Genomic DNA, 115343 nt, shown 5'->3' with positions numbered 1-115343 from the left:
ACTTTATCCGTACCCCCACTGATCGAAACATTGTGTTGCTGTTGAGGAGCCGAACCTGCCATTACGGCTTTATACCAATCGGTAGATGTTTTTTCGCCATTCAGGTAAGGAGCAAACTGATCGTCTTCATAAGTTAAACGAGGGTCAGTTTGGTTACGCATGGATTTTTCGTTGAACAACGTCATACGATCTATAGCGCCAACGGGTTTCAATACTTCGGACGGGGTTTGAATACCATAATACATGCTATACTCAACCTTGGCTTTACCGTTCTTATCCCCTTTCTTGGTGGTGATCAGGATAACACCATTTGCTGCACGTACCCCATAAACTGCTGCCGAGGCATCTTTCAATACAGAGATGGTTTCGATGTCATTAGCGTCGATACGCTCGAAGTTTCCACGAGGTACACCATCCACTACGATCAGCGGACTGCCACCGTAACCACGGATATCGAAGTTACCTTTACCAAACTCGCCAGGCTCAGAGGTATTCTGAGTTACACGCACGCCAGGAATTTTACCGGTAAGCATGTTTTTAGGGTCCTGTGTTTTGGTTAGTGTCAGCTGTTCATTACTAATGGCCGAAACGGCGCCAGTCAGCGTGGCTTTCTTCTGTGTACCGTAACCTACTACGATAACTTCGTCGAGTTTCTGTGAGTCTTCCTGCAAAACAACTTTCAGGTTGGTTTCATTGGTAACGTCAACTGTTTTGGTTCTGTATCCAATGTAAGTAATGACCAATTGCTTGGTGTTGGCTGGTACACTGAGGCTAAAGTTTCCGTCGAAATCGGTTATTGTTCCGTGGTTACTGCCGGCCACCACACTGGCTCCAATAATAGCTTCGCCCAGCTCATCGGTTACCGTACCTTTAATGGTTTTGTTCTGTGCCTGAGCATAATGAACAAAACTAACGAGAAATAACAGCATTGCGAATATTCGCATTGTTCCCCGCAATGGTCTAGGATGTGAAACCATTGGTTTTGATTTATTAATAAGGGTTATTTTCATGAAATTAAGAGTTTATATAATTAAAATAATTACAGTTTTCTATCGTATTATATCATTTGATCCGGGTATGTTATGCATGATCAAAGGAAAGAACGATCTTGCTTAATTAGGGTAAAGGGAAATGTTTCACATAGTTTTAAAGATTTCATTATAAGTTTTACAATTTTTCAAATAAGCTATTACAGCATTCACTCAGGTTACTTTTACGTAATTTTAGAATTGACCGGTCTTCTAAATATCACTTAGTTCAGTCCGAGGACGATTCCATTAATCTCATTTAGCCATACTACTTTATTCTAATTTAAGGGCTAATGAGAATCATATGAAAGAGCTTAGCCAGAGTCCACCTTACAGGATAGGGAGAATAAGTTTTGTAACATTATTTCCCTTTTGATTAATTTCTTCATAATATTAAATTCAAATTAGAGAAAGATTAAAAATCTACTTCAAGATGTGACAAATGTATCTGCAATAAATTACCTTATCGGTTAATTTATTATTAATTTAATAAATAAAGGATGAAAAAATATCGCATGACGTTACTTTTTTTTACTTATTGAAAGAAAAACTGTTTTTACTTGCCAATCAAGCCCCTAAAAAGAGATTCGTGAGGTATTGATTTACCGGATTGCAACTCGAAAAAATGATAAACACACCATATAATATAGGGACTTATTGTACAAAAATACCGAAACAAAAGGTTAACATAGCGGTTAATTAACTCGATATTGCCTCTATTTCAGAGATATGAATACTCCATAAATAAAAGAGATACACTAATGCGCTTCTTAGCATATATTGATTTGTATGTTTTGCTCCTTATATTCAATGCATGCCACTAAGAGTTTTTTGATTATCTTTTATTAAAGCAAACAACTAGATGTACATGAGGTTAGTAACTAGATGTACAGGTAGTCAGTAACCAGATGTACATCTGGTCATTTATATCTCTAAGAGATAATATCAGAAGAAAAGAATCAAATAAAAGAAAGAAAGTATCTGAAAGAGAAAAAGCCACAGACAGGAGCATAAAAACTCCTTATCTGTGGCTCACACCTTATTTACCTTATTATATAACTAATACTTCTGAAAAACTTAATACCTTGCTAAACTAATATCTCACTAATCTATAAAATCTGAAAACGACCTTTTAACCGTATATCTTGGGAAGAAGTGCCTACCTGTATCTCAAAATCTCCCGGTTCAACGGTAAACTTATTATTTATATCCCACAAGCCCAGGGCTTGCTTGGTTAACTCCATTTTTATTTCCTTTGCTTCGCCGGGTTCCAGAGTTACGCGCTCAAAACCACGGAGGACTTTGGTGTATGTGGTCACACTACTGTATTCATCGCGCAGGTAGAGTTGCGCTACCTCATCTCCCTTTCTATCGCCTGTGTTTTTAATGGTAAACGAAATAAGGACTTTATCATCAGCGGTTTGTCCCGTCTGCTCAATTTTCAGATTACCGTATTCAAATTTGGTATAACTGAGTCCGTATCCAAACGGATAAAGTGCGCCATACACCGCATAAGGCGATGAAGCATCGGAACCTGGTTTGAAAGGGAAAGCAAAAGGTATCTGACCAACGGATTTAGGGAAAGTTACAGCGAGTTTTCCGCCGGGATTATAATCTCCAAACAGCACTTCGGATACGGCCTGACCGCAGAACTCGCCGGGAAACCAGGCATGAACAATGGCCGGAATATGCTCTTGTGCATAATTAATGGTAGATGCACGTCCATCGAGCAAGACCAATACAACAGGTTTTCCGGTTGCTTGAACAGCTTTCATCAAATCCATCTGACGGCCGGGAAGATTGAGATCGGTTCTTGATTTATCTTCACGAACAGTAACCTCAGAACCACCTAAAACCAGAATAACAACATCCGATTCTTTTGCGGCTTGTACTGCCTCGTCAAGCATTTGTTGCTCTTCCGTATTTAACGGAGCAGGCAGAATTTCACTTAATGGATAGCGATTATCTACTATTTCGCAGCCTTTGGCGTATTTAATTTCGGTTGCAGGAAGATAGGTTTTCAGGTATTCGCGTACCGTAATAATATCAGCATTCGCCGGTCCGTAACGGCAGATTAGTTCCTGCTTCTCGTCGGCATTGGGTCCGATCAGGGCGATTCGCTTTGTTTCTTTATTTAATGGTAACAGGTTGTTTTCGTTCTTCAGTAAGACAACAGATTGTCTTGCCGCATCCAGCGAAACAGCTTTATGTTCGGCAGAATGAACTACTTTATCGGCCAGTTTCTGATCGCCTTTATATGGATTATCAAATAAGCCTAAGATGAATTTCACTCTTAAAATATCGCGAACCCGGTCATTTACCGTTTCCATAGATACCTTTCCTTCTTCAATGGCTTTCCGTAAGGGGAGGACAAAGTTTTCGGGGGGAGTAAAGTTGGTGCGGATATTCAATCCGGCATTTACTGCCATTGCCGCAGCATCTTCGTCGGTGCTCGCTACGCGATGCTTGGTTTTAATAAACTCAACGGCTTCGCTATCTGAAACGACATAGCCTTTGAAGCCCCACTCGTTGCGAAGGATTTCCGTAAGGAAATAGGGACTTCCGGTTACGGGAACGCCGTCATAATCATTATATGAGCTCATCACGCCCAGTGCGTTTGATTCCTGAAAAGCAACGCGGAAGGGTTCGAGATATAATGTTCTCATTTCGCGCGGAGCTACATGCGGATCGGTACGGGTAGCACCATCGCGCCCGCCAACAGGAATACTATATACCGCAAAATGTTTAGGGGTTGCAACCAGTCCTCTCTTCTGCAAGCCTTCAATCATTTGTTTTCCGAGTTGCGAGACATGGTAGGGATCTTCACCATAACACTCAACAACTCTTCCCCACCGTGGGTCCTGAGCGATATCTAATATAGGAGAGTAGATATTGGTATAGCCCAACGCCAGTGCCTCGGTCGCTTCCACCTCTGCAATGCGTGCTATTAATTCCTTGTTCCACGTAGCCCCCTGACCACATTGAGCCGGAAACATGGTAGCTCTGTCATGACATAATCCGCGAATACCTTCATTGGTAAAATCTACGGGAATACCCAACCGGGTTTCTTCAACAAACCAGCGCTGGATGGCTTGACGGGCATCAACAGACTTACTATACGGGTACGAATACTCGGAGCCGAATGTTCCAAGTCCGTTATGTTGCTCGTCGATATTACCGATACCATCTTTCCACAATGATGTTTTCCATTCCGGTGTAGGAAGTGGGTCTTTCAGCACTCTTCCGCTACCATAGAGTGTTACCATCTGGACGGTTTTCTCATCCAGATTCATAAGTGAAAGCAGGTTTTCTATGCGGTCTTCAATCGTTGCTTTCGGGTCTTCAAAAACATCCTTTACACCGTTTTTATTGAAGTCGATCCAATCTTTCTTATAGATGGAGTTTTTTTTCTGTGCAACGCAAAGGGTGGTTGCAAAAAGCAGGAGGATAGCAATAATGTGTCTCATATGAATTATTCAAATTTAGTATTATAGTATGAGATGTAGTTACAAAGTATTTTCTTTGCCACATCCGATGGTCCTGAGGGCTGATCAAGATTATCTAAAATATCTAGTGAAGAGAAAATGATTTTTCCTTTTCCACAAGGAAGAATACCAACGGCGGTTCCCAGTTCAAAAGGTGTACTTTTGTAAGAACCTACCACCATTTCTTCGCCACTTATACGGAAGCCGAAACGTTGATCGCCATTGCGGGCTACGGCCTGATATGGCCAATTGAGGGCATCATTCACTGGTAAACCTTTAAACAAGGGATGATCTTTTACGAAATGAATGCCGCCTACCCAGTTTCTGCCTACAGAATAATAGCCATTATATTTTACTCCAGTGTTTTGAGCCACCAGATTCATCCACGATTCTGCTGCATTCAATAAGATCAGCGTAGTGCCATCGTTCTTTACACGGTCAATTAATAGTTGTGGTTCTATAGCGGTGGTTGTAGGGCGCGACCATTTCAGTTGCACCTCTCCCGAACCGGCATTCTGTGTATATTCCACCCGGATCGTTGCAGGTTTCCCGGCTTCAAGCATCACGGGGCGATCCAATGATACCGGTTTCCGGTTGCCCCAGTTATCAATCATTCTTTGTCCGTTTACCGATAGTCGTATTCCGCTGTTACTGCTAAGACCAATCAGGTATTGTCCGGATTCGGTAGGTAGCAATTCTCCCTCCCACACTACAGAGAAAGCTTGATTTGCCGGAACCGAAGCGTCGGGTTGTGCTCCACCAGCAAAATGGCGATCAATCTTGGTATCCGGTTTCTTCTGAGCCAGATCACGCATATCATTATCCTTATAGAAGCTGACCTGAAGGGTGGATTGTCCATCTTTATTCAGGAAAAACCCGGGATCAATAAGCATAGGCTCATCGAGTGATGGGCGTGTAACCACCAACCAGTCTAGAGATTTTGTCTCAGGAGTAAATGCTTCTATCGGGTTGCCGGTTTGCTGCATGTAGAATCCGGCAAATTTATCGCCGTCCTTTCCATAATAGGCACCCTTGCCTTTCAAACTATCGGCATTCCAGTCTACAGCCAATACTTCATCATGGCCTTTTGCATACGTATTTCCGTCGGCATCGACTATCTGGGCGGTTATCTTATATTTCCCTCCTTCCTTCCGGATAGGAAGAGTGATATTCTCTAGTAAAAGTTGCCCGAAAACCTCGTCACCTTTTATTATTACAGGTTTGGTGTCTTTATGTACGATATTCCCGGCAGGATCAACTACGTTGATTTGCAATGCATAACTTCCTTTCAGGTCTTTCTCGTTGATGATATAGAAATCAACCGAAACATCTGCCGGCAAGCGAACGATTTGTGAACGGGAAGAAACAGCAATATATAGCGGCTGGGTATAATAATTAAACAAAGAAACGTCTCCCTTGGGATTGCGATAGATATCTACAATACCCGAATGATTATCGTAAGGCATAGCTTCCCACCCGTTTACCATATAGCCATCGCCGATGTTCTGCATTCGCATTCCCTGAATCCGTCGCCCCTGATGTTCAAAAGAGACATTTCCCATGAGTCGAGTCAGTGAGTCAATGTTACCGAAATAAGGTTCAAGTTGCTTTTCGCGGAACATATTGGAGAATGATTGGTATTGTTTTTCCCAGAATTTGCCATCCCATCCTGATTCTCCGGATGAAGTAATCGTTTCATGAATCTTTTGAATACGGGGCGGAGTAGATAGTGCACCTTCTTCACCGCGAAAGTAAATTTCTGTCCGGTTGTCAGTGTACATAAAATTATCTTCCGGACCTTTGTAATATTCTTCCAACCAGGTTTCCGGTCCACCGGCACGATGATTGTCGAACCATCCTTTTCTATATAAAGTTGTATCAAACGGAAGCATATGTGCCTTTGAATCTTCCTCTGCATGTTCACTGCCTGCCCAACCGGAAGTAAAAGTCATAATACGGCTCGGATCAACAGCATGAGCTTCGCGCATATCATTCATTCGCTTGGCCACCAGTTCCTTATCACGACTCAACACTCCTCCGAATTCATTAATCAAATTGTAGATTACCAAACTGGGGTGACTGCGGTCGCGTCGTACCATGCGTTTCAGCTTTTCATTCACAATGCTACGAATAAAAGGATCGTGATTGGCCGAATGGAATGAACCGGGTTCTTCATAATAAAGTAATCCCATTTCATCTGCCTTTTCAAGTACTACCGGACTACCAATGCTACGATGGAAATTGAGTGTATTTAATCCCAAGACTTGAGCTGTTTCTATTTGCTTTTCAGCCATTTCAGGGGTTGCTATGAGTCCCGTAACCGGCCAATATCCCCAACTGATTGCACTACGGAGCATAACTCTACGACCATTCAGGCGAAGAACTGCATCCTTGCCTATTCCATCTACAGTAAACCAACGGAATCCGAAAACCTTTTGGTCATGGTCTAGAATCTTTTTACCCGATTTTATCCGTACCTCACAAGTGTACAACTCAGGAGAATTTAAATCCCACAGATGGGCATCAGGAACAGTCACCGGGATACTCATTGTTTGTAATCCTTCGGTAATGGGCTGTTTCTTCAACGTTTGTTGGAAAACAATCTTCTCCGGATTCTTTTTCTCGCGTACAATTACCTCCAGGTCTTGTTTCGCCTTTGCCGAGGTGTTGTTTTGGATACTAATAATTGCATTAATTGATTTAATATCCGGAGTGTTTTGTATATATAAGTCGGAAATATGTATGGGATGAACAGCCTCCATCTTTACTCTTCCTATAATTCCTCCGAAACCTCTTCCCGGAGGAACATTATAACTCCCCCATTTATATATATCAAAATCCTGCCAATGGAAGTTACCTCCGGGGTTGGTTACTCTGACAGCTAGTTGCTGTTTTTCACCGGGACGAATGAATGGGGTAATATCTGCCTGGAAGGGAGATTCGCCAATGATATCATAGGCAACCAGTTGTTTATCAATATATACCTCTGCCCGCATTCTTACCGATTCAAAATGAAGAATAAACCGGCGTTCTTTGAGTTGTTCGGGCACTTCGAGAGTACGAAACCACCAACTTACTCCTCTTAGATCTTCCGGGCGGGGACTGTCGGATGTCGTGAAGTATTCCTCTACTGTTCCCGGAACTTTAACTGAAATGGCTTGTTGTTGATCCAATTTATTCCATCCTCCGGTAGGTACATTAACCGGCAGAATGGACAAATCGGTTATCTCAGTCGGTAAATACAACTTGTCATCTTTCCATGTAGCATCCGTATCTCTCCAAAGCCACCATTGGCTATCCGAGAGATTCATTGTACTACGTCCTTCTGTAAGGTTCGAGTTTTTAGAAACAGAGTTCCCCGTTTTCTGTGCTGCAAAGCACAAAACGGATGAGAAAAGTAGAAGAGTCAAAAAAACGTGTCTCATAATATTAGGTTAGAATTTACATTATCGACACAAAAATAACGTAGATACATTAATTACAGGGTTAACAAACGATTAATACCCCGAAATTATTAAATAAAAAAACAGTTTCAGGAAATAACCTGCTCAAAAGAAAGCTTAAAGTCAACTCCAAACAAGGATTGGTATTCCTTAGCAAAAGACATATATGTTTTCTGAGCCAACCCATTCTTACCCATCTCTACCAGCAAGGTCGTTTTTATTTTTAAAGCGTCCTCATTCAAAGAGTCATGAGCAAAAACCGCATCTGCAATATTTATCATCATAGAGGGTGACAGGTTTAGCTCGGAAGAGCGGGATATCAGATTTAATAACAGATCAATCAACCTGTTTGAAAAATCAGATTTAAAAGTATCAATCCATTCTGTTTCGAGATTGGGCAATAGTTCTCCGCCCGATACAATAGAAATTAACCGGTTAATATCTTTATGATCGGGTTGTTTCACCAAACGATTCATCAAAATCAGAGCCTCATAGTAATCGCAATAAATATCTTCATCAAATTCGACTGTCCAATAAGAGTTAGCGCTGCTTATAGATATTTTGCCTATCTTATCAAAAATAGTTCTCAATTTGCTTAATGATACTCCCCGGTTATTTTTAGCACTTTCATTGGTTTTATCAAACCACAGGATCTCGCGTAGTTTTACGGAAGAAATACCTTTTCCATCTTTTAGTGTATATAATAATATAAGGAGAAACAGTTGTTTTAATGTTGGGGTAAACTCACCGGTTATATTATTCGAGTCTTTATCAATTACCTGGAATCCACCGAAAAGCAAAATAGATTGTTTATTCCGCTTGTCATGCAGAGGTTTTATTCCTAAGATTGGGTCATAATCGGGTTGTACGCTTTCTTGAAGTTTACTTTCAGCAGGGCTAGAAGTAGTTCCCATTTGTTCTACTTGTTCTATTCCTTTTACTTGTTTTTCAGTTTTGCTCCTCCTCCATATCATTAGTAACACCAAACCTAAAAGGATTGCTGAAATAATAATATATATCCAGGAAGATGAAGCGTCGGATTCATTTTGGTACAAATCCGTACTATTTAGCGGAGGGAAAGATAAAGTATATATATTCACCATTCCTTTTGAGTTCTTCTCATCTGTATATGAGGTAACAGCAATCAGTTTTGATTCATCACTGCTTAGATATAAGTCGGCATAAGAATATATATCACTAAATGGGTATGGGATGCTATCGGCCAGAATTTCATAAGAAGGCTCGTCAATCGAAAAACGATATAACTGTAAGGTGGTATTAAACTTTTGATGCGGAAAGCATAGTGCATAGAAACAATTATTCGATGAATCGACAACCAATGAGTTGACAACTACAAAGTTATGTTTCTCAGGATTTAGTTCCCATTTCTTCTGGGTAAGCGAAGTTTCCAGATCAAAAGTATAGAGTTCATAATAATTGCGGGGAGATAACTCCTGATTTCCTTTTTCGCTTCCGTATCCTCCGAAAAGAAGCAGAGTTTTCTCATCCAAAGCACCCAACCCGGATAAATAACGGGGTGTGATGGTATCTCCTTTATATGCCCCAATTTCCCATGTAGATGAGTCAAAATGATATTTATGGAGATCATTCTTATAAAGATGGAAACCGTATCCGTTGAAAGTATATAACGTATTGGTTGCAGGAGAATAATAGCGATTATGATGCCAGTAATGTGGGTTATCAAAATCGACAATGGTATTGTTCCATGTTTTAGCCACTGTGTCGTATGTCGCTATATCACCAATAAAATCGTAGGTGACATACTTATCATCACGACTATTATATATCATCTGGTTGGACTTATGCCCTTGAGGCACCCCACTCCGGAGCACATGTTTTCTCAACAGTTGTTCTTTCAGGCTGTACAGATAAAAATATTTATTATCTGCTATTGCTACCTGATCTTCTTCTCTATTGAAGATGATTTGAGGGTGTACATCGGTTGCGAATGATACTTCCTTCTGCCAATAGGCATGGCTATCTAATATCCACTTAGGCGACAGACAAGATGCGAAACGTCCTTTCAGTTCATCGAATACCCCATTGCTTGTGTGCTGTGACAGCTTCCAATAATATATAGGTGTATCATCAATGTTCTTGATAAATACATCTCTGAGAAACATGGTAGGGACATCGTTGGTTTCATAAGATAATATCTCATTTTTACCAAAAACGATCCGGATATCTTTCAGATTCTTAAAATAGTCTTCTGTTTGTTCGAACTCTTTGCCATTAATGAATAGTTTCAGGACTCCTTTCTCTGGTTCGAGAAGGAGTTTCACTTTTATCCATTGATCGAAGTCCGTACCCAATTCTTCAAATGTAGGACTCCAGAGCTTCTGTCCCGATTTATAGACGGTAGCCAGTTGTGGTTCAAGAACCCGGCTATTCCGGGTTCTGCTCAACATAAAATCTATATATTCATTATTTTCTCCTATTATTCTGAACACATATCCGAAGGTCTGCAATATCTGTTTAAAGGATACATCGAACTCCAAAATAAAACCCTCCGGAAAAGAAAACATTCCATCCGGGGTCAGGTTCAGACTTGTACGCTCTTCTTTCTCTACTTCATAAGATTTAAAGGCAAGACCATATTGGTAGGAACTTTTCCCTTCTACAAGTTGAATACAGAAGAAAAGGAAACATAATAATAGTATGTATTTAAGATTGGTTCTCACGATTAAGGAACAAATAGATTCTGGCACAAATATCGTATTAATTATTCAAATATAGCAATTTACTACTAATATTAATTGAACAAGCCAAAAGAAGATTTCTTATAAACTCTTATTTTGCCATTTATTTCTTTTGAGATAAATCAGAGATAATAATAGCAAGACGACTACATATAGTTGTTCGGCAGTCCAATAGACAGCCAGCGGAATACCTGGCGATCGAGACAGTAGGAATAGGTAAGATAAATATATTGTTATATTCACCATCTGGAATATAAAAGCGATTTTTGTATTACCCGTACCTATTACTGTATTGCAATATGTATATGCCGGAACGGAAATAATGAATGTTGAAAGCATAACACAAAACGGATAAAATGCCGTATGGATAATTGTTATATCATTGGTAAATAAGCGTAGTAAACTCCCCGAAAAAGCAAAAGCCAATAATATGAGTGGTATCCCTATCGCATAATTCAGAATAATTACACGACGACAGGTTGCCATCACTTTCATTATTTGCTTTGCCCCAATAAGATTGCTGACTAATGAAATGATAGTTGTTGCAAATGAATTGACGATTACAAAAAAGATCATAGAAATACTTCTTACTACATTTGCCGCAGCAAGTTCACACTCACCTAAATGCTCAATCGAAACAAAGAAAAGAAACCACGGAGCAATACAGAAAAACGACCGTACCATGGTCCAGACAGATATATTCAAGAGATGAAGCGATAATCCTAAATCAAAAACGACACGTAAGCCATAGCGTTTCTTGTCCACATACCGCCACATATATATAATAAGGAATAATAGTCCGATAAGTCCCGACAATGATGAGCCAATGGCCGCCCCACTTATTCCGAGTTTAGGGAATCCGGCTTTCCCGAAAATAAGTAAGTAATTGAACAAGGTATTACATACTACCATAATAAGAGAGTTGGCGGTAAGGATTTTAGTATGAGTTGTCCCAATAAAAAAGGCACGAATGGCCAACAAGGGGAAAGCAAACAGGTAATTGTAATCCCGCCACTCGATATATTTCATCGTAGCTTGGTAGACATTGTCTGATGAAATCATAAAGCGAAGTAATGCAGGGGAAAATAGCTTGGATAGTATAAATACAATAACAGCAAAAGCTGATAGAAAAATGATGCCCTGATAAAAGACCCGCCCAACATCTGCGTATTGTCCGGCTCCATTCCGCCTTGCTATAACGACCTGTGCACCGAGGCTAAAGCCAAATCCCAGCATATAAATTGCGGTATAGTACATGGTAGCCAATGCAGATGCACCTAAGTCTATTTGACTAACGTGCCCCAGAAAAATGGAATCCGTAAGATTTATCAGTTGCTCCATGAATAGGCTCACCATGATAGGCAGATTGATGAGCCATATTTGTTTATATGTATAATTCATTTGTTTTTATGAAATGGCATGTTTGTGCAACATCCTAAAATGCCACAAACAATGATTAGTAATTGTATAGATTAAACTCTGTAAAGGATATGGGCACAACCATTTAATGCCGGAAAGATACTCCCCGGCATGCCCAAAGCTGAATAGCTATATACAGAGTTGCCACTTCATATGTTAAACAATTTATTTTATATCAAGGCAATTACAAATATGAGTAAAAAATATCTTTTGGGCAAGAATTTCATTATTCTATTTCCAGAGGTTCTTCGCCAATAATGTATTATTTCAATTCAAATCGCTTCTTGTCTGGACTCGTTTTACTATCTCCACCTATCCAAACATCGAAAAAACCGGGTTCGGCTTTACGAATTAAATCAATACCATAGAAAGCCAGATCATCAGAAAATAAGGTGAATGTGACTATTTTTGTTTCACCGGCATTTAGGCTGACACGCTGAAAGCCTTTCAATTCCTTTACGGGACGTATAATCGAGCCGACAAGATCCCTCACATAAAGCTGTGCAATCTCTACCCCATCTATATTGCTTGTATTTCTCAAAGTTACACTGACAATAAGAGAGTCATTCATACTTATTGTAGGAGAAGAAAGTGACAGCTCCGAATATTCAAACCGACTATATGACAAACCAAATCCAAAAGGAAACAGAGGGCCCTTCCCTGAATCCAGATAATGCGAAACATCACCAACAGAAGTCTGTTTCACATCTTTTGTATCCGCATTTAAGGTTCTTGCATTATCTGGTGCAGGACGTCCGGTATTATTGTGATTATAATAAAGAGGAATCTGTCCTACCTCACGAACAAATGTAACCGGAAGTTTTCCACTTGGATTGGCCCTTCCAAATAATAAATCCAGTATGGCAGGGCCTCCCATAGTACCCGGATGGAAATTATAAAGCACAGCATCTGCATAAGGCAAATCACGTTCTATCGTTAAGGGTCTTCCGGCCATTATAACAAGAACAACAGGTTTTCCGGTTGCTTTGATTTCTTTCAATAAAGCTGATTGAGTACCTCTAAGATTGATATCGGACAAGGAACTTGCTTCTCCCGAGAGTTTAGATTCTTCGCCCAGGAATACAACAGCAACATCGGCATCTTTAAGCGAGGGAGACAAAGCCGTTTCATAAGTAAATTTAATATTTTCATATGCTTTATCGCTCTTTAGTGCACCGATTGGAGTTACGGTATGGTTTGCTTCTCCATCAAAGATCCATGTACCTAACTGATCGTATGGAGCATCGGCCATAGGGCCAAAAACCGCAATCTTCTGCGTTTCTTTTAGCGGTAGTGTATTATTCTCATTCTTCAATAATATAGCCGATTTCAATGCGGCTTCTTTGGCAGCTTGCAAATGAGCATCTGTATAAACAACAGACGTTTTTTTAATCTTCACATAAGGATTGGAGAATAAGCCTAAACGGAATTTCATTTGTAAAATGTAGCGCACAGAATTATCAATATCAGCAACAGATACTTTACCTTCTTGCACCAGTTGTTTCAGGTGGGTAACATATAACTCTGTGTTCATCTCCATATCTAAACCTGCATTTGCGGAAAGCATAGCCGCATCTTTTCCATCGGCAGCAAAGCCATGAGTTATCATTTCTCCAACAGAATTCCAGTCGGAAACGACTACGCCCCTGAATTCCATTTCCTGGCGCAACACATCTTTCAGCAAATACGAATTGCCGGATGTGGGGATGCCATCATTATCATTGAATGAGGTCATTACAGTAGCAACACCTTCATCTATTGCTTTTTGGAAAGGAGGTAAATAGGTATTTCTAAGAGCAAGAGGAGTTATACTTGTGCTGTTATAGTCACGTCCGCCCTCGGCTGCACCATAACCTACAAAGTGTTTGGCACAGGCAGCTATATTATTCGGTAGAGATAAATCTTCACCTTGAAAACCTCTCACCATAGCCGCCCCCATGAGTGCAGAAAGAAAAGGGTCTTCGCCCAGGCTTTCAGCGATTCGTCCCCAGCGTGCGTCGCGTGCAATGTCGATCATCGGAGCAAAGGTCCATCGGATACCATGTTCCGAAGCCTCAGCAGCAGCAACGCATGCCCCAATCCTTGCGACCTCCGGATCAAAGGATGCTGCTTGTCCCAATGGAATCGGGAATATCGTTTTATATCCATGTATGACATCGCGGGCAATGACTAATGGAATCCCATTACCGTTTTCAATAGCAGCTTTTTGGAGTATATTTATGACCTCGGTGTCTGTTACATTCAGCAAAGAACCGACCTCACCTCGCTTTACTTTTTGAAGTAGTTCGTCATTCAGCCCTTCAAAATTCAGTTGATTCATTTGCCCGATCTTCTCATCCAAGGTCATTTCAGACAGAAGTGATTCTACTTCATACCTATAATCAGGTTTCTGTGAGTATGAATAGGACGTTATGCATAATAACAGTACTAAAAGAGCAAAAGGTTTGAATGGTAGAAGATGATTATTTTTCATAATTTAATTATTGTTCTGAACTCAATTTATTGTGTACTCTATAATTCTTTGGAGTATCCTGATATACTTCTTTAAAACATTTGATAAAATAATGAGCCTGGCTAAATCCGGTGAGATAACCTATTTCAGATATGGAAAGATCTGTTTCCTTCAGCATATTTGCCGCTTTTCTTAACCGGACATTCCGAATAAAAACATTGGGCGTTTCACCAAGCATCAACTTAAATTTCCGGTGCAGAACAGTTTTACTTAGGTTCATTTCCGAGGCGAACTCATCTATTTTAAAATTCTCATCCATTAGATGGTCTTCTATGATTTTTATAGCTTTATTCAAAAAATCATCTTTCGGATGAGACTCTACCTGATCGTTCTGCGGAGATAACAAATCGGAGATAATCTGCTTCCGGCGTTGCTGACGGGTAGCATATACATTCACCATATGCTTAATCAGAATATCCGGATCGAATGGCTTTTTCAAGTAAAAATCCGCACCGGCTTTGTATCCCTGCATTTCATCTTCAGAAGAAGATTTAGCCGAAAGCAAAATTACAAAGATATCCGAATACATCGGTGTATTCTTTATTGTGGAACAAAGCGTCAGACCATCCATCTCGGGCATCATCACATCGGAGATAACCAATTCCGGCAGATTATTTTTGATATATTCCAGTGCTTCAACACCGTTTGCAGCTACAGCTACATCAAAGTGAGCAGAGAGCTTCTTCTTCAAATAGCTTCGTAATTGCAAGTTATCCTCTACAAGCAGTATTGTGAATTCATGCTCTATGTTTGTTTCCGAAACAGATGTATCTATACCATCCGTTTTCTTAGCCGGAAGGTTTATGGTAACTGTGGTGCCTTCTTGTGGAACAGACTCTATTGAAATATCCCCATCCATCAGATGGAGGAATTTGCGGGTTGTATACAGTCCCAGCCCTAACCCTTGCGAACTGGTAGTTTTATCCTCCTGATAAAACTTTTCAAACACCCTCCGTTGATTCTGCTGCTCAATACCAATGCCATTATCTTTTACGGTTATATAAAAGACTTCCGATAATGCATCATAAGAAAGCGCTACTTCAATTTTACCCTCTTCCTTGGTGAATTTCAATGCATTGCTGATAATATTATAGAGAATACGTTCCAGTTTTATCGTATCAACAGATACATGAAGATCGGAAACACCGGAATGATAAGTCAGGCTAATATGATTGGACTTAGCCAAATAATCAAAAGCATTAACTATGATCCGGATAAACGACACTAACTCCACACTTTTCTCTTTAATCTCCGTATCAAGCAATTCCGCCCGCTTAAAATCGAGAATTGTGCTGAATATATCCGAAAGGAAGCCTGCATTTTTTGAAATGATCTCCAACTTCTCATGTTGATCTTCGTTAATCTCCTTATCGCGCATCAAATCACTGATGGGTGCCATAATCAGCGAAAAAGGCGTCAACAAGTCGTGTGAAAGTCCGGCAAAGAAACTTTCTTTTTCCTGAAGCAGTTCCTCTTTCTTCTTTTTCTCAATTTCCTTCAGCCGCAACGTCTGGCGTTTTTTATAGTGATTCTTTACAAGAAAGAACAAGGTAACCAAAGCAAGCATGATAACAAATGATAAAGTCGCATAGAACCATCCCGTTTGCCACCAAGGTGGAGTAATCACAATATAAAGGCTCCAAAGCGGATCGTTTTGATCCGACAGCGATGTATTGTTGTTCGAACGGATAAATAATGTATAGTTGCCCGCCGGCAGTTGTGAAAACGTAATCGGCTTGGAAATATCCAGGTATTGCCAGTCTTCACTAAATCCTTTTATTTGATATTGATAGCTGTTATGATAGTTTTCCCAACCTATTTCGGTAAACGACAAGCTTATCCATTTGCAGAGATACGACAAAGTTATGGCATTTACATACTCGGTATCTTCATTCAATACTACCTTACCATATACCTCTTGACCTACATTGACGATCTGATGATCAATCTGCAATTCGGTCAGCAATATCTGAGTTTCATTCGGTTGGTTCAGCACAATCTGCGGATCAATCAACAACAAGCGATTCGTCCCGCCAAATACTACATATTTAGCTCCCTCTACTTCAAAACGGGCAGAAGAAAACAGTATCTGATTGTTTTTACCTCCGAGGTTTATTTCTTTCAACTCTCCACTATCATTTACATAGCAAAAGATACGATTCGACACAGAAAACCAGACATTGTTATAGGCATCGAGAACCACATCGCGAATAGCACCTTCGGGCAGCATTTCCGATAGAAACGGATTCTCTATTTCTCCTCCATTTGTATACTCCAGTTTACGTAAACCTCCGGATGTTCCTAGCCACAGACATTTATTCTGAATATCGTCCGCCAAACTATAAACCATTTCCGGCACCTGCTGTCCATATGTCTTCGCTTTATTCGTAACCGGGTTAAATAAATAGATGCCAGTGTGAGAAGATATCCATATTTGTCCATCATTCGATTCCGAAAAACCAGTGATCTCGTCCATTCCAAATGAATCATAATGAACATAATCGGTAAATATTTTCCTGACCGGATTGTACTTCATGGATACCAACCCAAATTGTTTCGTTCCCATCCAGAAAGTTGAATTATGGCTTTTGAATATAGATGTCACTTTACCGAAGTTCTTATGGGCATGATAAGTTTGAAGCGAGAAGTTAGCATCTCCATTGCCTTTTAGTGGGGCATATTGAATACCAATATCATCATTTCCCACAATCAAAACCTCATCATCCTTGTAAAGAGACAGGATATATTTATGAAATAGATTTCCGGCATTCTTTATTAACCTGTGGTTAAGTTTACGGGCTTTCAAATCGTACAAATAAAGTCCGTCACCCTGTGAGCCTACCAGCAAACTGCCATAACCAAAGTCGTGTAGAGCATAAGCCGCAGAATAACCATTTTGGTTGATTGGAGAAAGAGGAGTTATTCCCTTGTCTTTATCGTCAAGCCGATACAATCCCATGCCATATGTTCCTATCCACAATCGATTGTATTTATCTCTAAAGAAAGACTGAATGACAGGGGCATTCATAGATAAAGACTTAAGAGGTGCATGCGCATGTATATCGGCCACTTTCACCCCATCGCCCCATGTACCCAGATAAAGTTTATGGTCAACAGAAGGGAATATACAATATATATCAATAATATCTTTGGTTATGAACTTTTCTGTAACAGAGTATGTTTTTTCATCCCATTCCAGTTTACATAACCCATCCGTCCATGTAGAAAACCATAAACTATTCTTTTCCCCGGTATCCAGGAATTGGGTTATGGCATACTTGTTTTCATTGAGTTTTATATCCTTTTTTTTCTCAATATCATATAAGAAATAGCCATAATATGTTCCCAACCAAAGTTTACCCATAGGTTTCTCTACTATGCTCGATACAATATTCTGCGGATAATGTCTGGAAACCTGATAAGACATCTCACCTGTACTATCCGGCGACAATTGGTATAGTCCATTTTCCCAACTCCCCAACCAGATGTTCTTTTGTGAATCTTCGTAGATAGATATCACTCGTTGAGGATACTCTTTTACCATCTCGCTAATATGGGTGAATTTATTCTTTCTGGGGTTAAAGATATCCACGCCACCTGTTTTCAAGCCAATCCATAAAAGTCCCTGCGAATCGAACATCAGCGTTTCGATATTATTCTCGGTAAGGCTGTTTGTAGTAGAATTATCGCTTCGGTAGACTTTGAATTCCTTTCCGTCGAAACGGTTCAATCCATCGTTCGTTGCGATCCATAGAAAATTCTCATTCTCACAGATGGCAGTAACATCGGTACCCGATAAGCCATCTATGGTTGTATAGTGCGTATATTCCTGAGAAAAAGAAGATACAGACAAGACCAGAAGAAAAAGTATCGTTATGAAGCGGTTTATTATTGTGAACTCTCCTCCTTCCCGAGGAGGAGTACCCCGAAGGGGGGAGGTGGTGGGAGACATTAATAAATTCATTTCAGTTTATACTCCAATACCGTTATTGAATACCCTTTAAGATCAACATATTCACCATTAACCGTTTTACTTTGCCATACCGGATTTACATCATCGGGCAAATTACCAAAATATTCCCAGCCCCGAGCCAAAAGAGTTGTTTTATTACTTTCGATTTCAAGCCTCAGGCTACAAGGAGTTTCTTTTTTATTTATAACATACACATATAATAATTGTTGCTCTTTATCTATGCTTGAATAGGTTATAATACTTCCATCTGATTCACTCTTTACCATTTGTTTACCCAAATAATTACCCCAGATTTTCAATGATACGCCTGTCGGATTTATATTCCCATTCATATCCAATGCATCGTGATCAGTAAGAGGACGGTTTTCATTTTCAATCCAACGTGTATTCCAGAAACACGAGAACTCAATTTGTGGTTCCATTAACAACTGTCCGGTCATATCAAAAGAAACAATGGCATGTCCCATATCATTTGTCCCTTTCCACAAGCCGAACCAATCAATTGTTCCGTACTCGGCCACAATCATTTTCCAACGGTCCAACTGTTCTTGGGTAGCGTATTTGTTCATGGCATTCAGTGCCGTTTGAGCAGGCCATATCAGGCATTTGGTTGAATCGCTATACGTCTGGTATCCTTCATGAAAATCAAATACACCATAGTTACTAACACACAAACGGTCAATATAATCTCCAGCCTGAGTGATTACAGCCTTAAAGAATTCATCACTTTCACCATTAGGTATAATCAGAATTGAAGAATCTACAGCTTTCATCGCTTTTGAGAAAGCAATTACATCCTGCGCATAAATATCTGCATTGGAATTGATATTGTTCTTGTTCCAGCTTTCATTCCCAATCATCCAATAACGAACGCCATATTTCTTTGTGATATTGGCATAACGAACCCATTCTGCCGCATGCTCAATCAACGCTTCTCTTTTTGCAGAACGCTTACCTTCTACTTCGGGAAGCAAATAACGATCGGCTGCAACTACAATAATAGGTTCAGCATGTAAAGAATGACATAATTCCATGAACTCATCAAAATCCAAAGGGTCATAAACCAGTTCGCCATCGGGTGTAAACATTCCCGGATAGTCTTCAATGGCTATTGTACGAGTTACCGTGGGATTCGATTTTTTATAAGGTGGAGCACTAAACATATAGAGATCTGATTTTTCACCACCCGGATAACGCAAGTACCTTACCCCCATCTCTCGAAGGGCTTCTGTAACAGTTCTTTCAGGATTAGGAAAGCGTCCACCGTCCATAAAGTAGCTCAGATTGATTCCTATCGGATGGTTGGATATGTCGTTCACCACACTGTCCGGATATACGTGAAGCGTTATTACTCCGGGAGTTTTCTTGCTACACGAAACCAACAGGGTGGTGAGTAGTAGCAACATATATATAGGACTCCTAAATATCATAGCTACGATCAGTTATATCCGATTATATCCCATACAGAGAATTCCTCTTCATTTAGCATTACTTTCTTATCTTTTACGAATTCAACCAGTTTATGCCAGTTTTCATCTTCGGCATTATACCACATCGCCTTATCAAACTTTCCTTTATAGGCTTTAAAGCCTGCTCCGGTATATTTTAACGGACCAACATACAGATTATCTTCTATAAAATTATGGGTCGACTCCGTTGCATCGAATGCTAATGTGGGTTCTTCTACAAAGATATAATTGTTTTTGAAATAAGTACTATCTGCGTATCCACGCCAATCGTCGGAGTGAACAAGGCGTTTATCCATCTGAGGCAATTCTTTTTTACAGATATAAAAGATATTCTTCTCAATCGTGCTATTACGTGTCGGGCCTGTGACATGGATAACGGGCGAATAATGTTCGGTTTTCTTTTCAGTTACAATATGCTTCCGGATACCGTCGTTGATGCTTATATTGTATTTCACTACGGTACCTTTGTTCCCAGCGCTCCAATCTTCGGGCCAGCCACCGGAATTACAAAGCAGTAGAAAACCACCTTCACTATTATCACTCAGGTTGAACTGAAATAATGAATTGTTGCTATTGTAATCTGAATCAAAACCATATCCATCAGTTTGAGATTTATGCCCGCTTACTACATTATACTGTACGATGGTATTATCGCTTGAGAAAGGCCAGATACCATCGCATGCTTCGGTTGCAGGGAGCGTAGGTGGGCAGTTCTTCATTACATTGTATTCTACGATTGCACCATCACATGCCGTAGGAACGATTCCGTCGCCGGGTACTCCATCTAATATATTATTGCGAATGACAACATTTACACTGGGTAGCCATTGCTTTCTGATCCAATTGCCCCACATGATAATGCCATTGCGCTGAGAATCTTTAATCAGGCAGTTTTGCACCAATAATCCATCGAAGTAGGAAGGAATAGAGTCTGTACCATCATCTCTGAAGTTTCGTAACATCATGGCTTGTCCGCCCCCTGCATCTTCATGTTCATGTCCTTCGCCTTTGATCAGCGAACCGTATACATCATGGATAAAAAGGTTGTCAAGAGTAATATTCTCTGCTTTTCCGTAATTGTAGATTTCGACAAACAGTCCGCTTAAATGAGGGCGGATCTTTTCGCCTTTATTGGATATTTCAAGATCGCGAACGATGATATGCTCGACGTTATGCAGGTGAACCATTTCCAGATGTGTTGCATCTCCTTTTATATGTGGCATGGCTTCTCCGTCGTATTTGCCGATAACAATAGGGTTGCCCGGTTCGCCTTTACCAGAGAAGAAGAACTTTTCCGTAAATACACAACCTGACTTGAGTAAGATGCTATCGCCTGGATTAACGGTAAGATCATTCAGTTTACTTAAGCTTTTGAACGGTTGGGATGGAGTGGTTCCGGTATTGGAATCGCTACCGCTAACTGCATCGAAATAGTAATTGGTATTGCCGCTGGGAGTACAAGCGGTTAATATAGTTAAGCAAGCTATGCCTATGGTTTTAAATAATGATTTCATAATATGTTGTTATATTAGTTTTCCTGTAGAATCTGATTATAGTGTCTCGCTACTGAAAGAAGAAACAGGCAAGCCGCCGGTTCCGAAGAGTTCGGCTTCTACATAGTCTTTGAAGGCATAACGTACGGCCTTGGGCTCTCCGACTAAGTGGCTGGATACAACGACAGTTCCTTTATCCTGATCTATATATGCTTTAGCTTTGACAAATACACCATTCTCTCCGGCTATTTCAAAAAGGGTGAGTTCTTTGTTATAGCTGGTCAATCCCATAAATTGATTAGAGAAGTGAATGATTGCTTTATTGCCATCTACTTCCATGCGCTCATAAGCCGGACTTTCACATTCAAAACCGGTACATCCGTAGGTTTTGGATAAAGCCAGCAGTGCCAGCCGTTGCCCGACCTCTTTCTTACGTGACGGATGTATCTGGAACTCCTCTCCAACATCCAGAGTTACAGCCATTGCACTATTCGGTATAAGAGTCAACGATTTTGTTTGCGACTCGCGCAAGTAGGCAGATATCTCAGGCCATTCGGGCGTAAAGAAGTTCCATTCTTTATAATCATAAGGGGCTATCTGTACAAAGTAGAACGGGAAGTCGCCCTTTTGCCATATCCTACGCCAATCTTTTATCATTGCCGCAACTGAAGGTGCATATCGTGGAACATTGAATATGTTAGACTCTCCCTGATACCATAACATACCTTTTATTCCATACCCTTGTATGGGATGTATCATACCATTATATAATAGAGTAGGTACATTTCCTATCCACGGAGAGGTTTCATCACTTTGGGGTGGAACCGGTATATCTTTAAATTCCCGGCAAGCCGCTTCCGTCATCCAGGCTTCTACATTAGAGCCACCGTAACTGGCGCTGATAATACCAATAGGAATATCAAGTTGTTCATTCAGCAGATCGGCAAAAAACCAACACACAGCACTACATTCCCCGGTTGTTGAAAGAGAAGCAGTTTCCCATTTTGCATCGGTGAAATCAGCTTGTGGTTTATATGCAGCCAGTTCGGGAATATTTATAAAATGTATCTTCCTATTCTTTGATCCAAGTATAGCCTCTGTAGAACCTGCTACGGGTTGATGTTGATATCCTTTCAGACGCATACTCATATTCGACTGCCCGCTGGCCAGCCAGACCTCACCTATATATACATTACTTAGCTCAATCCGATTGGAGCCATTTACACTCATAGTATAAGGGCCTCCGGCGGTTGGGGTAGTAATCTGGAGCTTCCACTGGCCGTTCTTATCTGCCGTGGCCTCATACGTTTTACTATCCCAGGAGGTGGTTATGTTGACCTTTGAGTCGCGGGGCGCCCACCCCCACACCGGTGTCTGCGTTTGCTGCTGCAACACCATGTTATCGGTAAATATGGCCGCCAGTTTAACATGCTGTGCAAAGACAGATAGTGGCATAAAAACCAACAGCATTGCCCATAATCTTAATACTCTCATATCTTCATGTTTTAATAAACTACATTATAAACTTCAATATTGAAATGCTTACTTTCACCTTCTTTCGACCAGCAGGTAATGGTTAGTGGAGATCCGGCATTCAGCAGTTTGGCATCAACCTCCCCCACTCCCCACGATAAACCGCTCCAGATCATCCGGTCATAATCAATCTTTACGGGTATATTCTTTTTTCCCTGACGTGCTATAATCTTTATAAATTCATTCATTTTAGTTCCATCCGGCGGCGCTCCTCCCCATGAGCGGAAAGGGTTGCCCCAACCATCAAGCTGACTAAACACAACACGTACCGTTCCCGATGGATTATAGAGTTGAGTCTCAACCGTATGATTATCTTTTATTTGCCATTCGGCTTTTAGCGAACTGATTTGTTGAGGGATAATCACATCTTCCTCATATTCCCAGTGATACTCGCCGGAATTATATTTGCCTGAACCTATCACTACGATTTGTTCAGGACCTATCGTTAATTTATTATTCTCTAAGACAGGAGAAAAACCTTTATCTGTAAAGAGGATACGTCCATTTGAATAATCACCAAAGGATAATTCCACTTCACGGATAGACTGTGAGGGGTTGACAAGGGTAAACAGCTTGCCATCCATAGCGTCTGCCTCATATCCGTACACTTCGGCTTTGCCTGGAATACCACCCACAATCGAAGTCCGGCCGAATTGTTGAAGTTGCAGATAGGTTTTCTGCACCTGTCCAAACCAATGGGCATCTTCGTCATTCAGCAAATCTATATTTCCATGATATACATTAAGCCAGCCTCCACGGGCAAGGTTCAGGATCAGCGAACTCTTCCAGGCAGCAATTCCTCTTTGGTAGCATGTTCCGGTTTTCCCGATCATAAACGAGCAGTTATCGATGCGTGCCAAGGGTAATCCGTTGAAAGCAAATTGTTGTACCATATGATCGCTATACATATCTTGCGAACGCCATACGTTCATCATAGGTACATCGGAGAAACGCGGATCACCGGAGTATAAGGTGTCGAAGATCTCTAACCAACGTGGGTCTACTGTTTTTCGGAAGGGCGCTATTGTGTTCTCCATTTCACCACCAAAACCGTTGTAAGCGATGAATAGAACATCCGGATTCTTTGCCCTGAACTTCTTTATGGCTTGTATAAAGGCGCATTTGTTGGCCTCCTCAATATCTGTCGGGAGCATGGTTCTTTTGGCCTCATCTGTAGCAGCATCAAAATAGGCAAAATCGAATTTGAACACGCCAACGCCCTGATCGACATACATTTGCAGTGTTTCCATCAGATGATTAAGATATCCTCCTTCGAAAAGGCTGAGTATGGCGCCATTTGATGTTTGAGAGCCTTCCCATTCGGGGATAAAATTCAGCATGGGCGAGCCACCGCTGTGAATCAGGTTGGTGGAGAACCAGAGTCCGGGGATAATTCTGTTCTCTTTGCACTTCTTTAGCCATTCGCCGGGGCCGTTGGGCCAGTGTTGTTTATGCCAGGTTCTATATCCTCCGTCTACATCGAACCAGAAGGCATCCATCATATAGCAATCCAGTTGCACTCCGTTTTTCTTTAGCCGAATAACTTCGTCTAGCATACGCATGCACAACTCTTCGGTCTGAGGAATATTATCGGATAATTCATCGTATGCGGACCAGTTGTTATAAACAGTCAAAGGTTGCTTTAGCCCAACGGACAGGGGTTGCCTGAACGTGAGTAGGGTTTCGGCATTGATCCGGAAGGTAATTGCCAGACAGAGGAGGGTATAAATGAGAGTTCTATGCATATCGGTTGAAAGTTTAAAAAGCCCATTTATCCTTCCATTCCACAACGGGTTTCCCTTCTTTGAAAGTAAGAGGAAGCCAAACATAACGGGAATCAATCAGGTTTGTTTTGTTCCAACGGTCGAACATGGCGATGTAGAAATTCTGTTTTCCTTCAACCGGAAGTACAAAGGTGCTTTGAGCATGATATGTATTATCGGCATCCGAACCGATACAAGGGTTTCCAATTACCCTCCATTCGCCGAGCATGGAGTCGGCTACGGCACACTCTGCCACATTCGGGTCCCAACCGGTACAGCCGGAACTGATCAGGTAATATTTACCTTCGTGCTTGAATACGGCGGGAGCCTCCCGCGAGAGGTTGATAAAGTTGCGTGTATATACACCCGTATGCTGGGTATATTCATCATTCAACAAGCCGATATATAGTGTTTTATTCCACTCCGAAGAGTAAATGTGATATGCCCGTCCGTCGTCATCTTTAAATAAAGTCTGGTCGCGGCTATCTTCTCCGTTTGGTTTGAAAGAGCCCAGATAAGTAAACTTCCCCGTGGGTGAATCGCTTATAGCAACACCAGCATGCGCTTTTTCATAATCGGGACTTTCAATGTGCATCCACATCACAAACTTCTTTGTTTTATCGTTGTAGATTACTTTAGGACGCTCTATCACCTGCGAGGGGTGCAGGTCTGATGTTTCATCTTCGGGGGTACTCGGCAATACGACTCCTTCGAAAGTCCAGTTTACCAAATCTTTAGACGAGTAGCAGGAAACGCCACCGGCTTCGGCACGCCAGCACTCCCATGTGGTGACCCAGTCTAAACGATAGGTGGAGTCGCCTTTGAACTCGCCATACCAGTAGTAAGTATCGTTATGGAACATGATTCCCCCGCCGTGAGCGTTTATCGGATTTCCCTCCGTATCGTTCCAAACTATTCCGGATATGATTTCCGCACTGTTTTGCTGAGGTTGTTTACAGGCATACGTACAGAATGCCAGGATACCAATTGCTATACTATAATATGTCAGTTTCTTCATTTCCATAATGTGTCTATTAATTGTTTAAATTCATGGTTTAATGGCTAGATCAAATACATAGTCGTTAGTCAGGAGGTTGATATCTTTTTTATATTCTACCGGTTTACCTTTGACTTTTACGTTTTCAATTGCAGTATTCCGCACGGCATACATATCCGATTTCCCGATGATTTGTGAATGAACCTGTTCTATATCACAGTGGATATTAATGTTCTTTATCACCACATTTTCGATCATGCAATCTCCGGCACATGGCCGCCAGGAGGTATCGGTTATTTCAAAATCAATCATCCGCGGTGCTTCTACGCCGTTATATTCAAAAGATTCAATGTTTATATTTTCAAAAACGATATGGTGTACAAGAGCCGAGTCGTATGCGTTGATCACCATAGCCCGCTTACATTTCACGATATCAATATCCTTAAATGTGATGTTTTTAAAGTGTTCCACACAGGTTTCGGTTCCTATTTTGGTTGCCGCTGAATTGCTTAGCGTAACGATCCGTTCAAACCGTATATTTTCGGTATTGAATTGATGTTCGGCATCCAGGCCTTTAACCACCAGGTTATCGTCGCCACAATGCAGTATGCCATTGACTAATGAACAATGAACAGAAGAGTCAAAATCAATGCCATCTGTATTATTCCAGTTCTCTGCGGGCCGGTTGTTGAGTACTTTGATGTTTCTGAGGTTTACGTTTTTAGATCTATACACCCGGGCATTCCAGAAACAAGGATCGAGCAACAACGGCCCATTCATATTTATGTCTATACAGGTTGAGATATAGATCAGATAATAACCCTGCCCACCGTTTTCACGCAAACCGGTGTAACCCGATCCGTCAATCGTGCCATGCCCGAAGATTTGAATATGCCTTGCACTATTCATGTAAAGCAATGCTTTATCCGGAAAATCAATGGTATCGGTACTGGCTTTGATACAGGCATTGGGAGCCAGAAAGATGCGGGCATGATCGGGCAGGTTCAGCTGACCGGTTTTGTATGTACCATCGGGTATGTAAAGGATGCTTCGTTCCCTGGCAGTTTCATCGATAGCGCGTTGCAACAGACTGGTAGATAAAGTATGGCCTGTATTGTCAACATCATAATCGAGAATATTCGTTATTTTTACATAAGCAGACTCCAATGGTTCCTCTATCGGAGTATCTATCATCAGGAAGAGGTATTCCAGTTCATTGATTTTAATGATGAGGTATTCCGGTTTATCTAGTGTAAAAGACAACTCTTTACCGTCGACACATCCAACAATACCCCGACTCAGCGGACTTATGGAATATGTTTGTATCTCTTCTTTCGCTTTTACTTTGATGTTTATTGATTTGCTGTCGCTTAATGTATAATGAACAGCATGCACAGGAATATCGAATTGCCCGAACATGTGAACAAACTGCTCCTGACCATCCATGCGAACTTCGAACGATGTGCTTTTCGTTATGAATGATCCATTTGCTTCCACTTGAAAGAAACAAACCAGTAACAAAACAAACTTTATTTTAAGAATCATGTTTCTCATTTCCACTCTATAATTTTAGAACTGTAAACATATCTCACTACACCATCTTCATCACTCATCTGTTCAGATGCTTATTTTTCCTCTCTCAGCCCCATCCACAATATGCTGTGAGGCCGATTTTGCGTTTGCGGCAAACATCAACCTGCGTTTGCGGCAAACGTCGATCGATCTTTGCGGCAAACGCGAGTTCGTGTTTGCCGCAAACGCAAAACGTTGTTTCGAAGAGGATATATCATGTAAACATTTATCTGGCATTAACAACTAGTATTTGCTCTTCAAAACCTTCAACCTTAACCCGGAGTTTCATATTCCCCTTGTCTGCCAATGGTTGAAGAATAGCCAATGCCCTGCCTTTATATGTTCTCGGCGTAAGAGAACGAAAGCTCTCCATATCTGTGGGACAGGCATTTCCTGCTGCCAGTATCCGGCCATTACCTGATATGCTCAATGCCAGTTTCACATCTGCATCAGGAACAATATTGCCTCGCTCATCAATCAGCTCAATTTGCACATAGGAGAGATCGTTTCTGGTATTCTGTAATTCTGTCCGGTCGGCCACCAAACGGATGCCTACGGGAGAACCGGTTGTTGTCAACACGATTGATTCTTGTTCTACATCCCCGCCTACGCCTACTGCTTTCAACTCGCCCGGTTGATACTCCACGTTGAAACCTGCCGAGTATTTATGAATGCCGTCTTCTTCTGTTTTCTTTTCGGCCAGCAGGTTTCCATTCAGATATAATCTTACGGACGGATAGCGGGTATATACTTTCACATTCATATCCGCTCCTTCATGCCCACTCCAATTCCAATGGGCTTCTTCGTCGGGCCAACCCCAGTAGCTGACTTTCTCTTTATACCCCTCGCGAATGGGCCGGTGAACGAGCATCGTGATAGGGCTTTCCCGCCAAAGTACATCGCGCAGGGCTGCTTGCGGTTTCTTGTTTCCACAAATGTCAATATCGCCACACCAGGCATTAAACCACGGCCAATCAAGAAACTGAGGAGGGTCTTTCTCACCGTTTTTTACATTTAGTGCATGACCGATGCCGGACTCTCCGAGATAATCAATGGCTGTCCAGATAAAATCGCCGATGATAGTGGGGTGTTTCTCTACAAGATCCCAGTTTACGGCACGCTCCATAGCGGTAGTCTCACTACCATAAATAACCCGTTCGGGGTAGCGTTTGACATCATTTTCATATTCCCACCACATGTAGTTATAGCCGCAAACGTCGAGAGAAGCAAAAGCAGCGGGCGAATCACTCCATTTCAAGTGGGGATTGTCCCAATAATCGTTTACGGCAGCCGTCACAGGGCGCGTATTGTCATATTTCCGTACGATTGTTTTTAACCTTTGGGCTATTTCAACGCCAGATGAGTCGGAACGTTCTTGTATCTCATTTCCAATACTCCACATAATAACGGAAGGGTGGTTACGATCACGGAGCACCATAGAAGCCAGGTCTCTCTCATGCCATTCATCGAAAAAGCGATGATAATCTTGCGGCGTTTTTTGTTTCTGCCACTGGTCGAAAGCCTCATCTATAACCAACAATCCCAATCGGTCACAAGCTTCCAGAAACTTCTCCGACGGTGGGTTGTGGGCAGTGCGTACGGCATTGAATCCATTGGCTTTTAACAGCTCAACCTTTCGCTCCTCGGCACGGTCTATGGCAACAGCACCTAACAATCCGTTATCGTGATGTACGCAACCGCCTTTTAGTTTCAAGGGCTGGCCGTTTAAAAGAAAACCCTCTTGGGCAGAGAAAGATATCTCACGGATTCCGAAAGGAACAGAAAGAAAATCCTTTAACGCTCCTTCTACTTCCAATCTGATATCGGCCGTATAAAGAACAGGAGAATCGACAGACCACCTTTGAGGATTCAGAATCTCGAAGGAAGGGCGGATGGTCTTGGTTTCTGCCACACCTATCCCTTCCCCGATCTTCTGCTTAGATACAATTTGGTTGGATTGATCTTTTATGATAACGGTTATCGTACTATTTTGCTCTTCTGCCGATTGGTTCGATACATCAATAGCCAGTTCTACCCTCGCTTTATCACCGGGCAATGCCTGCGTTGTAATAAAGACGCCCCATTCGTCGAGGTGAAGTTTATCGGTCGAAATCAACCACACCGGGCGATAAATCCCCGATCCGGCATACCAACGGCTGTTACGACCTTCGTTCTTTACTTTCACGGCAACCGTGTTTTCTTCTCCCGGAGGATGGCAGTGATCTGTTATGTCACAGAAGAAGGAAGTGTAGCCGTAGGGTTGATAAGAAACCTGTTGCCCATTCATCCAAACTTCCGACTCCATATAGACGCCTTCGAAATAGAGAAGTTGACGTTTATGAGCGTCCCCAGCCGGGATTTTAAATGATTTCTGATACCATGCAACTCCGCCTTGTGTCTGCCCAATGGCTATTCCACCTTCGCTCCTGGCAAAGGGCATTTCCATGCTCCAATCATGAGGCACCGGCGAGGCGCCGGAGCCAGGTTTCGATTCCGCATGGAAACCTGGGTGCAGCGCCTCGCTGCTCCACCCTTCATTAAAGCTCTGTTTACGAACAAATTCTCCCTCACTCGCATCCGTACACGCCATAAGAATAACCATAGCGAAAGCAAGAGTTGCAACGTATCTTAATCTACACCCCATTTGTTCTATTATCTATTTTACACCTATTGAAATATGCGCATCCGGCAAACCAGTAGCTTTTACAGTCAGATGGATGTTTCCGGCTTTCTTTTCCGATTTTAGAATAGCCAGGCATTGCCCCCGCCAAGCCTTACGGTAATCCTTCTGAAAACTTTCGGTACTCATCGGATTTGAATTGGCTACGGCAATCAGGGAACCTTCTCCGGAAACCTCAAATGTAACCAGATGATCGGCCAGTGGGTTTACATTTCCTTCGGCATCAATCAGTTCCACAGTAATATAGCTCAAATCCTGTCCGTTGGCCGAAAGCATGGTTCTATCGGCAGTGACTCTTATGTTTGCAACCTCGCCGGCGGTCTTTAATTGGGAGGTCGTAACCTCTTGCCCTTTGATATAACCTTTAGCTTCCAGAACACCTTCCTGATAAGGCACTTTCCAGCCTAATTTGTTTTTAGCATCCGTTGTATTCGTTCTCCGTCCTAAAGATTCGCCGTTAAAGAACAACTCACTCTCCTCACATGCAGTATATACCCAAACATTCAAATCCTGCCCCGCACAACCATCAAAGTTCCACGAATGGATCTCGTCGGGCCAATCCCATACACTCCAATCTTCTTTTCTGGGGTTCAAGCGGAAAGAAGGAACGGGTGGAGTTATACTGATATACGTCATTGACGTATTGCTCCATAATGTTTCCCGGTAATAAGACTGCGGACGCCTGATACCACAAACATCTATATCGCCACAATAGGCCAGATAGAAAGGATAAAAGCTTTGCTCCAGATAGTAGCCATACCAACCAATGCTTGCTTCGCCGATATAATCGAACGATGTCCAGATGAAATCACCAATCAGCCAGTCGTACTTCTCCACATCTTTCCAGTAATCATAAGCCTGGCTGGCATACGACTCGGAAGCATAAATCAGTTGTTCCGGATGACGTTCGTGTCCCGACACGTACTCCCGGGGAGAATAATTATATCCGGCTACATCAAGAGTAGCCAGGTAAGCATCTTTCAACTCCGAGACTGAATTGACACCCGCCGTTACAGGACGTGTATCATCTATCGAACGGGTGTATTCGGCCAATTGTCGGGACAGATCTGCCATTTCCGCCGTATCGTTCTGTTTGATTTCATTCCCGATACTCCACATAATAACCGAAGGATGGTTGCGATCTCGTATAATCATTCGCTCCAGGTCAAGCCGCCACAATTCATCGAAACGCTTGGAATAATCTTCCTCAAAGTGTCCGTACCTCCAGACGTCGAATGCTTCGTCAATAACCAGTATTCCCAACCGGTCGCAGGCATCAAGCAAAGCAGGCGATGGTGGATTGTGCGCCATGCGAAGGGCATTGAATCCAGCCTCTTTATGAAGTTCTACTTTTCGCTCTTCGGCACGGTCGAACGCCATAGCTCCCAGCGGACCATTATCGTGGTGTATACAACCGCCTTTAAGTTTTAACGCTTCGCCGTTCAGAAAGAATCCTTTCTCAGGATCGAAAAGGATAGAACGTATCCCGAAGGTTTCTTTTGTTGAATCGACAATATTACCACCTTGTATAACCTCCGATACCAGAGTATACAAATGGGGGGTATCGACCGACCATAGATTCGGATTACTTACTATTAATTCCTGATTGACGATCAGCTTTTCGCCTTTAATTATATTACACTCCTGTTGGCTTTGTCCAACTACCTGGTTACCGGAATTTAATATCTTAAGCCGAACCACTGGCTGTACAGGCTCACCGGTATCATTGATTAATGTGGTCGAAACAGCAACTTTAGCTACTTGTCCGGAAACTTCCGGAGTAGTTATAACCGTGCCGTAATGATCGATATATAAAGGCTCGGTAGCTGTCAGCCAAACATGCCGATAAATGCCGGAACCGGAATACCAACGGGAGGTTACCGTCTCGCTCTTTACCTGAACAGCCAGCAAGTTATCTGCACCATATTTGAGATACGGAGTTATATCATACCCAAAAGTAGAGTAACCATAAAACTCATTCCCTACATGCCGGCCGTTAACCCAAATATCAGAGTTCATATATACCCCATCGAAACGGACATAAAACCGCTTTCCTTCTTCGGCGTTAGCGATATGAAAGTGCTTTCTGTACCATCCGATACCTCCGCGCGTAAAACCGCTCGCCACACCGTTTATCACGGTTGAGTCGAAAGGAGAGTCCGTGCCCGGAATATCTTCGATAGTCCAATCGTGAGGAAGACTAAGCTTCCTCCACATTGAATCATCCAGAGTGGGTTGCTCACCGTTTGCGACATCGCCATAGTGAAAGAGCCAGTTATCATCAAGTAATCGGATACGAGGCGAAGTGCCCGTTTCATTACAGCTGATAAAAGCAATAGCGAATAAAAGGGAGATTATGATATGGTTCCTTTTCATCATTTTATTTACTTACCTCCCCATTCCACGGCCTGAACAATAGCCTTGTTATTATCCAGTTCGCCCTGAGGAATAGGCCATACTTTTGATCTGGCCTCGCCAACATATCCAAATTCGGATAGTTTTGAATATTCGCGCCAACGTTTTAGGTCAAAATAGCGAAGTCCTTCAAAAGCGAATTCTACTCTACGTTCATGCTTGATGACATTTAGCAGGCTACCTGCATTGGCAATCTCGGCGGCTGTTACGTGAGGCATATTCACACTGGCACGGTCGCGTACCTGGTTGATCAATCCTTCTATCTCTGTCTGACTGCCGCCACTATTAGCCAAAGCTTCGGCACGCATCAGGAGTACATCGGCATAACGGAGCACATAATAATCCTGATCGTCGAACCACTTTTCTGTAACCGTGTAGTCCTGATATTTATTAATACGTCCGGCAATAACCTGTTCCCAATTAATCCAGTCATCGCTCACCCAATCTTCTTTCAGACGGATGTTATATTCAAACCGCGGATCTCTGTTTGCAAAATCCAACAGTTCATCTTTCGTATAAGAGGACTGAGCTACGGGGTTTCCATCTATATCATAATATTCGTCCATAAGATCATTGGTTACACCGATAGGACTATAAAATTCTTCATTATTACGAGTAGAAAGGAACCCCCTCATTTTATTATCCGTTCCATCAATGGCAGAACTAAACCGAACGGCAAAGATTACTTCCTTGCTTGTGTTTCCTGCTTCGCTGAACAACGTCAGATAATCATCTTCCAGTGTATAATTCATAGTCATTACTTTGGAAGCAGCATCGGCAGCATCGGCCCACATTTCATTGTGTAAATAGATGCGACAAAGTAACGCCCATGCAGCTCCACGAGTTGCTCTTCCTCTTTCACTGGCCGCAATAGTAGTGGGCAAAGCATCCGACTGAGCTACAGCTTTCAGATCATCAGTGATGAACTTTACCACATCAGCCTTCGGACTGACAGGTATATAACCATTCTCGGTAGGTTCCGTAGAAAGAGATACATCGCGGAATAAAGATGTCAGATAGTTATAGTAGAAAGTGCGTAGGAACTTCGCTTCGCCTATGATACGGTCGGCATCGGCCTGTATTATGTTCTCTTCTTCCATTTGTGGTACATAATAAATCACTTCATTACATCTGGCTATGCCTTTATAGCATACCTTCCAAACAATATCTACCAATTCGCACGAAGGAGAAAGACTGCCCCAACTCAATGGCATCTCGGAAGGCGACCAAAACCACCATCCGCTGTATCCGTCGGTCGTTCCGAACCCGTCCAGCGACCGGGGGTCGGCTGCATTATAGTAGTTATAATATAAGCCCTGTTCCTGCAAAACACTGTAGCAACCTGCCAACATGGCTTCAGCCTCTGCTTTGTTGTTCCAATAGTTACCGGCCGAGGCCTCCGAAGGATTTTCGCGATCCAGAAAGTCGGAGCAAGAAGGCAGCGTAAATCCTAATCCTAAAAGGAATGCGGTTATATATATATTTATCTTTTTCATAACGAATATATTGTATTAAGATTTATAGATTAATATTTAATCCCACTGAATATGTTTTGGCATTCGGATAGGTACAGTTACTACTATCGGCAGCGTATTTCTCGGGATCGAAGTTCTTGATATCCGAAATAGTGAACAAGTTTTGTGCCGACACAAAAACTCTCAGGCGTTGTACCTTAATTTTGTTAAGTAGAGCAGGACTAAAACTATATCCGAGTTCGATGTTCTTCAGACGAAGGTAGGATGCGCTCTTAATCCAGAAAGAAGAAGGAGTTTCGTTATACTTATTTCCTAAAGCCGGGTATGTTCCTTGTGGATTTTCGGTTTCATGGTATCTGTTCCATACCGCTTTTGTTGCACTTCCATTTCCGGAAGGATAATCTATTACAATACGGTCTACATCACCAACACCCTGGAAGAATGCAGAGAAGTCGAATTGCTTGTATCCGGCATTCAGGTTCAAACTGTATGAAACCTTTGGGAATGGATTACCAATAACAGTACGGTCATGGTCGGTTATCTCGCCATCGGGCACACCGTCCGGACCACTGATATCTTTATAGCGAATATCGCCAACACGTGGTTTACCAAAACCAACAGGCATGTTATCTACTTCTTCCTGAGAGGTATATAGCCCGTCGGCTACATATCCGTAATAAGAGCCGATGGGATGTCCGGCAAGGTTGATTGTCCATTCGTCGATCCAGTCCTCACGCCCGTTTACGCTTGTTACCTCATTCTTCACCTGGCTAAGATTGATGTTAGCACCAAAGGTGAAATCATTCCAACGGTCGTTATAGCCCAAACCAAGATCCCAACCACGGTTCTTCACTTCGGCGGCATTCACATACGGAGCATCATTCACACCGATGATAGCACTTACGGGAAGTTTCAACAAAATATTCGAAGAAACCTTATTAAAGTAGTCGAACGTAAGATTAAACTTCTTCAAAAGCACAAGGTCCAAGCCGATATTGGTTGTTGTTGTTGTTTCCCATTTGATGTCCGGGTTGGCAGCAGCCGACAGGGCAGCTCCCAGTACTTTAGCATCGCCCCATATATAGTTATTCTTACCCAACATATAGGTCTGTGCATAAGGGTAGAAACCAATGTCCTGATTACCTAGCTTACCCCAACTGGCGCGGAGTTTCAAAGCATCTACCACTCCCTGATCTTGCATAAAAGCTTCTTCAGCTATATTCCAGCCGGCAGATACGGAAGGGAAATAACCTACCCGGTTCTTCTTAGGAATTCTTGATGATTCGTCGCGACGAAGGTTAGCTTCCACCAGATACCGACTCTTATAAGAGTAGTTGATTCTTCCGAAAAAAGAGCGTAATGCAGCTTCCTCTTCGCGTCCATACGAAGAGGTGGTTTGAGCCGCATCCATAGAATGAACACCATTGGATAAGAAACCTTCGCCTCTGGCCTCAGAATATTTATTCCCATTAAACTGAGACGATTGTCCGATCAGGAAGTTAAAAGCATGTGCTTCTGCCAGGTCGAAGTTGTAAGTAATAAGGTTCTCGTTAATCCACTGACGTTGCAGGATGCGGTTTTCTTCCAATGCCTGAATTCCGCTTGTGATGTATGTGCCGTCTGCTTTATAATGTTTATATATAGGAGTGAAGGCAGATGTAGTGGCTTCGTTATACTGATAAGCAAAGCTTGTTTTAAAATGTAAGTTCTTTATGGGTTCGATATCCAGGAATACCTTTCCATCAAACTTATAAATATTTTCTTTGCTTGGGTATGTAGTCATTTCTACCGGATTGCTTTGGTATGTCGGGAATTGTGGATTTCCATCATATTGTCCCCACTGTCCGTTATTATATTTCACTGGAACGGTAGGACGGGCATGGTCTACGGCTTGATTGAATACATTCCATGTACCACCCAAAGGCTCGGTTACTTTTTGATAGCTACCAGCTGTATTCAATCCTAGTGTAATGATGTTCAAATACTTTGTATCGGCATTCAGTCTGAAATTGACACGTTCCGTGTCCGTACCTTTCATGATACCGTCCTGTTGCATATAGCCCAATGAAGCCAGATAATTGGAGTTCTGACCGCCACCTGTCATAGACAGATAATGATTCTGAATCGGTGCAGTGCGGAATACTTCTTTCATCCAGTTGGTATTAGCAAAGTTTTCACGGTCTGTTCCGTCTTTCATCTTTGCAATCATATCTGCCGTATAGTTACGGTTCGGTGCATCTTCGCCCAATGCATTATTTTGTTCATTGAAGAGGGTGGCCCATTGCCATGAGTCTACGAATTTAGGAAGAACCGTAGCCTGTTGAACCCCATACGAGCCATTGTATGACAGTTTATTGGATTCATTGCCCCGTTTTGTAGTTACCAGAATAACACCATTTGCAGCTCTCACCCCATAAATTGCGGCAGAAGCAGCATCTTTCAATACGGATATATTCTCAATATCGTTTGGTGAGACATTACTTAAAGACCCTTCTACTCCATCAATCAACACCAGAGGATTACTGTTTCCGAACGTACCGATACCACGAATGCGTATCTCTACATCACCGTCTCTACCGGGTTGGGCCGAGAAATTACTTACGGTAACCCCGCTCATACGTCCCTGCAACAAACTGGCCGTATTGGATACGGGAATGTCTTTAATGTCATCAACACGCAAAGAAGATACAGCCCCTGTAAGGTTGGCTTTCTTCTGCACGCCATAACCTACAACAACAACTTCATCCAGAAATTCGGTTGCTTCTTGCAGAGTAACATTATATCTTCGTTGATTACCGGTCAGAGCAACTTCCTCACTCTTATAACCAATATAAGAAAAAACAAGCACAGACCGGTTTGTGGTTGGAACATCCAGACTATAGTTACCATTCAGATCTGTAATAGTTCCTGTTCCTGTACCTTTTAAGGATACGCTTACGCCAGGTAGTCCTTCTCCCTTAGCATCCGTAACCAGACCATTTAAGTTAATAGTTTGGGCTATCAAAGGAAGGGCACCAAACAACAGAAGAATAAGTGGCATACTCATCTTCTTCCAAAGTGTCTTTTTCATTTCCATAGTATCACATTAGTTTTTAATTGTGGTTTTCGAACTATATTGTGAGATCAAAGTTGCCTCTTTTAAATTTAGTTCGATAACACAAAACTGCCAATTTATAACAGTTGCGGTAATTGGCTGATAATTAACAGAGTGCTATATATCTTTCGGCCCTATTTTCTCTCTGGTTTAAGAGCCAGATAACTTTAAAAGATAGTAATTTGTTATTGACCATTCCTATTTATTATCATTCGGAACAGTAGATTTTTCCGCATCAAAGTTTATTCCCGATTTTCGGGCTTGTACATGCTGCAACCGACGGTTAATGTGATATAGTTTTCCTTCTTTAATTAGCTTTGCTCCGGTTTGTTTGAACCAGAACGAAACATTCTGCTCCACACATAAATTACGCAAATCCATAATCCAATCGAAATCACAAGGACGGGCTTCATAACCCGACTCTCCACCGGCAACAACCTGCTCCGCCCATGAGCCAATATCAAATGGACGTAAATCAATTTGTTCTAAAAGCGGCTCACAGATAATGATTTTATGTTTTATCGGAGCATCTTTATAAATAGGTAGCCGAAAATTCACCCTGTCTTGATTTTCAACGGTGCAGCAAATGGTTACATTATCATACCCTTCGCCCCAATCGTCCGGTAAAGAGACGTGTAGGCGATCAATGCGTTTGGTTATCATCATAAACTGTAAATCGTTCCGGATTCGCATCATTTTCCATGCATCCGCACGCCATTCATCAGCATCTTCTACAAAGAAATCGGAAGTAAAACAGGTGTAGACCATTGACCCCGGAGGTATTTTATACTCTCCGTTCCGTTTCTTCTGAATCGGAAGATCAAAGTTTTGAGTTTTGGATATAATGCTACTGTCAACACCCCGTTTCGAGTCGCCCCGGTAAACGTAGCAATATTTGCAACCCGCACTCAACTTATGACAACCATGCCACGGGTTCCACATTTTAGATTTTGACTCAATAGCGTTTTTAGCCATACTTACCTGTTCTCAGAAAGGGTAATAAAACACCAAGCAAATATATATAAAAATTATCTTATCACCTTTTGAGCCAAAGCTAAAAAATAGATTTAGGTTATACCATCGTTTGAACAATAGTCACTACATTAAGAACATTCATTCACTCCATCATTCAATACAATACATATCTTTGCCTACATATAACATTAACCGCATGAAAAAACCAATCTATTTACCTTTATTACTCACCGGATTACCGCTTATTTCAGCTTATTCCGCCAATCCGCAGAAAGAAAACAAATCTTCAAAACCCAATATCATCTTTATATTAACTGATGATATGGGTTACGGAGATATCGGTATTTATGGAGGAAACTTTGTTCCTACTCCTCATATTGACCAAATGGCACAGGAGGGGATTCGATTTGAACAATATTACAGTGCTTCGCCCATCAGTTCACCTTCGCGTGCCGGGCTACTTACAGGTATGTACCCTGCTCAGTGGAATATTACCAGCTACCTACAAACCAGAAAAGGAAACCGGGATGCCGAAATGGCCGACTTCCTCGATACTAATGCCCCAACCTTACCCCGCGCAATGAAAGCCGGAGGATATAAAACCGGACATTTTGGAAAATGGCATTTAGGAGGAGGCCGGGATGTGGATAACGCACCTGGATTTGCCTTATATGGATACGATGAGTACGTCAGCACCTATGAAAGTCCAGACCCCGACCCACTATTAACCTCAACCAATTGGATATGGGCAGCCAGTGACAGCATTAAACGTTGGAATAGAACTGCTTACTTTGTAGATAAAACCCTCGATTTTCTGAAAAGAAACGAAGGTGAACCTTGTTTTATTAACTTATGGCCCGATGATATGCACACCCCCTGGGTGGGAGATATGGAAGAGCAAGACCTTTTCCCGAAAGGCGTACAAACAGAAAAGAATTTCAAAACCGTACTCAGGGAATATGACAAACAAATAGGTCGGTTACTACGAGGTATTAAAGACCTGAATCTGGATAATAACACCATTGTCATCTTTACCAGTGACAACGGTCCGGCACCCAGTTTCCGGGGAAGCCGGGCGGGAAATATGCGGGGATGCAAGGCGTCCTTGTTTGAAGGAGGAACCCGTATGCCCTTTATTATCTGGGATACAAAAGGACAGATTCCAGAAGGAAAGGTAGACGACTCCAGTGTTGTAAGTGCAGTAGATATGTTTCAGAGCTTATGCCATATTGCGGGAGTAAATACCCCAAATGGTTATTTGAAACAGACTGACGGAACAGATATGAGCAAAGCACTGCTGGGTACTCCGCAGGAAAGAAAAAAAGAAATATACTGGGAATATAGAAGGAATGACAACAAAGCTTTCCCCAAGCCCAAAGGAGAAGAAGATGCTAGTCCCAATGTTGCTATCCGGAAAGGCGACTGGAAATTATTAGTAAATCATGATGGGTCTGACGTCATGCTATTCAACTTACGGGAAAATCCACAGGAAACGGTGAATATCAGTGCAAACCACCCTGCAATTACGGAAGAATTAAAAGAGAAGGCACTGAAATGGCGGGCTTCCTTACCTGAACCGCAGAGTTACGCGGATTAACACAGAGTTTTTATTTCTAATTTATGCCTTTGCGCAACTCTGCGTAACTCTGCGGTTAAAAAAGAATTGTAAAATAAAGCTTAACAAGATATATATGAAAACATCCCAAATACCCTCTTTATTATTGGGTTCGCTGTGCATTGCCTCTACCGGAAATGCCTTTGCACAGCAACAGGAAAATGAAAAAATGAATGTCGTTATCATACTGGCCGATGATCTGGGTTGGGGAGATGTGGGCTTCCATGGAAGCAAAATCATGACCCCCAACCTAGATAAGTTGGCCAGGGAAGGTATTGAAATGACCCGCTTCTATACCGCACCCGTAAGTTCACCTACCCGTGCGGGACTGATGACGGGAAGGTACCCCAACCGTTTCGGCATCCGGGAAACCGTTATTCCACCCTGGCGGGACTTCGGCCTCGACCCGGAAGAGGAAACACTGGCCGGCATGTTGGGTAAAGCCGGATATGCCAACCGGGCAATCATCGGCAAATGGCACCTGGGACATTCACGCAAAGCGTATTATCCACTTGAAAGAGGGTTCACCTTCTTCTATGGTCATCTAAATGGTGCTATCGACTATTTCACTCACGAACGTGAGGGGGAACTAGACTGGCACCGCAACTGGGAAACGTCATATGACAAGGGATATTCTACGGATCTGATCACCAGTGAAGCCGTAAGTTGCATCGATCAATATGCCGGACAATCTTCTCCTTTCCTACTCTATGTGGCTTACAATGCACCGCACGGTCCGCTACAGGCTAAACCGGAAGATCTGGCGCTTTATACTGATAATCCGGAGGCACTGGATAAAAAAGAAAAGAAAGTTGCTACCTTTTCCGCCATGGTGACTTGTATGGACAGAGGAATAGGCGAAATCATGGATGCCTTGAAAAAGAACGGAATAGAAGAAAATACCCTGGTGATATTTTTTAGCGATAATGGCGCGGAACCCAATGGTGGCGGAACGAACCGCCCGCTACGCGGATCAAAGTTTACCGAATGGGATGGTGGTGTCCGTGCGCCGGCTATTATCTCCTATCCTGCCGGGTTCAAAGGAGATCGCAAAATAGACCAGATCACCGGGTTTGTGGATATCATGCCTACCATCCGGGCCATGCTGAATATTCCGGGTGAGCCTCACCGTCCGTTCGACGGAATGGATATTTCGTCTTTGCTTACCGGAAAGACACAAAAAATAGATCGTGATTTCTATCTGGGTTGCGGAGCGGTAGTCAATCAACAATTCAAATTCGTTTTACCCGATAAGAATAGAAGAATGAAACTGGAATGCGATTTCATTTCCTACTATCCGCAAGATCCTTATGAGAAGGAGAATGTAGCAAACAAATTCCCGAATGAAGTCAAACGGTTGAAAAGGATTGCCGAAAAATATGACGCTATACAACCGCCGTTCAAGGTGTTGCCCTATAACGAGGGGAAAGAGGATTTCGTTGCACCCAAGGAATGGAAGATAGAACAATAACTCTATGATTGGTTATTAAGAGCTTGATATTTGATATTCTATTTGATATTCTATATAAGAAATCAGTTTTCTAATCTATCTGTAAGGCTTTCAGCCTTACAGATAGATTTTGTTATCCATTAATATCGGATATCATTAACTGTACTAGCTGTATTAACTGTAACTGCACTAACTCCATTAACTCCACATAAACACTTTTTGCCTTACAAATAGACCACATCTTTAAACTTTTCCTGTTCAACCATGTCATATATCCATATAAACTTTAACTTCGTACACTTACTAAACGGAACACCCAATAAACTAAACGGAATCCCCAATAAAATGCCTGTCATAGACAACCCTCATTTTGGAAAAAACTAAATCCACATATCACCTGTCCAGAATAACCCTCAGTATACTGATGTTTATTATAAGTTCCGTAGCGATAGCACAGTCTCAAAGCAACAGACTCAACGGAAGAATAGTAGATAGCGAAACCAAAGAAGCCATTCCTTTTGCATCAGTGCAACTTCTTGCCTTACCAGATAGTACATTTATCAGTGGTACAGCCACACAGGCAGACGGGCGGTTTGCTCTTTCACTCCCTCAACATAACACCAAAACATACCTCCTGCAAATCTCCTTTATAGGCTATGCACCCATAAACCAGGCAGTGAAACCCTCCGGTAAAAACCTCGATCTGGGCGAAATCCTCCTCGCACCGGATGGCATTACGTTAGACGAAACAGTCATCACAGCCAATGCCGTCATGGCCATTACCGAAAACGACACCACCGTATACAACTCCTCGGCCTACCGCACCCCAAGCGGCTCTATGCTCGAAGAGTTGGTAAAACAATTACCCGGCAGCGAAATAACCTACGACGGACGCATACTTATCCAGGGAAAAGAAGTCAAAAAAATATTAGTAGATGGAAAAGAATATTTTGCCGACAATCCCAAAACTGTACTGAAAAACCTACCAGTAGAAATGGTAGAAAGGATAAAAGCCTACGAACGCCAATCCGATCTGGAACGCCTTACCGGAGTCGATGATGGTGAAAACGAGATGGTACTCGACTTATCTGTAAAAAAGAACATGAAAAACAATTGGGTGGAAAACTTCTTTGGCGGCATAGGAAACAAAAGCCGATATGAAGTGGCTAATACGCTCAACCATTTCAGGGACGACCTACAATTTACAGCCATCGGCAACCTGAACAACACCAACAATCAGGGCTTTGCGGAGATACAAAGAGAATCCTCCAATGCCAGCGGGAACACCCTTAACCGACAAGGAATCACCATCTCGCGCTCCCTAGGCATGAACCTCAGCAAAGACTGGTCGCGGGTAAAGATGCGCACCAACATACAATATGGAAATACCGACAACGCGACAGCAAACAAAACAATAGTAGACAACTTCCTGAAACAAGAAAAATCTATCACAGAAGGCACGAACAACGGAAGAAACAAAGCGGAAAATCTCGTAGCCAATGCCTATCTGGAATGGAAGATAGACCCGGTTACCAACCTCGTATTCCGTCCTACGATGCGCTATTCCTCTTCCAACCGGCACAGTACGGGATATCAGAAAAGCTGGACAGATGATGTTGCTGTCAATGAAAAAGAGTCCGACAACCGGAATGATAACTCGTTGTTCAATACGAATTTCATCCTTCAGGTCAACCGCAAATTCAGCAAAAAAGGCCGCAACATCGCGCTCCGGCTGGACTATGGTATCAACAATTCCTCTGCCGACCGGTTGAACTATTCTACTACCCGATACTTCAAATCGGGAAACGAACGGCTGATCAATCAAAAAATAGATAATACAGGCGATGGAGCCAATTACCGTTTACAGCTGGTCTATGCCGAACCGCTACCGAAAGCGCATTTTCTGCAATTCCGTTATAGCTATCAATACCGGACAGCAACTTCGGACCGCCGGGCATACAACTGGAATGAAGATACAGGTGGGTTTGAGGAAGACCCCGATACACTCAACAGCAACTTGTTTAAGAATCAATATAGCAACCACTTGTTCAACATCGGACTGCGGAGTGTAAAAAAGAAATATAACTATACGATCGGCATCGACCTCGAACCACAGAAATCAGTCAGCCGGACAACGGTAGAAGGCATTGAAAAGCACAGCATGACCAAGAACGTACTAAACTTCTCGCCTACGCTCAACTTCAAATACAAATTCTCCAAACGATCAAACTTACAAATTATCTACCGCGGAAAAAGCCGCCAGCCCAATATACGCGACCTCCAACCGATAGCCGACATGACCAACCCATTGAACATCCGCATCGGTAACCCGGAGTTGAAACCCTCTTATATCAATTCATTCAACCTGAATTACAATTCATATAACATCAAACACCAGCGGAACATCATCCTGCAAATCGTGGCGGAGAACACCATCAACAGCGTAACCAACCAGGTGACGTATGACAGTGAAACCGGCAACCGGGTTACCACGCCCGTCAATGTAAACGGCAACTGGCGACTACAGAGTTCTTTTTCTTTGAATACGCCATTCAGAAACCGGAACTGGATTTTCCAAACCTACACCAATCTTCGGTATAATAAAACCAACGGCTTTACAACGATCAACAAAGAAGATCCACAGAAAAGCATCGTCCGCCACTTTATGGGTCGTGAACGGCTAAAACTGACATATCGTTCCAAATACATGGAAATTGCCGCGCGTGCCGATGCCATTTACAATTACTCTTTAAACAATGTTCGCGATACGCACACCCGGACGTGTGACCTTGTGACGGGAACAGACCTGCAAGGATACTTGCCTTGGAACCTTGAAGCATTCAGCGACTTCTCCTATCACCTGCGCACGGGATACGGATATACAGGGAATGCCAAAAACAGTTTGATCTGGAACCTGCAACTCTCCCGGTCGTTCTTCAAAGAAAAACAGCTCCTTCTGCGATTTAAAGTTTATGATATACTGAGACAGGAAACATCCGTAATCCGCACCATTACGTCCACAGCCATGCGGGATGTAGATTATAATGTACTGGGAAGTTATTTTATGTTTCACGTAGTGGTGTCATTGCATTAACGCCACACTTTGGTGAACAATAATGCGGCTAAAAAGAACATTTCTTCTTATCTCCCGTCCGGTAAATTTGTATGTTTGCGTATTGAATCTAACTAAATGATAAAACCATGAGATCATTACATACTAAAAAGATCCTTTTTCCTTCCCTGGCACTAACTGCTTTATGTTCCGCTGCCGGAGCACAAACGCCTCAGCGCCCCAATGTGGTACTTGTTATTGCAGACGATTGCCGGATGCTCGATCTGGGTTGCTACGGTAGCCCGGATGCTATTACACCCAACATTGACCGCCTGGCAACAGAAGGATTAAAATTCAATAACTTCTTTCAGGCCACAGCCATGAGTTCGCCTACGCGTCATTGTTTGCTCACAGGGCAGTATCCGGTGCGTTCGGGTGCTTATCCTAATCATACATTTATTAATGAAGGAGTAAAAACATTGCCTCACTACCTGAAAGAGAATGGCTACCGGGTGGCACAACAAGGAAAGCGACATTTCAATCCGCTCTCTTCCTTCCCATTCGAATATCTGGATGGTAAGGAAGAGAAGAAACTGAAAGACATTAATCCCGAATTGATAGAATCGTTCCTTGCAGATGCATCATCTTCACAAACGCCTTTCTTCCTGTATCTGGCTTCCAATGACCCGCATTCACCGTGGACCAGAGGCGATCGTTCGCTATTCGATGCTAAAAAGCTCAGCCTGCCTCCTACCCTGGTGGACACAGAAGAAACCCGTGAGGAATATGTTAAGTATCTGGCCGAGATCAATCAATTAGATTCGGACGTGGGCAAAATTGACCGGCTGATTGAGAAGTATGGTTTAAAAGATAATACTATATTTATCTTTACCAGCGAACAGGGGCATTCCTTCCCGTTTGCGAAATGGACCTGCTACAGTGCCGGATTGCAAACCGGATTCATCATCCGCTGGAATGGAGTAGTAAAAGCCGGTACGGAAACCAACGCCATGTGCGAATATGTGGATGTGACACCAACCATTATGGATATGATTGGGGGTAAAATTCCGAAAGAGGTAGACGGGAAAAGCTTCCTGCCTGTGATTACGCAAGGGAAAGAGAAGTTTAAAGAATATACTTACTCTATTCAAACCAGCCGGGGAATAATGGCGGGGCCGGATCATTATGGCATTCGTTCGGTTCGGGACGCACAATACCGGTATATCCTAAATCTTACACCAGAGATGGAATTCTCATGCCACTCCACCCGTAAAAAGGACCTCGTTTGGGCTTCATGGCAGAAGAAAGCCAAACAGGAAGAGTTTGCCCGTGAACGGGTAACCGCCTATCAGGAGCGTCCGGCCGAAGAACTTTACGATATCATAAACGATCCGTTCGAAATGCATAACCTGGCACAGGACCCACAATATGCTGCGATAAAGAAATCTCTTCAACAGAAACTTAAGAAATGGATGAAACAGCAAGGAGATAAAGGACAGTCAACGGAAATGGATGCCTTTGAGCATATGTGGGGCAAACACAAAAGTGCCAAACAATCCCAAGAGTAAAAACGACTCATTCATAAGACCACGTTGATGAGCAAAACCATCTTATTTAACCCTTTATCCAAGCCTCTTTATGTGATGGCAAAGCCGGTAGGAGCATTCTGTAACCTGAGTTGCTCTTACTGCTATTATCTGGAAAAAGAGAAACTATATCCGGGGCGGAAACACACGCAAATGAGCGATGCATTACTCGAACGATATATTGAATACTATATACATTCCCAACCCATACCCGAGGTCATGTTTGCATGGCATGGAGGAGAAACTCTTCTGGCAGGAATTCCTTTTTATCGCAAGGTTCTCCTTCTTCAAAGAAAATATGGACGCGGACGAAATATTGTCAATACACTGCAAACCAATGGTGTTCTCCTGAATGATGAGTGGTGCCGCTTCTTCAAAGACAATAATTTTCTGGTTGGTATCTCTCTTGACGGACCGGAACATTGCCATGATGTATATCGAAAGAACAGAGGTGGAAAGGGTACTTTCAAGGATGTAATGCGGGGTGTCGAACTTTTACAAAAGTACCAGGTTGATTTTAATATTCTTTCCGTCATCAACGATTATAATGTACAATTCCCGTTGGATGTCTATCACTTTTTCAAGGAGATCGGAGCGCATTATATACAGTTCTCGCCGATTGTTGAAAGGATCAGCCATTCCAGAAGTGATGGGTTGCAACTAACTCCACCCCACAGATCGGACGATGCTACGCTCGTCCAATGGACAGTTGGTGCTAAAGCGTTCGGCCAATTCTACATTCGTATTTTTGATGAGTGGGTGCGAAATGATGTGGGACAGTATTTTATACAATTATTTGATGCCACCTTAGCCAATTATGTGGGTGAGATGCCGGGCACGTGCATCTTTGGAAAGACCTGCGGACATGCTTCGGCTATGGAGTTCAACGGCGATGTCTATGCTTGTGATCATTTTGTGTTTCCGGAGTATAAGTTAGGCAATCTTTTCTCTAATACTTTTATTGAAATGATGCTTTCTGAGAAGCAGCAACGCTTTGGAAATGATAAATTCGACAAACTCCCCAGGCAATGCATTGAATGTAAGTTTCAACGGTTGTGCAACGGCGAATGTCCAAAGAATCGCATCATAACCGATGCATATGGAAATGAGGGGTTGAACTACTTGTGCGAAGGTTATCGTTCTTTCTTTGCCCATTCTCTGCCTTATATGGAATTCATGGCCAATGAGTTGCGTTTCAAGCGTTCACCGGCCAATGTTATGTATTGGGCAAGAAAAGGATAACGATTTTCTGTTATTTGTGATATGGTAGAGCATTATAATAGTTATTCTTTTTGGGGGGGAGTGAGTGTTTCTGAATGGTTATGATGTAAATGAGTTCCATAGTGTGTAGATTGCTTACCATTGCATTTATCCCTACGAAACACCACTTTGCGTTTGCCGCAAACATCAACCTGCGTTTGCAGCAAAGACAACATCGCGTTTGCCGCAAACGCAGGTTGATGTTTGCGGCAAACGCAAAAACGGCCTAACAGATATCTCATGAGCCGTTTTTTCATTATTTAATATATACTATCAATATATCTATGAATATATTGATGTTAAATAAAAAGAAAGATTTTTCATTCTTCTGTAGAGACGCACGGCGTGCGTCTTATTCGTGATATCATTGCCCCAGACGCACACCGTGCGTCTCTACAGTGGGCGGTAAGATATTCACTTCCATCCGGTTTTAATTGCTTGTACTCAGTTTTAATCATCATTTTGATCCTTTGGTCATATATTCATTAGGCGACATACCAAAGAACTTCTTGAAACAACGGGAATAATAATTCGGCGAAGAGAATCCTGACGCATACGCCGCTTCCGATATATTCTTCCCTTCTTTCAGAAATTTCAATGATTCCTTCAACCGTACATTATTGATAAACTCCGTCGTAGAAAGTCCCACGATATTTTTTAGTTTTAAATGCAGCAGTGTTCTTCCTATACCGATCTCTTTGAGGATATCATTCAATGAAAGAGCATCGTTATCGAGATTCTGGATAATAAACCGTTCAATACTTTCAATCAGTTTTTTATCCCGTTCATTCGTTTTAATATCCGCCACTTCTATCTTGTTTGCCACATACAGCTTCTTCAGATTCTCCTTTGTCGAAATCAGATTCGATATCTGTTTCATGATAATAGCCGGATGGAACGGTTTTTCCACATAAAGGTCGGCTCCGCATTTAAGCCCTTCCAGTTGCGCCTCATCGCCGGTTTTAGCAGTCAGCAAGATCAGAGGAATATGGGATGTTTCAATCCGCGACTTGATTTTGCGCGACAATTCATATCCGTTCATTTCGGGCATCATCACATCGCTAATGATCAGATCGGGCTGGAACTTCTGAGCCATTGCATATCCCTCATTTCCGTTGATAGCGGTCAGGATGGTATACGTATCCTTAAAAAGTTCTTCGTATGCATTCAGCAGCTCCACATTATCTTCCACCAGCAGTAATTTATATTGCTTATTGGAGATTTCATTCGAAATGCTGTTCTCCGTTTCTGATCGTTCAACTTCCTTTTCCACAGCAATGTACTTGTAATCTTCCATAAATTGCTCATCCGCATCTTTATCGGATATTTCATCATCGGCAAAAGCTTCGGGAGATACATTGAGCCTGATCATAAAGTCACTTCCTTTATTCAGCTCACTGTTTATCTCAATGCTTCCTTTGTGAAGCATCACCAATTCGCGAACAAGCGCCAGGCCGATACCAAACCCTGTTTTTTTGCTTTTTATAAAGTCGTTTACCTGATAATAATTATCGAAAATCTTATCTTTCTCTTCGGGAGATATACCCATACCCGTATCCGAAACAATCAGGTTCAGCCAGGTAAACGCTTCATCTTTTTCGTAATGAGCATGCAAAGTGATTTTGCCCTGGTTGGTATACTTGAAAGCATTCGACAAGAGGTTATATACTATCTTCTCTACCTTCACGGGGGCAAACCAAACATCTTCTTCCGTTTCCCGGATATCAATTTCATAATCCAGTCCCTTCTCTTCGGCCAATGTACCAAAGCGTTCGCCAATGCTTTGAATAAAATCGAGTAACTGCCCTTTCTTTACGCGAATCTTCTCCTGCCGGGTTTCTATCTTGGTGAACAACATTAGTTCTTCAATCAGGTTATTCATGCGCCGGGCATTATCGGCCACCATCTTCATCTTGGGTTGGATTTCGGGCTTAAACGCTTTTTTGTCCAACAATGATTGCAACGGAAGCAGAATCAGACTCAACGGAGTTCGCAATTCATGAGAAATCTTGGTAAAGAAACTCAGTTTCAAGGTATTGATTTCCCTTATCTTTTCCTTTTCAAGGCGTTCGGATAAGATCAGGTTTTTCTCCATCTGTCGCTTTTTCATAAACAGATAAAGGAGGAACAAAATACCTACCGCCAGAAGCACATAAATGAAATAAGCCACCGTAGATTTCCAGAACGGAGGTTTGATCTGAATCTTAATGGTTCGCACCGGTTCGCTTCCTGTCCATTTATTATTGAAGGCCGCTTTGATATGAAGCGTGTACTCGCCATAAGGCAGATTGGCATACGTCACATGGTTTTGCGCACCGATATAACTCCAATCTTTGTCCGAAGCAAACCGGAGTGCATAGAACGTACTGTTGGGATGATTGATGGTAGGCACCGTGAAATCGAAAGAAAAGGACTTAGCCTGATCATACCTTAACACAATCTCATCCACCTCTTCAATATTCCTTGATAAAGGAGAATCCGGATCGTTCGGATTGACCGACTTGCCCATAATATTAAAGCTGGTAAGTTCCACCTTTGCCACATTCTGATCGGAATGAATTTGCTCAGGATAGAACCCAATCATACCGTTGATTGTTCCAAAATAAAGCATGCCATCCTTTTCTTTATACACCGAATTATAATTGAACTGCTTATTAGGCAACCCCTCACTGACGGAGTAATTGGAAAACGTATAGTCGCGCGTATTTAAACAACTCAACCCGTTATTGGTACTGATCCATAGTTCACCAGGCGTACTCTCAACCATACCGAAAATAGTATTGGAAGGCAAACCGTCTTCTTTGGTGAAAACCCTGAACGCATTCTCTTTCTTATTATACCGGCATAAACCGTCTTCATGCGTACCCAGCCAAATATTCTTAGCCGAATCTTCATAGATATAGTTGATATAATTGTCCGGTATCCGGTTGCCGGAAGGATGATACGAGTGGTTCTGCAACTTCTCCGTTGATTTATCATAGCAAAACACGCTGTGGGTACGGGTAGCAATCCAGATATCGCCATCCGAGTCTTCGAACAAATGATCGACAGCTTTATTGCCGATAATGTCCGGCTGGAACTTCCGGAAGCGTCCGGTAGTGGGATTGAAAATGGTAAGCCCCGAAGTAGTCCCAATCCAGATCTGGCCGTCCCGATCTTCAAGAAGGGAGAATATATTGTTGACAATCAGGTTAGGATATTCGGCGGTAGTATAATGGGTAAACTTTCGGGTCTTTAAATCATATTTATTCAGTCCGCCCAGATACGTACCTATCCATAGATTATCGCGGGAATCGAGCAATAAAGAGTGTACATTGTGGTAAGATATGCTGTTTACTCCCTTCTCGGACTTAAAATGAACAAACTTCTCGCGGGCATGATCGTAATAATTCAAGCCACCGTCTTCGGTAGCAATCCACAGGTTACCATCGCCATTTCCTGTAATCTGGCGCACCGCTTTACCGGAAAGAAACTCGTCCGAGTAGCCATAGTCATAATAATAAAACTGTTTGAAAGAACTGGAATAAATATTGATTCCCCCAAAGTAGGTGCCCACCAGCATATTGCCTTCCCTGTCGCGGAAAATGGTATAAATGGCATTATCACTCAGGGAAGATTTATCATTATAATTCTGTCTATGGCTTGTCAGCTTACCCGTATCCGGATAGTAAATGTAGAGTCCATCTTCTGAACCTATCCACAAGTTTCCATCCGTATCTTCGGCAAAAGCGCGTACACAAACAGAAGGAAACCCTTCCACCCGCATAAACTGGCCGGTCTGCCGGTCATAATAACACACCCCTTTATCTTCCGTACCAACCCAGATATTATCCTTCCGGTCGGTAAAGAGTACTCTTATTTTATCAGAGATCAGTGAATTTTTATTCTGCGGGTTATGCCTGTAATGCTCGATGGTACCTTTATCCGGGAGTAAACACATGAGTCCGGTGAACACCTTTCCCATCCACAATTGTCCCGACTGGTCATGCGTAAGTGAACTGATTGTTCCACCTACGGTTTCGCCCTCATTGCGATAGTAAAGTTCGAGTTCTTTCTTATCTTCGTTGTAAGTCAGTAGCTTAGACCCTGCAATATAAACTGTGCCATCCTGATTCTGGCAAACCATCTGCCGGAACACAGATAATTCTTCATCGCCCACAAACCTGAACATATCCTTGTCTCTATCGTATATGTTTACCGCCCTGCGTGTAACCACCCAAAGCCTTTGCTGCCGGTCTTCATATACATAACGAATCTGGCCTCCGGAAATGTGCTTCCCCGGCTCCATCTCTGTTTCATATACCGTAACCTGTTTGCCATCGTACTTACACAAACCGCCTTTCGTGGCAATCCATATAAATCCTTTATGATCCTGGCAAATGGAATAAACAGCATTACCGGGCAATCCGTGATCATTGGTGAGATGAGAAAACCGGATACTACGATCCACCTTTGCGGCTCCTTGTAGAAACATGAAGAAAGCAAAAAGGGTAAAGAGGAAGATTCTACCTTTAGACATGCGCTTACAGTATTAGATTTAGTATAACAAGGCACATACAAAATAAATAAAAAAAAGCAGGCCGATCAATATATTAAGAAAGAATGCGGTATTTTAACGCCTCCGTAGCGCATATTTTAAACATACGTGTTACTTTTATAAACGATTGTACTAAAGAAAAACACTTAACCATTTCCACCCCCATTACAGATGAACATACGTACCCCTATCCGGAACCATTTTGCAGGTGATGAACACACCTTCCCTTATATATTTGCACCGTTAACTCATTAATTTAACTAAAAACGAAAGCACATGAGAAAAACCCTTCTATTAGCATTAATGGCGATTATCTCTATGCCATTATGGTCGCAGACTTACACAGTAAAAGGTATAGTTACCGACGACTTGAACGATCCTCTTCCGGGTGTGGCGGTAGCAGTGAAAGGAACATCCAACGGAACAGTATCCGATATGAATGGTGCCTATCAACTTAACAACCTGAAACCTGAAGACATTATCGTCTTTTCTTTTATGGGAATGAAAGGTGTAGAAGAGAAAGTAGGTAACCGGACGGTGATCAACGTTATGCTGGCTCAGGAAAGTGTAGCGCTGGATGAACTCGTGGTGGTAGGCTACGGCGCAGTGAAAAAGAGCGATTTAACGGGTGCGGTAAGTGTGGTAAAAACGGATAATACACTCGAAATGCCTGCCGTGTCTATCGGTGAAGCATTACAGGGAAAAGTGTCCGGCGTGAATATCATACAGAATACCGGAGAACCCGGCTCGGGAATTACCTTTAACATACGTGGGGCAAGTTCCATTACTGGCTCCAACCAACCATTGTATGTTATTGACGGACAGCCTATCGAATCGGATTTCAGCTCTACAGGCGGATCTACCTCCGAATGGATGACACAGAAACCGGCAACAGACCCGCTTGCCAACATCAATCCTTCCGATATTGAATCGATCCAGGTATTGAAAGATGCTTCTTCTACCGCTATCTTCGGTTCGCGTGGCGCGAATGGTGTAGTGTTAATCGAGACCAAATCGGGAAAGGAAGGAAAAAGTATCGTAAAATATTCCTTCCGTGGTGATGTCAGGGAACTGCCTAAGAAATTAAAGGTGGCCTCAACAGCCGAGTATATGGACTTTATGTTTGAAGCCGACTCCATACAGGCTCAAATTAATGGAACGGCATTTGACAAAACCCGCGAAGATGTAGCGGCAGAAGCAGCGTTGCTTCCGAATACCAACTGGCAGGATCTGACGTATGATACATCTTTCTCACAAGAGCATCAGGTATCTCTGTCGGGAGGAACCAAAGACAACCATTACTATTTCTCGGGTAGTTTTACGGATAACAATGGTATCGTGAAGAATTCCAACTTCCAACGCTACGGTTTCCGTCTGAACTTCGACCGTAAGGTTACGGACAGACTATCTTTCTCGTGGCGTTCTACCTACAACGTCAGCGAAAAGAACCAGATTCCACAAGCCAACTCACAGGGTAATCTTTCGACTTCGGTAGTACTATCGGCTCTGGCTTTCCGTCCATTGTATGCCCCTTTTGATGAGAGCGGTGAATTGTCGGACGAAAGTTCGCTGAACAACAATCCGGTAGTTTTGCGGGAACAACTATTCGATAAGACGAAGATCAAAACTACCATTATGAATATCTCCCTGAAATATAACATCCTGCCCGGACTTGACTTTTCGGTTAAAGGGGGTATCAACGATGTGAATACGTTACGAAATCAATATTGGACTCGCCAGACGTATCAGGGACAACTCAATGACGGTTCGGCTACACGGGCGGACAACCAGAACTTCAACTATGTAATGGATTATATGTTGAATTTCAACAAAACATTCAAGCAGGTTCACAGCGTTAGCGCCGTGGGTGGATATTCGTGGCAAGAATGGAACAACGAAGGTACCAGCCAGAAAAGTACCGGCTTCCTGGATGACCGTCTCGGATATTACGCACAGGGAAATGCCAACTTCCCCGGCAAAAACAATACGTTCTACAAAGAAAGAGCGCTAGCTTCTTATTTAGGACGCGTGGTTTACTCATACGATGGACGCTATGTATTGAACCTGGCTGCCCGTTATGACGGTTCGAGTCGTTTGGCACCGGGACATAAATGGACATTCTTCCCGTCGGTAGGTGTGGCATGGAACGTACATGAGGAAAAATTCATGGCCAGTACCCAGAAGGTAATCTCAGCCCTGAAATTAAGAGCAAGCTGGGGTATCTCCGGAAATGATAATGTCGGAATCGGAGCATCACAAGCCCAATTGGGTACAAATGACGTAGTATTCAATCAGAATATTTATACCAAATATGTGGTGAACAGTTTTGATAAGCCGACACTGACCTGGGAGAAAACGCGCCAGATTAACATTGGTTTCGATTTAGGATTGTTCCGTCAGAAAGTGGAATTAAGCGCCGAGTATTACCAGAAAAATACCACCGACCTGTTATTGAATAAGCAACTTCCCGGATCGGCTTCTTATACATCTTATCAGACGAACGACGGAGAAATCCTGAACCGTGGCGTAGACATTGATTTGAAATACCGTCCGATCAACACCCGGAAGATGTCATTGTCTTTTGGGGCGAATATATCTTTCAGCCATAACAAAATTCTTTCTTTAGGCAGCACAGATGTAGTGTATGGAGGCAACTTTTGTAACCACGGAGGTTTTGCCTTCTCACAACCGTTGCATATGGCAAAAGTAGGTGGTGTGGTAGGTGCTTTCATTGGATACAAAACGAACGGTATCTTCCAGAACCAGGAACAGATAGACCAGTATACATATACGGACGCTAGTGGAAATACAACTAAAATACAACCCAACGCGCTTCCGGGCGATATTATCTATATAGATTCCAACAATGACGGTAGAATTTCCGAAGAAGACATCACGACCATTGGTAATCCTTATCCTGACTTCACATACGGGTTCAATTTAAATTTCCGCTATCGGAAACTAACGGTATCGGCCAATTTCGTGGGAAGCCATGGCAACGAACTGATCAACTTCAACATGTGGCCTATGGGCTCTATGAATGCAAAGACAAGCACCAATATCTTCAAAGATGCGTATGATAACCGCTGGTGTGGAGAAGGTACGGGTAACAACGTATACCCACGTCCAAGCAACGAATCAACCGTAATGGGTAAACGTTTCCCGGACTTCATGGTGGAAGATGCTTCGTATTTCAGAATGAATACGCTTACCATCGGGTATGATTTCAAGCTGCCTAAATCCATTCCAATATCCAGTCTGAGATTATTTGCAACAGGCTCCAACCTGTTTACCATTACTGACTATTCCGGTTATGATCCTGCAATTAATGCGTTTGGCGATAAGAATATGCAGCCCGGAGTAGATTTCGGTACGCTGCCCTCGCCAAGAATGTATTCATTCGGTGTTGAAGTAACTTTTTAATAACCCCAAAAGTAGATGATTATGAAAAAATATATCAACCATTTATTAATTTCACTTGCAATCGTCTTCGCGGCTTCGTCATGCAGCCTCGACGAGAAGCTATATGATACACTGCCTGTTGATGCACTTGGTACCGACAAAGACCTTGTAGACTTACTGGAAGGAACATATGGAGAGTTCAACGATCCGGCTGCCTTTAAACTCTGGGGAGGGATCATGATGATGATGCTTTGTGCAGATGATTTTACGTCGACCAATACGGGTACTGCCGAATTTACGAACTTTGGACAGAAAACATACAGTTCCGTAGATACGCACCAATTCTGGGATTCAATGTACCGGGTGATCAGACAGGCAAACATCATTGAAAGTAAGATCAATGGTCTGCCCGAGCAAACCGACCTATCTTATCGGATACTTGCCGAAGCGCAGTTCCTGAGAGGCTTTGCTTATTACTATCTGGTACGTTTCTTTGGTGGTGTGCCCCTCCGGTTGGACGTAGTGGCGTATGACAGCGATTTCTATCTGCCACGAGCTTCAGTTGCGGAGATTTATACCCAGATCTTTAAAGATCTGGAGGCAGCCGAAAAGGTATTACCATTGCAATCGGCACTTACAGCAAACGAAAACGGACGGGCAACGAAAGGGGCAGCACAGGCTATACTGGCGAATGCTTCGCTGACGTTCGGGAATTACATTGATAATGAAAAACTAACGGTTTTGACTTCCTCCACGTATTATCAGGATGCGATTGACTGGTGTGATGCAGTAATCCTTTCCGGAGAATATTCATTGATTACTAAATACGAAGACCTGTTTGACGTAGAAAAGCAAAACAACACCGGAGAAATCATTTTCTCGATTCAGTTTGCGTCCGATCCGAATAAGAGTGCGCAGGCGGCTGCAGGTTCAGAATTCGCATTACGCTTTCTGCCGGAAAACATGTTTAACGTGACCGGTAATACCGGAGGTACCAATGGTGGAAAAGGTGGAAATACAATTCTGGTGCAACCATTTTTCTATTATGAATACTTTGGAGATGCCGATTATTCGAAAGGTGAAGGCGATATGGATTACCGTCTGGAAAAATCATTCTTTACCCGTTGGTTGAACACAAACAATGGTAAACAGATTTTCTCTTTCCCGTTGAAAAGACCGACAGGTGTTGTTGCAGCCAACAGAGCGACAAAACCGCAACCTTACCTGGCTAAATATGTTGACCCGAACGGAAAAGACAGCCGTAACCACGGAAATGACCTGATCATTACCCGTATGTCCGAAATCTATATGATCAAAGCGGAAGCCATCAATGAGCTACATGGTCCTACTGCTGAAGCCCTTGCAGCATTCAATGAGCTGAGAATACGGGCACGGAAAGCCGGAGGCGAAACGCCCCGCGTACTTCCTGTTGATCTGGATGCAAGTAAGGTGCCCGATAAAGACGCGTTCCGCCTGGCTGTTCTCAAAGAAAAGGGACTGGAATTCGTTGGCGAAGGTATACGCTGGTTCGATTTAGTACGTATGCCCGCTCCGGCAGCAAGTGGCAAGCAAACAATGTTTGATTACCGTTTCTCCGAGCTGGCTAACGAAACGAAATTCCCACGTAAAATACCAACCTACAATGAGAATAATGACCGTTGGAACCCCAATTACGGATCTATCTGGGTCGGTTTGAAGAATATATGCGAATTTCAGGGTGAACGCAATAAGTTCCGTTTATTCCCTATTCCTAAAACAGAAATAGATAATAATCCTAACCTCACGTTCCAGAACCAGAATCCGGGGTGGTAATCGTATGAATAAATTCTTTTCCAGACACCTGGGGCTTTCCTTACTCATGTTGCCCACGTTATCGTGGGCACAGGAGAAGCCCAATATCGTAGTCATTATGGCCGACGACCTAGGCACATGCGAGCTGGGTTGCTATGGCGGGCAGAACGTACAGACCCCTAATATAGATCGACTGGCTTCCGAAGGTATCCGGCTGACGAACAATTATGCTTCCGCAGCTATGAGTGTACCCATACGCGCTTCGTTGTACACCGGATTATATCCGGCACGGCACGGTTCGTATCAAAACCATAAGAATTCATTTAAGAATATCAAAAGCGTAACTCATTACCTGCCCGAAGCAGGCTATAGGGTAGGAAGAGCCGGGAAAAGACATACACGACCGCTTTCGGTATATCAGTTTGAAGAAATACCTGGTTTTGAAGTGAATTGCGTTTCTACTACCGCAGACTTTACCACCGATGGTATCGAAGAGTATATGACCCGGGATAATCAGCCTTTCTGCCTTTATGTATGCAGCATTCATCCGCATGCACCGTGGACGTGGGGAAACGCGGACAAGTTTGATCCGGATAAAGTAATCTTACCTCCCAACTGTGTGGATAATCGCCAGACGCGGGAATTATTCGCTACATATCTGGCAGAGATTGAAGCGTTGGACATAGAAGTAGGAGCTGTACTGCAATCCTTAGAAAAAACAGGCAAGTTGGATAATACCCTGATTATATTTCTGGGAGAACAAGGTCCACAGTTCCCTTACGGAAAATGGACCTCCTATCGCTATGGGCAGAACAGTGCCTTCATAGCCCGTTATCCGGATAAAATAAAAGCCGGAACAACAAGCGATGCCCTCGTGCAATATGAAGATGTATTGCCCACGCTGATGGAGTTTGCCGGTGGCGATGAAATAGTGGGCATTGATGGAAAAAGCTGCCTACAAGTTCTATTCGGAAAGAAAAAGGAGCATAGGGAGTGGAGTTATGGTATACATAATAATATTCCCGAAGGAACAGCCTACCCCATTCGCAGCATTCAGGACAAGCGGTATAAACTGATTGTAAACCTGACGTCCGAAACGGATTACTTCGAGAAACATATGATGAACCTCGAAAATCCCCGGTCCGTTTGGCCAAGCTGGGTAAAAAGTGCAGAGACGGATACCGATGCACGCGATAACGTGAACCGTTTCGTAAAGCGACCTGCCATCGAATTCTACGACCTGCAAAAAGATCCGTGGGAACTGCACAACCTTGCCCACGAGAAAAAGCATGTCAAACGCATTGCCCACATGAGGACGGAACTGGGAAGTTGGATGAATCAGCAAGGAGATAAAGGGATTGCTATGGATGTGGAATTCAAAAACAAGTAAGATCCATTTTAAAACAAATATTGATATGAAAGGTAAAAATATATTAGCCACAGTCTGCGCTTTCTCCGGTGCAGGATTGATAAGCGTAACGGCACAGGACAGACCGAATATTATCCTCATCATGTCCGACGACATGGGATATTCGGATATCGGTTGTTACGGAGGAGTGATTGAAACTCCCGCACTGGACAATCTGGCGAATAAAGGATTGCAATATATGCAATTCTACAACACAGCCCGAAGCTGCCCGTCCAGAGCCAGCTTAATGACCGGATTGCATCCGCACCAAACCGGAATCGGCCACATGACCGATAACCGGGGGGAAGATGGTTATCGGGGCGACTTGAATAACAGCTGCGTAACCATTGGTGAGGTGCTGAAAAGCAACGGATACGAAACATTTGCAGTGGGCAAGTGGCACATGACCCGTTTTATGAAGAAAGACGGAACAAAGCATAATTGGCCGCTACAAAGAGGGTTCGACCATTACTACGGAACAATAGCCGGAGGAGGAAGTTTCTATGATCCCCAAACCTTATGCCGTGGCAATGAATACATCACCCCGGAGAATGATCCGGAATATAAACCGGAAACGTTCTATTATACCAACGCCATTACCGACAATGCAATCAAGTTCCTGGAAAAGAGGAACGACCGGCAACCGTTCTTTATGTATGTAGCCTATACCTCGGCTCACTGGCCTATGCAGGTACTAGAGGAAGATATAGAACCCTATAAAGGCCGGTTCGATCAGGGCTGGGAAGAGCTTCGGAAAGAGAAGTATAAAAAGATGCAACAACAAGGTATCCTGGATAAAAAATGGGCGCTGAGCATAGACGAAACCGTCGGTAAATGGGACGAAGCTAAAGACAAGAAATTCGAAACCCGGTTGATGGAAGTATATGCAGGCATGGTGTCCAATCTGGATAAAAACATCGGTCGGCTGGTGAGTTACCTCGAAAGAACCAACCAATTGGAAAACACCATCATTGTCTTCCTGCAAGATAACGGAGGCTGTGCCGAACCACTGGGACGTCAGCCACAGAAACCTACAGCAGTAAAAGTACCCCAAGGAAAAGAACTGATTCCCATGGAAAAAGATGAACTGCAAACCCGGTTAATCCCTTACCGCACACGCGACGGACGTCCTGTAATGCAGGGAGTAGGTACCATGGCGGGAGGTCCCGACACGTATATTGCCTACGGCAAAGGATGGGCATATGCCAGCAACACACCTTTCAGGGAATACAAACATTGGGTACACGAAGGCGGTATATCCACACCACTTATCGTTCACTGGCCAGCCAGGATAAAAGCTTCTAAGAACAACAAACGGTGGCAGCCGGGACAATTACCGGACATCATGGCTACCTTCCTGGATGCTTCACAATCCACTTATCCGGAAACATTCAAGGGTATCGACATTACGCCGTACCAGGGAATAAGCCTTATGCCCTCTTTCAGTAAAGACAAGTTCAATTATACCCGTCCGCTGTATTGGGAACATGAAGGCAACCGGGCCATTCGTTCAGGGAAATGGAAGCTCGTTTATAAATCCGCTCATGAAGAAACCGAAGATATACCATTAAGTGCGTGGTCGCTTTATGATATGGAGAATGACCGTACAGAACAGCATGATCTGGCTGCAAAATACCCTGAAAGAGTAAAAGAGATGGCCGCACAATGGGAAGAATTCGCTATCCGCTGTCATGTAAAACCGTGGCCGCACCAATTAAAAGGTCCCGCTAATCATTAATCAGTTTTCAATTATGAATATTAAGAAATCAATAGGTTTTATTATAATTTACTTATTCGTCTGCGTGCTGACTATTTCAGCCGCACAACCCCGTCCGGAATATCCACGCCCGCAATTTGAGCGGGCGGACTGGGTCAACCTAAATGGCGAATGGAACTATACCTTGGACTTTTCCGGAAGCGGTCTTGAAAAGGGTTATCCTTCCGCCACCGGATTCGATGGAAAGATCATCGTTCCCTTTTGCCCGGAAAGCAAACTATCCGGAGTGGGATATACGGACTTTATCAACCACATTTGGTATCAACGTACAATCAATGTACCGCAAAACTGGAACGGTAAAAAGATTATGTTGAACTTCGGAGCAGTTTATTTCAACTCTGAGGTCTATATTGACGGCAAGTTCGTAGGCCGGCATTTTGGCGGCAGCTCCTCCTTTAGCTTTGATATTACCCGGTTGGTAACCGCGGGTAAAAGCCACAATCTGGTAGTTTATGCCAGTAACGATATCCGCAATGCCAAGCAATCGGCTGGGAAACAATGCTTACGACTGGAATCCTACGGCTGCAATTATACCCGCACTACCGGTATCTGGCAAACCGTATGGATGGAAGCCGTAGCGTCGGAAGGATTACAATCTGCCTATATCCTGACGGATATTGATCAAAACCAACTGGTCATTCAACCTCGTTTTTATAACGATAGCCAAAATGAATTGAACATTCTTGTAAAAGATGGTAATAAAACAGTGGCACAGAAAACCGTTAAGGCCACGAACAGTTCGATGGTTGTTCTTCCGATAAAGAATGCGAAGCATTGGAGTCCCGAATCTCCTTTTTTATATGATATTACGTATCAGGTAACAGATATGAAGGGAAAAGTCATAGACGAAGTCCGCTCCTATGCAGGTATGCGGAAGGTGCATATCGAAGGGAAAAAGATTTACCTGAACAATGAGCCGTACTATCAACGTCTGGTACTGGATCAGGGATTTTACCCGGATGGTATATGGACTGCCCCGTCGGACGAAGCATTGAAGCGTGATATTGAAATCTCTATGGAAATCGGATTCAACGGAGCACGTTTACATCAGAAAGCTTTTGAAGAACGTTTCTATTATTGGGCGGATAAGTTAGGATATATCACCTGGGGCGAAGCACCGAGCTGGGGAATGGATGCCAACAACATAGAAGTGGCCCGGAACTTCATCACCGAATGGAGCGAACTGGTGCTGCGCGACCGCAACCACCCCTCGCTATTGATCTGGACACCGTTGAACGAAGAGTTCTGGCCCGACAGAGTGCAATATCCCCGTTTTGTGGAAGATCTGTATAACATCACCAAAGCACTGGACAATACCCGTCCGGTGAATACCGCCAGCGGTGGAGCGCATATCAAAACAGATATATGGACGATACACCATTATGAGCAAGATCCGGGAAAGCTGAAAAAGATAGTTTATGATAATGGAGAGTACTTCCAGACGCAACGCCGGAAGACCCAGCTACCGACACTCAACATTGGGTTCAATTCATTAAAAGATTTCAATCACTATATCTTCCCTGAATATAAAGGTGATATTCCGTATATGATTGATGAATTCGGTGGCATTAAGTGGGCAAAGAATCAGGAAAACGAAGTGGCCACTAATGTAAAGAATCAATCCTGGGGCTATGGCGACCCACCAAGAACGCTGAAAGAATTCTATACCCGTCTGGAAGGGCAAATAGATGCTTTACTGGATTTGCAAGAGCACATGTGGGGATATTGCTATACGCAACTCACTGATGTGGAACAGGAACAGAATGGTCTTTATTATTATGACCGCACTCCTAAATTCGACATAAAGCGGATACATGCTATTTTTAGTAAAGAACCTCAAAAGTAATGAAATGAAAAAGCTACTCTTTATCTTACCTATTCTACTCTTTATCTCGAATCATGCAAAGGCGGGAGGCGATGAAAAGCTGAAAGCCATTGACAAACACGAAAAAGCCGTCCACATCAAGGACGGCTGGATTCGTGATCCGTATATTGTTCTGGGACCCGATGATTACTATTACCTCACCGGTACCACCCGACTCCCCAAAGATCCCAAAGAACAAACCGATTATTATAACACCGGATTGGGAGAAAAAAGCGCCGTAGGGTATAAAATGCAAGTATGGCGCAGCAAAGACCTGATTGATTGGGAATATCTGGACTCTCCTTTTTCATTAAAAGAAACCCCATTGTTTAAAGATAGCGTACAGGTAGATTGGTCGAAACAACGTTTATGGGCACCCGAACTACATTGGGTAGGCAATCGTTGGCTCATGGTATATTGCCCCAAATTCGTCAGCGGACTTGCCTTGACTAACGGACCCGAGATTAAAGCCCCATGGACAAATCACAACCCCAAGACTTTTCTGGACAAGCACGACCCTTCTTTCTTTATGGATGATAACGGACAGTCCTATCTCTTGTGGGGATTTCATAAATTCTATATCCGCCCGCTGAAGAAAGATTTCAGTGGCTTCTCCGGACCGGCTACACAAATCACCCCAGCCAACCGGAAAATGGGACATGAAGGAACAACCATGCTCAAATTTGGAAAGAAGTATGTATACATAGGCACGGCATGGTCTACCGACAAAGGACGAAAAGGTTCTTATAACCTTTACTATTGTACATCCGATAGTCCAACCGGCCCTTTCTCTGAGCGCAGGTTCTTGGGCCGTTTTCTGGGACATGGCACACCTTTTAAAGATAAAAACGGTAATTGGTGGTGTACAGCTTTCTACAATGCGGATACGAAACCACTAGACAGTAAAAACATTCAGAAGCGCGATCTGAGCGACAATGCCTATACTATCAATCAGCAGGGAACTACAATCGTTCCTCTGGAAATTAAACTTCAGCTCAACGGAGATGTGTATATACAGGCGAAAGATCCACACTATGCAGTACCCGGACCGGACGAAGTTCAGAAATTTCAAAAGTCCGTTCGCTAACAGTTTATAGTAAAACTTTCTTCGTATATTTAAACCATGAAAAGAGATCAATTTATTAAACTGGGCTCGCTGGCTTTACTGACTGGAATGACCATGTCTTGTAAAGCTCAGAAAGATGCCCGGCCCAATATCATCGTTATTCTTGCCGATGACCTCGGTTACTCCGATTTATCCTGTTACGGAAGCGAGATACAGACCCCTAATCTTGATAATCTGGCTGCCCAGGGCATACGGTTCAACCAATTCTACAATTGCAGCCGCAGTTGCCCCACACGCGCTTCGCTCTTAACCGGATTATACCAACATCAGGCCGGAATAGGACGCATGACATTCAATCAAAATCTACCCGGATACCGTGGACAATTATCAGACAATGCAGTCACCATTGCAGAGGTGCTGAAAGAAAATGGTTATCAAACCGGAATGATTGGAAAATGGCATGTGGCAGAAACTCCGCTCCAACCCGATCAGCGGGAATGGTTGGCCCACCAGGTATATCATCCGGATTTCGCTGATAGAAAATATTATCCTACAAGCCGGGGATTTGAAGATTATTACGGGGTAATTTACGGTGTGGTGAATTACTTCGACCCGTTTAGTCTGGTCAACGGAGAGGAGCCCATACGCGAGGTCCCAGAAGATTACTATATAACAACAGCACTTAGTGATTCGGCCATATCCTATGTAAACCGTTATGCAAAATCAGACAAGCCATTTTTCATGTACTTGTCATATACTGCACCCCACTGGCCGCTACATGCTTTACCCGAAGATATTGCCAAATATAAAGATACTTATAAAGTAGGTTGGGACGCCATTCGTGAAAAACGTTACGAACGAATGAAAGAGCTTGGCATTTTCGGAGATGCCGATGATTTCCTTTCTCCCCGCCAGTTTAATGATAGCTGGGAAGAGAATCCCCACCAGGAATGGGATGCGCATGCCATGGCCGTTCATGCAGCCATGATTGACCGGATGGATCAGGGAATTGGCGAATTGGTTGCAGCCTTAAAAGCGAACGGTGAATACGAGAATACCTTAATCCTGTTCCTGTCCGATAATGGTTGCAGTAGCGAGAATTGCCAGAATTACCCACCGGGAGAAAACGACAGGCCGGATCTGACCCGGGATGGTCGCGAAATTATCTATCCGAAGAACAAAGAAGTGCTCCCCGGTCCGGAAACTACATTTGCATCCATAGGTGCAGCATGGGCAAACGTGGCCAATACACCTTTCCGTTTCTGGAAAGCACGCGAATATGAAGGCGGTGTTTGCACCCCAATGATTGCCCATTGGCCAAAAGGCATTGAACAACCGAAAGGAGCAATCACTTCGGAAATGGGACATGTAATGGATATTATGGCTACTTGCATTGATCTGGCTGGTGCCGGATATCCTACAACATATCAGGGAAAAACGATTATTCCGCTGGAAGGTAAAAGCCTCAACCCTATTTTCAAAACCGGTACTCGCGAAGGTCATGACTATATCGGATTTGAACATTTCAATGAAAAAGCTTTTGTCGGAAATGATGGGTGGAAGATCGTTCAAAAAGCTGGAAAGAACCAGAAATGGGAACTCTATAACCTGAATAATGACCGAACGGAATTAAGGAATGTTGCTGGACAATATCCTGAAAAACTGGCTGAGATGAAAGATAAATACGGAGCATGGGCTAAGCGATGCATGGTTCTGCCTGCACCGTAGAAGAAAGCAGACGATTAAACGTCTTAAGTCTGAATTCTGTTTACAATTCAAGTCATTACGGCTTTTATTTTAAGAAGATCATTCAAACTTAACATTAATCCTTCAGGTTTTAGTTGCTCCGAGGCAACATTAAAATCTGAGGGATTTTGTATTTACGCACAAACTTCTGCTATTCTGACTCTTAGAATCTATTTTTTAAGTGTTTTGAAAAATATCTAATCGATCCGTATTTGCAAATATAATCATCAAATTGATTCGTTTTTTATCATTTTATTCTCTTTATGACAATCCCCCAATAACAATTTTCATCCATTTAAAGTGCAAGATACGCTCCAGAATAAGTCTAGAGCCGATTTGTTTATTATCTAAAAGAAGAATTTCAGCTAAAAAAGAGAGGAAAAAGTGCTTTTTCAACTCAAACGGGCTAATTCGCTGATAAAAAACCGGAATATCCTGATAGTTCTCTCTTATTTTCTTGTTTAACAAGCTAACTCTCTGGTATAACAGGTCAACTGTGGTGTTAATAACTACCACACGCCGTGTTAAGTGTGACTACTCACCGCGTTACTGTAGAAAGTTGACGTGTTAACGTAGCAAGCCCATGTGTTTAACAAGAAAACAGGAAGGAACAAACAAGAGGGATAAAAAGGTTTTAATTCCATTTTTTCGAGCAGGAAAAGAGGAAAGACTCGGGAAGAAGAGTGAATTTTAAAGTTATATTTCCTATTTCAATCGCTTTTACCAAGAGTCCAAGAAAGTCATATTGATAGAAAACAAACAAATTACCAAACTAAATAAAATAAAACAAAAACACATTCCAGCAATTAAACACACAAAACCCAAACAAACTATCATTTTGCATTCACCAAACAACAAATACGGAGCATTTTTCAGTTCACGAACAAAGGTAGGCTATTTGAAACGTTTTGGAGCAGAACTAACAAAATGTAAATTGATTCTGGACAATCTTTCCATTAGAATATACCCAGCCGTTTATAAATAATCCATCGAGTTTATAAAACAGTACAGATCCGTCAAATTCGGAGTCACGATAAAGATATGTATTCTTGTGTATTTCTCTTTTTTGAAGATATTCATATGTTCCGACAAATACAACTATAAAACCACGAGTATATCCTATATTTGTAAATCTTCATTATCAATAATATAAACGAAACCATTATTTTAGTAAATTACACTATCAAACCTCTTATTTAAGCATATAATGAGAGAGGTGTGTCATAAGTGTCATTTTACGACACACTCTCACATATAAAATATACGACCAATATTCCTTTTATTTCAGCAACTCATTCATCATATTCACCAACAGCTTACCTGCAATAGGGTCGGTAGTTGCCTTTTCGGTACATAACGTCGAAACAAGGGACTTTCCTTTGCCATCGGAGATTTGCAGTAACGTCAGTCCACGCATAGACTCTATGCGTTCAATACGGTCTTCCGGTTTACCGCCGTCGATATATGCATGAATCTTCATTTGTCCCGCCAGTTCCGTTACGTTCTCGTGGCGAACGGCTTTCAGTGTAGCGTTACAAGCCAATGGAATTTCACGTTTGTTATTGTTGAAGTAGCGCAATTCCAATACATCAATATCATCGAATACCGGGGCATCATTACGCTCCATGATTACGATGTCGCCCTCGGTAGGGATAATCCAATCTGTTATATATTCAGGGTAAACACTACGGGCTGTTTCCTTGCTGTTGAGGAAAAGCAATTTTCCACCGTTTGACTGATAAATACGCAGAAGTTTTGCTTCTTCGTCCGTGCAGGTCGTCAAACCCGAGATCACACAAAGATCGGCTTTGCGTTTGGCATCAAGCATCTCTTTGACAGAGGTAACCGACTGATAGTTAACACCCAGAAAGCGAAGATCATCTTGTGTACCGGCCTTATCTAACAACATGATTTTCTTACCTTCCATTACTTTACCAGTATTCCATTCTTTTTGAGCGAATAATAGCTCGTATTCGTTTTCCGAAACAGGTACACCGTTTTCTGTTAGCTTCAACACCAGTTTGCCTTTTACTTTATCTGATGGTAAATGGGCGGGCAAGTAAATCTCCGGCTCAATATAATGACGTCTATAATGCTTCACTGCCGGGATCTCTTCACTTCCTCCGATGAGTCTCTTTCCTGTTTCATCTTGTAATTCCCAACGAAGCACAGAGGGTTGCAGGTCCGTACCGTCCTCACGATCGTTTACCACATAGAAACGCGTAGTTAGCTTCTCGCCGGCATAGAGATTGCGTCCCCACAGTTCGGCACTGACCAGTACGGGCTGCAAAGCACGTTGCAGGGCATAGTAAGTAGGCCAGGGTTCAATGTTCTGGTAATTGTAGCATTGGCGGAACCAAGTCATATAGGCGAAGTGTATGATGCCCGAACCCTGATCGTCGGAACGCCGGAAGGCCTCAGCCAACTCGCCGGTAATGAAGGACTGCACTTTCAGGAACGAAGCCGGGTCGGCCCAGTCGTAAGCCTCATAACCAATCAGTGTATAAGGATTTTGATGAATTAACTGATAGGAACGGGTAGGATGTCCGGTTTCGTTGTTTGGGTAGCCGGTAGACATTTCCTGGCTGATGAGCGGACGGTTTGGTAGCTTGAACCGCTGCTGGAATTCGCCATTGAAGAAACGGAAGAGCGAGTAGTCATACCAGTTATAATAGCCGTGCATGTCGTCAATATCGCCATCATCAACGCTGGCCATGAAGTCGGCGCCAAACTTTTCTTTCTTACCCTTGGCCTGGTAATTGGAGTCGAAACAGATGGGACGTGTGGGATCAATGCGGCGCATCTCTTTTACCACATCCGAGATGATGCGGAACTTTTCTTTAGCACGTTCCAGGTCGTTATCATTGTCATAGAACTTCATTTCATTGTTCACCGTCCAGAAGAGCAGGGATGGATGGTTGCGGTACTTCTTCAGCAAGCCGAGGAACTCGTCGCGCCACATGTCTATCAGCCTCCGGTCGGGAATGGGTGTGGAGTGAATCATCAGCCAGGACCATGTGCCCTCGAAGCTGACACCGATGCCGTTAGTGTCGGCAGCGCCCATCCAGAGCTTGTTCCACGGCGTGGTGTGTGTGCGGGTTACGTCGGCATTTCCCTGCTTCATCAACTGCATAAAGGTGTTGGCCAGGTTCTGGTCGTTCGGAGCCAGTGCAAACGGAATGTGATTGCCACCACGCAGCCAATACCGGTTTCCGTTGAGGAAGAAAAGTCCTTCCTTTACTTCAAATGTACGGAAACCGGAGGTTTCTGTCAGGCAGTCCAGTTCAGCACCTTTGGCGGCAACCAGACGGAAACGGAAGTCATATAGATTGGGGTGTTGCGGGGTCCAAAGGCGTGGTTTCAAATCGTCAATGCTATAGGTCACCATTTTCTCTTCACTACCATTCAATACAAGTTTTTGTAGCGAGAGTCCGCTATAAAGCGTAGATCCGGTTTCTTTATCAATGATGTCAGTATAAAGATCAAATTGTGTCTTCTTATTGTCGTGGTTCTTCACGGTCACATCAAAAGTGGCGCCGCTCAATGCGGGTTTAATAAAGGCATCTTCCACCTTCACGGGGCTGGTAACCGTCAACTTTACGGGCTGCCAGATGCCGGCGGGTTCGTCGCCATAGAAACCGTGGGCAATCTCTTTCAGAAGCGCATCTTTCTTCACAGCCACCTTTGCATCTTCCTGTTCGCTTTCGCGGACGGACGAGTAGAAGAAATCAATCGCGTCGGCCGCTTCCGCCTCGCTACCATCTAGTTTGCGTGTTACTTTCACGGCAATCAGGTTCTTACCGGGCTTCAACAATTTGCTACCGTCCACTTGAATCTCGCCAAACATGCCGAGGTGCGATTTGGCTAGTGTACCGTTAATGTAGATATCGGCGAGTTTGGATACGGCGTCGAAGGTCAGGGTCAGGTTCTTACCATCTACTTCGGCGGGCAATTCGAGCCATTGGCGATACCAGGCGTATTTTAGCCGGCGATAGTCGAATGTATAGTTCTCGCAACGGTCTGTTTCCTGTTGATAATAGGTGTCAGATACACCTTTGGGTTGTGGTCCTGTGGGCGACGGCATCGTTTCGCCATGCAGCCAGATGCGGATAGGGGTCCAGAAGTTAGGTACGGTCATCACGTGCCAATCCTGATCGTCGGTCTGTGCGGATACGGCTTTGTCTTTATCATCCAGTTGATAGTCGGGCATAAAAAGCCAGTTACCATCCAGGTTGATGTCGGTACGGCTGCCGGTTAATGTTTCCAGTTTTACAGGCGAGTAGCCGGCACGCTCGCTGCGGCGTTTATTTTCTTTTTCCTGTGGTGTGGCTACCTTGTGATACTCTGCCACGCGTACATCTTTCAATGCATCTTCCGGCAGAGGGGTTATGGTGAGGTCGTCAAACTCGGTTTCTATCCATCCGCCGCCCAGGGCTACTTCGCCGGAGGGAGCGAGACTGCCGTTCTTGTCTTCCAGGTCGATGTACGGCAGTTTTTCGTCATTCAGAAAGACGCGGATACGGCTGCCGCAGACTTCGACTTTCATTTTATACCATTCGCCGGGAACGGGATGGAAGCCGAGGGGACGGATGCCCATAAATTCGTCGGTACCCATATAGCCGGTGCGCATGAGGTAGAGGTCGTCCTGCAATCCGCCTTTGATGCCTACTACGTAACGGTCAAAACGGTTGTGCGTACGGAAGCCGGCCCAAATTTGTACCTGATCGGCTCCTTTGGGGGCACGGGCTTTAAAAGACATGGTGTAGTTTTTCCACTCAGGATTGCCGAAGAGGGCGTACGAGCCTTGGGAGCGGAAGATGCCGTCGACAATGCTGCATGTTCCGCGGCCTACGGTTTTTAGCGACTCGTTGAGGTTGGAGAAGTCGTTACTCCACGTGGTTTGAGTCCATGCGGCCAGGGGGAAGGCGGCGCAGACACAAGCCAGAAATAGTTTATGGATTTTATTCATGATTTATGGGGTTATTCATTTTTGTAGGGTTTTACGTTATTTCACCGTCCACCCCCTGCCCCCGCCAGCGGGGGATACCTTGCGGAGACACTGTGTAGCGCAGCCTATCCCCCGCTGGCGGGGGCAGGGGGTGGATTTGGCGCAGTATAGAATTAACTCCTTTCCACACCGTTTTACGCATTCCCCATCCCGTTTCATTTCAAAAAAGACTCTCCTCGCCGGTTACTTATACCACGAGGAGAGTCTCATTATTCAATAACGAAAGGAATATCTTAATATCTTAAGAAAAAGACAATGACCTTACCGTACGTCGAACTCTTCCTTGATGATATCCAGGAACTTAGTTCCGTAACCATTACCGTAATCGGGTTTTGTTGGTTCAATGAACGAAGTATACTGGAAGTCATTGAACGAGTCGATGAACACAATCTTGTGCTGACCTGCCTGAGACTTCATCACATTACACATCGTACGGAAAACATCGGGATCGTGGAACACTGTCGGTTTATCCTTCTCCTGATTGTCCACCCATTTATTAAATGCAGGCGCTCCGGTTGGGATAAAGTCAGTACCACTCCAGTTGTCGCGGAAGAACTCACGGTGATATTCCCAGTTCAGGTAGATAAACTTATCGTAAGCTACAGAGCGGGTCCACTCACTATTGTTGAGCATATTCTTGTTAGTAACAGCATCCACACCTTTGTAGAAATACTCAAAGCGTGCAGGAGGCGACCACTGATCTTGCTGAGCTACCAGGAACAAATCCTCACCGATAGCCGCCTTCACTGCTGCGCGAAGATCATTGTAGAAGCCCTTACAGTCGGCCGTATAAAGTTTGTGCGCATTCTGCAAAACCACCATCGGTTTACCATTCACACGGTAATAGTGTTCGTCCTGAAAGAACGTGTTCAGCGACTTGAAGAACTCAACAAACATATCCGTACGCGTATAGCCTTTACCGTCTACCCACGAACAAATGTCGTTGTTCTCATTCAGCAGTACAGTGTTGCTCAGCGTAGTTGTCTTTTTCCCGGTCAGTGTACCATCTGCATTATACGTTTCCCAGTTATTTTTACAAAGAGGATCTTCGATGTTCACGGTAGCAACAAAATTCAGGCTTTTCATATTCACTTTCTTTCCTGAACCCTTCACATCACTGCCTACTGTACCACGCAATATGTTGTAGAGACGCTCATCACCTTCCATACAGTTAGGCGCCAATGTATTCTTCTTTGCCTTGATAGCAGGATAAATCCAGAAATCCACCCCTCCGTCAATGCACCAGTCTACTTGCTGTTGCACAACCTCTATCATCACATCGGTGATATTGTTAGGATTCTGATCAATACCATAGTTACCCAGTACCGGTTCCAACCAAGGGCCTAGACGTCCTTCTTTGGTATCAAACTCCATCATCATACGCTCGTAACGCGCCTTATCCTGACCGCCACCACCGGGGTTTCTATAATATACACCTACGGGATATTCCTCAGTCTGTTTGATCACAGGAATCTCAAAGTTCAGGAAGTTGTCATCCACATCCGGTCCTTCATCTCTGTCGCAGGAGGTAAACAACACCATACCCGCCATTACATAAAATAATATCTTATTCATAGTTCTCATCTGTTTTTTATTGTTCAGTTACCTTCTCTTTCCATTCGCCGGTTTCACTATCCCATACCATTACTTTCCCGGTCACAGGATCGTAGGTACTCTTCACATTAACGACTTCAAAGCTGATTAACTCTTTCAGTTCTTCTTCGCTGGAAGCACCGGTAGCCGTAAATACATCTTCGAGGGTACTACCATACCAATGGAAAACAAATTTGCCGTCATAAACAATATTACCACTCAACCATGACGAGAGGTCACCACCATTGGGTTGAGGAGCGGCAATGCGCAACAGTGTAAAGTAGTTGTCGCCACCACGCACCGGATTGGGAGCAGGTGAAGTCTTCTGCAAATCAATTACCGCCTGTGCATAGCCCGCAGCATTAGCACTCTGCTCGTTGATGGGATATGTGAAACGTTCCATCATCCATTCGCAGATACCGTTACTGCCTTCAGTAGGCACTGCACCGTTGAAGAAGTGCGGTGGGAAACCTATGGCACGTGTGCGGCGTTCCAATGTCCAGCCGGCATGTCCGTTAAAGAAATCGGCAATGTACCACTGTTTGTATATCTGCTCCAGATGACCGCTTTCACCACCTTGCCCCTTAATGTCGGCTTTGAAGAAGTGACGGTATTCCCAAAGGCCATCGCCGTTCGTATTCCATTTCACACCGTCCCGGTTCAGATAAGCAGCAACATTGGCATCATTAACACCCCATTGCTTCATACTGGCGCGAATACCATCTTCATAATATTGCTGAGCCGTACCACCCAGAACTCCAGGATACTTCACAGCCACTTCGGCCTTCATAAAGCTTACTTCTGCTGCCGTAAGTACCGGCACAATGGAGTTCACCTTTACAAAGTCATAACTAACCAGACATTCATTGTTGCCTTTATTGATGTTTCCAAACGGACTACGATACGTTTCACCTGTCGGGCTGTTAGGGTCTGTAGCTACAATCCAACCCGAAGGTACATCCTTAAAGTCCTGACGGGCTTTATAAGGAAGACGATAGTTAACAAGGATGGAGTCGCGGTATTGCGGATAGTCCGGATTAACGCGTGTTAGCGTATCATTCTGTAAGATAGAGCTGTCTTTTCCCTTAGCCTCTTGTACAAACTTCGGCAAACGTGGGTCGTCGTAAGAACGCATGTAGAGGAAGAAATTGTGGCTCATAGCAGCATACGTACCCCAACCATCTACAGTACCTGTTTCAAATTTCTGGATGTAAGACTGATAAACCCATGAAGCATCGTTGCTCAGGTCTGAACCAAACTGGAAGATAGCATCACTATCCAGCAGGTAGTTGATGTTTTCGCCAGTCAGCGCTTTACGGATGTTGTCTTCTGCCAGACTCTTATCCATATTCTGAATAGTCAGCGCTATTTGCAAACGCAGGGAATTGGAGAATTTACGCCATTTAGCCACATCACCGCCAAACAATGGGTCGCCTGTGATTTTATCGCCATTCAGGTTATAGCTTTTCACAACCTCATCCAGCGTAGTAAGCAGATAATTGTAGATTTCTTCCTCGCTATCGTACTTATATGACACCTGAATGCTTTTTGAATTAGCTTCGCTCATAGGAACATTTCCCCAAGTGGTCACCATGATATAATAAAGGTAACACTTCCAGGTCAAAAGCATATTGCCCACGTTGGCATATTCTTCACTACCCACATATACATCTTCCAGTTTCACCAGGTCTTTGAGAGACTTCACATAGAAACCTTCGAAGTAGTTCATGTCTTCCGTATCCTTTTGTTCGCTCCAATGTACATTATACTGAGCCAGTGTAGCAAGCCAACGGTAGTTCATCTCCTGAATGGTTCGCATGGAGTTATAGACTACACCGGGAAACACATACTCCGGGCGGGCTGTATATATTTTGTTGGGGTTCATATTGGTGTCAGTAAAGTCGTCCGTACAAGCACTGAGCGACGCAGCAACCAACGCAGTACCCAATATCAGTTTATTTATTCTTTTCATATTGTTCTTTTTTAAAAGCATTAGAATGTTACTTTAAAATCAAAACCGTAAGTAGCAGTAGGCAGGCTGAAACCTCTTTCAATACCTTGAATAACTCCCAATGAAGAAGCTGCCTCAGGATCGATACCGTTTGGAGTGTTTTGTTTCAGTGTACCCAGGTTACGTCCAACAAAAGCGATCTTCATACTCTGGAAAACTCCACCCATTTTCTTGAGCAGGCTACGTGGACAGTCATAGCTGACACTTACTTCGCGCAACTTAATGAACGAGGCATCGTACAAGAAGTAGCGGGCGTTGGAGCCTGTATTCATCCAGTAACTAGAAGCCTGCACCCAGCAGTTGCTATCGGCAACCGACTGACCTGCACGGATACCTACGCTCTCATCAAAGATACCATTTGGAGTTAGAATACCTTTTGCACGCCAGTCATTATAGCCAACCAACACCTTACCCGGGTCCTTTTCGCCTCTGTTTTGCGAAGCATTCGGGTTTGTGGTATGCTGAGTTTGCAGGAATCCGGCACGCTCTTCGCCATTCTCACCTAATACCATCTGACTGAAGAAAGATTCGTCGCGACCTTCCAACGATTGGATAGTCTGTCCGTCGCGGGTACCCTGGTGTGCTGTTGAGGACCATATCTTACCGCCTTTGCGGAAATCAAACAATACGGAAGCCGAGAAATTGCCCAGGCGGAACGAGTTGCGCCATCCACCCATCCATTTGGCAGATACATCGCAAAGGAACTGGTCGGCTTGCTCCAATGGCTTACCTTCATTGTTACAAAGAACATTACCAAACTCATCCATTTTGGCCATCTTAGCATATAGCGTACCCATAGAGTGACCTTTCTCAATATAGAAATCAATAACACCTTCTGCACCACTCAAACGGAAACGGTCCATGCCGTCGGCAAGTTCCAATACTTCACTGTTGTTCTTTGCCCAGTTTAAGGTACTCTCCCAGCGGAAGTTCTTCGTTTGAACAGGAATAAGCGAAACGCTCAACTCCGTACCCCAGTTCTTTACTTTACCGGCATTAAAGACTGCTTCGTTATAACCACTCACCTTAGATATCTGTGAGTTCAGGATCTGATCTCTGGTGGTTTTATTATAGTAAGTAAAGTCAATACCAATGCGGTTCTTCAGGAATTTCAGGTCGGCACCCAACTCGTAAGACGTTGTACGTTCGGGCTTCAGATCGGCATTCAACTTCTTGTTGCCACTAGAGAACCAAGGTGTACCGTTGAACATGGCTGCATAGCTTAAACCATCTAATAATTGGTCGAAACCGGTGTCGTTACCTACACGGGCGTAGCTACCACGGAACTTAGCAAACGAAAGTATCTCCTCAGGGATATTCTTGAAAGCCTCTGTCAGAATGAAGCTGGCACCGATAGAGGAGTAAAAGTAAGAACGGTTATCTTCAGGGAGTGTAGAGGTCCAGTCGTTACGTCCTGTAAAGTCCAGATAAACAAGGTCGCGATAGCCAATGCTGGCGGTACCATATATGGCTTGTTTTTTCTTAGCGTTGTAGTAAGGTTCCGACTTCATTGTTCCACCGTTGTTGGCCAAACTCTTCAAGTCGGGCATCAGCAATGTTTCTACGATAGAGGTTATTTTCTTGTTTACATAATCTTGCGCAGAAGCACCGAGTGCAGCCGATACGTTAAAGTCTTTCCAACGCTTGTTGTAGCTCAACATGGCTTCATAAGTCATATTTTTATATGTTTCGGTGAATTCGTGGTACAACCCGTCGTTGTTTTCTACATCGGGACCACCATACATATTTACAAAATACCAGCCGTTTTTGGAGTTATAGTCAACTGCTATTTTGGTACGCAGTTTCAGCCCTTGCAGGATCTCATAATTTAATGTAATATCGCCCAGCACCCAGTTCTTCTCGTCCTGATTGCTGATTTCATTCAAACACCACATCGGGTTAACGAAACCACCGGGGAAGGAAATTAATGTACCGTCTTCTTTCTTCCAGGGAGTCAATTCGCCCATAGACAAGTCGCGCGGCATCCATGCAGCCGTATAGAGAGGATTCTTCTTGTCTGAGTTACGGGCATTACGGTTGTCTACCTTTTCATTCGTATAACGCACGCCCACATCAATATTAAAAGGTTTGATGGGTTTGAAGCTGGCACGCAGGTTTACGATGTTACGTTTCAGTTCGTTTTGCTTCATCATCACGTCGTCGCTCGTTACATTGGTATAAGAAAGACGTACCGAAGCCATCTCGGTTGCTTTTTCTACGCTGATTGCGTTAGTCCACGCGTGAGATGTACTGTAAAGATCGAGCAGCGTGTTTGACGGAGTATATTGTTTTTCCAGACCGGTACGACCAATCATGTCGAATCCAATCATTGGCATACCCCAAGAACGTTGGTTAGAAGCAGCTACGCGGAAGATACCATAGTCTAAAGAGGAGTCATAAGGCAGATTATTGTTTGCCAGGTAGTTAAAACCTTCTTTCTTCAGACCGTTGCTTTCGCCCGATCCATATACATTCTGGTAGATGGGGTACTGTTGCAGGGTGGAGAACTGGAGGTTGGTAGAGTAAGTCACCCCAAGTCCACGCTTCTGGCTGGCCTTTTTCGTTGTAATGATAATAGCACCGTTGGCAGCGTCAGAACCGTAAAGAGCCGATGCATTAGCACCTTTCAGTACGGTCATGCTCTCAATATCGTCCGGATTAAGGCTGGCAGCCGGGTTACCGTAGTCAAGACCAGCTTCGCCTGTGTCCACATCATTAATAATAGGCAAACCGTCGATAACATAAAGCGGTTGGTTATTACCGGTGATGGAGTTCATACCACGAATAACAACGGAGGCCGAACCGACAGGACCGTTTGATATAACCTGAAGACCGGCTACCTTACCGCTCAACATGTTCAGGAAGTTGGCATCGCGTGTTTCCTGCATACCTTCCGTATCTACTTTCTGATAGGCGGTTGACAGCGACTTTTCATCGCGGCGCATATCCATTGCCACGACAACTGTTTGTTCCAGCATAATGGCATCTTCTTCCAGTGTTACGTTCAACACTGTCTTTCCTTTTCCTACATTGATGGACTTCGGTTTATAGCCGATGAAAGAGTATTTCAAGACTGCATTATCAGCAATCTGAATAGAATAGTTGCCATCAAAATCTGTTACAGTACCATTTGTACCGCCTACCAGCATTACGCTGGCGCCAATCAATGGCTCACCCGTTTCATCGGTCACTCGTCCTTTCAGTGTTCGGTTTTGCGCCTGCAAAGCCGAAACGCAGAACAATAATAAAATTAAAGCGAAATACCTTTCATAATATTTCCTTATTGCTAAAATAGTTTGGTGTTGTTTCATGTTTTCCATGATTTATTAAAAACAATCGTTATACAAATTGTGATTAGTTCTCTCCCAAAGAGGTTTTTCGGGTACACAAGGCAGTAATTAAGGGTTTCGATTTCTGTTTTTCATAAGGTTATTAAGATTACTTATTTAAGATTAATTTTCGTCAAAGGAAGCGGGGGACAATAAAAAACAAAGGGATATTGCGATTAATTGGCAATTAAAAAACGATTAATTGAGTAATTAATCGGAGCAAGTTGAAAATGAGGTTGGAAATGAGGAAGAAGTATAGATTACTTACTATTTCATTTCACTCCTTCGACACTCCATTTTGCGTTTGCTGCAAACGCAGACTTGTGTTTGCAGCAAAGACAACATTGCGTTTGCTGCAAACGCAGGTTGATGTTTGCTGCAAACGCAAAAACAAGGCCACAAGACTTCTGGAGGGGGGGGGGGGGGGGGGGAAAAGCGGAAAATTTACAAAAACAAAAAAGGGGGGGGGATATATAAAACCAAAATAAAATAAAAAANAAACAAGCTACTTCGTATATCAGATGGAATCGTGAAATGCAACTCCACTTCCTCACCCGCACTGGCAGGTATACCGGAAGGAGAAAACAGGACAAGACGGATGGGGGGGCGGGCGGGGTGGGGGGGGGGGGGGGGGGGGGGGGGGGGGTAAACGCGGAATTATTCGACAACACTAACGGGTATGGGTATATTACAACCGTATACACATGTAAAGAAGTCTTTAAAACCTGTAGCCTAATTCCTGTAAATCTCGGCAAACGGAACCTTATAATCCTCGCCCATCGAATCTTTGTACTCCTTGCAGAAACGATCATACACATTCCGGGCAATGCCTTTCTTTCCTTGTGCAGAGAACACGGCACACTTGGCGGCTAGCGCTTCTTCATTCAATGGGTCGTGCAGGAACATGATGTCGGCAATGCGGATAATCATATCCTGATGGTTGCGGCTACCTTCGGTTTCCAACAAATTTTTCAGTAAATCTATGGAATAGCTGGAGTAAGCCTCCTTAAAATCGTCCAACCAATCAAGAAGCGTATTTGGCAACAAAGGACCATAAAGCAGCAGTTCGAGAATGCGGTTGAGCAGCTCCGTACTTTCTTCCTGCTTAAACTGGCGGATGCAGGCAAACAGCGTATGATAATCACAAAAGACATCCTCCCCCCATTTGATATGCAGGAAGTTATTCTCCACCACCACTTCTACATCTCCGATGCTCTCCAGCAATACGCGCAACTTCCGCAAGTTCACATTCCGGTTGTTGCGGGCAGAGGTTTCGTCTTTCTCAGGCCACAATATTCCGGTGGTCTTGGATGCCAAGATACCCTGCTCGTTTTTCTCGGTATAGATTATCAATAAGATAAGTAAATGCTTCAGGCGCGGTGTGAAATTGGAGGTAATATCGTGCCCTTTCTTATCGCGCACATTGAAACCACCCAATAAGGAAATGGACGCACGACTGCGGTCATAATAATTGGTCACCGCGGCAGAAGCCGGCACCACCTCCGGAGCCGGTTTCTTGTTGAATGTTTCTTGTGCTTCCAAAACATCCTGAACAACAGTGTCCTGAACTTCCTCCGGACTACCGCCACGTTTCGAGTAATAAAGCAACAGAACACCTCCCAAACCAATCAGCAGCAACGCACCTACTACGTAGATATACCACCGACTTGCAGATGTCTCTTCAACCACCGGCTGCATGATATCTACCTCGCTCAGCAAAGGCATATTGATAGAATAAATGGCGGCATCGTGCGAGTGATCGCTCATAATCTTATCCAACACCAGAAAGAGTTTTCCGCGGGAAGGAGAAGCATAAAGACTAAAATCGCAATCCTGATAATTTACAGCATTATGAATAGGCTTCGAGGCTTTGACGTAAACCGAATCCGTCATAGAAACCTTCCACAACGTTCCACCGTTTTGCATGGATATGGCGTAGAAAGAACTATCCGACGGTTCGAAATACATGGAAGAAGCCATCAGAGTACCTTCCTTAAAGGTGTTTTTCTTCCAAACCAGACGAGACTGCCGTGTTTTTATATTGATAGCACACAAATCAAAATAGAAGTGCGAACTCAGTTCTTGTTTCCCATACTTATTTCCCCGTCCCCCGAAAATAAAAAACTCATCGCCAGCCACCCCGGCAGCGGCAGAGTAACGGGGAGAGAACGGATGTTCATATTCTACCTTCTCTACCCTGTCTGATCCGGATTTCAGGCGGAAAAGTTCATTGCGGTATTGATAAAAGCCATATCCGCCGAAAAAGTAAAAACAAGAATCGGCCGGGTTAAACGTACGGGCGTGGTTGTAATAATAAGACTCTTCCCTATCTTGTACTTTACCACTCCATGTTTCCGTATCGAACGAGAAATAAGAAACGGTACCTTTCTTTAAGTTGTAGGACACCAGTTTGTTGCTCAATGTGTCATATAATAAGTGGTTCGTATACTCCATCGCCGGATACCCACCGCGCACGATAATCTCGCGCTGCCGCACACCATCCTCGTCCAGCACTTCTATAGACTGGGGTCTGACGAGATAGAACAAAGCCTCGCGGGCATTGAAAGCCACATCCAACCTGCCCGGAATCTTTTCCCGATACACCTGTTTCCATTCCACATGATTGTCTATCAACCAGAAAGGGTTGAGTGCACGTGCCACGGCTCCCTGTTTTTCATCGTGGCAGATATCAGCGTTATGTTTCCACAACTTCCATTCGCGCGTTTGCTCACCATCTTGAATGACAATTACGTTTTTCATATTGACGGGGGCCACATCTGCCAGGTAATTATTCATTTGTCCGAACAGGGCGGTAACACTTTCCGCCCCTTGCAGGGGCACCATGGCCGATATCTTTTTTCCATCATAATCCACCTCAACCACATTGTCCTTCAAACGAAGCCGCACAGAAACATCCAACCATTTTTCGCGCACAATGGGAATATTAAAGGGAACGATCCCTTCGTTAAATACCAAAGCAGGGAAGTGACTTCCCTCTCCTGCCACAAGCGAAAAACGTATCAGTTGTTGTGTATTCGTATGCAAATGGAGAATGGAACCGAAATCCGGTTCGTTGTTGCGCACGTACATCTGAAAAGAAACAGCAAATTCATTTTTTATGGGGAAGGGTAGATTATTGTCCAGGAAGAGAGAGGTCCGTTGTTCGGCCGGCACCGAATGCGACTTGAAATAAAGCCCGTAATCATGCAAAGAAGAAGCATCTATTCCGTCGGCAGAACAATACAGAAGGAGAATCAGTATCAGTAATCGATGTTTCATAGTATTTAGTATCAATCAATTTAGCGGATAATGCAAAAATACAAAAAAAAGAGCCGTCCTTCCTTTATAAACAGAGACTTATTTGCAGGAGAACAGGTATAAAAAACATTCCATACAACAATTATACATATAATTTGGAAATAAAACAAAAATAGCAACAGCTTGTACCGGAGATCGACACAAGCTGTTAAAGCATCCCGCCAAAACAATCTTTAAAACCTTTAGGTTATCTGCTCTTTACCTTTCATTCCTTATCAACCGAGGGAGGAGCATTCTCTGCTTCGCTACCCCATTTCTTATTCGGAAGGTCGCCCATGACTAATACCAATTTACCACCTTCCATCAAACTATCATGACTGAACCAAGGCTTGTTCCACTCCTGACCATTCAGCGTGGCCGACTGGATATACTTGTTTTCATCGGAAGCATTCTGTGCTTCAATTTCAAACACCTTCCCGTTGCTCAACGTAATCTTTGCATTCGTAAAAAGCGGGCTTCCGATATTGTATGCCGGGAAACCGGGAGTTACAGGATAGAATCCCAGCGAAGAGAAGACCACAAACGAAGTCATTCCTCCCCCATCTTCATCGCCGGGCATGCCCATCAGGTCGTTGCGGAACCAGGTCTTTAGCATCTTGCGGATGTGCTTCTGCGTATTCCAGGGCTGTCCGGCATAGTTATATAAATAAGGTATGTGCAGTGACGGTTCGTTGGCCATAGAAAACTGCCCCACGTTGCCGGTATGGTCGGGCAATGTGGAATAGAATTCATACTTGCCACGCCCCAACGGTTCGCGGAAAGTACGCTCCAGGTTGGAGATGAAAGCCTCCCGGCCACCCATCAGGTTGATCAGATCGGCTACGTTGTGAGGCACATCCCAACGATACACCCAACCGTTGTTTTCGCCATAATACTCGCGGGCACCCATACCGCCTGAGTAGCGGTAATCGAAAGGTTCTATCCAGCGCCCGTCTTTGTCTTTAGGATGAAAGAAAGCTGTCTCCGGGTTAAAGAGGTTCCGGTAATTGCGGGAGCATTCCAGGTAGTAAGCCGCTTCTTTGGGCTTACCCAGCGCCTCGGCAATGCGCGAAAGGCACCACTGGTCGTAGCTTGTACCCAACGTAACAGCCACGGGCTGGCGCTTTTCGAAATGATGCACATTGGGATCGGTTTCTTTCTCGCCGGGTTGGAGCGCAGGGATATACCCATGATCCAGATAGAATTCATCAATCCAGCCGGCGGGTGCTCCCGACCAGGGGGCGAGGGTTTTCTCTTCAATACCTCTGCGACAGGCTTCATAGGCTTTCAGCGTATCTATCTTCAAACCTTTAATCAGGGCATCGGCCACGGTGGCTACACCATGATTGGAGTTCATGCGGCGTGAGTCGCCGGTTACTTCGGGGAAGGTAGGCATCCACATGGTGCCCATTTGCTCGGCCATGCGCAGGAAGGAGGTGATGATTTCTTCCTCTTTCTTCTGGTCAAGCAGTACGCGAAGCGGATGGGCAGCGCGGTAGGTATCCCAGATCCAGTCGTCGTTATAGAAAGGAGTACCTTCATCGTCATGCACCTTGCCATCGAAAGCGCTGAAGTAATGTCCGTCTTCGCTCATACAGATGGGGCGTTCGAAGGTACGGTAGAAAGAGGAATAGAACACCGTTTTATCTTCTTCCGTGCCGCCTTGTACCTGAATTTGTCCCAGGGTTTCGTTCCAGATCCGGCGACCGGTATCGGCCAGAGCCTGCACATTGTAATCTTTCAGTTCGCGGCGCAGATTCTTCTCGGCTTGCTCTTCGCTGATAAAGGAGATGCCGTAGCGCAGACTCACACTCTGGGTTCCGTCGGCAAAGCGCCAGGCGGCACAAACGTTCTTTCCCTCGGCATTATCTTTGCTTATTTCGATCTTTCCATTCTCCAGAACGCCGGCAGCTACGGGTTTCTCTTGCGGCTCGATGTATAAGTAAACCTTTGTATTGTCGTTCAATCGCTGATGGCCGCTGATAAAGTTTACCCCCACATGAATGGCTCCGTTGCGGCTATTTACAATGACGTACGCCGGTTCGTCTGTTCCGTACGCAATGTGGTAGAGTGCCGACTGATGGGAAAGGGCATAATTCACTTTCATATGATTACCGGTGTCGGTTGGCTCTATGTTCGCACTATAAGAATAGGGCGTCAACCGCTCGTTGTCATATGTATAAGTAACGACCGGGCGCAGGTTGTCGCCCTGATAGGGGCTGAGGTTAAAGGCCGAGCGCTCACGATGATTGGTCACAATGAGAGGAAGGCCGTTCAGTAACTCCGTGGTATAGTCGGCACGTTCGGGATAAACGCGGAGCATACTGTTGGGCAACTGGATCGTGGGAAACGTGGGCACCAACAGGTGGCTGATGTTTCCAACATACGGATTTACATAATCGACAGGGGTTTTGGTCGTTGCTTGTTGCTGCATTCCACTACATGCGCCCAACATCAAGACGATGGCCCCGGAGGCTAACAGATGTGTAAGTTTCATGATATATCTTTGTTTTTAGTTAGATTCAATTTACTTCACCTCCGGATTCACAAACGCTGCTTTCAGCAACGAGAGGAATGGCTTCTGATTATCACATTTAAAGTATCCGGTGAAATCATTCCTGTCTCCGCTTCCCACCTTGAGAACGAGTTTGTTCCAGCCTTGCAACAGGGGCAATTCTTTGTAGGTTGCTTCGTTGCGTCCTTCCTGAGACATTGCGGTATAAGGCTTGTTGTTGATAAACAACTGGCGACTCTTTGCTTTGACAAACAGGGAGAGTTTGGGCATATTGGGTTCTATCAATAAGTCGTCCAGAGGGCGGGGAGTGAACACGTAAAGTTCCAATGCGTATCCATCGCCCTCTTCGACCATCTTGTTCTTAGTGATTACGGGGAAGTTCATCTGCTCATCGCGCAGGAAGAATACCTCGTCGATGTTCACCTCCGGTTTCTCGCAAGCCACACCGGCGTGCTCCAGGATAGCGGCAAGGGTGTTATAGCCTTTTTCCGAATTGGCAAACTCGGTCAGGGTGCTGAGGTAGAAAGCAGACGCTCCCTGGCGGCAGCTCACAAATACCGGAGTGGCGGCTGTACATTCGTATTCGCTGCGGATGGTTCCGGCTGTTTTGATCTCTTCCGGACGTTTGTTCCATTTGCGCCAGTCTGTTTTGCAGGCATTCAGCAGGACTTCTCCTTCTTCTACAAACGTGCCTTTCAGCGAATAGCGGGAGGCATCTGCTTTTTGAAGCTCGCAGAAGTAGAAATCGGAATTATTCAGTCCGCGCATCCATGACTTTTGCACAGGGAGGAAGGAGGAGCGTTTCAATTCATCCAAAGCCACGGGATACGGTAGGAGTTCATTGTATCCGGCTACGGTTTCGGGCATCAATCCCCAGATCCAGACATCGGCTCCTTTGGTTATTTGTTTTTGCATTTCTTTCTTTGTGGCGGCATCTGTTGGTTGGCTACCGTCTACAATGTAAAGCAGCTGTGCGGGAGTGGTTACCTTAGTGGTAAACTTCACGCCTTGCGCATCCATCAGTTCCTTTAAGCGGCTGTCTGTATTACCGATGAAAACGACTTCTTTATAGTTTCCGGCAGGCGCCAGGGCTTTGGGAGCTTCGTATTGCTTCTTGTCGATGGTGGCATACGCACTCCACGCCGGCCCGCCCGGTGCATTGGCAGCACGCATGGCGCCATACATGGGCCACTCTTCATACAGCGGCAGACTGGGGTCGTAACCCGGATTGAACGTAGTGCAGTACGGACCTACGCGTTCGGGTTGTACGCCCGGAATGCCTTCTTTATATTCGCCGAAGAATATACCGTCTTCGACCGCAGAAGGGGCTTTGCCTGTATCTTTCTTGCCCAGCGGAAGGGGCTTCAAGGCATACCAGGCCATGTTGAACACGGTGCTGTACGATGCTCCCATGCGGCGCTGATTGGCTATGAGGTCATAGCACTCGTTGGCCAGACCTTCCATGCGGCCTTCCTGCGATTCATAGGCACGCTCTCCGTTGTATTTAGAGACTTGCTCGGGGGTGCCATAGTAGGCCATACTGTGCTCGCCGATGCCCCAGGGCTTGCCGATTTCTACCCAACGTTTCATAGAATTCAGGTCGCCATAATGACCTACAGTTACGGGCAGGATGCCATCGCCATCGTCTTCGCCGTCGGCTGATATCCACGGACGGGTGGGGTCGTATTGACGGACAATGTCGCGCCACTCTTCCCATGCTTTCTTTTGCGGAACCATCAGTTCGGGACGGTTATAGACGTGGAGGATAACGGGTTTGTTTTCGTTGCTGATGCTCCAGCCGAAGACGGAAGCATGGTTGCGATCGCGCAGAACAAAGCGACGCAGGTGTTCTTTGGATGCTTCCCAGAAGAGGTCGGAGTCGAGCTTCGGTCCGCCGTCGCTGGCCCAGTTGGCGGTTTCGTTCATCACACAGATGCCCATCTCGTCGGCCATATCGAGGTAGAAACGGGGATAGATTTGTGCATGGGGGCGGACGGCATTGGCATTCATGCCTTTAATGGCGGTAAACCATGCCCAGGCATAGCGGCGGGTCATCTGCGGAACGCCCATGAAGTGCCACGAGTCGCCACGCAGGGCGTAGGGTTGGCCGTTTAAATACTGCGTAGTTCCCTGCAATGTCCATTCGCGCCAGCCAAAGCGTTCGTATTTCGTGTCAACGGTTTGCTTTTTATCTTTTAGGGAGAGCAACAGGGCATAGAGGTTCGGGTGTTCGGGTGTCCAATAGGCCAGTGCGCCTTCGCTTACAGGCACTTGCAGGGTTACTTTCTGCGATGCGTTGGCTGGTACGGATACTTTGGCAGGGGCTACCTGCAAGGCTTCCATTCCGAGTGTCCAGGTGGGGACAGGTGCTGAGTTCACATCGGTTCCGGCACGGTTTATCCATTCGCGGATGTTGCCTTGCAGTTGCACGTCGGCCTTTTTATCGGTGTTGTTTTGTAGGGTTACTTCCAGTTCCAGTCTGTTTTCGGACACCAGGGGTTTCACATATACGTCTTCTACATGGAGTTTGGGCAGTGCCAACAGGTAGACGTCTTGCCAGATACCATTGATGTGGCCTCCCCACATGGAGCCGGCGGGCAGGATGCGGCGGCCAATCGTGGAATTGTCTTCAAATAGCGACTGGCTGCGTACGCCAACGAGCAGTTCCAGGGCTTGGCCGGGGGTTACCTTGTCGGTAATATCGAGGCTGAAGGGCAGGAAGAGGTCGAAGTTCTCGCCCACTTTTTCTTTGTTTACGTATACCTCGGCGTAGCCGGCTACAGCTTCGAAGTAGAGTTTGATTTGCTGGCCTTGCCAGTCGGCGGGGATGGTGAAGGTTTTCTTCATCCATGCCATCTTCACTTGTTCCCATTCTTTGGGGTATGAGGGGTAGTTGCGATGGTCGGGACCTTCAAGATCGCGATTGGCAAATGCATTGATGTTCCACGGAGAGGGTATTTTGATGCGTGTACTGCTCCAGCCGTTGCCTGTGGGCAATAGCAAGGTGGGGGCGATGCCTTTTTCTTGCTTGTAATCCGGGGGAAGGGCCACGGGTTGGAAGTCCCAGTAACCGTTCAGGCAGATTTCCTTGCGGTATTCTTTCTCGGTTTTGTTTACTATACCTTCGCTGGGGGCGAAGGAATAAGGGTAGACCAGCTTGTGGTCGTTTGTCACTGTCTGCGCATTTACTCCTACGGTTGGCAGGGATAAACTTGCCAGCAGCCTGCATAATAGAATCAGCTTTTTCTTCATTTTTATATTTTAATAGTTTTTCTGGTATTCTTTTGGGGTTGTTTGGGGATTCTCCTGGTATTCTTTTGGTAGGCAAAGAAAGCAGAGTTGTATTAAAAAGAAAAAGCAAAGGGAATTAATATCGGATTAAAATGCGCTTAATTGAGGGTTTGGGGACGAATTTATGGATATTTCGGGGGAATTTGTGGGAATTTGCGCGGCATGCGGACCGGGCATTTTGGGATAATAAGGGAGTGGGGTATTATAAGTCTATCTCGTCAAAAGCACTAAAAGCGGAATTCAATTCATTTGTGACCATTTCGGCTGTGGCCGATCCAAATGCTAGCGGATACTTTGAAACCAAAGGGGGCTATCGTCAGGATGTGGCTTATGCACCTTACACATTAAGCAAATAGAATGAGTATTCAATAGGTATTTTTTCTTAATTAAGCAGGTAGAGCCGGATCATAAAGACCCGGCTCTACCCTTTCTTATCTGCTGCCCGCAAAGGAATAGAATGCCATTATATTACTATCTATCAACGAGTTGCATTTACCAACCAATTACACTAAATGTAAATACGCTTACATCATTACGTAAATACATTTACGAAAGGATGTAAACACATTTACGTAAGCATGTAAATGCATTTTCGTCAGTATGTAAATAGAGTTATCTCAGTATGTAGACAGAGCTATCCCGGTGACTTAGGATTACTTCTTTACAATCGCGTTCTTTATTCCTGCCAGGTTATCGTTGAACTCGGCCAATTGCGCAATAACCTGTCCGGCTTGGTTATTCTGATCAATGCCCGCCAACTTATTGTTCTTATTAAACACGTCTTTTATATGCGCCCATCTTTCGGCATCTTCTTTAGACAACAAACCGGCAAGCTCTTTCAGTTTCAAGAGATTAGCTTCGCTATCGGCAGTCAGGGTCTGTGATTCGCTTTCATAGTGCGTTAACACCAGACTGATAACTTCCTGTTTGTTCATCAGAGGCACAATCTGCCCGATCATCTTGTTCATATCACGGTAAGAACCTTGCAGTTTGAATGGTGGTTCCACCCGGTAAGCATCCTGCATGGCGGCACTTGCAATATAATTCTGATTGACTTTCTGCACAATGTTGCGTACCAGCAGAGCATTTTTAATCACAGCGATAAAGTCGTCTATATCCTGCTGTGTATGGTTTGCTTCCAGGTCGGGCATTAGTTCTGCCCCTGTCTCTACATAATCTACCAGATTGTAGAAATCGGCAAAGCTCTTTCCGGCGATTTTCTGCGTATAGGGATTCTCGACGATAGCATTCTCGAGCAAACTCAGATTGAAGAGGTTAGCCAAATCTCCGATTACATCTCCCAGGTTGTAGACATCGGCACGGTTCGCAAGCATATCGGGAATCTGGAACTTATCACCGCTTTCGGTATATGGGTTTCCGGCCATCACCACGCAGAAACGTTTTCCGCGTAGGTCATACGTTTTGCTTTCGCCGTCGAAAGTACCGTCCATCTTGCGCTGGCCATCGGCAAGGGAAATAAACTTCTGCAAGAATTCGGAGCTACAGTGCTGAATATCATCCAGATAAAGCATTACGTTATCTGACATTTCAAAAGAAAGATTGATCTTCTTTAATTCCTCACGCGCACCGGAAGTCTTGGCCTCTTCGGGGTCGATGGAGGTAATAGAGTGGCCGATAGTCGGACCATTGATCTTCACAAAGTTAAGCCCCATGATGCTTGCCAGATACTCCATTAGCGTGGTTTTACCATATCCCGGAGGAGACAATAAAAGCAACATACCCATACGTGCCGTACGTTTGGCATCACCGGCAACTCCCAGTTGCTTAGCCAGATTAGCACCAATTAATGGAAGATAAACCTGATTGATCAATTTATTACGTACAAATGAAGTCAGGACACGGGGTTTTAATTCGTTTATCTTCAACGATTTCCGGTAATCCTGAATAGCTTTCTCCTTAAGCGCAGTAAACTCATTGAATCTTGGTACACTCGCCGAAATGAAATGATTGAGTTTCTGTATAAAGCGATGATAGTCAATCTTATACTCATTGTTTATGATTACAGGGTGCGTACCGCGCAGGTCATTTATTTCAATCACATCCGGGCTTCGGCGCAATTCGAACTCGTATTCTTGCAGCAGGAGTTGACAAGCGGCTTCGCCGATATACTTTTTATACTTCAAATAGTCATCAGACAGATTGATAAAGGATGCCAGCCAGTTGCGAGTCAAAGAGAAACGTTCTACTGAACTGAATGATTTATCTTCAAGGTCCAAGCGGAAGTTCTCGGCAAGTTTCTGTTCTTTTAAATAATGTAGGAAGAGTTGCTTGAACTCCTTGGATTGCTCGCTAACAGTAAACGCCGAATTATCTCCAAACTCGCAGAACAGATACATGGCGATCTTTTCCGGACGTATCGTAGCAGAGTTAAAGTAAGTATTCCAGGCGTTATAGACTTCCTGAATGCTTTTCAGTACATATTGATAGTTGTTGGAAGCCGGAAAGGCTTTCAGTACATTGTTTGCAGAAATAATCAATCCGCGAAGCAGGTTTCTTTGTTCGTCCTTAATGCTGTACCAAAAGAGTTGCGCAGCTACCCTCACCTGCGGACGGAAAGATAGAACACCGAGTTGCTCGTGAATGGAAGTCAAAGCTTCGTAAATGCTTATGGCATCAAAGTCGTGAACTCCTTTCAGGTAGGATTCGGAATAACTGTTTTCGATTTTTTTAGTGATAAAAGCCCGGGCATCAAAGTCTTTGGTGATCTGGGATTCCTGGAAAGCGAGATAAGCCAGGTATTCGGCACGGTACACTAATTTGTTTTCCGAAACCACTTCCTGCTCCCAAATATCCTGGTAGTTATTTACCGCATCATTCTTTAGTGAATGATAGAAGTTTGTTCCGGTAAGATGAAACAGCAAGTTAGTATCCCGCCGTACAACGGTAAGATCCAATGACTGCTTGTTTACGGCAAACTTATAATTACCCAATGAGATGATATTCTCCCCATCAACAAAGAGTTCTGTTTTATCTTTAAGGATACGCAATGCATCTTCAAGAGAAGTTTTAAGACTGTTTTCCAGATTCTCAGCCTTGGAAACATCTCCTAATTCTTTAAGGTCTTCGACAAGTTTGCGCACTTTGTCCACCATCAGGTCGGTAGAGTAAAACGCTTGTATCTCCTCCTTAGACTTGAAAGACTGAGCTTTGTTTTCTACATTTTTCAGTACACGAAGCCCGATCTGTTCCAGCGAAGCCGTGCGACGGTTGATTTGTTCGATCAACTGAGCTTTCCGTCCATCGAAGGCTTTGACTACTTCATTTCGTTTATCGGCTATGATAAGGATAAACTCGTCGAAATCGGCAAATTTACTTTCCAATTCTTCGATTTGTACGCTTACCTTGGTGAAATACTCATCGCATTTATCGGGCGTAGTAGCCAGTTCAAGAAAGTTAACGATGCTCTGCTCCAAAAGCGTAAGCTGTGCACGAAATTCGGCAACAGCTTCTTTACTCTTTAAAGAGTCAACTTTCTTTTTGAGTTGTGCCCGCACCTCGTTCAGGGAGGAAAATATCAGAGATATTTTCTCTATGATACGTGTAGTTTGGGTGGTATCTTCTATTTTAAGGCTATTCAGTATATCAATAAGCAGTTCAAGCTCTGCCGATATTTCTTTGCAGTTTTCTTCTATTCTATTGGCATCAATAACCTTTTCGACCTGCTCAACCAGCTTCTTTTGTTCTACCACTTTGGCTTCATAAGGTAATAAAGCCTCATCTTTCAACAAAAACTCAACCGTTTTGTCGGAAAGGTCGACAGCAGTTTTGACTAACGTTGCTTTGAGTGCGTCTATTTTCTCCAGATCAATATAACGCAGGTTGACAAGCTCAATAACCTCACCTTGTAGCTTGCGGGTATCTGCCAGTAGCTTTACCAACTGCTCAAGAGAATCGTATTTGGAGTTCTTAATAGCAAAGAGCAACTTATCCACTTTATCCGTTGTAGTTTCAAGCACCTCGGCAGAGTGTTTCTTCTGTTGTTTTACCTTCTCAAACTCATCAATAGCCGTATTAGCTACGTCTTTTATTTGCAAGAGAGGCTCTGATAGTGCAAAGGTTCCACTATCGGTTACCCAGAAATAAGCATCAACAATATCATTAGATTTCTTTACAATATCATCATATAGCCCTTCGTAAGTATCTTCTTTGTTTATCAGATGAATTACTTCCTGGCATTCTGCCATCGCTTTTACGATGGACTTATTTCCAATCTTATAAAGGATGTTATCTCTTTTTTCATAGTTTTCGGGAAGCTGTAACGGATATGGAGTTTGCCATATCTGCACCTGATGGTGGCGGGTAGCTTCCTGCTCGGAACGGAAAAAGATCAAGGTCCCATCTTTATAAAGCGTATGTCCATTACAAATAATCGGCGTTTCTACCTGCTGCTTGATGATATTGTACGACATCAATACGTAGATATTCCGTTCATTCTGATAGAAGATATACAGGAAATCTTCTCCATTAGGGGAAACAACCTTGCGAAAGAATTCCAGATTTTCGAGATTGCTTTCGAATATTTTAGACTCTCCGTTCTGGAGATAATATCCATTGGGAAATATAACGCCATGATTATCGGGCAAAAGAATCCCGGCATCATTCAGCATCTTTATGTTGACCACTTCTTTGGTGCGGGTATTGAATACAAACGCACGGAAATCTTCCTGATAGGGTTTGATACGAATCAGGATCAGGTTGCCCAAATCGGCATAATAATAATCGGCATCATCGAGTTGTTGGTCTTTATTTTCAACTTTCTCTGCATAGATACCTTTTCCGGTCTGGGTATTATCTTCAATCTTAAAAGTAATATCTCCACCTGTGGCTTCGATAAATACTTTATCGAGGATGGAAACGTGGGGATATGCTCCCAGGCGACGATCTTCAAGCGTGGTTTTAATCCACTTGAACTCATGCTGAGGGGCTTTAACAACTTCGTGTATGCTTCTGTCGTCCTGATAAATGAGCTTATTTCCTTTAATAAGCCATTTGAATGCTTTCTCGTCACCCAGGTTTTTGCTGGTCTGGAAGATCATGTACAGGTAGTTCTCGGTTCTTCTGAATTTAGAGAAGATGGAGTCGCGATAGTACTTGTAGAGGTTTTTAAAGTCGGTGATGAACGTTTCGTCATTGATCAGATCGAGCGGTTGAGGAATAAACTGGTTGTTCTCGAAAAGATAGATACTGAATACATCACTTAACTGTATATCCGAACGCAAACCGAAATGAACATTATAACCGAAGATACAGAGGTTACCGAAAGCGATAATTCCTCTGGATTCACAGTTGTTCTCGGTAGTTATACGTTGATTGGCTATTAATGAAAAGTCCGTTGACGAAAATACTTCCTTACGCTCCTCGTTGAGGGAGTTAAGGCGTTTCACCAAATCATCTTTCTGCACCTGAAGGCGCTTCTTTATGATTTCGTAGGTACCGGCTTCTATATTTACCATTTACGATTTACAATTTACAATTTAACGAACGGATTACAACCACCATTTACAATTCACCAAGCCTACATAGCAAATGGTAAATTGTAAATGGTAAATAGTAAATTAATTGAGTTTTTTATTGCTGATTCCCATAGACTTCGCCATGTTCATCAAGCTACCTAAGAAGCCTTTGTCCTCTTCACTGGTACACTGACTCTGCATTTTAAGAATAAGGGCAGCAATACTTAAATTCTTCACATCATCCGTAGAGATATTCAAGCGATTTGCAAAATAGCGGATACGTTCAAACAAATCACCTTCCGAGCCACCATTGCCAAGCAATGCACCCTTGATTTGAGTAGCGTTTTCGCTTTCATTAACCAGACGATCAAAGCCTTTGGCGTTAGAGATTTGCTTAACAATATTCTCAAAGAACATGGTTTCGCCACCAACAATATCAATATCTGCATTCTTGAGTGCTTCCGACAACACATGAGCCTGAGCATCGGCAATATCTTTCTGTATAGCGATCTGAGCCAGTTCCACATCCTTGTCTTTTTGCAGGGCAAGTTTGAACTCTTCATGTTCTTTTCCGGCACCATCCAGTTTCTTCATTGCAGCCGCCTTTTCTTCGATTCCCGTAGCTTCTGCCAATGCCTTTTCTTTCAGCACTTCCGCTTCCATCAAACCTTCCTTACGCTTAGCTTCGGCTTTCGCTTCGATACCGGTAGCTTCCGCCAACGATGTTTTCTCAATGATGCTGGCTTCACCTACAGCAGATGCCATAGCTTTTTCCTTGGTTACTTCGGCTTCTACCAACCCTTCTTTTTTCTTCGCTTCGGCTTTGGCTTCAATACCTATTGCTTCGGCTTTGGCCTTCTTCTCAATCACCACAGCTTCTGCCATACCTTGTTGTTCAAGGGCTTCGGCTTTCGCTTTGATTACTTCGGCTTCTGCCAAACCATAAGTTGCATCCTCACGTGCCTTTGCATCGGCCAATATCTTGCGTGCTTCGGCTTGTTTAGCAGATGCTTCTTTCTGAGCCTCGGCATCAATCAGTAATTGTTTAGCTTTTTCTTCGGCGGCGAGTTTTGCAGCTTCGGCACCTTTCACCGTTTCAATTAAATGTTGTTCCGCTTCTTGTGATGCTTCGGTTATGCCGACTTGCTTCTTACGGTCTACACTTCTGAACGCTTCAATATCTTTGATATTCTGTTGTTCTTCCACCACGCCTTTTTCGAGTTGTACACGCTCGCGGATCACATCCTGAATATTCTTTTTCTCAACTTCAATTGCACGTTCTTTGTCAATTTGCGACAAGGTCACGATACGTTCGCGCTCGGTCTGTTCCAATGCACGGTCTTTTTCTACACGCTCTGCTTCGACCGCTTCGGTTCTTTGCTTATTCTTCTCGGCAATAATGATTTGGCGCAGTTTGTTTTCTTCCTGCACAGCCAATGACTCTTCCGTAGAGATGCGTACCGTTTCAGATTTCAGTCGTTCTTCCTCGCGTACCTTTTGGATCTCAGCTTCTTCACGAGCCTTTACATTGTCTATTTCGCGTCTTTGCTTTTCTTCTTTCTCGGCAAGTTGTCTTTCAAGTTCCAGAATCGCTTCGCGTGCTTCAACATCTTGTTTTTTGATTACTTTTTCTTCTTCACGACGAATCAGATTAGCTTTGATATTCTGAGCAGCAGTCAGGTCTGTGATCTTACGGATACCTTCGGAGTCGAGAATATTATCCGGACTCAGAAATTGCAGTTCGGTTTGTTCCAGGTAGTCAATCGCACAGTCGTCCAGTACATACCCATTCAGATCTGTACCGATGATATTGATAATTTCATCGCGGAACTCGCGGCGTGCTTCGTAGAGTTCAATAAAGTCAAACTTCTTACCCACTGTTTTCAACGCTTCAGAGAACTTAGCTTCGAAGATATCTTTCAGCGTTGAAATATCACTGGCACGTGAACAGCCGATAGACTGTGCTACGTTAATAACATCGTTGATGGATTTGTTTACACGTACAAAGAAAGCCACCTTGATATCGGCACGGATATTGTCTTTACAGATCAACCCGTCATGCTGCATTCTCTCAATCTGTACTTTCTTCAAAGAAATATCCATAATTTCCATCTTGTGGAAAATTGGAATGACATACATACCTTTATTAAAGGCTACTTTGGTGCCACCGACACCCGTACGTACAATTGCTTTTCCCTGAGGTATTTTCTTGTAGAATGTGGCCAGCATACCCATAATGACCAGCAGAATAAATATAGCAGCGCCCGCTATAATGATAATGAGTTCTCCCATAAGATTTGGATAGTTTTAATTATTATAATTTTGTTTATATGTTCCGAATACTAATTTCTTTGCTCACCAGATAGAGCTTTTTGTCATCCGATTCGTCAGCAATGATGATATAATCACCATATTTCAATTCTTCACCGTCTATACTCTTCACGTTGAGTTTGATTGGGTTTTTATCGACAATCACTTCTGCACAGCCTATCTTATCATCCTTAATCGAAGAAACCATCTTTCCGGAACGTCCTAGAAAGTCGATCGCTTCTTCGCCTTTATAGCCTATTTCTTTAAAGAGTTTCACTAAAGGATTAGTAGATAATTTAGTAAAAAACAATCCAACGAAAAACAAAGGAACAAGGATTAGTACGGACAGCGTGCCCCACCCTGTAATGTTAATGAACGAAGTGGTTATGAGCGTACCTACCCACATAAAGAATTTAAGTGTGGAAAGAATCAGCATAAAAGGTACCTTACCCACGTTCATAAAACTCAGGAACTTCATAAAGAATCCCGGCGACTTTTCTGTTGAAGGTTCTACATCGTCAGCACCACCATCAGCGTCAACATCAACCGGTTCGGGTTCGGCTGCGTCAATATCGACATCAAAGTCGAACCCCAGGTCAAGATCGTCCAATCCGGCACCACTAAAGAATACGAACAACCAATAAATCACGAGTATAGCCATGACAACGGTCATAACCGCATTGGGCAACGGATGTGTCAGGTTGTGCAGTAGTTCGGTCATAGTAGTAATATAGAAATGATTGATAGAATCAAAATAATCAATGACAATATTATGAGAGCCAAAGATAATATTATTACTTGAAAATCCACTATCATAGGGCTATTGGATTCCCAGCTTTTTCTTGATCTCATCCAGCTCGGTACTGACTTTATTGTCCGCACCGATGGCCTGATTAATCTCATCGTCTACGGTAGATTTTGCGCCACCAATCTCACCATAAGCCTGTGCAAGAGCCTCCTCTTCTTCTACTTTTTCTTTCATTCGTTGCAACATGCTAATGGTACTATTACTGTCGATCATAGCCATTTGCTTGTTCACTTCCTTAGTTGCACGGCTCACACGGATACGCGATTTAAGTGTTTTCAGTTCGTTCTCCCATTTGGTTATATTGAACTTCAACACATCAATATTTTGTTGTATACCTGCGGCGGCAGCTTCATGTGTTTTCTGTTGCTCATCCAACGCATTTGCCTCAACCAGTAGATTGTCTTTCAATGTTAATGCCTCGGTTGACAACCGTTCGGCCTGCGCCATCTCAAGTTCACCTTTCTGTGCTTTGGTCAACAGCAAAACAACTTTATTTTCATAGTCTTGTGCTTCGGATTGCTTTTTAGCTTTATCGTTTTTAGCACGTATAGCCATAGCTTTGATTTGCGCCAAAGATTCTATTGCTTTATCCAGATCTTCTCTCATTTCCCGGATGCCTTGTTCGGTCATACGGATCGGATCTTCCATCTTATCTACTGCGGAATGCATTTCCGCCTTGCCGATTCTTAATAGTCTTTTGAAGATATTCATAGTCTTATTTTTTAGAGAATTCAATAATTTGTTCGTAGTATTCGCCAAGGAGCAGACCTAATGAGTTCAATGCTCCTTCGAATTCATTTATATCCAGATTCTCGATTTGCATCGTATACCGGAAGATTACTTTGCGTCCTTCTTCATCCAGCACAAAAGCACCGTGAATAATATCCCTGTTCTTCTTCAACAAGGCTTTCAGGATTTCAGGATCATCACTTTTAAGGGTGAAGATGTACTGCTCCATAATAAGGATGGGAGGAGCAACACCGACAATGAGATTCTTGATACCATCGGGTTCATTCTCAATACAAAAGATACCATCCGCTTTACTTTGGTATGAGATGGAGTATCCCAACCTTGTGATATATTCTTCTATCTTTCTGAACATTTGTTTATGGTTTTACTTGTTTCTATTCAGTTCAGTATAGGAATACTGTAGGGGCGGTTCGCGAAGCGCCCGAAAATTGTTTCCGGGCATTGGGCGGTTCACGAACCGCCCCTACAGTAAATCATTAATTTCCCTCATTTCTCTTGTTTTTGAGCAAATTAAATCTTAGATTTGCAAATGCTTTTAGCAAATATAGGCAAAGAAATTTAATCTGCAAACTTTTTTAGCAAAATAATGACAAAGATAGGTAAAAACATAAAAAAGATAAGGAATATAAAGGGGTTGAGCCAGCAAGCCTTTGCAGACCTGTTTCACCTTACCAGAGGCAACATTTCGTCATATGAAGAGTTTCGTGCAGAGCCTAAAATAGAGACATTGGTGAAGATTGCTAATTATTTTAGCATTCCGCTAACCAGCCTTATAGAAAAAGAATTGTCGGTAAATGAATTGTTGCACTACAACACTGCATTGGTAGTGGAAACTGAAAAGCTAAAAGTAACACAGCAGTTAACGCAGGTTCCTTATATACCTATATTATATATAAATGATTATATTGCTCAATTTATGAGCGAAGAGTTCTTAAGCTCGTTACCCCAAATCACCGTACCCAGTAATTCGAAGTTTAAGTTAATCGCCATAGAAGTAGAGAACCAGGAAAACCTACCCAGCGGATTCGATTATAAGAATGGAGATATTCTGATCTATGAGGAAGTGGTAAAGGAGAACATTCACCGGATTATCGGGAAGTTAGGCATCATGGTTAACGCCGAAGGCATAAAATGGGGAGTATATAAAGAAAAAGATAACAATATATCATTATCACTCAACACCTGGATTGAATATCCCTTTGATATCAACACAGAAGACACACAATACTGGATACTAAAGGCGTCGTACAGACAGGAGTGAAAGCCTCACCCCAGCCCTCTCCAAAGGAGAGGGCTGGGGTGAGGCTGTAAACTGATAACTACCTGAATCCGGTTCACTTTCCCAAACAAACACTAATGGTTTACGAAGAAACTCGTCTATGTTAGCGATTTCATTTTCATCATCAGCACTTCTTTTACCCGCATATTCAGGAGTAGTTAAAGTGAAAGTCAGCGTATTATCTTCTTTTGACAGACTGGCTTTAGCAAGTAACATATCCATTCTGCTCCGGTAAATTGTATAATCATCAAGTCTTGCCGAATCAAGCAATTGGAAGTAATCATCCATAACGGGAGGTGTCAGGTAGGAGGAAGAAGGAATTTCGTTCCAATCCGCAGCATAGAAGCGTACCTCACTATCGCAAACCGGAGCGCAAGTGGTGGATACCGTACAGATTATCTTTGTTGAGTCATTCACTGCCAATGTTTTCATCTCCCATGTACTTCGGGATGTCATCTGAATACGGATATAATCAGAAGTCAGATCTGTCATTTCCGAAGTACCTCCAAACTTATTCTTTACTTCGGCTTTCATATTGCTTTCGAGGAAGTCCACAAAGTCTGCCCGGTTCACGGAAGAAAGTAATGGTAATACGGCTTCGGGGATATTACTGAAAAGGGTCTTAGCTTCCTGAGCCTGTAAGGCGAAAGGGGCTAAGAATAGGAATATAACAAGGAGTATCTTTTTCATATTTTTCATTTCGTGCCCAAATATAAGAATATCATACCGATTAACACCAACAGCAGATCAATTGCTTTACTTTTTAAATTCTTTTCACGGAACACCAAGGCACCAAACAGGAAGGAAACAATTACACTGCTACGGCGTACCATAGACACAATGGAAATCATGGAATCGTCATAACTCAAAGCGTAGAAGTAAGCAAAGTCGGCCGCGGAAAGGAATATGGAGATCAGGATGATGGTCCAGTCCCAACGAAAAGGTGTAGTGGTTTTACGTTTGGGAAGCCACAACAGTAGGATGATAGGACACATAATGAATACCTGATAGACATTGTACCAGGATTGCACCAGCATGGGGTTGAGTTGCTTCATCAGGTATTTGTCGTACAAGCCGCTGATGGCGCCCATGATGGCCGCCATGACGATAAAGAATATCCATTTGTTGTGTTTAAAGTCGATCCCTTCTTTCTTGCCGGAACGGCTAAGCATAAAGAAAGAGATAATAGCCAGGGTTACCCCAATCCATTGATATAGATTCAGGCGTTCGCCAAATATGAGCAAGGCACCTACAAGCACCATCACCGGGCGGGTAGCGTTGATTGGACCAACTATGGTTAGTGGTAGATGTTTCATGCCGAAGTAACCGAATATCCAGGACGAGAGGACGATGAAGGACTTGATAATGATGTATTTATGTGTCTCCCACCCTGCTACCGGAACGTTAAAAATGGTATCTCCCAATATATGGGGAGCAAAAGCGGAAACCAGGATGAAAGGCAGAAATATTAAACTGGAAAAGATGGTATTCAGGAACAGTACAGGAAGAACCGCATTGTCTTTCAACGATTGCTTTTTGAATACATCATAAAAGCCCAGCAATACGGCCGAGCAAAAGGCCAGGAATAACCACATTTTTATTTACGATTTAACGATTGTTTTATTTACGATTGGACGATTTACGATTTACGATTGAAGTAACTTTGTTAATGATTTACCTGGTTACTTCAATCGTAAATCGTCTAATCGTAAATCTTAAATATTTCCTCCGGATACTCCACATCAACCAGGAAAAGCGCATGTCCGGGAGCAGAAGTTCCGGCTTTGCCACGGTCTTTCTGTTCAATGACTTTGCGGAATTCTTCAACAGTCATTTTGCCGCGACCAACTTCGAGTAGCGTACCTACAATGGCGCGAACCATGTTGCGCAGGAAGCGGTCGGCACGAATGGTAAATACCCAGTTGTTTTCGCCTTCTTGGGTCCATTTGGCGTGGAGTACGTTGCAGTTGTTGGTTTTTACGTCGGTGTGCAGTTTGCTGAAACTGGTAAAATCCGAGTATTCGAGCAGGGTTTGGGCGGCTTCGTTCATCAAGTCAAAGTTCAGTGAACCATGAATGCGATAGCGGTATTGCCGGTTGAATGGGAACTTATGGGTAGTTACGTAATATTTATATATACGAGTCACGGCATCGAAACGGGCATGGGCGTCTGGCTTCACCGGGCAAACATCGAATACGGAGATGTCTTGGGGCAGGATGCGATTTAGTTTCTCTGTAACTTGTACTGTATCAAGGGGTTCGCCGTCGTAATCGAAGTGAGCTACCATCAGTGAAGCGTGTACGCCGGCATCGGTGCGTCCGGCACCAATCACTTCAATATCTTTTTGTAAGAAGGTGGTTAATGCCTTCATCAGGGATTCCTGCACACTGATTCCATTGGGTTGTATTTGCCAACCGTGATAGTTCGTTCCGTCGTAGGCTAGATAGATAAAATATCGTTGCACGTTCTATGTTTTTTGGTTTTCGGGTGCAAAGGTACGACTTTCTTGTAAAGAATGGGACTAATTTTACTACCGGATTCACCTGTACATATTGTTTTTTTTGAAAAAAAGTATCATATCTGACATAGGCTTCCGAGAGGCTGATGAATAAGGGCTTTTAGAAAATTGTATATTATACAGAAGTTGCACACTAATATCACAAGTATCACATTTGAGCGAATAAACAGAATGAAAAGCTATAGCGGAATGAAAAAGAAGCATAAGATTTCGTTCTTAGTATAATAGGAATAAAGGTCGCAAACTGTAATAAGGCTAGCGCAGATCCACTTGCATGGAGCAAAAAAGACCCGGGTGTTTCGGGTCAAAACACCCGGGTCTTTTAGTCCGATAGACCCGGGTCTTTTGCCTGGAAACACCCGGGTCTTTTATATCTCAGGGAACTTGCACGAAGTTTCGATTGCAGTTCTATTTGCCCCTGATTGCTGTTCTATTTGGCTCCGATTGCTGTTCTATCTCCCAACAAAGCTTACTTTACTTATGCTTCACATTGGTTTTTGCTCCGATACCGGATGGTTTAAAATCGGCATCGGTGGTTAGGAGTAGTTTATCTACGCGGACATAATATTGGGAGGTATTCAACAGATCCAGTACCAAGGCACCTTTGGGTAGGTCGAAACTGCCACCATACTCCCATTCGTATCCTTCCTTACCGTGCTTGCCGAAATCGGTTTCGGTAAGCTCTCCGTTGATGATCATTTTGAACTTGCGCTTTGCCGGAGACTCGGAATAATCGCGCGAACGTACCCAAAGATGGTATACACCGGGCTCTTTTAGTTTAAGATTTGTGGTGGCCTTAAGATCGTTCACGTGGAAGAATTTATCTTTTTCTTTGGTCACACCGGCTAGTATAATGTTATTCTGGTCTTGTTTTTTCGTCCAGGTGTTCACGGCCGGGAAGTCTTCGGCTTCTATCCACAGGTCGGTACCCGAAGAGGCTTGGGGACCTTTGAAGGCATCGAGATATTCAACAAAAGCCGCTTTCCGGGTGTCGTAATCTTCTTTGGAAATCTCATACCAACGGATATAATCGAAATATACGGTACCGGATGGGGTGGCATCGGGTTGGTTGGCGATGCAAGTCAACCAAAGGTATTGCTCGTGCTGAGGTAGCTGGCGGGTATTGATGGTTTTGAGCAGACGTCCGTTATAATAGTAATTCATATAATCGGGGGTAAACTCGAAACCGAAGCGGTTGTAGGTTTGCGACAGGTCTTCGGTGGTGGTAACGAAGTCCCGGTTTACATCGCCATGTTCGGGATACCATTGGATGGCGCCGTAGGAGAATATATGTTCATCGTGGCGGGTATAGTGCTCGAAGCAATCGATTTCCAGTCGGGGCATGTTCTTAAATTCGGGACGCTTGTCGTCAAAGCCGCTCATCCAGGTGGTCCAAAAGGATTCGTGCCATCCGTAGCCGGTATCCAGTCGGGCGCCGACTTCGAAGTAGCCGTACTTAACGGGGAATTTGGAGATGATGCCACCGCCGGTATATTCCATGTCCTGGTGTTTTTCTTTCTTCAGGTCGATAACGAGTTTGCCATCAGAAATAGAGACGTTTTCTGCACGTTGGTAGCTAGTGCCGCTTTTGCCGATGCGGTGTTTCCATTTTGAAGCGTCTAGTTTGGGGGAGTCAAATTCATCGGCCCAAACGAGTTTATAGCCTGCCGGGGCTTCGGGGTTCTGCTCGGAGATTTGCGCTATGGCTATTGCGGGGCAAGCCCAAAGCAAGAATAAAGCTGTGAGTAAAGTAAGTATGTTGGTTTTCATAGGGTAAATGTAGGGGCGGTTCGCGAACCGCCCGAAAATGTTTTTCTGTATATTCTGTGTATTGGGCGGTTCGCGAACCGCCCCTACGATATCCAGTACAAGATTCGTCATCGATATCTGGAACCAGAAATCGGTAACAGATTATTTAATTTATTGCCTTATTCGAATCCGTTTCCGTTTTAGGAATCGGCCACAAATAGCCTTTCGAAGGATCGAAGGTACGTTTAAACACCGTCACCTCTTCATACACTACGCCATCGGCAGCGGTTTGTCCCAGCTTACCGGGATTATACCCTCTGAAATCGGTAAATGCATTAGCACCATCATCCCAACGAATCACATCGAACAATCTTAACCCTTCGAATGCAAATTCAACACGTCTTTCATGACGGAGAATCTCTCTCATCTTTTCAGGAGCAAGGTTCTTGCCTTCCGCATTCTCAACCTTCGGCATCTTCACGCTTTCGCGTTGGCGAACCTGGTCAATCAGCGAACGTACATGCGCATCGTCATACGCTTCGCCGCCGGCCAGGGCACGCTCAATATACGCTTCCGCTTCCATCAACAATACATCTGCGTAGCGAATAATCACAGGATTGGTACCCGAAATGGCCGCTACCCCATTATTAGAGTAATCCACATACTTCCGGATACGGAAGCTGGTGAAGTTTGCACTTCCTTTAGATTTCGGATAATATACCCACGGCGCACCCGATGTTCTATCATAAGCATCGACAGTATAAGGCACTACCAGTGTAGCATTCATGCGCGGGTCGCGATTCTGGAACCGGGTATCGAAACCACCGTTCTTTATGAATGTAGACGGAGCCACGATCTGACTTGTCAGCACCTTATCATCATACAACGTATTGGTCGGATCTTTAATCGACTTTCCGTTGGTAGAGTAGAACTGCTCATACAATCCAAGGCATGACTGATATCCAAACCAGCTATAGAAATACGTGTACCAGTCGTTCGACAAACCGATAGAAGATGGTGAGTTCGTTTCATGTTGTTTATCGAATATCACTTCCTTATTGTTTGCCTCACCTTCGGGCAGGAACAGCGTTTTATAATCGGGCATAATCTGATATACACCCAACGCCCGCACCTCTTCGCAAGCTGCAATAACTTCCGAATACCGCTTATTGAACAACAACACACGCGCTTTGATGGCCAGAGCAGCACCTTTTGTTGCACGCCCCCTATCGGTCACAGCATAGGTTGGCGGAAGAAGTTCGGCAGCATCTTTCAGTTCTTTAAGCACAAACTCGGTAAGTTGCTCGCGGGAAGACAGTTCCTTGTTTGCTCCTTCCAGTCCCTCGGGTTCCGTGCGCAATGGCGCGCTACCGTAATAGATCAACAAGTCGGAATAAGCCAGTGCGCGCAGGAACATAGCCTCACCTTTATACTGATTATAAGTAGCTTCCTGCATAGACACATTGTCAATAAAGTGCAGTACGGTATTGGCACGAAGAATAATCTTATAATTCCACGACCATTTGTTGACTACGAAGTTCGTTTCATTGTCGTACACCCGTTCAAACATATTCCGGTAATCGGCCATGAATCCGTTGTCTACCATAAAGTCCAGATATATCGGTTCCAGTTTGTTGGACAAGAAAGCACGATATATACCGTTAACCGCCTCTTTGATATCTTTTTCCGAATTAAAGCTATCCGGAGCCAGGAAGTCTATTGGCTTACGATCGAGGAAATCTCCTTCACAGCTCACGAACGCCAGAGCCAAAGCCAGAACTATATATTTTATTGTTTTCATAACCTTTACTTTTAGAAGTTAATATTGACACCTACCGAATAGGTTGCCACTTGTGGATGGAATGCCGCAGAAACCGCATTATACTTTCTCTCTGGGTCAAAACCTTCGACGAAGTTGGTGAGCAGCAATAAGTTCTCGCCCGTCAGGAATACACGGCAGCGGTTGATACCTACTTTCTCGGTTAATTTCTTATCCACCGTATAAGAAAGCTGAACGCTCTTCAAGCGGAAGTAAGCCGCATTGTAAATATTGTAACTGGTCACCAAAGCGTCGCGGCCTTTGTCTGAATATATCCGGTGGTACTTGGTAGACGGATTGTCAAACGTCCAGCGATCTTCTACCATATTCTTACGGATAGGACCGTTTGTGTTATAGAATGGCGCAATCAGGTTACCGTTCATGTACGCATCCGTATGCCCCACACCCTGACCGATAATGCCCAAACCGAAATTCTTATAGCTTAAGTTCACATTGATGGCATACTGGAATTTAGGCATCGGATTTCCGATAAAGGTTTTATCATCCGAGTTAATCACATCGTCCGTATCATTTACATTCTTTATCTTAATATCTCCGGGTGCCGGATTGGTCATGATACCCGATGGATCGGGCAGACCCTCTTTCAGTTTATACTGGCGGTCGGCATGTGCAATGGAAGCATCACTGTTATTCTGCCATGTAAAATCGGAAACCTGATAAATACCCTCTACCTTATACCCGTAATAAGACGAGAACGGTTGTCCCACGGCACTACGCATAGACGAGGAGTGGTCAATAAAATCAAGCGGTCCAAGGTTGGTCAGTTCATTGGTGATATAGCTACAGTTGAAACCCACTTCGTAGTTGAACCCATCGGGTTTGTACTTCGATTTATAGGAAACGCTCAATTCGACACCTTTATTTACCATGTCACCTACATTCTGATATGGCTGTGTGGTAGCACCGAGTGAAGGTGGAATGGTTACGCGTGCCAGGATATCATTCGTTTCTTTGCGGAAATAATCAACGGTAATGTTCAATCTGTTCCACAATACAGCGTCAAAACCAAAGTCGAGCTGCTGAGAGGTTTCCCAACGGGTGTTTCTATTGGCCAGTGTAGTCGTTCCACGGCCCGGTACCACTTTGTTTCCGAAAGCATAATACTCCGAACCACTCATTACATCGGCAAAAGCATATTTCGATTCAATATTCTGGTTGCCCAGCTTACCCCATGAACCACGCACTTTAAGTTCCATAAACTTCTTGATGTTCTTCATAAACGGCTCTTGTGTGATGCGCCAACCGGCAGACACGGAAGGGAAGTTACCCCAGCGGTTATCCTCCGAGAAACGCGACGAACCATCCCGTCTCATATTCACTTCCAACAAATATTTATCGGCATAAGAGTAGTTCAAACGTCCGAAATAAGACAGTGTAGCCGTTTCCCAGGCATTGGAAAGCAGAGATGCCGTATTCGGGTCGCCGAAATTAAAGATCGGAGCATTAGTCGAAAGGTCTTTTACATTGCCCTGGTCGTACTTGTAGATGGTTTCCAACCGCTCGTGGGCAAGTAAAACGCTTGCTTTATGCTTATTCCAATCAATACTGTAGCTTAGCGAAGTAAACAAGGTGTTGTATTCGCTGTTTACAAACTTCTTTTCAAGCAATGACTCACGCTTACTGATGGTAGCCTGCTCGTAACTACCGGCGGTATAAAACTCCGGCGAGAAATTCACATAATCCGTCTTATATACATTGTTGCTCAACATTACTTTTCCTACCAGATTCTTAATCGGTTCAACCTCTATGCTTCCTTTCAGGTTGAGGTTGGTCATTTTACGGTTTGTTCCTCCACCCAGTTCCTTGGCGGCAATGAAACGGGCATTGTAACTGTAAAGGTCTTCTTCGCCTGTCAGAGGGTCGGTACCCCGTATAAATATAGTGGGTAAATAACCTGCTATCTCTGCCATAACCGAGTTGGTAGGCGATGTCAGTTCTTTGTTCTTTTCATTATATCCGGACACACCCAGACTGAAGCGCAAACGGTTTTTGTATGCATTTCCGCTCAGATTGGTATTGAAAGACAAGCGGTCGGCAGAGGTTCCGATAAGGATACCTTCCTGATCGCGGTAGGTAACGGATGCCGAATATCTGTATCTTTGCTCTCCACCCCTAAGGCTCAAGTTGTGGTTTTGCATGTATCCATCCTTGAAATACTGATCATACCAATTGGTACTTGGGTAAGCCAGGCTAGTCTGATTCTTGAAGTATTCCAGTTGTTCTTCATTATAAGTTGGTGGCAAAGCTACGTTTGCACGCGCTTCATTCAACAGTGTAGCATAGGTATAAGAGTCTACCGTTTTTGGCAAGCGGGTGGCCTGGGTGATCGATCCGGTTGCATTGTATTCAATCTGCAATCCTTTACCCGTTGTTCCTTTCTTTGTTTCGATGATGATTACACCGGCCGAAGCACGCGAACCATAGATAGAAGCCGAAGCCGCATCTTTCAGTACGGAAACGGAAGCGATATCACCGGGACTTACATCGCCGATATTTCCTTCCACACCGTCAATAATAACCAATGGGTCGTTGTTATTATCGATAGACGATACCCCTCTGATTCGAATAGAGGCACCATCATCGCCCGGGCGACCGGAGTTCTGTACAATGTTTATCCCCGGAACTTTACCTTGCAAGGCTTGTTCGGCGCTAACCAGTGCTCTTCCGTCCACATCGTTAAGGTCGACAGATGCAACGGCTCCGGTGAGGTTGACTTTCTTTTGCTGGCCGTAACCCACTACAACTACTTCGCTCAACATCTGGTTATCGGGCACCATATCCACAACAAAATTGTTCTTATTTCCTACCGGTATCTCCTGTGTCTGATACCCCATAAAGGTAAAGATCAGGATATCTTTATTAGATGCCTTGATGGAGAAATTACCATCCATATCGGTTATAGCGCCGATACTTGCGTTCTTAATGTGGACGGTTGTACCCGACAACGGCAAACCTTCCTCATCTTTCACTGTACCGCTTATATCTCTACCCACTCCTTGTGCATGAGATATCACTGGTAAGGCTATGAAACATAGCATTAGTATAATAATCTTATTTCTCATTTGTTATTAAATTCAGATTAGACATCAGTTCTATACTATATAGTCCGTTCAGGGATGAGACAGGGCTAGCTCTCCATCCTATCCAAAAGCGGACATAGGTTTTAAATTATGAATTTTGAATATTACTTTTAAATTATCTACAGTCCTCCCCCTACCCCCTCCAAAGGGGGATAGGCTGCGCTACAAAGCGTTTAGCTTCACTGACTGTTGGTTCCGCAAGGTATCCCCCTTTGGAGGGGGCAGGGGGAGGATTGCAGATAATCATTTATTATTTTATAGTTTTACTTTATAGAGTTTGCTCCATTGGCTTTCGTATCCGTAATTGATACGTTTCTTTACCCGGAGATAATAAGGCGCCTCCCCTTTTACCGCCGGTAGCGTACAGGCTCCGGTTTCGGTGGTGAGTATGTATTCGGACAGGTTCTGCGGATCGGTTCCGTATTCGAATTCATAAATGAAATCCGCGTTCTCCGAAAGATATCCGACATGTATCTCATCTTTGTATTGTCGTAAGTAGTTTATCACAGGCGGCAATTCGGCAGCCAGTGTTTTGATCTGGGCGGTTTGTTCCGAGACGGTTTCTCCACAATCATTAACGGCTACCAGTTGTACGGAATAGGTTGTATTATATGCAAGGCTCCCGGGGTGGCCTTCATATATACCACCGAACTGGATATAATCATTGATGGTAAGCGGTGTTTGCTGGTCTAACTGTCCAATGCCATATCTTGCATACCACTGTGTGGCCGACGGCGCTTTATCAAAATGAATTCTTATACTATATTGTGCGGCCTCAACATGCGAGATAACAGGTGCGGCAGGTTTTACGAGTTCCTCCCGGCGCAAGTCTACCGTATAGCCTGTAGGAGTTACAAGTTCTGCGGTAATCCAGGCTATATCTTTTCCTTCAAGTTTAAAGTTGAAGTTACGCGCATCGCTTCCGACTTTGATCTCGGGTAAAGAAACAGACTGTTCCGACAATGTATTACCGTTGATATCTTGCGCGGTAAACGCTAAGTTATATCCTCTCAGATTAAAGGCGGGAAGATCCAGTGTTTCTCTTGGAGTCAGGATGATCGTTCCTTCGATGGCACCGGAATCGTTTCCGGTACTTACATTTAACTCCAGGTTCTTTACAGGAGAGTTCTCGCGCTGCAACAGTGTGTACCCTCTTTTTTTGTGACGGAAGACATCGACCACACCCCACGGACGGTTCTGCGTAGCAGCCGTGGCATTGTCTCTGTAATTGCTACGATAATCATTGAATGTCCATACGGATGCACCGATCAGGTATTCATACCCGCGCATGCCTTCAACCATTCCGGCAAAATCTGCAATGTTGTTATTCAAATCGTCACTATTGATTTTATGCCCGTATTCACAGTAGAATATCGGTTTGGAAGGATAGAAACGGTGAGCAATCGCAGCTCTTTCCCCGTGGAATCCCGGACCCCCATACTGGTTAAGCATGATGATGTCCGAAAGTTCCGCAGGTTCGTTATCCTGTCTTGCAGCAGTATGGGTTACATATACAGCCAATCGGGTAGGATCAAGGCTACGTATATGTTTGAACGCCGACACCAGGTATTCGGTAATATGCGGATTGTCGCTGAAACGGCCAATCTCGTTACCTGCACTCCAACCAATGATACATGGGTGGTTGCGGCGTTGGGTGATAAGCTCGGTAAGCCAGCGCATCGGTACGGGATGATCGGCTTCGAGTAGTTTATTTCTGTTCCACAAAGGAATTTCTTCAAAGATAAGCATCCCTTTTTCGTCGATGTAATCGAGTACTTCTTTCGGCAAACCGAGGTGGCTAAGGCGGGCCATATTGACTCCGCATTCTTTCATCAGGTCTATATCCTTACGGAAGACTTCTTCGGGAAGAGTGCTACCGGTAAAACGGTCTTCGGGTACATAGTTGGCGCCGTTCAACCGAACGCTTTCACCGTTGAGGAGTAGCTTGTAACCATCTATTTCAACTTTGCGCACACCGAAACGAGTAGAGGCGCTATGGATGGTTTTACCTTTTTCTTCCAGAGAAACTTCGGCAGTATATAGGTATGGCGTATCGAATCCCCAAAGGTTTACCTTATTCAGGTTACAGGAAAAAGGTTGTTCTTTCACACCATTCGCTACTTTCTTTTTAGCAGTAGCTACGGTACGTTTGGATGCATCTTTTATTTCGAGAATAAGGGTAGCGCCATCGGCAACCTGGTGCAATTCGGTAAGTACATTTATTTGCGCACTACGTTTCTTTAAGTCGATGTTGGTTGTAACCACCAAGTCCTCAATTCGTTGGGCGGGAAGTCTGCGCAGGGTTACGGGACGTCTTATACCACCCCAGTTCCAGGTAGCTCCCAGTTTGAACGTATTATCAACTCTTAGAGTAATCGTATTGCTTACTCCCTGCTTAATGAGTTGAGTTACATCAAACTCAAAGGAAGTGAATCCGAAATCGTGCGAACCTAGCTTTGTTCCGTTGAACCAAACTTCGGCATCGCTGTAAACCGCTTCAAAGAAGAGGATAAGATCATCGCCATTCAAGTTTTCATTATAATTGAATTGAGTTTGATACCAAGCGACACCAGTATACTGGGAATATTCGCGGCGGGTGTTCCAACATCCGGGTACATCCATCGTATCCCATCCGGCAGTAGAGGCCGACGGGGAAAACCATTGTTCGGAATATCCCATATTATTATAATCAGTTCTGAACTTCCACTTGCCATTCAGGGAAATATCTTGTGCAAAAGAGCATATCGCTATGAATAAAGAATATGCCAGAAGCGCGGTTGATTTGAAGTGTTGTTTCATGTATTAAATGTATAGAGTTTAGCTAATTGATATAAACAAAGATAGGGGAGTTAATACCCATAATCAATCAAATTTTCGCTTATTTACGTAAACGTTTACATTGCCTCTATTTACTTCAAAGTGCACTTGGCAACAAAGCCTCCACCGGCTGCTAAATAGCAAATCAAAGGCATACCATCAGCAGGCATATCGTATGAGCCATGAACAAAGCCTTCGGATGGTTCTGCCGAATCTCCAACCGATGAAACAATCCAGTTGCCCGACGGCAGGAAATCGGTTGGTATAGACATACTCTTAGGTGTATCGCCATTCAAGGCAACCACATACCAATCATTTCCTTTACGACGTGCCAGAATTGCCGTACCACCTATAGAGCTACCCGGCAATACTTTTGTTTCATCCCATGTAGCAGGTATTTCTTTTATAAATGATAATACATTAGCCAAACGCGCATCATTCAGCAACATAGACGGATGCTCGGCCACAGTCAGAAGCGGTGAAGTGAAAGCATAAGCCGTAGCCAACTGATGCGCCCATGTGGTATTGCCCGGATTGGAAAAACCAACAGGGGTATAATCGCTGTTATTCAGGATTCCGCGAGTAAAAACAAGCGCCACGTTATGAGCCGGCGGAATAGGTTGCTTCATCTTATTCAATTCCAGCCCCCGGATTCCTTCGCGTGTTATTTCATTGGGATAAGTACGGATCTCACCGGATGGTTTCTGGCATCCGTGGAAGTTAACCATCAAGTGACGCTCTGCACATAATTGAAGGGCACGTATATCAAAGTCGATGGTCTTTTTGCTTTCGCTATCCATAAAATCTATCTTCAGGCCAACTGCGCCACATGCGGCAACGCTATCCAGGAAGTGAGCCATTGTGGCGTAATCATCCACCGGATCGGAAAAGGTTCCGGAACGTTTCCATACGAAAATACCTACGTTCTTTGTCCGGGCATAATCGCACATTTCTTTAAGTTGCGCCCATTTGTTGGTCCATACACGCTCCCACCCTTCGTCGATAGTGGTGTATTCATAACCCAATTCGGCAGCCATATCAATGAATTGCTTCTCGTAGCCGGGGGTCATATATCCATCATGTTCGGTCCACCAGCTCCAAACGCTTCGGCCGGGTTTAATCCATTCGGTATCAGCAAATAACTTTGGATCGGGAGCCGGGTTGAGGTTGGTTATGATATCCGTATTCACCAGAGAGTTAAGTCCATCGGCAAGGATAATAACTCTCCACGGCGTGGTGATATCATTCTCTACCTTAAACCCTTCTTTTTCCGTAAAGTTTGCCTGTAACGACAAGTCGCTTTTGGCTTCCAATCGCATACCGCTATAATTGTATAGGGCAGCTTCGGTGATACCCATATAGTGTTCATTGCCTAGTTCATATAATAGGATTGAACCTTGCACGGGTCCATTAGGAGAGATACAATAGAGGCTATCGGATAGAGTTTTCGTCCATTCGCCGGCATAGGTTTTCAGCTTCCAATCGCTTGGACGCTCAAAGAACCATACAGGTTTGTTGGAAGGCACCTGAAAAGAGGTCAGTTCAGTGTTTACAGTACGCAATTGCCCTTCATATGCTTTAGGTACGATATATCTGAATGCCACTCCATCGTCATAAAGTCTGAACTGGATTTTAAATTGAGAGTCGTTGGAAGTTATATTATATGTATACTGGTTACAATGATCAATGGCTTCGGTATGAAAACCACGGGTAATATACCGCTCATTAATACTCTCTTCGGCCATTGCACCCAACATTGAGTTCATTCCAAGCGTATCCTGATCTATAATGATGCCCAGTGGCGAACGGGCTATTACCTGTTCGCCCATAAAAGAGACGGTATAGAAAAGCTGTCCATCAGAAGCAGTCAACTGTGCACGGATATTCCGGTTGGGAGATAATATGCTCTTTTCCGCACCGGCACATGACGTTTGCATAAACACCAAAACAAGGCAGAGTACCGCAACAACACACAGCATCCACGTATTTATTTTGTTTTTCATAGTGATAGATATTTATTGTATGAACAACTGGAATAGATTAGCCGACACGATATCCGAAGGATGTTTAAGCTCTATCCGAAGCAATGAAGCCTGTACGGGTTGATCAAAACTAATCCGGTTTATTGTTTGATAGTTGTCTGTTTTCTCAAAAAGAACTTCTCCTTTTTCATTCAGTATCCGGTAATCGCGCACACAGAATGGGATAACACTTTCAGGATGACCCATTTGTACAGACTCCATAGCATGGTCATAATCCGTATCGAAATATAGTATTATTTCGTTTATATTTTGTTCTTTCTCCCAGTTTAATGTAATGGCAGGGCAAGAATCATCGGGAGAGGCTACCCAGGCATTTGTCCCTGTGGTAGGACGAACAAGCCCATTCATAATGTTTTCCACATGGTAACAATCAAGTGATGGCGTTATTTCCATCGCGATATTATGCCCGTTCGGACGGCGTTCAGGACACCAGAATTCAAATTCCTCAATGCCGCTATCGGCCGGTGGGGTCTGTTTACCGTAGTTATTTACATCTTTATTGATTTTATTATAGACAGATAGTATTCCGGTAAACCGCTTTTCGCTTACGCGCAGCTTTATGTTTTCATTGCTATGGAAAGTGACAAAACCATATTGATCGGCAGGCAATCCGTTAGAGAATTGAATAAGTACCTGTTGCATTCCTTTTTTAAGGGTGATTGCCTGTTTCTCCGCCGTACAATCCGGCGTATAGTTGTATGCTTTTGAGGAGTAACGGAGTTCAACATCGAGTACTGTATCACACAAGGTATGCGCTTCGATTAGTAAGTTATAGGATTGTCCGGCTTTTAACGGCAACATCTGCGCCACGGCTATATTCAGATTATACCATCCGCCATCAAAAGGGATTAGCTTCATATCCAATACGCTGGAGGCCGTAACTTTTGCAGTGGATGCTAGGTTTTCCTTTACAGGCATGGTAGTGCAAGGAATGCTCTGCCCGATAAGATCAAGGGATTGTTGCAGGCGTTGCATGTTTGCAGTCTCAAGAATATCGGCAGGAGATATGCCTTCCTTAATACATTGTGCAGCCGCCATACCTACCGCCTGTCCGCCAAGTGCTGCGGTAGCCATCACACGGGATGAACCGTAAGCTACGTGCGAAGCACTGATATTCCGTCCGGCATAATACACGTTACGCACATCCCGGCTAACGAAACAGCGGTAAGGAATCTGGTATACTCCTTTGGAGTGATATTGCGTACAACCTGACATGGTACTGAATACACCATCTGCCGGATGAAGGTCGATGGCCCATCCGCCGAATGCTACGGCATCATCAAAATGGCGTTGTTCGATCACATCCTGTTGTACAAGGGTATAAAGTCCGGTGAATCGGCGGCTTTCGCGTTTGCCGGGAATGATGCCTACCCATTCCAGGGTCAGGTTTTCTACATCGTTGTATTCGCCGGAATTTTTTATATGATCCCAGATACCGTAAACGACGCTCCAAAGCTGCCATTTAATCTGCTCCGTATCATGGATGGTATCCATGCGTCCGCCATATTCGAGCCACCAGAATTTACATCCGTGTTCGGCAGCATTGATATTGTGATAACGTGGAATAACGTCTTTTATATTCTTAAGGGCAAATGCCGGAGGAGTGTATTTCACCGGGGCACCTGTATCTTTACTATAAAAGTAGATGGAGTGACCGAGCAATTCGCCATAGATCGCAGGATCGGGGGCAAACTTTTCACTGTATTCTTCCGAGTTCTCCGCTCCTACTCTATAAGCTGCACCAGCCAGATAGGCAATCACACCGTCTCCGGAAGCATCACAGAATAATTTCCCTGATACTTCATAGAAGGTCTGGTCCTGGCTACAGAAGCTCATCACTTTCTGAATAACATCATGCTCTGATTTGCTCACATCATATACAGCCGTGTTCAACAACATGGTAATGCGTGGTTCGGCATGGATCATATCGAGCAGGATGGTATCGAAGATAACCGGATTCCCTTCTTTATTACGGTACATGTTTTCGACCAGGATTTCATCGATTACGCCACCTTCGCGCGACCAACGGTTATTGTTGCCCATATGCGATGTGGCACCAAGTATCCACAATCGTACTTCGCTCGAAGCATTGCCACCCAACACAGGTCTATCCTGTATCAACACGACATCTATCCCCGCACGTGCAGCCGTTATCGCTGTACATACACCGGCCATGCCTCCTCCTACGACAACCAAATCTGTGTTTAGTTCTATCGTTTTCAACGCCCGCATATCAGGGGCAAAAGAATCTTGAATAACCATTGAAGTTACTTTTTATATTTTTATTTTCTTTTTCTACAGATAAATAAGCCGACAATAACGAGTAAAGCACCTACGGATATCACCAACAGTTTGCCTGTTGCGGATATAGCGCCCAGAATGATGATGCCAATACCGGTACAGCATATGCCATACCCTATGATCTTACGACTGAAGTCGTTTTGCTTGTTCGTTGCCTCAACTGTTTCTGCAAAGACTTGCTGTTTCTCGGCCCAGTTGGCATTTTCCCATTCTTTATAACTACTATAGTCGGATGAGATTTTGCCTTTGGATTTATAGTAAAGTTCAAACAGAATCAGACACAGAATAGGGAAACTAACTCCAAGCACCATCTCTTCGGTGCGGGACAATGAAAAGTTAAATAACATAGGGGTTACGAACTTGAAAATAGCATTGATGCCCAAGCTAAGCAATGTGGTAGTCAGTACGGAACACGAGGTTTGCCGGCGAGAGAAGAGTGTCCAGATTACAGGTAGATACAACGGTACTCCGGTAAGAGCGGCAACACTGATCACTACATTTACAATTCCTCCCATCGAAGAAACCATAAGCGCAACAACAATTGCCAATATTCCGAACAGTACGGTAGAAAGCCGGGCCACAAGCATCAGTCTTTTATCACTACTCCGCGGGTAAAGGCGTTTAAAGATATCATTCGTAACCACCCCTGCGGAGATGTTCAAGGCTGAATTCATGGAACTGGCCGTAGCAAATATCATTCCGCCTAATACAAGCCCCAACAATCCGGCTGGCAGTACTTCTTTACACATCATCAGATAGGCGCCTTCGCTTTCAAGGCCGTCGAGTGTTGGATTACAAATGCGGTAAACCATGGGTGGAAGCATCCAAAGGACGGGACTGATTACATAAAGTGCTCCGAACAGCCAGCCGACTTTCTTAGAATCCGTACTATTCTTTACGCTGGTGTATCGCTGTACATACGCCCAGTTTCCACCCAGGAATATGGCATTGTACACACCGAATGCGATCAGGAACGGCCAGGTGTATTCGCCATTCGTCAGGTTAAAGAACGCATCGGGAGCGGATTGGATAAACTCTGTTACATTGCCCACTCTATCGAAAGACATCGGTATAACGATAATAACAGCAGCAGTAAGGATGACGAATTGAAGTACATCGGTTGAGACAACTGCCCATAAGCCGCCCACAGCTACATATAATATACAAAACCCACCAATCAATAGTATGCATGCATTCAACGGAATGCCGGTAGATACTTCGATAATCTTTGCTATAGGGTAAAGAAAAGAGCCTGTGGTAAAGAGAGAAATAAATAAAAAGAGGTAAGTGAAAGTCTTTTGAGTACGTACACCTAAACGGTGGGTAATGTATTCGGCAGCAGTCAGCACGCCGGTCTTATTCCATCGGGGAGCTATAAAACTTCCGACAAGCAGCCCGGCAATAGCCATAGTCCACTGTATAGATACCGAAACCCATCCCAAGGAATAGGCAATGGAACCCCATACCACGAAGGTACCGGCCGAGAAGAATCCCATAAAGAGAGATAATCCGTTCATTTGCCAGGGCACTGCCCCACCGGCAGCAAAGAACGATTTCATGTTTTTCTTTCCGGAAAAGGATAAACCTACGGATACGATGCCAATGGCAAAAACAATAATGGTAATAAAATCCAGTGTACTCATGGTGCGGTAATGTGTTAATAGTATTTCGACTGTTGCAAATGTAGGGGTTATTACATTTCGATAATAGGGTAAACCCGAAAATGTCCGTAAACGTTTACGGTATCACGGAAGGTTTTAAAGTTATGCGCTTATTATTCTAGTATATTTGCATAATGTAGGATGCACTATATTTGTATTGTGCTAATAATAAATCATTCTATGAATAACATGAAACCACCGACTATAAAGGACATAGCAGAGATATTAGGCATCTCGGTTGCTACTGTATCAAGAGCGCTGACGAACAGTCACGAGGTTAATCCGCAAACGCGAGAAAAGGTTTTGGAGACGGCAAAACGAATGAAATATAAACCGAATCTGCTTGCCCGTAACCTGAAAAAGAACAGTAACAGGTTAATTGGTGTAATTGTTCCGGAGATTATTACATTCTACTTTCCGGAGCTTATTATCGGCATTCAGGAGATTTTTAATCCGCTGGGCTATCAGGTATTAATTTGTCAATCGGGCGAATCTTCTGCTCAGGAACGCAAGAATGTGGAGATGCTGGAGAATCAACAGGTAGAGGGTCTTATTGTTTCCGTATCGAAAGAGTCTAAGAACATTGATCTCTACAAACGATTACTGGATGATGGCATGCCCATCGTATTTACCAACCGGGTCATTGAAGAAATTGACGCGCCCAAAGTGGTCATTGACGACAAGCAGTGGGCATACAATGCCACCGAAATGATTATCAAACATGGTTATCGCCGAATAGCGCATCTGGCAGGCAATCTCAATCTGACCATAACCAAACTCCGTCTCGAAGGATACCGCCAGGCGCTGAAGGATTATGATATACCGATAGACGAACGACTTATCATGTATGTAGGCATTCAACAGGAGCAGGCGAAAATAGGTGTCAGGTATCTATTGAGTCTTAAAGAACGACCTGATGCAGTTTTTTGTGTAAACGATCCCATTGCAATAGGCACCATGCTCGAATTGAGAGATAAAGGAATTCGTGTTCCGGAAGATATGGCTATTGTCGGATTTACAGAATCGCCCACAGGCAAGGTATTAGGATTGTCGAGTGTGGCTCAACCCAC

The 115343-nt window shown here is 43.8% G+C and carries 56 protein-coding genes (2 of these 56 cut by a window edge); 15 read left to right on the top strand and 41 right to left on the bottom strand.

Annotation, left to right across the window (positions count from 1 at the left end; genetic code table 11):
• The 18 genes from D0T87_RS07085 to D0T87_RS07000 all read right to left on the bottom strand — a co-directional run.
• Nucleotides 1-944, bottom strand: the 5' portion of a protein-coding gene (locus D0T87_RS07085) for a TonB-dependent receptor (RefSeq protein WP_239063534.1). Its footprint begins 2206 nt before the window's first position; 944 of the gene's 3150 nt are visible here — the first part of the coding sequence; it begins with the start codon at nucleotides 942-944; its stop codon lies beyond the left edge, outside the window.
• A gap of 1193 nt (nucleotides 945-2137) precedes the next feature.
• Nucleotides 2138-4495, bottom strand: a complete 2358-nt coding sequence (locus tag D0T87_RS07080) for a glycoside hydrolase family 3 N-terminal domain-containing protein (protein ID WP_163174212.1) — start codon at nucleotides 4493-4495, stop codon at nucleotides 2138-2140.
• A 5-nt stretch (nucleotides 4496-4500) separates the two neighbouring features.
• Nucleotides 4501-7824 (bottom strand): PA14 domain-containing protein, encoded by a 3324-nt coding sequence (locus D0T87_RS07075; protein ID WP_239063538.1) that lies wholly within the window; start codon nucleotides 7822-7824, stop codon nucleotides 4501-4503.
• A gap of 221 nt (nucleotides 7825-8045) precedes the next feature.
• On the bottom strand, nucleotides 8046-10658 hold the full coding sequence (locus tag D0T87_RS07070) for a hypothetical protein (RefSeq protein ID WP_163174208.1): 2613 nt from the start codon (nucleotides 10656-10658) through the stop codon (nucleotides 8046-8048).
• Between the two features lie 99 nt (nucleotides 10659-10757).
• The gene (locus D0T87_RS07065) at nucleotides 10758-12077 is read right to left on the bottom strand and encodes an MATE family efflux transporter (RefSeq protein ID WP_163174206.1); all 1320 of its coding nucleotides are present in this window, start codon (nucleotides 12075-12077) and stop codon (nucleotides 10758-10760) included.
• A 280-nt stretch (nucleotides 12078-12357) separates the two neighbouring features.
• Complete coding sequence (locus D0T87_RS07060; protein ID WP_163174204.1) at nucleotides 12358-14568, bottom strand: glycoside hydrolase family 3 N-terminal domain-containing protein; 2211 nt, start codon at nucleotides 14566-14568, stop codon at nucleotides 12358-12360.
• Nucleotides 14569-14575: 7 nt separating this feature from the next.
• Nucleotides 14576-18571 carry a hybrid sensor histidine kinase/response regulator transcription factor gene (locus tag D0T87_RS07055; RefSeq protein ID WP_163174202.1) on the bottom strand — a complete coding sequence of 1332 codons (3996 nt, stop codon included), beginning with the start codon at nucleotides 18569-18571 and terminating at the stop codon, nucleotides 14576-14578.
• Entirely contained in the window at nucleotides 18568-20010 is a 1443-nt protein-coding gene (locus tag D0T87_RS07050) for a hypothetical protein (protein WP_163174200.1), read from the bottom strand. The genes D0T87_RS07055 and D0T87_RS07050 overlap by 4 nt, the downstream gene beginning before the upstream one ends.
• An 8-nt stretch (nucleotides 20011-20018) precedes the next feature.
• On the bottom strand, nucleotides 20019-21563 hold the full coding sequence (locus D0T87_RS07045) for a right-handed parallel beta-helix repeat-containing protein (RefSeq protein WP_163174198.1): 1545 nt from the start codon (nucleotides 21561-21563) through the stop codon (nucleotides 20019-20021).
• Nucleotides 21564-21599: 36 nt separating this feature from the next.
• Nucleotides 21600-23036 carry a sialate O-acetylesterase gene (locus tag D0T87_RS07040; RefSeq protein ID WP_163174196.1) on the bottom strand — a complete coding sequence of 479 codons (1437 nt, stop codon included), beginning with the start codon at nucleotides 23034-23036 and terminating at the stop codon, nucleotides 21600-21602.
• A gap of 11 nt (nucleotides 23037-23047) precedes the next feature.
• Nucleotides 23048-24820, bottom strand: a complete 1773-nt coding sequence (locus tag D0T87_RS07035; protein ID WP_239063532.1) for a hypothetical protein — start codon at nucleotides 24818-24820, stop codon at nucleotides 23048-23050.
• A 13-nt stretch (nucleotides 24821-24833) separates the two neighbouring features.
• Nucleotides 24834-25862: a glycoside hydrolase family 43 protein gene (locus D0T87_RS07030; protein WP_370526822.1), complete on the bottom strand. Its 1029-nt coding sequence runs from the start codon at nucleotides 25860-25862 to the stop codon at nucleotides 24834-24836.
• A gap of 24 nt (nucleotides 25863-25886) precedes the next feature.
• Nucleotides 25887-27389, bottom strand: a complete 1503-nt coding sequence (locus D0T87_RS07025) for a glycosyl hydrolase family 28 protein (protein WP_163174194.1) — start codon at nucleotides 27387-27389, stop codon at nucleotides 25887-25889.
• A 244-nt stretch (nucleotides 27390-27633) separates the two neighbouring features.
• Nucleotides 27634-30051, bottom strand: a complete 2418-nt coding sequence (locus D0T87_RS07020; protein WP_163174192.1) for a glycoside hydrolase family 2 TIM barrel-domain containing protein — start codon at nucleotides 30049-30051, stop codon at nucleotides 27634-27636.
• A gap of 12 nt (nucleotides 30052-30063) precedes the next feature.
• Nucleotides 30064-32466 (bottom strand): glycoside hydrolase family 2 TIM barrel-domain containing protein, encoded by a 2403-nt coding sequence (locus D0T87_RS07015; RefSeq protein WP_239063530.1) that lies wholly within the window; start codon nucleotides 32464-32466, stop codon nucleotides 30064-30066.
• A 5-nt stretch (nucleotides 32467-32471) separates the two neighbouring features.
• Nucleotides 32472-33998 (bottom strand): RagB/SusD family nutrient uptake outer membrane protein, encoded by a 1527-nt coding sequence (locus tag D0T87_RS07010; RefSeq protein ID WP_163174190.1) that lies wholly within the window; start codon nucleotides 33996-33998, stop codon nucleotides 32472-32474.
• Nucleotides 33999-34020: 22 nt separating this feature from the next.
• Nucleotides 34021-37047, bottom strand: coding sequence for a TonB-dependent receptor (locus D0T87_RS07005; protein WP_239063529.1), 3027 nt, complete (start codon nucleotides 37045-37047; stop codon nucleotides 34021-34023).
• A 222-nt stretch (nucleotides 37048-37269) separates the two neighbouring features.
• Nucleotides 37270-38046, bottom strand: a complete 777-nt coding sequence (locus D0T87_RS07000) for a DUF5131 family protein (protein ID WP_163174186.1) — start codon at nucleotides 38044-38046, stop codon at nucleotides 37270-37272.
• Nucleotides 38047-38242: 196 nt separating this feature from the next.
• Between D0T87_RS07000 and D0T87_RS06995 the strand changes: the two genes are divergently transcribed.
• The 5 genes from D0T87_RS06995 to D0T87_RS06975 all read left to right on the top strand — a co-directional run bounded on the left by D0T87_RS06995 (nucleotide 38243) and on the right by D0T87_RS06975 (nucleotide 46991).
• Nucleotides 38243-39643, top strand: a complete 1401-nt coding sequence (locus D0T87_RS06995) for a sulfatase (protein ID WP_163174184.1) — start codon at nucleotides 38243-38245, stop codon at nucleotides 39641-39643.
• 94 nt (nucleotides 39644-39737) lie between these two features.
• Entirely contained in the window at nucleotides 39738-41132 is a 1395-nt protein-coding gene (locus tag D0T87_RS06990) for a sulfatase-like hydrolase/transferase (protein WP_203558627.1), read from the top strand.
• Nucleotides 41133-41535: 403 nt separating this feature from the next.
• The gene (locus tag D0T87_RS06985) at nucleotides 41536-44205 is read left to right on the top strand and encodes a TonB-dependent receptor (RefSeq protein ID WP_163174181.1); all 2670 of its coding nucleotides are present in this window, start codon (nucleotides 41536-41538) and stop codon (nucleotides 44203-44205) included.
• A 107-nt stretch (nucleotides 44206-44312) separates the two neighbouring features.
• Nucleotides 44313-45731: a sulfatase gene (locus D0T87_RS06980; RefSeq protein WP_163174179.1), complete on the top strand. Its 1419-nt coding sequence runs from the start codon at nucleotides 44313-44315 to the stop codon at nucleotides 45729-45731.
• Nucleotides 45732-45758: 27 nt separating this feature from the next.
• On the top strand, nucleotides 45759-46991 hold the full coding sequence (locus D0T87_RS06975; RefSeq protein ID WP_163174177.1) for an anaerobic sulfatase-maturation protein: 1233 nt from the start codon (nucleotides 45759-45761) through the stop codon (nucleotides 46989-46991).
• 475 nt (nucleotides 46992-47466) lie between these two features.
• Here D0T87_RS06975 and D0T87_RS06970 read toward each other — a convergent pair whose 3' ends face one another.
• A complete protein-coding gene (locus D0T87_RS06970; RefSeq protein ID WP_163174175.1) occupies nucleotides 47467-51528 on the bottom strand; it encodes a two-component regulator propeller domain-containing protein in 4062 nt (1353 codons plus the stop codon).
• 294 nt (nucleotides 51529-51822) lie between these two features.
• On the opposite strand from D0T87_RS06970, the gene D0T87_RS06965 reads away from it, so the two are divergent.
• The 7 genes from D0T87_RS06965 (at nucleotide 51823) to D0T87_RS06935 (ending at nucleotide 64582) form a co-directional block, all read left to right on the top strand.
• Nucleotides 51823-54969 carry a TonB-dependent receptor gene (locus D0T87_RS06965; RefSeq protein WP_163174173.1) on the top strand — a complete coding sequence of 1049 codons (3147 nt, stop codon included), beginning with the start codon at nucleotides 51823-51825 and terminating at the stop codon, nucleotides 54967-54969.
• Nucleotides 54970-54990: 21 nt separating this feature from the next.
• Nucleotides 54991-56760, top strand: a complete 1770-nt coding sequence (locus D0T87_RS06960; protein ID WP_163174172.1) for a RagB/SusD family nutrient uptake outer membrane protein — start codon at nucleotides 54991-54993, stop codon at nucleotides 56758-56760.
• A gap of 4 nt (nucleotides 56761-56764) precedes the next feature.
• Nucleotides 56765-58129, top strand: coding sequence for a sulfatase (locus D0T87_RS06955; protein ID WP_163174170.1), 1365 nt, complete (start codon nucleotides 56765-56767; stop codon nucleotides 58127-58129).
• 25 nt (nucleotides 58130-58154) lie between these two features.
• The gene (locus D0T87_RS06950; RefSeq protein ID WP_163174168.1) at nucleotides 58155-59885 is read left to right on the top strand and encodes an arylsulfatase; all 1731 of its coding nucleotides are present in this window, start codon (nucleotides 58155-58157) and stop codon (nucleotides 59883-59885) included.
• Between the two features lie 19 nt (nucleotides 59886-59904).
• Nucleotides 59905-61770, top strand: coding sequence for a glycoside hydrolase family 2 protein (locus tag D0T87_RS06945; RefSeq protein WP_370526824.1), 1866 nt, complete (start codon nucleotides 59905-59907; stop codon nucleotides 61768-61770).
• Nucleotides 61771-61774: 4 nt separating this feature from the next.
• Nucleotides 61775-62875, top strand: coding sequence for a family 43 glycosylhydrolase (locus D0T87_RS06940; RefSeq protein WP_163174164.1), 1101 nt, complete (start codon nucleotides 61775-61777; stop codon nucleotides 62873-62875).
• A gap of 87 nt (nucleotides 62876-62962) precedes the next feature.
• The gene (locus tag D0T87_RS06935; RefSeq protein WP_370526823.1) at nucleotides 62963-64582 is read left to right on the top strand and encodes an arylsulfatase; all 1620 of its coding nucleotides are present in this window, start codon (nucleotides 62963-62965) and stop codon (nucleotides 64580-64582) included.
• Between the two features lie 1297 nt (nucleotides 64583-65879).
• Here D0T87_RS06935 and D0T87_RS06930 read toward each other — a convergent pair.
• The 7 genes from D0T87_RS06930 to D0T87_RS06900 form a co-directional block, all read right to left on the bottom strand.
• Nucleotides 65880-69569 carry a glycoside hydrolase family 2 TIM barrel-domain containing protein gene (locus tag D0T87_RS06930; protein WP_163174160.1) on the bottom strand — a complete coding sequence of 1230 codons (3690 nt, stop codon included), beginning with the start codon at nucleotides 69567-69569 and terminating at the stop codon, nucleotides 65880-65882.
• A gap of 300 nt (nucleotides 69570-69869) precedes the next feature.
• The gene (locus tag D0T87_RS06925; RefSeq protein ID WP_163174158.1) at nucleotides 69870-71183 is read right to left on the bottom strand and encodes a glycoside hydrolase family 99-like domain-containing protein; all 1314 of its coding nucleotides are present in this window, start codon (nucleotides 71181-71183) and stop codon (nucleotides 69870-69872) included.
• Nucleotides 71184-71199: 16 nt separating this feature from the next.
• Nucleotides 71200-73173, bottom strand: a complete 1974-nt coding sequence (locus D0T87_RS06920) for a SusD/RagB family nutrient-binding outer membrane lipoprotein (RefSeq protein WP_163174156.1) — start codon at nucleotides 73171-73173, stop codon at nucleotides 71200-71202.
• A gap of 20 nt (nucleotides 73174-73193) precedes the next feature.
• On the bottom strand, nucleotides 73194-76523 hold the full coding sequence (locus D0T87_RS06915) for a SusC/RagA family TonB-linked outer membrane protein (protein WP_239063527.1): 3330 nt from the start codon (nucleotides 76521-76523) through the stop codon (nucleotides 73194-73196).
• A 750-nt stretch (nucleotides 76524-77273) separates the two neighbouring features.
• A complete protein-coding gene (locus D0T87_RS06910) occupies nucleotides 77274-79820 on the bottom strand; it encodes a hypothetical protein (protein WP_163174152.1) in 2547 nt (848 codons plus the stop codon).
• A 244-nt stretch (nucleotides 79821-80064) separates the two neighbouring features.
• On the bottom strand, nucleotides 80065-82335 hold the full coding sequence (locus tag D0T87_RS06905; protein ID WP_163174150.1) for a GH92 family glycosyl hydrolase: 2271 nt from the start codon (nucleotides 82333-82335) through the stop codon (nucleotides 80065-80067).
• Nucleotides 82336-82365: 30 nt separating this feature from the next.
• On the bottom strand, nucleotides 82366-85605 hold the full coding sequence (locus D0T87_RS06900) for a glycoside hydrolase family 2 protein (RefSeq protein WP_163174148.1): 3240 nt from the start codon (nucleotides 85603-85605) through the stop codon (nucleotides 82366-82368).
• A 131-nt stretch (nucleotides 85606-85736) separates the two neighbouring features.
• On the opposite strand from D0T87_RS06900, the gene D0T87_RS06895 reads away from it, so the two are divergent.
• The gene (locus D0T87_RS06895; protein ID WP_163174146.1) at nucleotides 85737-86000 is read left to right on the top strand and encodes a hypothetical protein; all 264 of its coding nucleotides are present in this window, start codon (nucleotides 85737-85739) and stop codon (nucleotides 85998-86000) included.
• A gap of 297 nt (nucleotides 86001-86297) precedes the next feature.
• Here D0T87_RS06895 and D0T87_RS06890 read toward each other — a convergent pair whose 3' ends face one another.
• From D0T87_RS06890 to D0T87_RS06870, 5 genes are all read right to left on the bottom strand, one after another.
• On the bottom strand, nucleotides 86298-91118 hold the full coding sequence (locus D0T87_RS06890) for a DNA repair ATPase (RefSeq protein WP_163174145.1): 4821 nt from the start codon (nucleotides 91116-91118) through the stop codon (nucleotides 86298-86300).
• Nucleotides 91119-91220: 102 nt separating this feature from the next.
• Nucleotides 91221-93410, bottom strand: a complete 2190-nt coding sequence (locus D0T87_RS06885) for a flotillin family protein (RefSeq protein WP_163174143.1) — start codon at nucleotides 93408-93410, stop codon at nucleotides 91221-91223.
• A 34-nt stretch (nucleotides 93411-93444) separates the two neighbouring features.
• Nucleotides 93445-94149 carry an OB-fold-containig protein gene (locus D0T87_RS06880; protein WP_163174141.1) on the bottom strand — a complete coding sequence of 235 codons (705 nt, stop codon included), beginning with the start codon at nucleotides 94147-94149 and terminating at the stop codon, nucleotides 93445-93447.
• Nucleotides 94150-94248: 99 nt separating this feature from the next.
• Nucleotides 94249-94947 (bottom strand): PspA/IM30 family protein, encoded by a 699-nt coding sequence (locus D0T87_RS06875; protein WP_163174139.1) that lies wholly within the window; start codon nucleotides 94945-94947, stop codon nucleotides 94249-94251.
• Nucleotides 94948-94951: 4 nt separating this feature from the next.
• Complete coding sequence (locus D0T87_RS06870) at nucleotides 94952-95338, bottom strand: YbjN domain-containing protein (RefSeq protein ID WP_163174137.1); 387 nt, start codon at nucleotides 95336-95338, stop codon at nucleotides 94952-94954.
• Nucleotides 95339-95572: 234 nt separating this feature from the next.
• On the opposite strand from D0T87_RS06870, the gene D0T87_RS06865 reads away from it, so the two are divergent.
• Nucleotides 95573-96247: a helix-turn-helix domain-containing protein gene (locus D0T87_RS06865; RefSeq protein WP_163174135.1), complete on the top strand. Its 675-nt coding sequence runs from the start codon at nucleotides 95573-95575 to the stop codon at nucleotides 96245-96247.
• On the opposite strand, the gene D0T87_RS06860 is transcribed toward D0T87_RS06865, so the two are convergent.
• The 10 genes from D0T87_RS06860 to D0T87_RS06815 form a co-directional block, all read right to left on the bottom strand.
• The gene (locus D0T87_RS06860) at nucleotides 96221-96964 is read right to left on the bottom strand and encodes a DUF3256 family protein (RefSeq protein ID WP_163174133.1); all 744 of its coding nucleotides are present in this window, start codon (nucleotides 96962-96964) and stop codon (nucleotides 96221-96223) included. The two genes, D0T87_RS06865 and D0T87_RS06860, sit on opposite strands and share 27 nt — an antisense overlap.
• Nucleotides 96961-97860 carry a DMT family transporter gene (locus D0T87_RS06855; protein WP_163174131.1) on the bottom strand — a complete coding sequence of 300 codons (900 nt, stop codon included), beginning with the start codon at nucleotides 97858-97860 and terminating at the stop codon, nucleotides 96961-96963. The genes D0T87_RS06860 and D0T87_RS06855 overlap by 4 nt, the downstream gene beginning before the upstream one ends.
• A gap of 107 nt (nucleotides 97861-97967) precedes the next feature.
• The gene (gene truA / locus D0T87_RS06850; protein ID WP_163174129.1) at nucleotides 97968-98729 is read right to left on the bottom strand and encodes a tRNA pseudouridine(38-40) synthase TruA; all 762 of its coding nucleotides are present in this window, start codon (nucleotides 98727-98729) and stop codon (nucleotides 97968-97970) included.
• 528 nt (nucleotides 98730-99257) lie between these two features.
• A complete protein-coding gene (locus D0T87_RS06845; RefSeq protein ID WP_163174127.1) occupies nucleotides 99258-100553 on the bottom strand; it encodes a family 16 glycosylhydrolase in 1296 nt (431 codons plus the stop codon).
• A 145-nt stretch (nucleotides 100554-100698) separates the two neighbouring features.
• On the bottom strand, nucleotides 100699-102333 hold the full coding sequence (locus tag D0T87_RS06840; RefSeq protein ID WP_163174125.1) for a RagB/SusD family nutrient uptake outer membrane protein: 1635 nt from the start codon (nucleotides 102331-102333) through the stop codon (nucleotides 100699-100701).
• Between the two features lie 11 nt (nucleotides 102334-102344).
• Nucleotides 102345-105434 carry a TonB-dependent receptor gene (locus D0T87_RS06835; protein ID WP_163174123.1) on the bottom strand — a complete coding sequence of 1030 codons (3090 nt, stop codon included), beginning with the start codon at nucleotides 105432-105434 and terminating at the stop codon, nucleotides 102345-102347.
• A 273-nt stretch (nucleotides 105435-105707) separates the two neighbouring features.
• Nucleotides 105708-108251: a glycoside hydrolase family 2 protein gene (locus D0T87_RS06830; protein WP_163174121.1), complete on the bottom strand. Its 2544-nt coding sequence runs from the start codon at nucleotides 108249-108251 to the stop codon at nucleotides 105708-105710.
• 110 nt (nucleotides 108252-108361) lie between these two features.
• Entirely contained in the window at nucleotides 108362-110272 is a 1911-nt protein-coding gene (locus D0T87_RS06825; protein ID WP_163174119.1) for a glycoside hydrolase family 97 protein, read from the bottom strand.
• 12 nt (nucleotides 110273-110284) lie between these two features.
• A complete protein-coding gene (locus D0T87_RS06820) occupies nucleotides 110285-112573 on the bottom strand; it encodes an FAD-dependent oxidoreductase (RefSeq protein ID WP_163174117.1) in 2289 nt (762 codons plus the stop codon).
• 20 nt (nucleotides 112574-112593) lie between these two features.
• On the bottom strand, nucleotides 112594-114255 hold the full coding sequence (locus D0T87_RS06815) for a sodium:solute symporter family protein (protein WP_163174115.1): 1662 nt from the start codon (nucleotides 114253-114255) through the stop codon (nucleotides 112594-112596).
• Nucleotides 114256-114453: 198 nt separating this feature from the next.
• On the opposite strand from D0T87_RS06815, the gene D0T87_RS06810 reads away from it, so the two are divergent.
• On the top strand, nucleotides 114454-115343 hold the 5' portion of the coding sequence (locus D0T87_RS06810) for a LacI family DNA-binding transcriptional regulator (RefSeq protein WP_239063525.1). Its footprint extends 154 nt past the window's final position; only the first 890 of its 1044 coding nucleotides appear in the window; it begins with the start codon at nucleotides 114454-114456; the stop codon falls past the right edge of the window.

Origin of the sequence: Bacteroides sp. 51, assembly GCF_010500965.1 — a bacterium.
Taxonomy (GTDB): Bacteria; Bacteroidota; Bacteroidia; order Bacteroidales; family Bacteroidaceae; genus Bacteroides.
Note: the sequence above shows the minus strand (reverse complement) of the source record. Positions and strands in the feature narration are given on the sequence as shown.

Coding starts and splice junctions, on each gene's coding strand:
- D0T87_RS07080 (WP_163174212.1), bottom strand. CDS start 4,495: ATGAGACACATTATTGCTATCCTCCTGCTTTTTGCAACCACCCTTTGC.
- D0T87_RS07075 (WP_239063538.1), bottom strand. CDS start 7,824: ATGAATCTCTCGGATAGCCAATGGTGGCTTTGGAGAGATACGGATGCT.
- D0T87_RS07065 (WP_163174206.1), bottom strand. CDS start 12,077: ATGAATTATACATATAAACAAATATGGCTCATCAATCTGCCTATCATG.
- D0T87_RS07060 (WP_163174204.1), bottom strand. CDS start 14,568: ATGAAAAATAATCATCTTCTACCATTCAAACCTTTTGCTCTTTTAGTA.
- D0T87_RS07055 (WP_163174202.1), bottom strand. CDS start 18,571: ATGAATTTATTAATGTCTCCCACCACCTCCCCCCTTCGGGGTACTCCT.
- D0T87_RS07050 (WP_163174200.1), bottom strand. CDS start 20,010: ATGATATTTAGGAGTCCTATATATATGTTGCTACTACTCACCACCCTG.
- D0T87_RS07045 (WP_163174198.1), bottom strand. CDS start 21,563: ATGAAATCATTATTTAAAACCATAGGCATAGCTTGCTTAACTATATTA.
- D0T87_RS07040 (WP_163174196.1), bottom strand. CDS start 23,036: ATGAGAGTATTAAGATTATGGGCAATGCTGTTGGTTTTTATGCCACTA.
- D0T87_RS07035 (WP_239063532.1), bottom strand. CDS start 24,820: ATGCATAGAACTCTCATTTATACCCTCCTCTGTCTGGCAATTACCTTC.
- D0T87_RS07030 (WP_370526822.1), bottom strand. CDS start 25,862: ATGGAAATGAAGAAACTGACATATTATAGTATAGCAATTGGTATCCTG.
- D0T87_RS07025 (WP_163174194.1), bottom strand. CDS start 27,389: ATGAGAAACATGATTCTTAAAATAAAGTTTGTTTTGTTACTGGTTTGT.
- D0T87_RS07020 (WP_163174192.1), bottom strand. CDS start 30,051: ATGGGGTGTAGATTAAGATACGTTGCAACTCTTGCTTTCGCTATGGTT.
- D0T87_RS07015 (WP_239063530.1), bottom strand. CDS start 32,466: ATGATGAAAAGGAACCATATCATAATCTCCCTTTTATTCGCTATTGCT.
- D0T87_RS07010 (WP_163174190.1), bottom strand. CDS start 33,998: ATGAAAAAGATAAATATATATATAACCGCATTCCTTTTAGGATTAGGA.
- D0T87_RS07005 (WP_239063529.1), bottom strand. CDS start 37,047: ATGAAAAAGACACTTTGGAAGAAGATGAGTATGCCACTTATTCTTCTG.
- D0T87_RS07000 (WP_163174186.1), bottom strand. CDS start 38,046: ATGGCTAAAAACGCTATTGAGTCAAAATCTAAAATGTGGAACCCGTGG.
- D0T87_RS06995 (WP_163174184.1), top strand. CDS start 38,243: ATGAAAAAACCAATCTATTTACCTTTATTACTCACCGGATTACCGCTT.
- D0T87_RS06990 (WP_203558627.1), top strand. CDS start 39,738: ATGAAAACATCCCAAATACCCTCTTTATTATTGGGTTCGCTGTGCATT.
- D0T87_RS06985 (WP_163174181.1), top strand. CDS start 41,536: ATGTTTATTATAAGTTCCGTAGCGATAGCACAGTCTCAAAGCAACAGA.
- D0T87_RS06980 (WP_163174179.1), top strand. CDS start 44,313: ATGAGATCATTACATACTAAAAAGATCCTTTTTCCTTCCCTGGCACTA.
- D0T87_RS06975 (WP_163174177.1), top strand. CDS start 45,759: ATGAGCAAAACCATCTTATTTAACCCTTTATCCAAGCCTCTTTATGTG.
- D0T87_RS06970 (WP_163174175.1), bottom strand. CDS start 51,528: ATGTCTAAAGGTAGAATCTTCCTCTTTACCCTTTTTGCTTTCTTCATG.
- D0T87_RS06965 (WP_163174173.1), top strand. CDS start 51,823: ATGAGAAAAACCCTTCTATTAGCATTAATGGCGATTATCTCTATGCCA.
- D0T87_RS06960 (WP_163174172.1), top strand. CDS start 54,991: ATGAAAAAATATATCAACCATTTATTAATTTCACTTGCAATCGTCTTC.
- D0T87_RS06955 (WP_163174170.1), top strand. CDS start 56,765: ATGAATAAATTCTTTTCCAGACACCTGGGGCTTTCCTTACTCATGTTG.
- D0T87_RS06950 (WP_163174168.1), top strand. CDS start 58,155: ATGAAAGGTAAAAATATATTAGCCACAGTCTGCGCTTTCTCCGGTGCA.
- D0T87_RS06940 (WP_163174164.1), top strand. CDS start 61,775: ATGAAAAAGCTACTCTTTATCTTACCTATTCTACTCTTTATCTCGAAT.
- D0T87_RS06935 (WP_370526823.1), top strand. CDS start 62,963: ATGACCATGTCTTGTAAAGCTCAGAAAGATGCCCGGCCCAATATCATC.
- D0T87_RS06930 (WP_163174160.1), bottom strand. CDS start 69,569: ATGAATAAAATCCATAAACTATTTCTGGCTTGTGTCTGCGCCGCCTTC.
- D0T87_RS06925 (WP_163174158.1), bottom strand. CDS start 71,183: ATGAATAAGATATTATTTTATGTAATGGCGGGTATGGTGTTGTTTACC.
- D0T87_RS06920 (WP_163174156.1), bottom strand. CDS start 73,173: ATGAAAAGAATAAATAAACTGATATTGGGTACTGCGTTGGTTGCTGCG.
- D0T87_RS06915 (WP_239063527.1), bottom strand. CDS start 76,523: ATGAAACAACACCAAACTATTTTAGCAATAAGGAAATATTATGAAAGG.
- D0T87_RS06910 (WP_163174152.1), bottom strand. CDS start 79,820: ATGAAACATCGATTACTGATACTGATTCTCCTTCTGTATTGTTCTGCC.
- D0T87_RS06905 (WP_163174150.1), bottom strand. CDS start 82,335: ATGAAACTTACACATCTGTTAGCCTCCGGGGCCATCGTCTTGATGTTG.
- D0T87_RS06900 (WP_163174148.1), bottom strand. CDS start 85,605: ATGAAGAAAAAGCTGATTCTATTATGCAGGCTGCTGGCAAGTTTATCC.
- D0T87_RS06895 (WP_163174146.1), top strand. CDS start 85,737: ATGCGCTTAATTGAGGGTTTGGGGACGAATTTATGGATATTTCGGGGG.
- D0T87_RS06890 (WP_163174145.1), bottom strand. CDS start 91,118: ATGGTAAATATAGAAGCCGGTACCTACGAAATCATAAAGAAGCGCCTT.
- D0T87_RS06885 (WP_163174143.1), bottom strand. CDS start 93,410: ATGGGAGAACTCATTATCATTATAGCGGGCGCTGCTATATTTATTCTG.
- D0T87_RS06880 (WP_163174141.1), bottom strand. CDS start 94,149: ATGACCGAACTACTGCACAACCTGACACATCCGTTGCCCAATGCGGTT.
- D0T87_RS06875 (WP_163174139.1), bottom strand. CDS start 94,947: ATGAATATCTTCAAAAGACTATTAAGAATCGGCAAGGCGGAAATGCAT.
- D0T87_RS06870 (WP_163174137.1), bottom strand. CDS start 95,338: ATGTTCAGAAAGATAGAAGAATATATCACAAGGTTGGGATACTCCATC.
- D0T87_RS06865 (WP_163174135.1), top strand. CDS start 95,573: ATGACAAAGATAGGTAAAAACATAAAAAAGATAAGGAATATAAAGGGG.
- D0T87_RS06860 (WP_163174133.1), bottom strand. CDS start 96,964: ATGAAAAATATGAAAAAGATACTCCTTGTTATATTCCTATTCTTAGCC.
- D0T87_RS06855 (WP_163174131.1), bottom strand. CDS start 97,860: ATGTGGTTATTCCTGGCCTTTTGCTCGGCCGTATTGCTGGGCTTTTAT.
- D0T87_RS06845 (WP_163174127.1), bottom strand. CDS start 100,553: ATGAAAACCAACATACTTACTTTACTCACAGCTTTATTCTTGCTTTGG.
- D0T87_RS06840 (WP_163174125.1), bottom strand. CDS start 102,333: ATGAAAACAATAAAATATATAGTTCTGGCTTTGGCTCTGGCGTTCGTG.
- D0T87_RS06835 (WP_163174123.1), bottom strand. CDS start 105,434: ATGAGAAATAAGATTATTATACTAATGCTATGTTTCATAGCCTTACCA.
- D0T87_RS06830 (WP_163174121.1), bottom strand. CDS start 108,251: ATGAAACAACACTTCAAATCAACCGCGCTTCTGGCATATTCTTTATTC.
- D0T87_RS06825 (WP_163174119.1), bottom strand. CDS start 110,272: ATGAAAAACAAAATAAATACGTGGATGCTGTGTGTTGTTGCGGTACTC.
- D0T87_RS06820 (WP_163174117.1), bottom strand. CDS start 112,573: ATGGTTATTCAAGATTCTTTTGCCCCTGATATGCGGGCGTTGAAAACG.
- D0T87_RS06815 (WP_163174115.1), bottom strand. CDS start 114,255: ATGAGTACACTGGATTTTATTACCATTATTGTTTTTGCCATTGGCATC.